Genomic DNA, 111,950 nt, shown 5'->3' on the forward strand with positions numbered 1-111,950 from the left:
GCGTTCCGCTCCCCTGAATTATTTCAAGCTTCAAATAATTACGGGCAACTTGTCAATCGCTCCACAAAGCTGGTGAAAACCGCCCCAATTTCGCGGCTTTTGACAGGAACGAAGCCGATTGCTGTGCGTATGTACGGCCGATGCCGTCGTGTTCCGGCGGCAGGCATGGCAAATGGCGAACTCGTGCGCGATAGCGCGTCGATTCGCCGCGACGCGCCGAAGCCCGTTGGGGTTCGGCGTGACGTCAATTTAAACAGAATTGGTCTCAGGAGGTTTTCATGACCAAGAACGAACTGATCGCCGCGATCGCTGACGAGACGGGCAAGACCAAGGCCGATGTCTCGGCCATTCTCGGCTCGCTCGCCGGCGTGGTTGCCAAGACGCTGAAGTCGGGCGGCGACGTGACGCTCGGCGGCATCGGCAAGCTCGCCGCTGCCAAGCGCGAAGCCCGCGAGGCTCGCAACCCGTCGACCGGCGCGACGATCAAGGTTCCGGCCAAGACGGTCGTGAAGTTCAAGGTCACCAAGGATCTGGCCGACGCCGTCGCCTGAGCCTTGTCGGACCGCGGCGGCCCAGAGCCGGATCCGACCAGCCTGCCTCGCAGCTTGATCGGGACCGGCCCTAGGCCGCCGCAGCTTGACCTTAAGACGCTGCTGGCCACAGTAGCGCGATGTTCCTCCGCCTCTTCACCGATCTGCGCGCCGCCAAGGTCCCGGTGACCCTGCGCGAATATCTCGCGCTGCTGGAAGGCGTCGAGGCCGACCTCGCCGAATACCGCGTCGACGAGTTCTACTATCTCGCCCGCACCTGCCTGGTGAAGGACGAGCGCCATCTCGACCGCTTTGACCGCGTCTTCGCCGAAGTCTTCAAGGGCGTCGAGACCCTGGGCGAGGCCTTCGAGCAGGCCGGCATTCCCGAGGAATGGCTGCGCAAGCTCGCCGAGAAATTCCTCACCGACGAGGAGAAGGCTCAACTCGAAGCCCTCGGCTGGGAGAAGCTGCTCGAGACGCTGAAGCAGCGCCTCGCCGAGCAGAAGGGCCGCCATCAAGGTGGCTCGAAATGGATCGGCACCGCCGGTACCTCGCCCTATGGCGCCTATGGCTACAATCCCGAAGGCGTGCGCATCGGCCAGGACAAGAACCGCAATTTCCGGGCGGTGAAGGTCTGGGACAAGCGCGAGTTCAAGGATTTCGACGACACGCGCGAGCTCGGCGTGCGGAACTTGCGGATCGCGCTGCGCCGCCTGCGCAAATTCGCCCGCACCGGCGCGGCCGAAGAGCTCGACCTCGACCAGACCATCACCGAGACGGCCAAGCACGGCTATCTCGACGTCAAGCTCCGGCCCGAGCGGCACAATGCGGTCAAGGTGCTGCTCTTCCTCGATGTCGGCGGCTCGATGGACTGGCATATCGAGCTGGCCGAGGAGCTGTTCTCGGCGGCGCGGGCCGAGTTCAAGCATTTCGAGCACTTCTACTTCCACAACTGCCCCTATGAGCGGGTCTGGAAGGAGAATCGGCGCCGCCACGACGAGATCATCCCGACCTTCGACGTGCTGCGCACCTATCCGGCCGATTATCGCCTCGTCTTCGTCGGGGACGCCTCGATGAGCCCCTATGAGGTCGCCATGCCCGGCGGCTCGGTCGAGCACTGGAACGAGGAGACCGGTGAGGTCTGGATGCGGCGACTGACCGAGCGTTTCCCGAAATCGGTGTGGCTCAACCCGGTGCAGCAGCATCTGTGGGGCTATACCCAGTCGATCCGCCAGATCGGCGGGCTGATGGGCGGGCGGATGTTCCCGCTGACGCTCGACGGCCTGGATGGAGCGATGAAGGCGCTGACGCGGTAGCGCTAGTCAGCGCTTGGCCGCCCGGGCGCGCTCTTCGATGGCCGCGACGAGGGTCTGGCTGCCCTCGACCAGATGCTGACGCAGGACGTGAACCGCCCTGCCCGCATCGCGCTGCCGGCAAGCCGCGAGCAGATCCCTGTGCTCGGCCTGGGAACGGCTGCGATAGTCGAAGTTCGACAGCAGGATGCGGACATAGCGATCGGCGGCATTGTGGTGTGCGTCGATCATGGTCAGCAGCCGGCCATTGCCGCAGGCGCTGTACAGGGCAAGGTGGTAGGCCCTGTTCAAGGCGCCCCACCTGCCCACATCCGGCTCGGCATCGATGCGCCGCAGCACATCGTCCGCCTCGTCGAGTTTCGCCGCTGCGATGGCAGGGACCGAAAGGCGCAGCGCTTCGCATTCGAGTAGCTCGCGCAGCGCATAGATTTCGGCGATCTCGACCCCGTCCATCGCGGCGACGTGCGCGCCCTTGGTCGGATGGATCGAGACGAGGCCTTCCGCCTCAAGCTGACGCAGCGCGTCACGGACCGGCATCCGGCTGAAGCCGAACTGCTCGGCCAGATCGTCCTGACGGAGCGTGGTTCCCGCCGCCAGGCTTCCATCCGCGATGGCTTCGCGCAGAACGCCGGCAACCTGCTCCGCCACGGTCTGCGGCTTCTGCTTCAGCGCTTCGGCCAGTCCGAGCAAGCGACGTCCTCCCGTTCACCCGGCAGGTCTAGCAGAGGCGCACCGTTCCGGATATAAGTATACTCGTATACGAGAATACCAGTGTACGGACCTTTGGAGGAGATTGCCATGTCAGACCAGCGCAGCGCGACCAAACCCATCGACGCCGTGGTCATCGGCGGCGGTATCGCCGGATGCACGCTCGCCTACGAGCTCGCGACCAGAGGCGTGAAAACGGTCGTGATCGAGCAGAGCATGATCGCCGCAGAGTCCTCAGGCCGAAACACGGGAACCCTGCTGAGCGGCCCGGAGAGGCCAGTGGTCGAGCTGCTCGACACCTGTGCCGGGATCTACGCCGAGCTCGCCGACGGGCCGGTGCCGTTCGAATTCGGCCGCATCGGCCATCTGCTCATCTCCGAGGACGAGGCCAGCTTCGAGCAGGCCGCGGCCGCCGCGGAGCGCTACCGTGCAGCCGGCGTGGCGATGGAGAAGCTGTCGGGCGCGGAGCTGGCGAGGGACTATCCGCGGATCGGCTTCAGGGTGGCAGGAGCCTATTCCGTCGACCGCGCCTGGACATTGGAGCCGATGGGCGCGACGCACGCCTTCGCGCACGCCGCCCGCGAGGCCGGCGCCACGATCCGGACCGGCCTGCGCGTCGCCCAGATCCATTCGCGTGGTGGGAAGGTCCAGGGCGTCCTTACTGACCAGGGCATCATTCCCGCCGATCTCGTCTTCATCGCCAACGGCTTGTGGATGTCGGACCTGCTGCGGCGGACCGTGGGGGATGGGCCGCTTCCCGGCCTGCCCTTCACTGCCGGGCGCGGCTGGCTGATCCAGCTCGGCAAGCTCGATTTCGAACTGCCCTGGATCGTCGAGGAGTTGACCTGGCCGGGCCAGGAGGAGCTCGGCCGGAGGATGGATCTCGGCGGCCTCGCGGATGTCGCCGACCAGCGCGACGACCGGCCGATGGTCGAAGCGATCTGCCTGAATCCGATGCAGGGTGGAGACGCGCGCCTCGGCGCTTCGCTCCAGCCGGCCTTCCGTGACCTCCTGCGCAATACCGACATGGCGAGCCGGATCGCGCAGCGAACGCTACGCATGTTGCCCGGCCTCGGGACGCCACCGGTCAGGAATGTCTATCCCGGCAACCGGCCGATGCTCCCCGACGGCCTGCCGGTCGCGGGCAAGACCGCGATCGAAGGCCTGTTCATCCATGGCGGGCTGGGGTCGATCGGCATGCACGCGGCGCCGGCGACGGCGCGCTGGCTGGTCGAGGCCGTGCTGTCGGGTGACGGCAATCCCGAGCAGGCGTGGCTGCGGCCCGATCGTTTCGCCGGCTGGGGAGCCTAGCGCGCCGGCCGCGAACCTGGCGCCCGGCGCATCTAGCGGAGGAGATGCCGACCCGCTAAGCGTCGCAGCCATGCAAGCCGACGACGACACCACCCTGCCCTTCTGGCGCCAGCGGCCGCGGCCGATCGGCTTCGAGATCGCCTACCGGCTCAAGGGCGAGGTGCTGGAGATCGATTCGACCCGCAAGGTCGACCAGGTCAGGCTCTCGGCCGTCGAGCAGGTGCGCTTCATCTATGCGCCGAGCAATGTCTCATCGAAGGGCTTCCGCACCCAGCTACGGCTCAGCGACGGCAAGACGATCACTTTCGGCAACCTGTCCTGGCGCTCGCTCACCGACATCGACCGCGACGATGCGCGCTATCACAGCTTCGTCTCGGCACTGTCCGCGGCGATCGCGCGCGCCAATCCGAAAGCGCGCTTCCTCGCCGGCAAGCCCTATCTGCTCTGGCTGGCGCTGGCGCTCGCCGGCGGCGGCGCGATGGTCATGCTGACCTTTTTCAGCCTGCGCGCCTTCCAGCAGGGCGCCACCGCCGCCGCGGGGCTGGGGCTCGTGCTCGCAGCGGCCTCCTTCTGGCAGGTCTGGCCGATGGTCCGGCTCAACCGCCCGCGAGACCTCGCGAGCGGCGAGGTCCCTGACGATCTCGTCCCGGGCCGGCAGGCGGTTTGAGGTCGGCTATCTGACGACCAGCACCGAGCACTTCGCCCGGCGCACGATGGTCGAGGCGTTCGAGCCGATCACATAGGCCAGCATGCCGGGCTCGTGCGAGCCGATGACGATCAGATCGGCGCCGCTGGCGTCGGCCTCGGCCAGCACCTCGCCATGGACCGAGCCGACCAGGACCTTGGCCGAGACGCGCTCGGCCGGCAGGTTCACCTTGGCGGCGATCTCGGCGAGCTTGGCTTCGGATTCAGATTGCTGGCCGGCGTCGAAGTCGGCCGGCACGAATTCCATATAGGTGATCGGCACCAGCGAGCGGACAAAGACCAGCCTGATCGAACCGTCCGACTGGGCAGCGAAGCCTTCGGCTGCGGTGATGGCCGGGCCTGCCAGCTCCGCCTCGGCGAGATCGACCGGTACCAGAATCGATTTGTACATCGCACCCTCCTCCGGCGTGGTCCGCCCGGCCGCATGGTCGAACGATCGGCACCGACGCCTACACAGTATGTCGGAGCATATTCCTCCAAGGGAAGAGCCTCGCGTCGTCGCGAGCTGCTCCGGTGCCGCGATCATCGCCAGCGAAGGCATCGGTGTCCTTGCGGTCGATCAATCAGGCCGGCGCATGCCTGGCAGACGGCGAAGGAATTTGACGGCAGCGGCGCGGAACCCGACAGTCCGCCGCCATGCCTTGCGCCGGGCGCTGTTTTTTCCGGTGGATATGATGAGCGAAGCCGCCTCCCCAGCCCCGCGCCAGGGCCTGCTCGCCTCGCCGGCAGCTTTCTTGATGGTGCTCGCGTTCCTCAACTGGCTCGGGTACGCCAGCTGGAGCGCGCTCCTGAACAACTTCGCCAAGGAAGCGGCCGGCTTCACCGGGCAGGACATCGGCATCCTGCAATCGGTCCGCGAGATCCCCGGCTTCCTGGCCTTCACCGCCATCATCCTGTTCTGGATCATGCGCGAGCAGATGCTGGCTTATCTCAGCCTGCTGACGCTCGGCCTCGGCGTGGCGCTGACCGGGTATTTCCCCAGCCTCGGCGGCCTCCTGCTGACGACGACGATCATGTCGCTCGGCTTCCATTATTACGAGACGGCGCAGCAATCGCTGCAATTGCAGCTGCTGCCCAAGTCGGAGGCGCCGCGGCTGCTCGGCAAGATCGCCGGCGCCTCGGCAGTGGCGCAGCTCATCGCCTTCGGCTCGATCGCGCTGATCTGGCGCCTCTGGCAGCCAAGCTACGTCCACGTCTTTCTCGGCGCCGGCCTTCTCACCATGGCGCTGACGGCCGCCGCTATGCTGCTCTTCCCGCGCTTCGAGGGCGTGGTGCCGCAAAACAAGGGCTTCGTCCTGCGCAAGCGCTACTGGCTCTATTACGCCCTGACCTTCATGTCGGGCGCGCGCCGGCAGATCTTCATGGCCTTCGGCGGCTTCCTCCTGGTCGAGCGCTTCGGCTACGACGTCGCCGCGACCGCGACGCTGCTGCTGGTGACCTATGGCATCAACATGTTCGCCGGCCCGCTGCTCGGCCATCTCGTCGGCAAGGTCGGCGAGCGGGCGACGATCCAGCTCGAGAATATCTCGCTGATCGCCGTCTTCGTCGGCTATGCGCTCGCCAGCCACGGCCAGTTCGGGGCAGCAGGCGCGCTCGTCGCCGGCGCTCTTTTCATCGTCGACGGCGTCTTCTTCACGCTCGTCCTGGCCCAGCGCACCTATTTCCAGAAGATCGCCGATCCCGCCGACATCGCGCCGACCTCCGCGGTCGCCTTCACCATCAACCACATCGCCGCAGTGTTCCTGCCGATCACCTTCGGCCTGATCTGGCTGCGCGACCCGGCGATCGTCTTCTATATCGGGGCTGCGGTGGCGAGCGTCTCGCTCAGCCTGTCGCTGCTGGTGCCGCGCCACCCGGCCCCCGGCCACGAGACGACGCTTGTCGTTCCGGCGCCTGCAGCGGCGGAATAGCGACGTCCAGTCAGCCCTGGCGCGCTGGCGTACGCACGATGAGGCCGTCGAGCTCGTCACGCACCCTGATCTGGCAGGACAGGCGCGAGTTCGGGCGGACGTCGAAGGCAAAGTCGAGCATGTCCTCTTCCATCGGCTCGGCATGTCCCGTCTTTTCGGTCCAGGCCTCGTCGACATAGACATGGCAGGTGGCGCAGGCGCAGGCGCCGCCGCATTCGGCCTCGATGCCCGGCACGCCATTGCGCACCGCGACCTCCATCACGGTCGAGCCCGTCTCGCCCTCGACCGTGCGGCTGGTGCCCTGGGCGTCGATGTAAGTGATCTTCGGCATCGTGAACTCCGGCCGCCTGGCGACGGCTGCGCGGCTGGCGCGATCAGGAGGAACCGGCCGGGCTTCCTGGCGGGCCACGGGCAGGTTCGCGAGGGGAACGATGTCAGCGAGGGGCTCGCGGACACCGCATCTCTAGAAGATTTCGAAAGCGCGCGAAACGGCGATGTCGCCTGCGCCGAATGCAGCGGCGTCAGGCCGCGCAGTCGAGCCGCGAGATCACGGCGCGCGCCTCGGCGGCTGCAAGCGTCAGGGCGTCCAGCGCGTCCTCGCGCGGCGCCTCGCCGGCCTGGCCGAGCTGCTGCTCGATCCGGTCGGCAGCCTCCGCCACCTGCCAGGCGCCGACCGCGCGGGCAGCCCCTTTCAGGGTATGGGCGGCGTCGCGGCGAGCGTTGGCATCACCGGCATGGATGGCGCGCAAGTGGCGGGCGCATTGCTGGGCGAACAGCGTCAGCAGCTCGCGCTCCAGCTCGGCATCGCCACCGGTCTGGCGGGACAGATGCACGAGATCGATGGCAGTCTGGGGCATGGGGAACTCGGTTTTCTCTCAAGCTGCGGAACGCATGCAGCCTTCTGACCCCTGATGAAGCGCCGTTATGGTGAATGAGGCGTTAACGACGTTTGTGAATCAGACGCTCAAACGGGTTTCAATCACTGCTTGCCTCAACTACCCTTCGAGACAGTAAACGATGGGCGTCGTGTCGCTTGAGGGATCCGGCTGGAGGCTGCCGGCTCCCGCTCTGCGGCGGACATCTCCGCCCGTCGCAAGTAGCGTAGCGAGGCGGCATTCATGACCCGGCAAAACAAGCTCCAGGATCCGACCGAAGCAGCGATGTCGGCGATCGAGGAGGCGCTGAGGCTCGATCCGTCGAAGAGCGAGGGCGAGCCCCCCTCCGAGCCGCGGTTGCCGTCGACTGCGGAAAACGAGCTCAAGATCGAGCTTCCGCGCGTCGAAAGCGCACCGGCCAGCGCCGAGACCGCGCCCGAGCCGCTTCCCGCCCCATCCCGTCCCGCGATCGCCCCGGATACCAGCCGCGTCGCCAATGACGACCGCCGGGATTCGTCCTCGCTCGTCCAGGCCTTCGCCGTGCGCCCCTCCGGCAGGCCCTATTGGCTCGCGGCCCTGGCCACCCTCGTCTGGGCAGGCGGGGTCGGCTTCACACTGGTCAGCCGCTACGGCTCGTTCACCGACGGTCTGCCGGCCGGCATGGCTGCCTGGGGCCCGGGACAATGGGCGCTGCTGGCGCTCGGCGCCGGCACGCCGGTGGTATTCTTCTTCGTGCTGGCGGCGCTCTATCGCCGGACCCAGGAGATGCGGCTGGTCTCGCGCGCGATGACCGAGGTCGCGCTGCGCCTGGCCGAGCCGGAGGTGGTGGCGACGGATTCCGTGCTGTCGCTCAGCCAGACCATCCGCCGCGAGGTCGCCGCCATGGGCGACGGCATCGAGCGTGCCGTCGCTCGCGCCGGCGAACTCGAGACCATCGTGCGCGGCGAGATCGCGACGCTCGAACGCGCCTATGCCGACAACGAGATCCGGCTGCGCTCGCTGATCGACGAGCTGGTGACCCAGCGCGAATCCGTCGTCGGCAACGCCGAACGCGTGAAATTCGCGATCAGCGGCGCGCATGAGAGCATCACCAAGGATCTGGAGACCGCCAGCCGCTCGATCTCCGAGGCGGTGGCCGAGGCCGGCGAGCGTGTCACCTCGCGCCTGACCGACAAGGGCGACCAGATCACCCTGGCGCTCGGCCATGCCGGCGAGCGCATGGTCGACGAGATCAGCGGCCGCGGCAACGATCTCGTGGAGCGCCTGCAATCGACCTCGCACGATGTCAGCGAGCGCATGACGAATGCGAGCCAGTCGGTGACGGCCGTGCTCGACAACCGCGCCCAGGAGATCGCGGGCTCGCTGGAGCGCACCGGCGCCGTGCTCACCGAGGGCCTGACCGCCGGCGCCCGCGACGTCACCCGCGCCATCAGCGAGACCGGCGCCCAAGTCGTCGAGTCGCTGGCGAGCCGGGCCGAGACCGTCAATGAGACGCTGCGCAGCACCGGCGACAACCTCGCCCAGGAGATCACGCAGCGCGGCGCCACCGTCGCCGAGCGCTTCGAGCAGAGCGGCCGCACGCTGGTCGACCTCTTCGACACCCAAAGCAACAGCCTGACCCTGCGCCTGACCGAGACCGGCGAGTCGCTGCGCAGTTCGATCAGCAGCGAGGGCGAGAGCGTCACCACCCGCCTCGCCGAGGTCGGCCGCGGCGTGCACATGCTGCTCGGCAAGCAGAACGAACTCGTCGTCAACCGCATCCAGGAGGCCGGCGACACCGTCCACGGCCTGATCGCCAGCCAGGGCGAGACGCTGGTCGAGAAGCTCGAGGGCACCGTCCAGACCGTCGACAACCTGCTGCGCGAGAAGACCGATTCGATCACCCTGCGCTTCGACGAGGCCGGTAAGGGCCTGCACAGCCTGATCGGCGAGCGCGGCGAGGAGCTGACCGCGCGGATCTCCGCCGTCGGCGCGACCGTGCACAGCCTGTTCTCCGAGGAGGCCAGCAGCCTCGTCACCCGCCTCTCCGATCTCGGCCATGAGGTGCGCAGCACGATCGGCGAGCAGGGCGACCATCTGGTCGGCCGTCTCTCCGAGACCGGGCAGCGCCTGCAGGAGGCGATCGGCGAGCGTGGCGACGGACTGGTGCTGCGCATGGCCGAGATCGGCCAGAGCGTCGAGCACGCGATCGGCGAGCGCGCCGATACCATCGTCGCACGCGTGGCCGATGCCGGCCGCAGCGTCGAGACCGTGATCGGCGAGCGCGGCGATAGCCTCGTCGCCAGGCTGTCCGACAGCACCGAAGAGATTCATCGCACGCTCGGCGACCGCGCCGAGGGTATCGTCGCCCGCGTCGCCCATGCCGGTCGCGACGTCGAAGCAGCGATCGGCGAGCGCGGCGACGGGCTCATCGCCCGGCTGTCGGAAGTCGCGCGCGAGGTCCACGCCACCATCGGCGAGCGCGGCGACAACCTGGTCGCGCGCCTGTCGGATGTCGGCACCGAGGTCCACACCGCGATCGGCGACCAGCGCGAGACGCTGGTGACGCAGCTCACCGATGCCGGCGCCAGCGTGCGCAACCTGCTCATCGCCGAGGGCGAGGCGCTCAGCGGCCGCGTGATCGCGACCGGCCAGGACATGCAGGAGCTGCTCTCCGGCCAGAGCCAGGCGCTCGTCACCCGCGTCGCCGATGTCGGCCGCTCGGTCCATGGCCTGCTGGCGGAGCGCGGCAATGCGCTGATCGACCGCCTGGCCGAAGCCAGCGGGACCGCGCATCAGCGGCTCGATGAGACCGGCGAGGCGCTCGCCGCCAAGATCCTGGCCGCCAGCGAGACCGCGAAATCCGTCATCGACGACCAGCACACCGGCTTCATCGCCCGCCTCGGCCAGGCTGGCGACGAGGTCGGCGCCCTGCTCGGCACCCAGCGAGACGCGGTCATCGCCGGTCTCACTGCGACCGGTCGCGAGGTCCACGGTCTTATCGGCGAGCAGAGCCAGGCTTTGGCCACGCGCCTCGACGATGCGACCAAGGCCCTCTCTGACGCCATCAATGTCGACGGCCGCGAGATCGCCGACCGCGTCTCCGAAGCTGCGAACGCATTGCGCGGCACCTTCACCACCGAGGCCGAGCGCGCCAGCAGCCTGCTCGCCGCGACCGGCAAGGACGTGGTGGTCGCGCTCACCCAGCAGGGTGGCCGCGTCAACCAGGCCCTCGCCGCCAATGCCGAGTCGCTGCTGCGCTCGGTCGATGCCCGCTCGCAGGCGCTCAACGAGTCGCTCGCCAGCAAGCACGACGCGCTGAACCGCCTGTTTGACGTCCAGGGCCGCGATATCGAAACCTCGATCGGCGCCCGCCTCGGTGCCTTCGAGGAGATCATCGTCACCCGTGGTGGCACGCTGGCCGCCAAGCTCGGCAACGACGCCCGCTCCTTCACCGATTCGGTGACGCTGCGCCTCGGCCAGGTCGAGAAGCTGCTCGGCGAGGAAGGCCAGGCGCTGGCCGAGCGGATCGGCGAGCGCTCGCAGCACGCCGCCGAGACCATGATGGCCCGCACACAGGAAGCGGCCGCCGCCATGGAGACTCAGATCAAGATTTTCGAGGAGCGTTCCAGCGCCAAGAGCGCCGAGATCGCGACCTCGCTCGACGGGCTCATCGACCGTATCGACGGCAATCTCGGTTCGCGCGCTACGGCGCTCAACGAGGCGCTGGTCGAACGCACGGTCGACATCGCCCGCGTCATGGCCGAGGGCGGGCGCGAGGTCACCCGTGCGCTCACCGCCAAGGCCGACGAGATCGGCGAGATCGTCACCAGCAAGAGCGAGGCGCTCACGCAGACGCTCGCCGAGAAGGCCGACAGCATCAATGCGACGCTGGGCGGGCGCGCCTTGCAGATCGCCGACACGCTCGACCAGAGCGTGGCGCGGTTCGAAGAGCGCGTCGTCAACCGGCTCGACACCGTCTCCGGCACGCTCGACGCGCGCGGCAGCCAGATCGCCCAAACCCTGCAGGGCACGGCCGATTCGATCGCCGGCTCGCTCGGCGACCGTACCGAGGAGCTGCGCGCCCTGTTCGAGGGCAAGGGCGCCGGCCTGATCACCCTGCTCGACGAGCGCGGCAACCAGATCGTCGAGACGCTGCAAGGCACTGCGGATTCGGTCGCCGGCTCGCTCAGCGCCCGCACCGACGAGCTGCGCGCCCTGTTCGAGGACAAGGGCTCCGGCCTGGTCGGCCTGCTCGATCAGCAGGGCAACCAGATCGCCCGGACGCTGCAGGAGAAGTCGGACGGAATCGCGGCCGCGTTGTCGGAGCGCTCCGAGGAATTGCGCGCCGTGTTCGACGAGCGCGGCGGCGGCATCCTCAATGCGCTCGGCCATCGCGGCAGCCAGATCGCCCAGATCCTGCAGGAGCGGTCGGACGGCATCGCCACCGCCCTCTCCGGCCGCACGGAGGAGCTGCGCGCCCTGTTCGACGAGCGCGGCGGCGATATGCTGAACACGCTCGACCAGCATAGCCGCCATCTGGCGCGTACGCTGGCGGAGCAATCCGAAGGGATGAACTCCACGCTGACCGCGCGCACCGAGGAAATCCGCGCGCTGTTCGACGAGCGCGGCAATGGCGTGATCGATGCGCTCGGCCAGAAGGGCGCCACCCTCGCCAGCCAGTTCGCCAGCATCGGCGACGCCCTGGTCAAGAACATCGAAAGCCGCGGCGGTTCCGTGGTCGCCGGCCTGCGCGAGCGCGGCACCGAGATCAGCCAGGCGCTCGACCTCGCCTCGGGCGCGCTGCGCGAGACGATCGAGAGCGGCACCAACCAGTCGGTCGAAGCGCTGCTCAAGACCAATGAGCAGCTGCGCAGCGAACTCGGCAGCATGCTGGGCCGCCTCGGCGAGGCCAACAAGCTGATGCAGCAGATCGTCACCGGCGCGAACAAGAACCTCGCAGCGGTCGAAGGCAGCCTGTCGGGCCGTGTCGAGGAGTTGCAGAACGTGCTCTCGACGGTGGTGCAGGAGACCAACCGCACCTCGGACCAAGTCGCGAGCCAGATCACCGCGCTGAAGGGTTACTCGGAAGGCACGCTGCGCGACACCGTGGCGCTGATCTCCCGCATCGACGAGCAGGGCTCGGCGATGACCGAGACCTCGCAGGCCAATGCAGCGGCGCTCAACGCCGTCGCCCAGCGGCTGGAGCAGGTCGAGGCGCGCGTCGGCAATGTCCTCGCCGACCGCAAGGAGTCGCTGGAGCACCTGCACGGGCTGATCGCCACGCGCACCGACGACATCGAGCAGATCACCCGCTCCTTCTCGTCGCTCCTCGATGAATCGCTCAGCAATGCCGAGACGCGTACCCGCCAGCTCAGCACCGTGCTCAGCGACGCCGCGGAATCGACCAGCAGCGCCATCGCCCAGCAGTTCGACTCGATCCGCGCCGCCAGCGGCCGCGAGCGCGAGGCAACCGCACAGGCGCTGCGGGCTGCCTATGAGGAGGTGGTGAACGAGGTCTCCGGCGAGCTCGGCAAGGTCACGGAGCGCTTCCAGAGCGCCGCCGAGGACATGCGCTCGATGTCGGCGGAAATCCATCGCGAGCTCGAGACGACCCGCACCGAACTCAAGAAGGGCGTGCTCGAGCTCCCGCGCGAGACACAGGAGTCGACCGCCGCCATGCGCCGCGTCGTCGCCGACCAGATCAAGGCGCTCAACGAGCTGACCGAGATCGTCTCGCGCTCGGGCCGCAGCAGCGACGTCGCACGCCCGCAGGGCGAGCGGCGGGCGGTTGCCTACCAGCAGCCCACGCCGGCCGTCACCACCTCGTCCGTCGCGGTGCAAAGTGCACCGGTGCTGACCGAGCCGCTGCGCGCCTCGATCGACCCGACGCCGGAGCCGGCGCGCCCCGAGCCGAAGACCCAGGCGCGCTCTGCCCCGGCTCCCGAGCCGGTGCGGCCCGAGGTCCAGCGCGCCGAGCCCGCTCCGGCCAAATCGGGCTGGCTCTCGGACCTGCTCAGCCGTGCCTCGCGCGACGATCGGGCGCCGGAAGCCGCCAAGCCGACGGCGCACAGCATCGAGAAACTCGATTCGCTGTCGGTCGATATCGCCCGGATGATCGACCATGACGCGGCGGTCGAGCTCTGGGAGCGCTACAAGCGCGGCGAGCGAAACGTCTTCACCCGCCGGCTCTACACGCTGCAGGGCCAGCAGACCTTCGACGAGATCCGGCGCAAATACCGTCGCGACATCGAGTTCAAGCAGACGGTCGACCGCTATATCGAGGAGTTCGAGCGCCTGCTCGGCGAAGCTGCCAAGGACGACCGCGACTCGATGGTGGCGAAGACCTACCTGACCTCGGAAACCGGCAAGGTCTATACCATGCTGGCCCATGCCAGCGGCCGGTTCGAGTAAGAGCCAGCACTCCCGCTCATATCAAAAGAGGCCGCTCGAAAGAGTGGCCTCTTTTTTGTTTTCGTCTGCTCAAGCTCGAGACGCTAGCCATCTCTCCGCTTGCCCGAGCATGCTCCGAAGCTCGTCTTCGGCTTCGGAGCGTTGCGGTGTTTTGTCGATACCTCGCAGAACGAAGAGGGCTTCTTGCAGCGCCATCACATCCTCTTCGGCAGGTCCGATGTAGCCGAATGGCAGCTCGTGTTGAGCGTAGCTGACCCAATTTGACACGAGGTCCACGAAGGCGGTGCGTGCGCCTTGATGCTTCGGATCGAGCGCAATTGCCTTCCGGAAGCACTCCATCGGCGTCTCTCCGACAGCGGCCGTGGCGATCCCGAAACTGTATGTTCCAAGCAAAAAATGAGCGGTCGCCGAAACCGGATCAGCCTGAAGCCACTCCTTGAGCGTTGGCAGAATCAGCCGCATCACGAGCGGCTCCGGACAGCATAGGTGTGGGTCCGAGAATGCCTTGCGATGCTCCGTCAATGCCAGAACGAAAGCTCGCCGGTCGATGGATGCCAGCTCAGTCGCTCCGTCGAGGAAATCTGCAAGCGCGCGCATCGCCTCTTTCCGGAGGCCCTTCGCTCGGAGGTGGCAATATCGCGACAAACACGCGACATCTGCCGCATTGGCCATTTCCGCAAGCGCATCCAGATCGTGATTGCTGGGCATTTCCTTCGCCCGATCGTAGATGCCACCGTCTGCTAGAGGCCAATCTTGCCTTATCAGCGCGCCCAGCGGGCGATCTGGATCAGCACCTGCGACAGGGCCTGGTCGAGGGCCTGCGCCGCCGCTGCCCCTTCGGCGCCCGCCGGCACGCGTGCCGAGAACAGCTTGGCACGCTGGACCTTGCCGGTGCGATCGCCGATCAGCTTGGCGGTGATCTCGACCACGGCCTGGCCGCTGGCGGCGTCGATATTGAAGGCGCGGATGTCGGTGTTGAGCTGGAAATCGGGCACGATGCGTTCGCCCGGCCGGCCGACGGCGGCGATGCGGCTGCCGTTCTCGAAGGTCTGGATCAGGCGGGTCTGGACCAGATTGGGCACCCGGTCGGCCCATTGCGCCCCGCCGAGGAAGGAGAGCGCGCCGCTCGAATCCTTGACGATCAGCCGATCGGAATCGAGTGCCTGCACTGTCGTCGGCTGCGCGACGATCAGCACGCCGCCGCCCCCGCCGATGCGGCCGAAATCGCGCGGTGCGGAGAGATCATAGGTGGTCGGCGCCGCCCCGCCGCCGCAGCCCGCCAGCAGCAACGAGCCTGCCAACGCCACGGACAGGGCGCGCAGACGACCACGAAACAGCGGGGGCAGAATCGGCATGGTCATATCGAGCTAGCGCGATCCGCTGTATTGGGGAAGCGGCGCGCGGCCGCCGAAGATGAACTGCTGGGGATTGCGCTCGACATTGCGCAGCACGCGGTTGAGATCCCCGAGCGTACGCTTGCCATCGGAGGCGAGTGTCTCGAGGTCGCGCAGGCCCGGGCCGGTGAAGCGGTTGATGCCGGTGGTGATCTCGGCGGTGCGCTTGTCGAGATTGTCGGCCAGCGCCCGAATCGACTTCGCGGCACTGGCGACCTCGGCGAAAGCGCCCTGCCCGTCCTGCGTGTTCAGGAAGGATTGCGCCGCCTTGAGCACGCCCTCGACCTGATCGGCGGCACGGTTGAGCTTGTCGGTGATCGAGGCGACGTCCTTCACCGCCTTGGAAACCTCGCTGCTGGACCCACCCAGCGCCGCGGTGAACTTGTCGACATTCTCGATGATGCCGGTGATCTTGGCGCGATCGACCGAACGCACGACCCCGGTCAGCTCCTCGCTCAGCGTGCCGAGCTTCTGCGAGAGCGGCGCGATCGTATCGGCGATCTGGCCGAAGCTCGACATCAGCTTGTCGATGTTGCCGGAGTTGTCGCCGAGCGCCTGCGAGAACTTCTCGACATTGCGGACGGTGTTGGTGATCGAGCCGGAGTTGGTCTTGATCAGCCCATCGAGGTTGCCGAGCACCTCGTCGGCCTTCTTGGCGACGTTGCGGACCGATTCGATGATGTCCTGAAATTCGGAACGCTCGGCGACGATGGTCGGCAGTGGTTCGCCTGGCTTGGCCTGCAGCACGGCGGCGTCGGGTTCGCCGCCGATCAGCTGCAATGCAACGACGCCGGCGAGCCCCTGCGCCTCGATGCGAGCGCGGGTATCGATCCGCAGCGGCGTCGTATTGTCGACCTCGATCACACCGAAGATGCGGCGCGGGTCATCCGGCTGCAAACCGATCTGCTTGACCTCGCCGACGCGCAGGCCGTTGAAGAGCACGCTGGAGCCGCGCCCCAGGCCGGTCACGGTGCCGGTGAAGATCACCCGGACATCCTGCTTGCGGCCGCCGCCGCCACTGCCGAACCAGTAAACGAAGCCGAACATCGCCGCGATCACGGCGAGGGTGAATAGGCCTACCAGGGCGTAGTTCGCACGTGATTCCATCGCGAGCGTCCGTCACGTCCTCGTTTGATCGGCCGGCAGCCGGGCACGCGCGCGCTCGCCGCCGAAATACGCCTTGAGCCAGGGATGATCGGAAGCCAGCATGGTGGCGAGCGGACCGACCGCGATGACACGCTTGTCCGCCAAGGCGGCAATCCTGTCGCAAGCTACATAGAGACTGTCGAGGTCATGGGTTACCATGAACACCGTCAGGCCCAAAGTCTGCTTCAGCGTCATGATCAGTTCGTCGAACTCGGCGGCGCCGATCGGGTCGAGGCCCGAGGTCGGCTCATCGAGGAAGACGATCTCGGGATCGAGCGCCAAGGCCCGGGCGAGCGCCGCGCGCTTGATCATGCCGCCGGAGAGCTCCGAGGGCACCTTGTCGGCTGCATCGGGCTTCAGGCCCACCATCTCGACCTTGAGCATGGCGAGTTCTTCGAGCAGGCGCGGCGAAAGCTTGAGATATTCCCGCATCGGCACCTGGATGTTCTGCTTGACGGTCAGCGCCGAGAACAGCGCGCCCTGCTGGAACATCACCCCGAAACGGCGTTCGAGCCGGCGCCGCCCGCCCGGATCGAGCTTGTCGACATTCTCGCCGAAGACCTCGATCGTGCCGCGCTGCTTGCGCACGAGGCCGAGGATGGTGCGCGTCAGCACCGACTTGCCCTGGCCGGAGCCGCCGACGAAGCCGAGGATCTCGCCGCGCATCACGTCGAGATCCAGCCCGTCCATGATCACCTTGTCGCCGAAGGCGACCTTGAGATCACGGACGCGAATCACCGCCTCGGGCTCAGGCCCGGCCGCACCCTGGGGGCCGCGCGGACCAGTCTGAGAGGGCCTGTCGAGCATCACTCCGCCCCTCACATCCGGATCGAGGCGAAGAACATCGCAAACAGCCCGTCGACCACGATGACCATGAAGATCGCCTTCACCACCGACGCCGTCACCTGATGCCCGAGCGATTCGGCCGAACCCTTGACCGCCAGACCCTCGATCGAGGCGATCAGGCCGATCACGAACGCCATGAACGGGGCTTTGATGAGGCCGACGGCGAAATGCTGCCAGGTGATCACGGATTTCAGGCGCTCGAGATAGGTGTCGAGGCCGATGCCGCCATAGAGCCAGCTCACCAGACCGGCACCGACGAGACCGGACATGGCCGAGATGAAAGTCAGGATCGGCAGCGCGATGATCAGCGCCAGGATGCGCGGCACCACCAGCACCTCGATCGGGTCGAGCCCCATCACCCGCAGCGCATCGATCTCCTCGCGCATCTTCATCGAGCCGATCTCGGCCGTGAAGGCGGAACCCGAGCGGCCGGCGACCATGATCGAGGTCAGGAGCACCGAGAGCTCGCGAAGGACGAGGATACCGGTCAGGTTGACGACGAAGGCGGTGGCCCCAAAGCGCTGGAGCTGGAAGATGCCCTGCTGCGCCACGATACAGCCGACCAGGAACGAGATCAGGACGATGATCGGCGCGCCGTTGAAGGCGATCAGCTCGACCTGATTGACCAGAGACGGCCCACGGAACCGCCGCGGGCCGAACAGGGCGCCGACGCAACCTGCCATCACCTCGCCGAGGAAGACGGCGCCGCCGGCAAGGTCGCGGCCGAAGCGGGTGACGCCCTGGCCGATATCGACGAGGACGGTGACCAGCCCGATCGGGTGCACCGGCGGATGATAATCGGTGACGTCGCGCTCGACCTCGGCGAGAAGCACCTCGTGCTCGGGGCGGCGGCTGGTCAGCTCGACCGAAGCCCCCTTCGCCTCGCCTTCCTGCTTGACCTGCCCGAGCAGATAGGCGCCGAGCGTATCGAGGCGCTCGATCGCCGACAGATCGAGTCGGGCCTGGCGCACGCTGCCGATGCGCTCGACCAGCTCGCTGGTCAGGGCCTCGAGACGCGGCGCTCGTCCCACGCTCCAGCGCCCGGCCAGCGCCACGACGAGAACGCCGCCATCATCGCGATAGACCGCCTGCGGCTCAGCGTCGTCGACGACAGCCATGACGGATTGCCCGCTCCCACACTCAGATTCGGCCCCCACGGCCTGTATCGCCGCGCGCCCGAAGGATGGCAAGCGCCGCCAGAGCCAGGCCCAACAGCGCGACCGGCACCATGGCGAGAAACACGCCCGGCCCGAACAGACGATAGAGATAGCCGGAGGAAATTGTGGTGAGCCCCATCGCCAGTGCGCCGGCAGCAACGAGGCGGCCCTGCGCTGCCGCACGCCGGGCCTCCGGAGCGAGCGCCGACAGCGCCGCCAGCGAGCCGAGGTGGGCACAGCCGAAAGTGGCGCCGTGCAGGAGCTGCAGCAGGAAGGTAAAGGCGAGATCGGGATCAGCACTCATCATCCCGAAGCGCAGCGCCGCCGCCACCGCCGCGAGCGCGATCCAGCGCAGTCCGGCGAGGCCTCGTGCCGCGATGCTGCCGGCGACGAGGAAGACTACGATCTCGGCAAGGACCGCGACCGCCCAGAGCCAGCCGATCGCCTGGTCGCTGAAGCCGAGGCTGCGCCAATGCAGCGAACCGAAGGCATAGAGGGCCGCATGGGTGGCGTTGACACAGGCCGCCGCGCCGACCGCGAGCCAGAAAGGCAGTTTGAAACCGGCAGGAGATGTGCCCTGCCGGATCGTCGGCGAGCCTCCGCCCGGCGGCGAGGGCGCCTGCAGGGCGGCGAGCGCCGCGAGCGAGCTGCTGCCGGCGAGGACGAACGGGATCAGCCAGGCACCGTACCGCGCGATCAGGTACCCGCCGGCAAGGTTCGAGAGCACGAAGGTCACCGATCCCCAGAGCCTGACGCGGCCATAATCCTTCAGCGCCCCGGCTTTGACCTGCTCGGTGGTCAGGACATCGGCGAGCGGCACCACGCCCGACAACGCGATCGCGCTCAGCGCGGTCAGCACCGCGATCGGGATGAGCTGCGCCTGCTGCGCCAGAGCGAAATAGATGATTGCCGCCAGCGCGTTGAGCAGCGCCAGCAGGATGTTCGGGCGCAACCGGTCACCGAGGCCGGTCACGGATGAAGCGACGAAGACGCGGACCAGGATCGGGATCGCCAGGACGTAGCCGATGTCGACATCGCTGAGCCCCTTGGAGCCGAGCCAGACCGGGAAGAACGGCAGATAGAAGCCGACACCGAGGAAATTCAGCGCGTGCATGAGCGACAGGCGCACAGCCAGCAGGCGCGATAATCCGGACCGGAGAGGCGGTGACATGCCCGTGGCAGCGATTTCTTAAAGAATCATCAGCAAGTTCGCAGGGGGCATCTTCGGCCGGCGAAACGCGATTCGGCCAGCCCATGGAGAGCAGCCTGGCCATGAGCGACGCGCGTTCGCTATCACCGCTGAGCGCGGCCGACTATGACGCGATTGCCGCCGCCGTGATGGAAACGGGGCGCGGTCGCTGGTTCCTGGCCGAGTATGCGAGGCGCAACCGGCAGGCCGACACCGAGATGGTGCTGTCGGCCATCGCCCGTCTCGAGCGCCTTTGCACCGTTCCCATGGCGGCGACGGAGCTTGCCCCGGACCTCTCGGAAACGGCGCGGGCAATCGCCGAACTGCGCGACGACCTCGACCGCGCTGGAGTCAGCGGCAGTTCCTCGCGCCTGTCGGCCCGCATTCAGGAGACTGCATCCGGCATCCTGGAGTCGGCGGAAGCGATCCAGGAAATCGCCTGGACGCTGCGCGAGTCGGGATCTGAGCCGGACCTTTGCGACCGGCTCGACCGACGCGCGACCGAGATCTACGGCGCGACCACGGTGATCGAGGCGGGCGCCAATCAGATCGAAAAGGTCGCCGACACCATCGCCATGCTCGATGCGAGCCTGCGGGCAGCCGTAGACGATACCGGCTTCGCCCTGGTCGACGCGCCGCCGCAAGTCCCCGCCGCACCGACGGAGGCCCGCAACCCGCTCGCCCCGAGAGCAGCGACCGATCCCGGCGACATCGATGTGGTCGAGGCAGGCACGCAGCAGCGCGCGCCCCTGAACGAGGCCGGCCTGCGGCTGCCAGCGCAGCCCTATCGCCGACGCAGCAGCATCCAGGCCGCCGAGGACGATATCGCGTTCACCGATGTCGGGGCAGCGGCCGAGACGATCTCCATCCCGGCGCCAGCCAGCTCGGCCCGTATCGAATTCAGCTATTCGGAAGCTGATCTGCGGGCGATCGGCTCGCTGCCGGTCGAAGACCGGCTGCGCTTCTTCGGCTAGGTCCTCTCCGCGCTCAGTTCTCGCGCTTCAGCGCACTCTCGTGCCAGCGCCGCAGCAGCAGATGCGAGATCAGGCTGGTCGCCAGGAAGATGGCGATGCCCGAGAGCGAGATCATCAGCAGCGCGGCGAAGACGCGCGGGATCTTGAGCTGATAGCCGGCCTCGAGGATGCGGTAGGCTAATCCCGATTCCGAACCACCCGTCCCTGCCACGAACTCGGCGACGACGGCGCCGATCAGCGCGAGCCCGCCCGAGATCTTCAGCCCCGCCAGGAAATAGGGCAGCGCCGCCGGCAGCTTGAGATAGCGCAGCATCTGCCAGCGCGTCGCGCCATGCAGCTGGAAGAAGTTGATCAGGTTGTGGTCGGCCGAATTCAGCCCGAGGATGGTGTTCGACAGGATCGGGAAGAAGGCGACGATCCAGGCGCAGATCAGCAGTGACAGGTTGATGTCACCGGCCCAGATGATGATCAGCGGCGCGATCGCGACGATCGGTGTCACCTGCAGGATCACCGCATAGGGCAAGAGCGCCATCTCCAGCCATTTCGACTGGGTGAACAGCACGGCGAGCGCGACGCCGACGATCACGGCTGCCGCCAGCGCCATGAAGGTGATGCGCAGGGTGATCCAGAGCGACGCCGAGAGCGTGCCCCAGTCGGCGATCAGGGTCTGGCCGACCAGAAGCGGCCCGGGCAGCACATAGGACGGCACCTCGTTCCAGCGCACGGCGAACTCCCAGAGCCCGAGCACCAGGATGCCGACCGCGATCGGCGCGAGGATGCGTGGCCAGAAGCTGACCGGCAGGCCGAGGATGGTCGGCTCGGCAACGGTGAGCGGGCGGGCTTCTGCATCGGTGCCGTCATGCGGCACCGCAGTTGCAGGGGACGAGGAGTTCATGCGCCGATCGCCTCCTTGAGCTTGCCGGAGGCGAGCCGGCAGAGATGGGCGTATTCGGGCGAGGTTCGGAACAGTTCGTCGCGCGGATAGGGCGCGGAGACGTCGAGATCGGCCATGACGCGGCCGGGCCGTGCCGCCATCACCACGATGCGCTGCGAGAGATAAACGGATTCGAAGACCGAATGGGTGACGAAGACGGCGGTGAAGCGCTCGCGCCACCAGAGATTCAGCAGGTCGTCGTTGAGGCGGTGGCGGGTGATCTCGTCGAGCGCGGCGAAGGGTTCGTCCATCAACAGAATCTTCGGCCGCATCACCAGAGCGCGCGCGATCGAGACCCGCATCTTCATGCCGCCCGAAAGCTCGCGCGGATAGGACTTCTCGAAACCCTTGAGCCCGACCAGCGCCAGCATCTCGGCGGCGCGCTCCTGCGCCTCCCGCTTCGGCACGTGCTTCAGCACCAGCGGCAGCATGACGTTGGAGAGGGCATTGGCCCAGGGCATCAACGTCGGATCCTGGAAGACGAAGCCAAGATCGCGTTCCGTCTTGTCCCCGCCTGCGCCCGGCCAGTCGATCGTGCCGGAAGACGGGCTACCCAGCCCGGCGACCATGCGCAGCAGGGTCGACTTGCCGCAGCCGGAGGGGCCGAGCAGGCTGACGAATTCGCCGGTGCCGAGGTCGAGATCGACGTCGCGCACGGCGATCGTGCCGTTGGCGAACTGCTTGGAGACCCGCCGGATCGAGACCAGCGGCTCGGCGCCAGTCTGACGTACGGCATGGGGTGTGCTCAGATAGGCTGTGTCCAAAGGCCTGATGATCCAGTTTGCCGTCTATAAGTGGGTGTCATCCCGGGCGACCGAAGGGAGACCCGGGATCCATGCCTGAACCGTTCCGGCATGGATCCAGGATCAGCGCCGCTGACGCGGCTTGTCCGGGATGACCCGCTACCTTCTCAGGGCTTGCCGACGCCCTTGTTGATGAACTCGAGGCTGTAAGCCTTCTTCACGTCGACCCCGGCAGGGATGACGCCGGCCTCGGTCATGGTCTTGGCGAAGCTCGCCCAGCGCGCATCCGTCATGGCGCCGATACCGAGCGTCTTCGCATCGCCCGAGGCGACGATGCCGTTCTCGTTCATCACCTTGAGGGCGTAGTCGATCTTCTCCTGATCCATGTCGGGATTGTCCTTCAGGATCCGGGCATTGGCGGCGGCGATGTTGGCGCCGCCCTTCATGTACTCGGCCCAGCCCTCGGCCGTCGCGTCGACGAAGCGCTGCACGACCTCCTTCTTCTCCTGCGCCATCTTGCGGGAGATGGTGATCGTCGTGTTGTAGTTCTCGAAGCCGGCATCGGCGAGGAGATGCACGACCGGCTCGACGCCGGCCTTGCGGATGACGAAGGGCTCGGAGGACAAAAAGCCCTGCTGCGTTAGCTTCTTGTCGGCCAGGAACGGCGCCATGTTGAAGGTGTAGGGCCGGATCTGCTCGTCGCGATAGCCAAATTTCAGCTTCAGGAACGGCCAGAAGCCGACGCGGGCCTGCGCCGCGATCAGGATCGGCTTGTCCTTGAGGGCGGCGAGCGAGTCGTTGCCCTGGCCGGGATGCGAGATCAGGACCTGCGGGTCCTTCTGGAAGATCGAGGCGATGCAGAGGAAGGGCAGGTTCTCCTGCGCGAAGCTCAGCGCCTCCAGCGAATTACCCATGATCATGTCGACCCGGCCGCCGAGCAGGAGCTGGGTCGGATTCTGCTGCGGGCCGCCGGGGCGGATGTCGACGTCGAGGCCGTACTTCTTGTAGATGCCGTTCGCGGCGGCGAGATAAAAGCCGCCATGCTCGGTCTGGGCGCGCCAGTTGGTCTGGTAGCTGACCTTGTCGAGGGTCTGCGCGTTGACGCGCGCGCCGGGCACCGGGATCAGCACCGAGGCGGCCGAGCCGCCGAGCAGGCCGAGCGCCGCGCGCCGGTCGAGGCGATATTTCATCGTCATGGCAGAACCCCCTCCATCATGTCGCAAACCTGTCGCCAGGCTGCGCGATATCGCGCCCGGCAAGCAGCTTGTATGCCACGGCCCATGGGCCGCTGGAAATGGGTCGCCGCCGGCTTTCGCACAGACAGGCTTTGCCGACGAGGCTCCAGCCCGCATGGCAAGCGCGTGCCATCCGCCCTTCCCTCGTCATCTCCGGCCACTATGCTGCGTGATCCTGCCGCCTTGAGGCAGCAGGCGCGAATCGCGGGCCCGGCCCGCAGCCTGACCGACGAGATCTCAAGACGATGACCGCACGCTTCTGGGGCGACCTGAAGACCACCGACTTCGCCGGGCTTTCGCCCGAAGCGACCATCGCCGTGCTGCCACTGGCCGCGATCGAGCAGCACGGACCGCACCTGCCGGTCTCGGTCGACACCACCGTGATGAACGCGATGCTGGCGCTGGCGATGCCGCAGGTGCCGGCCGGGCTCGACGTGCTGGTGCTGCCGACGCAGGCGGTCTGCAAGTCGAACGAGCACCTGCATTCGCCGGGCACGCTGACGATCTCCTGGGAAAGCGCGATCCGCAGCTGGATCGAGATCGGCGAGAGCGTGAAGCGCGCCGGCCTGCGCAAGCTCGTGCTCGTCACCTCCCATGGCGGCAATGTCGACCCGATGAAGGTTGTGGCGCGCGAACTGCGCGTCAGCCACGGTATGTTCGCGGTCTCGACCTCCTGGAGCAATTTCGGCCTGCCGCTGGAGCTCTATGGCGAGATGGACGCCAGACATGGCATCCATGCCGGCGACATCGAGACCTCGCTGATGCTGCATTTCCGGCCCGATCTGGTCGACATGAGCCAGGCCGGCCGCTTCGTGCCGCGCACGGTCGAGATGGCCGACGAGAGCTATAAATGGCTGCGGCCGACCGGCGCGCATCCCTTCGCCTGGATGGCGCAGGACGTGCACCCGTCCGGCGCGGCCGGCGATGCCAGCCTCGCCACCGCCGAAAAGGGCAAGGCGACGGCCGAGTTCCAGGCTAGTGGCTTCGTCGAATTGCTGGCGGATGTGGCGCGGTTTCCGCTGGCGAAGCTGCACAAGGCGAGCTGACTCGCGTCAATCCGGATCGAGCAATCTCGGCCCGGCGCCCTGCTTGCCTAGCTCGTCCCAGGGATTGTGCAGCGGGCAGCTCCTCACCGAAAGGCAGCCGCAGCCGATGCAGTCGGTGAGATGATCGCGCAGGCGCGTCAGCCGGTCGATGCGGTGCTCCAGCTCTTCCTTCCAGGCGGCCGAGAGTCGGCTCCAGTCCTCCGCCGTCGGCGTGCGCTCCTGCGGCAGCGCCTTGAAAGCCTCGCGGATGGTCTTCAGGGGAATGCCGGTGCGCTGCGCGACCTTGATGATCGCGACGCGGCGCAGCACCTCGCGCGGATAACGGCGCTGGTTGCCCGCGTTGCGGCGGCTGCGGATCAGCCCTTCGGCCTCGTAGAAGTGCAGCGCTGAGACCGCGATGCCGCTGCGGCTTGCCACTTGGCCGACACTGAGATCGTCGGCGAAGGGATTGCGGGCGGGGTGCTTCATGGCGCTTGACCTTAACCTTACTTGAGGTCTTATAGAGATCGCTCCGCTGCACCGCCAGCCCTCCGGAGCCTTCCCATGCATCGCCCGCTCATCCCCCAGATCAAGGTCGCCGTGATCTATGGCAGCACCCGCCAGGGCCGCCTCTGCACCAAGGTCGCTGGCTGGACGATCGCGCAGATCGAGGGCGATGGCCCGTTCTCGGTCGAAAGCGTCGACCCCGGCGCGCATGACCTCGCCGAGCAGACCGAACGGCTCGGCCGGGCCGATGCCTTCATCGTGGTCACGCCCGAATACAATCGCAGCTTCCCCGCTCCGCTGAAGGCGCTGATCGACGGAACCGGCGCACAATGGCGCGGCAAGCCGGTCGCCTTCGTCTCCTATGGCGGCATCTCGGGCGGCTTGCGCGCCGTCGAGCAACTGCGCCTCGTCTTCGCCGAATTGCACGCGGCGACGATCCGCGACGGGGTCTGCTTCGCCAATGCCTGGGACCAGTTCGACGAGACGGGCCGGCTACGGGACGCCGACCGGGCCGAACGGGCGATGGCGACCATGCTCGGACAGCTCCACTGGTGGGCGAGCGCGCTCAGGACGGCGCGAAACACCGTGCCTTACGGCCAGTTTGCGGCTTGAGTGGCACCCGGCTCGACACGAGATCGGCAACTCGTCGGCAGAGATGTTCTCGTGTCAGGAGCCTGTCGGAGGCAAACTCAATAGCTGATCGACGATAGAGGGAAAAATTCCCCGAAAACGCAAGCACCTAACGCCGCGATGCAGTTTGCTTCACAAATTCGAACTGGTCGCGGCGACGGCATCCAGGGAAGGATCGGGCGAACCGATCCCTCTATTTGCGGAGCCGCCATGCAGCTCAAACTCCTGCGCAATGCCCTGCTCAAGCTGAGCTATGCCGGCAAGACCCTGCTGATCGATCCCGATTTCGGCGAGAAGCTGAGCCGCCGCTCGATCGCCGGTAAGTCGCAGAACCCGATGGTCGACCTGCCCGAGCCGATCGAGGAGATCCTCGCCGGGGTCGACCATGTTATCGTCTCGCATCTCCATGCCGACCATTTCGACGAGGTCGCCAAGGCGCGAATCCCGAAGGACATCCCGCTGATCTGCCAGCCCGGCAACGAGGAGGCGATCCGGGCGGCCGGCTTCACCAATGTCGAGCCGCTCGACCATTTCGTCCGCATCGGTACGATCGTGGTGAAGCCGCAGCCGGCGCAGCACGGCACCGGGCCGGTCGTCGAGGTGATGGGCAAGGTGATGGGCTTCACCCTGGAAGCGCCGGGCGAACCTTCAGTCTACTGGTGCGGCGACAGCGTGCTCTACCCGCCGCTGCAGGAAGCCGTCGCCAAGGCCGAACCCGATGTGATCGTCACCCATTCCTGCGGCGCGCTCTGGGACGGCACGCTGATCGTCATGGATGCGCAGCAGACGCTCGACCTTGCCGAGCAGGCGCCGCAGGCGACGATCGTCGCCGTCCATATGGAAGCACTCGACCATGCCAGCGTCAGCCGGCAGGCACTGCGCGAAGCGGCCGAGGCCCGCGGCATCGGCCGCGACCGGCTGCTGATCCCGGCCGACGGCGAGACGATCGACTTGAAGGCGTCCGTGCACGCCTGAGGCCTGAATAAACCCCTGTCATCCCGGACAAGCCACGTCAGCGGCGCCGATCCGGGATCCATTCCGGAGCCTTTCCGAACAAGGTTCAGGAATGGGTCCCGGGTCTCCCTCCGGTCGCCCGGGACGACCGGAGGGGAAAACGGGGGCCCTACTCCCCAGCCTTCAGCTGCTTGGCGTAGATGTCCTTGTACTGCTCGCGCAGCAGGTTCTTCTGGACCTTGCCCATGGTGTTGCGCGGCAGGTCAGCGACGACGAAGACCTGCTTGGGCTGCTTGAACTTGGCGAGGCGCTGCTCCAGCGCCTTGGCGATACCGGCGGCGGAGATGTCCGCACCAGCCTTCGCCACGACCACGGCGGTGACGCCCTCGCCGAAATCCGGATGCGGGCAGCCGATCACGGCGCTCTCGATCACGCCCGGCATCTCGTCGATCTCGGCCTCGACTTCCTTGGGATAGACGTTGTAGCCGCCGGTGATGATCAGGTCCTTGCCGCGCCCGACGATGTGAACGTAGCCGGCCGGGTCGATCTTGCCGAGATCGCCAGTGATGAAGAAGCCGTCGGCCCTGAACTCAGCCTTGGTCTTCTCGGGATTGCGCCAATAGCCCTTGAAGACGTTCGGGCCCTTGACCTCGATCATGCCGATCTCGTCGCGGGCGAGTTCCTTGCCGCTCTCGGGATCAGTGACGCGGGCCGACACCCCCGGCAGCGGGAAGCCGACCGTGCCCGCCACCCGCTCCCCGTCATAGGGGTTCGAGGTGTTCATATTGGTCTCGGTCATGCCGTAGCGCTCGAGGATGGCGTGGCCGGTGCGCTCACGCCATTCGCGATGCGTCTCGGCCAACAGCGGCGCCGAGCCGGAGACGAAGAGGCGCATATGCTTCACCGCCTCCTTCGAGAGCCGCTGGTCCTGGAGCAGGCGGACATAGAAGGTCGGCACGCCCATCATGCTGGTCGCCTTGGGCAGGTATTTGAAGACCTGCTCGGGATCGAACTTCGGCAGCAGGATCATCGCCGCACCGGCGAACAGGATCACATTGGTCGCGACGAAGAGGCCGTGGGTGTGGAAGATCGGCAGCGCGTGCAGCAGCACGTCGCCCTTGCTGAAGCGCCAGTAATCGACCAGGGCCAGCGCATTCGAGGCAAGGTTGTCATGGCTGAGCATGGCGCCCTTGGAGCGCCCGGTCGTGCCGGAGGTGTAGAGGATGGCGGCGAGATCATCGGCACCCCGAGCGACATCGATGAACTCGCCCGAGGCGGCATTGGCCTTGTCGAGCAGGCTGCCGGCGCCGACGCCGAGGGTCTCAAGCTTTGCGTCGGCCTTCTCCGCGAAGGGCTTCAGCGCCTCCGCCTTGGCGGGATCGCAGACGAAGACGGCCGGCTCGGCATCGCCGAGGAAGTACTCGATCTCGGCCGGGGTATAGGCGGTGTTGAGCGGCAGGAAGATCGCACCGGCCCGGACCGTGCCGAGATAGAGCATCAGCGCCTCGATGCTCTTCTCGACCTGGACGGCGACGCGATCGCCCGGCTTGACGCCGAGCGCCACCAGCGCAGTGGCGAAGCGGGCGGAGACCGCGACCATGTCGGCGTAGGTATAGGTCCGGCCGTCATCCAGGAACGCGAAGGGCGCGGTCGGCGCCGGCATGCGGGCCTTGATCAGGTCGAACAGATAATTGCCCATGATTTCGGGTCCTTTCAGGCGTTTCCATTGTCTTTGGTCACTTGGTCGCCGGCCGCAACTGCTTCTTCACCGAGGAGGAGGCGACCACAGTGTTGCGGGTGGCGAAGGCCTCGTGATTGGTCTCGATGTCGTCGAGCTCATAGCGGTAATTGACCATGACGCCATGCGACTCGCGCAGGCCGCGGTCCGAGAGGTTGCCGCCAACATTGATGCGCTCCAGCCGCGCGCCATTGCCGAGATGGAAGCGGGCGACAGGGTCGATCACCCGTCCTGACGAAGTCCGGGCCCGCAGCATGTACTGCGCCATCATCTGGCCCAGCAGCTTGTCGCGGCGGGCGTAGGTGACCTCGTCCTGCACCGCGGCCTCGGCCGGAGCCTGCATCAGCAGTGCCGCTTCCTCGTTGGTCAGGCCGAGCTCGGCCGGCTCCGCCAGCGCCGGCCCGAGCCAGCGCGCGAAGCCGGGTACCGGCGAGAGCGTGACGAAGACGTCGAGCCCAGGCAGTTCCCGCTTCAGATCCTCCGCGACCTGCTTGATCAGGAAGTTGCCGAAGGAGATGCCGCGCAGGCCCTCCTGGCAATTCGAGATCGAATAGAACACCGCCGTCGTGGCAGAGGAGGCCGGCAGCACCTCGCGCGCTTCGCTCAACACGTCGACGATCCGGCTCGGACTCTCGCGGGTCAGCGCGACCTCGACGAAGATCAGCGGCTCGTCGATCAGCTGCGGATGGAAGAAAGCGAAGCAGCGCCTGTCGGCCGGCTCGAGCCGGCGGCGCAGATCGTCCCAGTCCTTGATGGCGTGGACCGCCTCGTAGCGGATGATCTTCTCCAGCACGTTGGCCGGCGTGGTCCAGTCGATGCGGCGCAGCACCAGGAAGCCGCGATTGAACCAGGAGCCGAACAGATGCCGGAAATCGGCATCGACCGCCTTGAGCTCCGGTTCCTCCTTCATCGCCTCGAACAGGCTCTCGCGCATGCGCACCAGCACATGCGTGCCGCCGGGCGCAAGGTTGAGCCGGCGGAACAGTTCCTGCCGGCGCGGCTCGGAAGCGAGATGGAGCTGGCCGATCGCCTCGGCGTCGGGATTGTTGCGATAGCTCTCCAGAGCGGCGTCGAGCCGCTCGCGATCAGGGCCGAAGCGCTCCTGCAATAGTCGGAAGAAGGCAAGCCGGCCAGCCTCGTCGAGCCGCTCCCAATCCTCCAAAACGGCCTGCGCCAGCGCCATGCCGGAGGCCTCGCCGCGTCCCGAGAGCAGATCCTCGCAGAGCTTGTCGAGCGGCCGCCGGCGGTTCGAGGCGAAACGCTCGAAATTGATCAACGCCCGGCCGCGATCGGCGACGCTGGTCAGGAGATCGCCAAGAAACGCCATCTGCACCCCCAAAGCCTCGCTTGCACCGCCCATCCTATACGAGTTTGCCGCAGTGCAAACGCGGGCCGCCGCGACACGATCGCGCTACTTCAACAGCCCCCAGGCCTTGAGGAAGAAATCAGGCGCGCCGAAGTTCCCCGACTTCAGCGCCACCACCATCTCCGGCCCGTCGACGACGCGGGTCCAGGGCACGCCGGGATCGATCTCCGGGCCGATCTCCAGGGTGCGGATGGCAAGACCCTGCACGACCGCGCCGGAGGTCTCACCGCCGGCAACCAGCAGACGGGTGACGCCGCCGGCGTTGAGAAGCCGTGCGACCTCGGCAAAGGCATGCTCGACGATCTCGCCGGCCTTGTCGCGGCCGAGCTTGTCCTGCACCGATGCGACCTCGGCCGGATCATCGCTGGAATAGACGAGGAAGGGCTTGTCGACCGGCTGAACCAGGGCCCAGTCCGCCAGTTCCTTCGCCGTCTGCCTGCCGTCGGACAGCGCCAGCGGGTCGACCTTGAGCGCGGGAATGCCGGCCGCGAGCGCAGCCTTGATCTGGCCGCGCGTCGCGGTCGAGCAGCTGCCGGAGATGATGCCGGCGCGGCCCGTCGGTGCCGAGAGATGCGTCGCGGTCTCGCGCCAGGGCAGCAGCCCCGCCTTGCGGAAGTTCTCGGGCAGGCCCATCGCGATGCCGGAGCCGCCGGTCAGCAGGACATGGTCGGAAATGGCTTCGCCGAGCACCATCAGATGGCCGTTGTCGAGCGCGTCGGTGACGACGTAGCGCACGCCGTCCGCCGCCAGCTCGGCCAGGCGCTTGCGCACGGCGGCAGCGCCCTGGTTGACGGTCGCGTAGGAGGCGAGCCCGACCTTGTGGTCGGTCTGCGCAGCCATCAGCCGCATCAGGTTGGAATCCCGCATCGGCGTCAGCGGGTGGTCCTTCATCGAGCTCTCATGCAGCGGCATCTCGCCGACGAAGAGGTAGCCGTTGAAGATCGAGCGGCCATTGGCCGGGAAGGCCGGGCAGACGATCGCCTGATGAGCATTGAGGCGCTGCATCAGCGCATCTGCGACCGGGCCGATATTGCCCTGCGCCGTCGAGTCGAAGGTCGAGCAGTATTTGAACAGGATCTGCCGTGCGCCAGCCGCCAGCAGCGCCTCGCAGGCGGCGAGCGAATCCGCCACTGCCTCGGCCACGGGATTGGTGCGCGACTTCAGCGCGACGACGACGGCATCAGCCTCGGGCAGCTTTGCGCCGGCAGCGGGCGCACCGATGACCTGGGCCGTCCGCATCCCGGCGCGGTTCAGCATCAGGGCGACATCGGTCGCGCCCGTCATGTCGTCGGCAATCACACCCAGCAGCATCGTTCGACCTTTCCTTGCGTCCCCGCGAACATGTGAGCGATCCGCGGCGAAAATCTTGCATACCAGAACCAGACTGTGCGGCGACAGACCCGAGTCGCGTCACAGCCATGCAAGAGCGCCGCCTGCCGTCACATTGTATCCATTGCGCCAGTCGCAGCGGCGTGGAATGTTCCAGGCCAAGTTCGGCAGGGCAAGGAAAGCCCTATCGACGATCACCGCAAAATGCGCCAGCTTGGTACCGAATGGGACCAAGTGAGAATGACCCGCGGAGCTCCCGGATCGCCGCAAGAGCGTTGGAGCCTCGAGCAACGGGCCCAGGTCAAAGCCAAACAACGATGAGGGGAACAGCGATGAAACGTATCGTCCTGCTGGCGTCGGCGGCCTTGCTCGGCCTCGCCGCACTTCCGGCCCAGGCTCAATCACCGTCGACCTTGCGCATCGGCCTGCAGGAGGACCCCGATGTGCTCGATCCGCACAAGGCCCGCACCTTCGTCGGCCGCATCGTCTTCATGGGGCTGTGCGACCGGCTCGTCGACATCGATCCGGAGCTGAAGATCATCCCGCGGCTCGCGACCGAGTGGTCATTCTCGGAGGACGGGCTGACGCTGACGATGAAGCTGCGCAGCGACGCCAAGTTCCATGACGGCGAGACCTTCAACGCCGAGGCAGCCAAGGCCAATCTCGAACGGGCGATGACGCTGCCGGATTCGCTGCGGAAATCGGAGCTCGCCTCAGTGGACAGCGTCAGCGCGCCCGATCCGGCGACACTCGTCTTCAAGCTGAAGCGACCCGATGCGACGCTGCTCGCGCAGTTCACCGACCGCGCCGGCATGATGCTCTCGCCGAAGAGCCTCGGCCCCGACATCACCGCCAAGCCGGTCTGCTCCGGCCCCTACCAATTCGTCGAGCGCGTCCAGAACGACCGGATCGTGCTGGAGAAGTTCAAGGGGCACTGGGAAGCGGACAAATACCAGTTCGACCGGATCGTCTACCGCGCCATTCCCGATACCACGGTCCGCCTCGCCAACTTACGTGCCGGCGAGCTCGACATGCTGGAACGGCTGGCGCCGACCGACGTGAAATCGGCGCAGGGCGACAAGAGCCTCAAGGTCCAGAGCACGGCCAATCTCGGCTACCAGGGCATCACCATCAACACCAACCATACCGACGCCGCCAATCAGCCGATGGGCAAGGACAAGCGGGTCCGGCAGGCGCTGTCGCTCTCGATCGATCGGAAGGTGCTGAGCCAGGTGGTGTTCGAGGGGCTCTATGCGCCGATGAACCAGCCCTTCAACCCGGGCAACCAGTATCTCTCCGCCGCTCTGCCCGTGCCGGAGCGCGACGTCGCCAAGGCCAAGGCGCTGCTCAAGGAAGCAGGGCAGAGCAAGGTCAGCGTCGAGCTCTTCGTCACCAACAACCCGGTCGACGCCCAGCTCGGCCAGGTGATCCAGGCGATGGCGCAGGAGGCCGGGATCGACATCCAGATCCGCTCCAGCGAATTCGCCAGCCAATTGCGCGACCAGCAGCAGGGCAAGTTCCAGATGAGCCGGATCGGCTGGTCCGGCCGCATCGATCCGGACGGCAACATCCATCCGTTCGTGACGACCAAGGGCAACCAGAACGACGGCAAGTACTCCAATGCCGAGGTCGACAAGCTGCTCGACGAAGCCCGCACGATCTACGACGTCGCCGAGCGCAAGAAGCGCTATGACGCGGCGCAGAAGATTCTGCAAGACGAGCTGCCGATCGTTTATCTCTACAACCAGACCGTCTTCTTCGCGCTGCGCTCCAACATCCAGGGCTTCGTGATCAATCCCGACGGGATGATCAGGCTCTCGGGGCTGAAGCGGTCGTGAGGATACCACTCGACAGGAGAGAGCGCGGCAATTCCGCTCTCTCCGTGCCTCGTCAAGGTGGCCGGCAGCCATGCTCGCCCTGATCGGCCGACGCCTCGCGATCGCGATCCCGACGCTGTTCCTGGTGTCGTTGTTCGTCTTCGCCCTGCAGCGTGCGCTGCCGGGTGATCCGTTCCTGGTCATCGCCGGCGAAGAGCGCGACCCCGAGGTGATCGCGCGCCTGCGCCAGATCTACCGGCTGGACGACCCGATCGTGGTGCAGTTCTTCGCCTGGCTCGGCCAGGTGATCCAGGGCGATTTCGGCCGCTCGCTGCGTACCGGCGAGCCGGTGCTCGGGCTGATCATCCAGAAGCTGGGCGTCACCTTCCAGCTCGCCGTCGCCTCCATGCTCGTCGCGGTCGGCATCGGCATCCCCGCCGGCATCATCGCGGCGCGGCGCAAGGATACCATCGCCGACTATTCCGCCAGCGCCGTCGCGCTGTTCGGCCTCTCGGTCCCGCATTTCTGGCTCGGGATCATGCTGATCCTGCTGGTTTCGGTCGAATTGCGCTGGCTGCCGGCCTCGGGCTTCGAATCGATCTTCAGCGATCCGCGCGGCGCGATCGAGCGGCTGATCATGCCGGCCTTCGTGCTCGGCGGCGGGCTCGCAGCCTCATTGATGCGCCATACCCGCTCGGCCATGCTCGAAGTGCTGCAGTCCGATTATGTCCGGACCGCGCGCGCCAAGGGGCTGGCCGAGGATGCGGTGATCAACCGGCACGCGCTGCGCAACGCGCTGGTGCCGATCATCACCTTGTCAACGATCCTGTTCGGCGAATTGCTCGCCGGCGCGGTGCTGACCGAGCAGGTCTTCACCATCCCCGGCTTCGGCAAGCTGATCGTCGATGCCGTCTTCAACCGCGACTATGGCGTCGTCCAGGGCGTCGTTCTCTGCACCGCGATCGGCTTCATCGTCATGAACCTCCTCGCGGATGTCCTCTATATCCTCGTCAATCCGCGCCTGAGGGACAGCTGATGGGCGCCTTGACCGTCCGCGCCACCGGGGCGAACCTCCAGGGCCGCGGTTCCCTGCGCAAGCTCCTGCGCAGCCGCTCGGCCCGGATCGGCGGCCTGATCGTGCTCGTCTTCGTCGCGATGGCACTGCTGGCGCCGCTGCTGCCGCTCGCCGACCCCTTGAAGTCGAACTTCCTCGCCATCCGCAAGCCGCCCTCCGAGCTCTACTGGTTCGGCACCGACGAGCTCGGCCGTGATCAGGTCTCGCGGCTGATCTTCGGCGCTCAGGCCTCGCTGCTCGCGGGCATCATCTCGGTCGCGATCGCGCTGGCGGTCGGCGTGCCGATCGGCCTCGTCGCCGGCTGGTATGGCGGCTGGATCGACGCGGTGATCTCGCGCATCACCGAAGCGCTGCTGGCCTGCCCCTTCCTGATCCTGGCGATCGCGCTCGCCGCCGTGCTCGGCCCATCACTGACCAATGCGATGATCGCGATCGGCCTCTCCTTCGCGCCGATCCTGATCCGCCTCGTCCGGGGCCAGGTGCTGGCGATCAAGAACGAGGAGTTCGTCGACGGCGCCCGCGCCATCGGCGGCGGCAAGCTCTACATCCTGTTCCGTCATGTCGCGCCGAACACGCTCTCGCCGATCATCGTTCAGTCGACGCTGTTCATGGCGCAGGCGATCGTGCTCGAGGCCGCCCTCTCCTTCCTTGGCCTCGGTCAGCAGCCGCCCTCGCCGTCCTGGGGCCAGATGCTCAACGTCGCCAAGAATTTCATGGAGCAGGCGCCATGGATGTCGGTGGCGCCCGGCGTCGCCATCTTCCTGGCGGTCCTCGGCTTCAACCTGCTCGGCGACGGCCTGCGCGACGCGCTCGATCCCAAAGAATCCTGACCTTACTGCCTAAGGAACCGACCATGTTCACCACCCGCCCCGAGATCCTCGGCACTTTCGGCGTCGTCACCTCGACGCATTGGCTCGCGACCGCCTCAGGCATGGCGATGCTGGAAAAGGGCGGCAACGCCTTCGACGCCTGCGCCGCCGCCGCCTTCGTGTTGCAGGTGGTCGAGCCGCACCTCGTCGGCCCAGCCGGCGACATGCCGGCGGTGTTCTATTCGGCCGAGACAAAGAAGGTCGAAGTGCTCTGCGCCCAGGGACCGGCACCGGCGGCCGCGACGATCAAGGCCTATAAGGACCTCGGCATCGACATCATCCCCGGCGATGGCCTGCTCTCGACCGTGATCCCCGGCGCCTTCGGCGGCTGGATGACGATGCTGCGCGACCATGGCCGCCTGCCCCTGCGCGAGGTGCTGGAGCCGGCGATCGGCTATTTCGAGAACGGCCACCCGATGCTGCCGCGCGTGTCCGACACGATCGCGGGGCTGAGCGACCTTTTCACCGGGGAATGGCCGACCTCGGGCGCCGTTTATCTTCCGGGCGGCAATGTTCCAAAGGGCCGCGAACTCTTCCGCAATCCGGCAGCGGCCGCGACCTACAAGCGCATTCTCGCCGAGGCGGAAGCTGCCGGCGGCGATCGGCAGAAGCAGATCCAGGCCGCCTACGATGCCTGGTACAAGGGCTTCGTCGCCGAGGCGATGGACGCCTTCTGCCGCACGCAAGCGCCGATGGACTCGACCGGCAGTAGGCACAAGGGCCTGCTCACCGCGCAGGACATGGCCGGCTGGACACCGCACTACGAAGCGCCGGCGAGCGTGACCTATCATGACTGGGAGGTGTTCAAGATCGGCCCCTGGGGCCAGGGCCCGGTCTTCCTGCAGACGCTGAAGATCCTCGAAGGCTTCGACCTCTCGGCGATGGGCCCGGACAGCCCGGACTTCATCCATCATGTCGCGGAAGCGATGAAGCTCGCCTTCGCCGATCGCGAGGCCTATTACGGCGACCCGGATTTCGTGAAGGTGCCGCTCGCGACGCTGTTGTCGGAGGACTATGCCCGCGGCCGGCGCGCGCTGATCGGCAACGAGGCCTCGCTCGAAATCCGGCCGGGCGTGGTCGCCGGCTTCGAAGCCCAGGTCGCGCAGGCGCTCGCCAATATCAGGATCGCCGGCCAGCACGGCACCAAGGGCGGCGCGACCGTCGGCGAGCCGACTTTGGCCTCGATGGTCTCCTCGTCGCGGCGCGGCGACACCGTGCATATCGACGTGATCGACCGCTGGGGCAACATGGTCGCGGCGACGCCCTCGGGCGGCTGGCTGCAATCCTCACCGGTGATCCCCGAGCTCGGCTTCCCGCTGAACTCGCGCGCCCAGGCCTTCTTCCTCGAAGAGGGGCTGCCTTCCTCGCTCGCGCCCGGCAAGCGCCCGCGCACGACGCTGACCCCGACCATCGCCTTCGAGAACGGGCAGCCGCGCCTCGCCTTCGGCACGCCGGGCGGCGACCAGCAGGAGCAATGGCAGCTCGGCATGTTCCTGCGCCGGGTGCATCACGGCCTCAACCTGCAGGAGGCGATCGACCTGCCGCTGTTCCATACCCAGCATTTCCCTTCGACCTTCTATCCGCGCGAGGCGCGCCCCGGTCATCTCACGGTCGAGGAGAGCGTCGGCGAGACGGTCCTGGCCGAGCTCACCCGGCGCGGCCACAAGCTCGAGAAGGCACCGGCCTGGACGGTGGGGCGTCTGACCGCTGCCGAGAAGAGCGCCGACGGCCTCTTGCGCGCCGCCGCGACGCCACGTCTGATGCAGGCCTACGCCGCCGGCCGCTGAGGATTAGCCTATGACATGGTCCATCGTCGCGCGCGATGCCGCGACCGGCGCCTATGGCGTCGCCGTTTCGACCTGCGCCTTCGCCGTCGGCTCGCGCGTGCCCTATGGCAGCGGCCGGGTTGGGGCGATCGCGACGCAGGCCTTCGTCAACCCGCTCTATGGCGTCGACGGCCTGAAGCTGCTGCAGGAAGGGCGCTCCTCGGTCGAGATCATCGCGAGCCTGACCGCGGCCGATGAAGGCCGGGCGCATCGGCAACTGCATCTGATCGATCGCGACGGCCGCACCGCGTCCTTTACCGGCAATGCCTGCATCGACTGGTGCGGGGCGGTGAACGGGCCGCAGGTCTCGGTCGCCGGCAACATGCTGGCCGGGCCGGAGGTCGTCCAGGAGACGCTGAAGGCCTATGTCGAGAACTCAGGGCTCGACTTCGACGAGCGCCTGCTGGTCGCGCTCGAAGCCGGCGAGAAGGCCGGCGGCGACAAGCGCGGCCGGCAATCCTGCGCGATCCGGATCTGGGCCGGAGATCCAGTGCCGAGCTTCGACATCAGGGTCGACGACCACCCCGACCCGCTCACCGAGCTGCGCCGGATCTGGCGGGTGGCACATCAGCGCTATGTGCCGTTCCAGCAGGCCTCGCCCTCGCGGGCGCGGCCGGCCGGCGTCACCGACCGGGCCGAGCTCGACAGGCTGTGCAGCGAGTATGCCGCGGCGTGGAATGCGCGGCATCCGGAGTGAGCAGCCTCACGCCGCCTTGGTAGCGCGGCCCTCGGCCGCCCACTTGGCGTACCAGCTCTTGAAGCGGCGCCACTCGGTCTCGACATAGTTGCGCTGGGCGTCTGAGAGCCTGTCGGCGTCGTTGAAGTGACGCCCATAGGCCTTGTGCCCCTCCAGCACCATCAGGTGCTTGTAGTAGAGCACGAGGTCGACGCCTTCGTCGAAGGACGAGAGCACATAGAGGGCCCGCTCCAGCTCGAGCGCGTCGCGCTCGGCCTGCGGGTCGCCAGCGGCGGCCTTCTGCGAGAGCGCGACTAGGTGCAGCACCTCCTTGGGCAGGGCGTTGCCGATGCCGGTGATCGCGCCCTTCGCACCGCAGCGGATGAAGCCGTGCGTGACCTGCGTATCGACGCCGACCATCAGGGTCAGCTTGGGATCGCGGTTGGTGATGTGCTCGGCCGCATAGGTCAGCGCCGCGCCGCCGCCGAACTCCTTGAAGCCAACGAGATGCGGGAAGCGCGCATTCAGCGCGAAGAACAGGTCGGCCTTGGTCTCGTAGCCGTAATAGGGGCTGTTGTAGATCACCGACGGCAGGTCGACCGCCGCTTCCAGGATGCCTTCGAAATGGGCGCGCTGCGCCTGTAACGAGGAGCCGCGCGAGAGTACGCGCGGGATGACCATCAGGCCTTGCGCGCCGGCCTTCTTGGCATGGGCGGCGAGCGCGGCGGCGCGCTTCGGGTTCTGCGCGCCGGTGCCGACGATCAGCGGGATGCCGCCCTTCACCAGGGCCTCGACGCCCTCCATGCGCTGCTCGTCGGTGAGCAGCGGCCAATCACCCATCGAGCCGCAATAGACGACCGCCGACATGCCGGCGTCGATCAGATGGCGGCCGGTGCGCACCAGCTCGGCGTAATCGACGTCGCCCGCGGCGGTGCAGGGGCTCATCAGGGCGGGAATCGTACCGCTGAAGATGTTCTTGGTCATGGCAGAGGTCCGCTCGCAGGAGGAATGCGGCTGCGGGCCTTATCGCCCGCAGCGGTGATGATAGCCTGAAAATCAGGCCGTGATCGACTGGCCGGCCTTGCGCAACCCGGCGAGCACCGGCGCCTTGGGCAGCCAGATCTTGTCGAACTCGGCGATGACGGCCTCGGCGTCCTTGGGGTTGGCGACCTTGAAGTTGGCGCCAGCCGCCTTGAACTGCTCGACCAGCTTGGGCTCGTTGCCGGCAAGCGCGTCGATCTGCTCGTCGAGTGCGGCGCGAACCGTCTTCTGGATCAGCTCGCGATCAGCGGCGGGCATGCCCTGCCAGACGCGGCCCGAGGCGAGCGCGATCACCGGCATGAAGATCGCGTTCATCTGCAGGATGGTCTTCGAGACCTTGTCGAAGCGCTGGTTCCAGGAGAACTCCAGATCAGCCTCGAGCCCGTCGACCTGGCCGTTGGTCATGGCGTCGAAGACCTGCGGCGTCGGGATCGGGGTCGGGGCGGCGCCGAGCAGCTGGTAGAAGTCGCGATAGACCGGCGTCGGGTTGATGCGCAGCTTCATGCCCTTGATGTCGCCGATCGAGTTCAGCTCCTTCGCGGCAAAAACAGCGCGCATGCCGGTGATGCCCCAGGCCAGGCCGACGCAGCCGGTCTCGCGCGGCAGCACGTCGAACAGGCCCATCGCCACCGGGTGGCGCACCAGCTTGGCGATCTTGGCAGTGGAGTCGACGATATAGGGCGCGGTGATCGCGCCGATTGCCGGCACGCGCGAACCGAGCTCGGCGGCCATGATCCAGCCCATGTCGAGCGCGCCGGACTGCATCTGCTGCAGCATCGCCGCCTCATTGCCGAGCTGACCGGAGTGGAAGACCGTCAGGTTCAGCCGGCCATTGGTCTCGGCCTTCAGGCGCTCGCCGACCTTCACAGCTGCAACGTTCCAGGGGTGGCCGTTCGGGGTCAGGATGCCGAGGCGCAGCTCCTTGCTCTGGGCGAGCAGCAGCGCGGGCTTGGCGATCGGCAGGGTCGCCGCGGCGGCGATCAGATGGCGGCGCGAGATGGTCATGACGGAACTCCCCTTATTGATTGACGAACGAACTCACTTCACCAGGACCAGCGACAGCCATGGGTAGATCGAGAGCAGGACCAGGAGGACGCAGGAGATGATGAAGAAGGGCAGCGTCACCAGGAACATCTTGCCCGGCTTGGCCCCCGTCACCGCGGCGGCGACGAAGAAGCACAGGCCGACCGGTGGCGAGAGCAGGCCGAGCACGAGGTTGACCACCACGACGACGCCGAAATGGCGCGGGTCGATATTGTAGACCTCGGTCGCGATCGGCAGCAGGATCGGCACCGTCATGATCAGGCCGGGAATGCCGTCGATCACCGTGCCGATGATCAGCAGGATGACGTTGACCAGCAGCATGAAGGTCACCGGATCCTTGGCGATCGCCTGGATCGAGGCGGCGACGGCCTGCGGGACCTTGCCGTAGACCAGCACCCAGGAAAACACTGCGGCTGCAGCGACGAGGAAGAGCACGATCGCCGAATAGACACCGGCGCGCAGCATCATCTGCGGCAGCTGCTCGAACTTGAATTCCTTGGTCCAGTAACGGCCGATCAAGGCCGCCGCCACCGAGCCGACAGCTGCCGCTTCCGTCGCATTGGCAAGGCCGCCGAGGATCGAGCCGACGATGACGATCGGGATCAGCAGGGTCGGCGCGGCGCCGAGCACGATCATGGCGCGCTCGCGCAGGGTCTTTTTCTCGCCGGCCGGGTAATTGTAGACGAAGCCCATCGCCGCGATGACGAGAAAGAACATCAGCGTCAGCAGGATTCCCGGCACGATGCCGGTGATCAGCATGTCGCTGACCGAGACCTGGGCGAGCACCGCATAGACGACGAACATCACCGAGGGCGGGATGATCGGGCCAAGCATGCCGCCATAGGCGGTCAGACCCGCGGCGAAGTCCTTGTCATAGCCCTTGCGCTCCATCTCCGGGACCATGACCTGCGCCATGATCGCGACCTGGGCTGTGGCCGAGCCGAGGATCGACGAGACGAACATGTTGGCGAGGATGTTGACATAGGCCAGCCCGCCGCGAAGCGAACCGACGAAGGCCATCGCCAGATCGACGATGCGGCGCGTGATGCCGCCGCCGTTCATGATCTCGCCGATCAGGACGAAGAGCGGGATGGCGATCAGGCCATAGCTGTCGACACCGCCGAACATCTGCAGCGGATAGTTCGGCAAAAGCTGCATATTGCTGGTCGCCGCCATGTAGACGAGCGCGCCGAGGCAGAGGCACAGCGCGATCGGCACGCCGGCCAGCATGATGCCGAAGAAGGCTCCAATCGTGATGGCCATCAGTTCACTACCCCGTCGGCATTGGCGGCGGCGAAGCCGGGCAGGTCCTGCTTCGCGACGAGGCCGAGATCCTCGAACAGATTGGCCAGCGCATGCAGCGTCATCGACACCGCGAAGAGCGGCATGATCATGTAGATCACCCAGGTCGGCCAGTTCAGGGTCTGGGTGCGCTCGGTGTAGATGAAGTTGAAGGACTGGCCGGCATATTCCCTGGCGTCGAAGCCTGCCTGGGCGATGCCGACCGGATCGAGCCAGAGCCAGCACATCACGCCGAGCGCGATGCCGAACAGGATGACGCCGAGGGTCGCGATCGCCTTGAAGATCGCGGCGCCGCGCTCCGAGAAGCGATCGGTCAGCATGGTCACCGCGAAGTCGAGGCGCATGCGCGTCATGGCGGAAGCGCCGATGAAGGTGAGCCAGACGACGCTGTAAACCGCGGATTCGTCGATCCAGTAGATCGGATGGCCAGTATAACGCGTGACGACGTTGAGCAGGATCAGCGCCGACAGCAGGAACATCAGCGCCTGGATGGCGCGATGCTCGACCCGGAGCAGGCCTCCGGACACAGCGACGATCGCCTCCGGCACGGCCATGGAGCGGCTTCTCGCCGCGACAGCTTGGTTGTTCATGCTTGCCTTCCCCTAGCCGCGTTGTAGATTGTATAAAATCTACGTGTCAATGGTTTTTGGCGCAGCGATCCACTACGGTGCAACCGATGTCCCCGCCCCTGAAGCACCGCACCCTCGCCTCCGCGATCGTCGACCGCCTCCGCCAGGAGATCCTCGACGGCAGCTATCCAGCCGGCTCGCAGTTGCGGCAGGACGCGCTGGCGCAGGCCTATGAGGTCAGCCGCATCCCGGTGCGCGAGGCGCTGTTCCAGCTCGAGGCGGAGGGTTTCGTCCGGATCGTGCCGCACAAGGGCGCGATCGTCTCGGGCCTGTCGCTGGACGAGATCAACGACGTCTTCGAGCTGCGCAAGCTCCTGGAGCCGCGCTTGCTGGCGAGTTCAGTACCGACACTGACGGAGCAGGATTTCGCGGCTGTCGCCGGGATGGAAGCTGCGTTCGAGGAGGCGATGACGGCGCGCGACATCAGCCGCTGGGGACTGCTCAACGCCGATTTTCATATGGCACTCTACGCTCGGGCGACGCAGCCGCGCACGCTCGCTATCGTGGCTGGGCTATTGCAGACGAGCGACCGCTATACGCGGCTGCAATTGCAGCGCAGTTCCTCGATCGAGCGGGCGCGGACCGAGCACAACGAGTTGATCCGGCTCTGCCGGACGGGAGCGATGAAGGAGGCCGGGCGACTGCTCGTCGACCATATCGAGCTGGTCCGGCGCGATCTGATCGCGTTTCTCAAGGAGCGCGGGAAGGGGTAAGGGTCTGCGCGCCAGACGGAACAGACGCGGGACCCCCTCTCCTGGAAGGAGAGGGGTAGGGGTGAGGTGTTCGGACTGAAAATGCTGGCTTGAACCTGACCGCGCGGTGAGCGCTCGCGGAGCTGGTCCAGGGGCCTACACCTCACCCTGCCCTCTCCTTACAGGAGAGGGTTCCCCGCGCATCACTCGTCAGGTCAGCTTGCCGCGCGCCGCCACCGGCAGCTCGCCGATGAGCTTGTCGCCGCGCACGGTCACCAGCCGGTCGACCATGTTGACGACGACGCAGACATGGTTCGGCACCACGCGCACGACCTCGCCGACATTGGGCCGCTCATTGCTGCCGGACAGGTCGAGGAAGCCGTGCTCCTCGGCGAACTGCGCGATCTTGGCCAAGGGGTATTCGAGGATATAGCCATGGCCCTCGAGATTGCCCTTGTCGCTGGTCAGCGTCTTCGAGCCGGAATCGAGGATGCCGCGCTCCGGCCCGGCCCGGCTGACCACCGTCGCGTAGACCGTCAGCGCGCAGTCCTCCAGCTCCGCCACCCCGGCTGCAATCTGCATACGGTCGTTGAAGATCGAGGTGCCCGAACGATGCTCGGTCGAGCCCTTGAGCTTGCCGATGTTGGGGATATTGGGCGAGCCGCCGGTCGAGATGATGCCGGCTTCGAGACCGGCCTCGCGCAGGCCGGCATTGGCGCTGTCGAGGAAATTCTGCGTCGCCGGCCAGCCGGTCTCGGGTGGGTACATCAGGAAACCGGCGAAGGTCAGGCCCTTGGAGGCGGCGATCTGCCTGGCGAGCTCGACCGCCTCGCCCGGGGTCTCGACGCCGGCGCGCTTGCGGCCGGTGTCGCACTCGACCACGACCTCGAGATTGCGCCCGGCGATCTCGGCCGCTTTGGGCAGGCCGGCGATCGTCACCGGATTGTCGGCGGCGACGATCACGCGGACGCGGCGCTGCAAGGCGCCAAGGCGTCCCAGCTTCTCCTCGCCCAGAATGTTGTAGCTGATCAGGATGTCGTCGATGCCGCCATCGGCCATGACCTCGGCCTCGCCGAGCTTCTGGCAGGTGATGCCACGTGCGCCGGCAGCGACCTGGAGCCGCGCCAGCTCGGGCGATTTATGCGTCTTGATGTGCGGGCGGTTGGCGACGCCGGCGGCGTCGCAGGCGGCCTGGAGCCTGGCTATGTTCGCCTCGACCTTATCGAGGTCGATGACGACGGCCGGCGTGCCGTAGACGCGGGCGATCTCTTCAGCGAGGGCGGTGGTCACGGCAGCACCCGCACGATGACTTCGATCTCGACCGTCATGTTATTGGGCAGCGAGCCCATGCCGACGGCGGAGCGGGCATGGCGGCCATTCTCGCCGAGCACGGCGACGAACAGGTCCGAGCAGCCATTGATGACCTTGGGGTGCTGGGCGAAGTCGGGCGCGGCATTGACCATGCCGAGCAGCTTCACGACCTCGATCTTGTCGAGCGAGCCGGCGGCCTTCTTCATCGCCGCGAGCAGGCCGAGCCCGGTCTGCTTGGCGTGCTCATAGGCCTCCTCGATCGAGACGCCAGCGCCGACCTTGCCGGTCGGATAGGTGCCGTCGGCGCGCTTCGGGCCCTGACCGGAGAGGTAGATGAAATCGCCGACGCGCTTGAAGCTGACATAGGTCGCGACCGGGGTCGGGACATCGGGCAGGGTCAGGCCCAATTCCCTAAGCTTGTCATCGGCGCTCATTGCGTTCTCCCATCGTCTTTCAAATCGCGGATCATGTAGCGGGCCGCATCGTCATAGCTCGCAAGCTTGCGGGCAAGGGCTTCGTCATGCGCCTCGCGAAAACCCTGGCGACGCCAGAAGCCGGCCGAGCTGCCGACGGCAACGAGCGCCATGCGGGCAAAGCCAGAGGCACGGGCATGCGCCGCCAGCAGATCGACGCACGCCGAAGCGGCGCCACCGCCGCGCGCGGTCGGCAGCAAAGCGAGGTCATGGATGTAGTAGGCGTCGGCATCATCAGGCAGCGCGCCGAGCAGGCTGTCGAGCGCCGGAACCTGGCCGAGCCGCCAGGGATGACTCAGCACATAGCCGCCGAGCCCCTCCCCGCCCGCCAGCGCGAGGCAGCCGGCCGGATGCAGCGCGAGCCGCTCAGTGAAGACCGCCTCGCTCTCCGGGTAGTCCGGATGGACCTGCGCCGCCGCAGCCATCACGGCCGGCAGGTCAATGGCAGCCATGGGGCGCCAGGAGGGGGGAATCGTTTCAGGCATGAAGTCAGCGGCTTCTCTAGACGTGTCGTCCCGGGCGACCGCAGGGAGACCCGGGACCCATGCCTGAACCTTAATCGGAAAGGCTCCGGAATGGGTCCCGGATCGGCGCCGCTGCGCGGCTTGTCCGGGACGACTCGCGTTTGGATAAGCGGTTTACAAAACCGCTATGCCTCGACCTTCCTGAACTTGTTGCTGCGCTTGGGGTGCCACCAGGCGCCCTTCAGCACGACGCCCTCGGAGACGATCTTGCGATCGCCGACCAGGTGCTCGCCGACGACGTCGACATAATCGAACTTGCCTTCCTTGACGGTGAGCACGGTCGCGTCGCCGAGCGAGCCGACCTTGAGCGAGCCGTATTCCGTCCGCTTCAGCGCCATCGCCGCATTCACGGTCGAGGCGGCGATGACGTTGTTCAGGCTCATGCCCATGCAGAGGAACTTCGACATGGTGGTGACCTGGTCATAGGCCGGGCCGTCGATGCAGAGCTTGTGCACGTCGGAAGAGATCACGTCCGGTTCGAAGCCGTTGGCGAGCATGGCGCGCGTCGTCTTGAACGAGAACGAGCCCTTGCCGTGGCCGATGTCGAAGATGACGCCGCGCTTGCGGGCGGCGAGCACCTCGGGCTTCACCGTGCCCTGCGCGGTCGACGGCGCATTCGGGAACGGGCGGAAGGCGTGGGTCAGCACGTCGCCCGGCCGCAGCATGGCGATGACTTCCTCATAGGACGGCGGCGGATGGTCGATATGGCACATCAGCGGCATGCCGACCTCGTTGGCGACCTGCAGCGCAATGTTGAGCGGCACGGTGCCGGAGGTGCCCGAAGCATGCAGGCCGACGCGGACCTTGATGCCGACGATCAGGTCGCGGTTCTTGTCGGCGACCTCGACGCAGTCGATCGGGTTCATCAGGCGCAGATCGCCGCTCTCGCCGACCATGACGCGGTGGTCGAAACCGTAGATGCCGGCATGCGAGACGTGGAGATAGGCGAGGATGCGCGCCTGGCTCTTCTCGATCACATGCTTGCGGAAGCCCGGCCAATTGCCGGGCCCGGCCGAGCCGGTGTCGACCGAGGTGGTGACGCCCGAGGCGCGGCAGAACTCGTCGGCGTCGATGCCGAGCGAGGTGCCGCCCCAGTAGACATGGGTGTGCAGGTCGATCAGGCCGGGCGTTACGATATAGCCGGAGACGTCGCGGATCTCCTTGGCCCCCTTCAGATCCTTGCCAAAGCCCGAGACCTTGCCATCCGTGAAGGCGACATCGAGGACGCCGTCATGCTTCTGCGACGGGTCGATCACCCGCCCGCCCTTGAGGATGAGATCGTGGGTCATGACTGCTCCTTGGGAAACCGGGCGGGCGGCAGCGTCGCGTTCAGGCGAAGCTGGCCGTCGCGCCCTTCTGGATAATAGAGAAGGCTTTGGCGAAGTGGTTATGCAGCTCAGGAATATAGAGCTGCGAGATGGACGGGTCCTGCATGGGAATATATTTCGCGCCGCCATCGCGCGCGTCTGCGCCACTCAGGTAAGCGGGCAGGCCGCGCCCCTTGAAGGCGTCGAGGCGGTCGTCGAGACGGGCGATCACCAGCGAACCGCAATCGCCCCATTCATAGGGAATCGCGAAGTAGAGCTTGGCGGCATAGGCGAGCCGCGACGAGCCGACCATGTTGGAATAGCGCTGGATCGTCCCCTGCCGCCGTGCTGCCTGCTTCACCTTGAGGAAGACTTCATATTCGGCCCACCAGCCTCCCGCTGCAGCGCGCATCGGGTCCGATGCGAAGCGGGAGGAGTCGCAGAAGCGAAAATAGTACTGTCCGACGCTGAGATGGATGCGCTGGACATGCGACATGCCGCCGTTCTGCGGGCCGCCCGAGAGCCCTCGCGCAGCCGCGTCGTGCTGGGCCAGTTTGGGTGGAAAGAAGCAGTCCTTGTTCAGGGGATCGGGGGACACAGCATCACTCCTGTCGAGGCGCCGCGTCTGTCGGCTCGACGAGCGCACGCGGCATCGACGAGCCCTTGGCCAGATCAGAGTCGGTTCTCGCCCGCGCCATGGGAATGTGGCGCATGCGCCGACTGCGTTCACGCGATCACCGCGCCCTTGCGCTCGACGATCATGCCGTAGGCTTGAGGTTCGCGATGCCTCGCGAAGTTGAAGGTCGAGTTCCTGTAGCTGTTGCCGAGGTCGAGATCGCAGCGCGCGACGACGAGTTCGTCGTCTTCGGTCACCGCCTGCGCCACCACCTCACCGGTCGGGGCGATGATGCAGGAGCCGCCGATCTGGTCGACGCCGGCTTCCAGCCCGGCCTTGGCGACGCCGACGACCCAGGTCGCGTTCTGATAGGCGCCGGCCTGCATGACGAGCTGGTTGTGGAAATTGCCGAGCCGGTCATGGTCCGGCGCCGGCGGGTTATGCTTGGGCGTGTTGTAGCCGAGCACGATCATCTCGACGCCCTGCAAGCCCATGACCCGATAGCTCTCGGGCCAGCGCCGGTCGTTGCAGATCATCATGCCGAGCCGGCCGCCCATGGTTTCCCAGACCGGCCAGCCGAGATTGCCGGTCTCGAAATAGCGCTTCTCGAGATTCTGGAAGACGGCGTCCGGCCGATGCTCGGGATGCCCCGGCAGATGGATCTTGCGGTATTTGCCGACGATCTTGCCGGCCTTGTCGACCAATATCGCGGTGTTGAAGCGGCGCTTGCGGCCGTCCTCGAAGGCAAGCTCGGGATAGCCGAGATGGAAACCGATGCCGAGCCGCTCGGCTTCGGCGAAGAGCGGCGCCGTCTCGTTCGAGGGCATGGCGCTTTCGAAATAGCCGTCGATCTCGGCGTCATCGTCCATCCACCAATGCGGAAAGAAGGCGGTGAGAGCCGCCTCGGGATAGACGACGAGATCGCAGCCATTCGATTTCGCCTGCCGCATCAACTCGATCATGCGCGCGACCGCCGAAGCACGGCTCTCCTCACGCTGGATCGGCCCGAGCTGGGCTGCGCCGACGGTCAGAATGCGAGGCATGGCAAGGCTCCTGCTGTGCTTGGTCATTTTACCGAGGGCTGCCGCCGGAGACGCACGGCGGTATCCTTGTGCGCCATTGCGCGGTTACGGCTGCGACAATACCGTCGAGCGTTTCCTCTGGGCTCGGTCCGGACCCGCCGGCCGCGGCTGCCGAGGCAGCATCGAGCTGCGGATCTAAGCCATGGCCACGTTCAATGTCGTCCGCTTCCGCATCAAGCCGGGACGCGAGCACGAATTTCTCAATGCCCATCGCGAGGGCAAGGCCAACTGGCCGGGCCTCGCGCGGGGGCACATCATCAAGACCGGCGACCAGACCTATTGCCTGATCGGCGAATGGGCCGACCTCGCCGCACTGAAAGGCGCGCGCGACCAGATGATCGCGACGCTCAACAGCTTCCGCGATACGCTCGAGGACCTCGGCGGCAATCTCGGCGTCACCGATGCGGTGTCCGGAGATGTGGTCGTGGACCTGCGCGCTTAAGCCCCCGCAGCCGGCCTCATCACGGAAAGCGACGGCATCGCCGCGCGAACGAACTCGCCCGGATGCGGGCGAGTTCGATGTTCGGATCGGGCTTTCACGAGGCCCGACGACAACGCATGACATGACGCCAAGCCGCTTTCAGATGCCCTTGGCCAGCCGCGGATCGAGCGAGTCGCGCAGACCGTCGCCAAGCAGGTTCACGGCAAGCACCGTGATCGACAGGAACACGGCCGGGAAGAAGACGATGTGCGGCCTGACCTGCCAGAGCGCCCTGCCCTCGGCCATGATGTTGCCCCAGGACGGCGTCGCCGGCGGCACGCCCGCGCCGATGAAGGACAGGATCGCCTCGATGATCATGGCGCTGGCGCAGATATAGGTCGCCTGCACCGTCATCGGCGCGATCGTGTTGGGCAGGATGTGCTTCCAGATGATGCGCGGCACGCTGGCGCCGTTCGAGATCGCCGCCTCGACATAGGGCTGCTCGCGCAGGGAGAGCACGACTGATCGCACCAGGCGGGCGACGCGCGGGATCTCGGCGATGGTGATGGCGACGATGACGTTGCCCACCGAGCCGCGCGTCAGGGCCATCAGAGCGATGGCGAGCAGGATCGGCGGGATCGACATCATGCCGTCGATGACGCGCATGACGATGCCGTCGGCCCAGCGGATGAAGCCGGAGAACAGCCCGACCGCAAGGCCGGCGACGGAGGCCAGGATCGCGACCGAGAAGCCGACGATCAGCGAGACGCGCGCGCCATAGACGACACGCGAATAGATGTCGCGGCCGAGCATGTCGGTGCCGAACCAATACAGTTCGGACGGCACGCGGGTGCGCCGCGCCGTCGAAATCGCCGTCGGATCGACCGTAAAGAGCAATGGCGCGAAGACGGCGATGAAGACCATCAGCAACAGGAGGAAACCGCCGATCGCGACCGAAGGGTGCTTGCGCAGATAGGAGCGCCTGGGCGGCTTGAACTCCGCGCCGATTTCATCCGCCAGGGGCAGTGGAGCAGCTGGAGCGGTCAATAGCGTATCCTCGGGTCGACGAGGGTGTAGATCAGGTCGACGGCCAGGTTCACCAGCACGTAGACGAAGGAGAAGATCAGCACGACGCCCTGGATCACGGGATAGTCGCGCCGCAGGATCGCATCGAGCGTCAGGCGGCCGAGCCCCGGAATGGCGAAAACGCTCTCGGTGACGACGGCGCCGCCGATCAGCAGCGCCACGCCGATGCCGATGATGGTGATGACTGGAACCGCGGCATTCTTGAGCGCGTGCAGGAAGAGGACGTTGTTCTGCGCGAGCCCCTTGGAACGAGCCGTGCGGATATAGTCCTGCTGCAGGACCTCGAGCATGGTGGCGCGGGTGATGCGCGCGATCAGCGCGATATAGACCGTGCCGAGCGTGATCGAGGGCAGGATCAGGTTCTTGAACCAGGGCCAGACACCCTGCGCGATCGGCGTGTAGCCCTGCACCGGCACCCAGTCGAGCTTGAGCGCGAAGACATAGGCGAGCAGGTAGCCGATCACGAAGACCGGCACCGAGAAGCCGAACACCGCGAAGCCGACGACGGCGCGATCGACCCAGGTGCCGGCCTTCCAGGCCGCGACGACGCCGAGCGGCACGGCGATCACCACCGCGAAGATCAGCGTCAGCACCATCAGCGACAGCGTCGGCTCGATGCGCTGGGCGATCAATTGGGTCACCGGCAGCGAGGTGAAGATCGAAGTGCCGAGATCGCCCTGCAGCACCCGGAAGAACCATTCGCCGAAGCGGATCAGATAGGGCCGGTCAAGGCCCAGGCTCTGGCGGATGCGCTCGACGTCGGCGGGCGAGGCCTGGTCGCCGGCGATCACGGCCGCCGGATCGCCCGGCGCGATATAGAGAAGCGAGAAGACGAACAGCGCCACGAAAGCCATGACGGGGATCGTCGTGATGATACGTCTGATGATGAATGCGAGCATCGAAACCCTGAGTTGCCGCTGCTGGCGCCGGACCGATCAGGACCTTAAGTCCCGGCAGGCCCGGCGGGCTTGATCTGGGCCCGGCCCCGACAAAAAGCCGGGACACGGGCCTGCTCGGTCTCAGGCCTTGGCCACGCCCCAGAAGAAGGGCAGCGGACCGCTGGTCACGCCGGTGACGTTCTTCCGCCAGGCCTGGTAGCCGAGATAGAAGCCGGTTGGCGCATAGACGACGTTCTCGACGGCGGCCTTGTTGAGGCGGTCCATCGCCGCCTTCTCCTCGGCCTGATCCTTGGCGTTGAACCAGTTGGTGACCTCGGCCTCGACCGCCGGCACGTCCGGCCAGCCGAACCAGGCCTTGTCGGCATTGGCGCGGATCGCGGTGTAGGAGGACGGGTTGATGCAGTCCGCGCCCGCATGCCAGGTGTGGAACATGCTCCAGCCACCCTGGCTCGGCGGGGTCTTCTGGGCGCGCCTTGCGCCGACCGTACCCCAGTCGGTGGCGACGAAATCGACCTTCAGGCCGATGCTCTTCAGCAATTCAGCCGTGACGTCGCCCATCGCCTTGGTCGCCGACATGTCCTGCGCCACGACGCAGATCACCGGCTCGCCATTGTAGCCGGACTCGGCGATGAGCTTCTTGGCGGCCGCGACGTTCTTCATCTTCAGCATGTCGCCGCCGGCTTCGGTGTAGAGCGGCGTGCCGGGGGTGAAGAAGCCGGGCAGCGGCCTCCAGAGCTTGTCGTCGTCACCGACGATCGCTCGCATGAAGTCTTCCTGGTTCATCGCCGTCAGCACCGCCTGGCGCACCTTCAGATTGTTGAAGGGCGGGTGCAGGTGGTTCATGCGGAAGGCGCCGATATTGCCGAGTGGGTCGCCGATATCGACATTGATGTTGGCATTGCCTTTGAGGACCGGCACGAGGTCGGAGAGCGGGGTCTCCCACCAGTCGACCTCGCCGCTCTGCAGCGCCGCGGCGGCGGTCGCGGCGTCGGGGATGATCACCCACTCGATCCGGTCGACCAGCATGTTCTTGCCGCCGGCCAGCCAGTCGGCCTTCTCGGAGCGCGGCACGTAGTCGGTAAACTTCTCGAAGACGGCCTTGGCGCCCGGCACCCATTCATTGCGGGCGAACTTCATCGGTCCGGAACCGACATATTCGGTGATCTGCGTGAACGGATCGGTCTTGGCGATGCGCTCGGGCATGATGAAGGAGCACGGCGCATTGTTCTTGGCGAGCGCCAGCAGCATCTTCGGGAAGGGCTGCTTCAGCTTCCATGTCCAGGTGCGATCGTCGACCGCGGCGAGCTCGTTCTCGATCGCCTTGATCATCAGGCCCATCGGGTCGCGGGCCTGCCAGCGCTTCAGGCTCTGCACCACGTCCTTGGCGAGGACCGGCGTGCCGTCATGGAATTTGAGGCCGGAGCGCAGCTTGAAGGTCCAGGTCAGGCCATCGGAGGAAACCTCCTCGCCCTCGACCATCTGGCGCTGCGGCTGGAACTTCGAATCGATGCCGTAGAGCGTGTCCCAGACCAGTGCGGCGGCGTTGCGGACGACGTATTGCGTCCCCCAGATCGGGTCGAAATTGGCGAGGTTCGCCTGCGGCACGAAGCGCAGCGTCTTGGCGGCGGCGCCCTGCGAGAGCGCCGGCATGGCGAGGCCGCCGGTCGCAGCCAGGACACCGGTCCCGGCGGCGGTCTTCAGAAAATTCCTGCGGTCCATCGCAATGCTCTCCCCTGGAACGGCGACCTCTGATCGGGCGACCTTGCCTAGAGTGTGGGCAGAAAAATCCGCCGCTGACAACACGCTTGAAGGGCCGCTGACGACAGAAAGCGCCGTGCAGGGTTCGTGCCAGACGGAACCGGTTTGCGCCTCACGACATCGTTTGCAAACAAACGACGCATGAAGCGACCCCGCCACCGCAGAAAATTGCGCTCAGAAAACTAAATCGATTTGATCGGAGCGTCGACGCGCGCGAAGGGATGTACCGCCTCAAAGGCCGCGGCCGCTTGCATCACCAGCGCATCATTGCCGAAGGCGCCGATGATCTGCAGGCTTGCCGGCAATCCGGCAGAGGTCAGCCCGCAGGGCACGGCGGCGGCTGGCTGCTGCGTGATGTTGAACGGGTAGGTCAGCGGCGTCCAACGCGTCCAATCCTCGCCATAGCGGCCATGCTCGGGCGTGTTGCGGCCCACAGAGAAGGCAGGCAGCGGCAGTGTCGGCGACAGCAGGAGATCGAAGCGCTCGTGGAACTGCGCCATCTGATAGGCGAGCGCATTGCGCTGATACAAAAGGGCATCGACATAGGTCGCGCTCTCGATCCGCTCTCCCATCTCGGCGACAGCGACGAGCCCGGGATCCATCTGCGCGCGCCCCGCCGCATCGGTGCTGCGCAGTGCCAGCGCCGCGCCGGCTGACCACAGTGTCATCAGCGTCGCAATCGGGTCGTCGAAGCCAGGATCGACCTCCTCGACCGTGGCGCCGAGCTCGCGGAAGGTGAGCGCCGCCGCATGCGTCAGCGCCGCGATCTCCGGATCGACCAGGGCATCCCCGCCGAGACGGGGCGACCAGGCGATGCGCAGGCCGCGCACGCCGCGATCGAGCCCGGCCGTGAAATCGGGCGGCATGTCCGTGAAGGCGGTCATGTCGCGCGCATCGGGCCGGCCGATCGCGTTCATGGCGAGGGCGGAATCGCGCACGGTGCGGGTCAGCGGGCCGAGATGGGCGAGGAAGCCCATCACCGAGGCCGGCCAGGCCGGCACGCGGCCATAGGTCGGCTTCAGGCCGAAGACGCCGCAGAAGGCGGCGGGGATGCGCACCGAACCGGCGCCGTCGGTGCCGAGATGGATGCAGCCGAGATTGAGTGCGGCGGCGACGGCCGCGCCCGAGGAGGAGCCGCCCGGGCCGGTCGAGACATCCCAGGGATTGCGGGTGATGCCGGAGAAAGGCGAATCGCCGACGCCCTTCCAGCCATATTCCGGCATGGTCGTCTTGCCGAGGAAGACGCAGCCGGCCTCGCGCAGCCGCGCCGTCGCCGGAGCGTCCTGCTGGAACGGTGCGTCGGAGGCGAGCGCCGAGCCACGCCGCATCGGCCAGCCGGCGACGCCGAGATTGTCCTTAATCGTCACCGGCACGCCGTCGAGCGGGCCGAGCGCCTCGCCTTTCAGCCAGCGCGCCTCGGCAGCCTGCGCCATGGCGAGCGTCACGGGCTCGTCACGCACGACGAAGGCGTTCACCTCAGGCTCGAAGCGCTCGATGCGGGCGAGCGCGTCCCGGGCGACCTCGACCGGCGACAGCTCCCGCGCAGCATAGAGGCCGCCGAGCTCGGCGGCGGACAGCGAAGCGATGGTGGTCATTGATTGAATCCCCGTCAGGCGTTGGCGGCGCGCCAGGCGGCGCTGAGCAGGACATTGGCGCCGGCGACCATGTCGTCGTCGCTGCTGAGTTCGGCCGGGTTATGCGAGAGGCCGCCGATCGAGGGGATGAAGACCATCGCCGTCGGGCAGAGCCGCGACATCATCTGCGCATCGTGGCCGGCGCCGGAGATCATCCGGCGGATCGGCAGGCCGAACTCGGCGGCGCTCGCCTCGACGCTGGCGATCAGCTCCTCTGCGAAGGGCGTCGCCGGGAAGCGGGCGAGATCGCGGAAGCTGATGGCGATGTCGTCGCGCGCCGAGAGTTCGGCGCAGAACTTGCGGACCGCTGCCTCCGCCTCGGCCAAAGGTGCGTCCTGCGGATTGCGCAGGTCGAGCGTCATCACCACGGTCTCGGGCACGACGTTGACGTTGCCGGGTTTGACGCGGATCACGCCCGAATTGGCGAGCTGGCCGGGGATCGTCTTGGTCAGCTCGTTGGCAAAGATGTTGATCCGCGCGGCGGCGAGGCCGGGGTCCTTGCGATAGCGCATCGGCGTGGTGCCGGCATGGCTCGGCCTACCCGTCAGGGTCAGCTCGAGCCAGCAGATCGCCTGGATGCCGGTGACGGCGCCGAGACCGCCGCCTTCACTCTCCAGCACCGGCCCCTGCTCGATATGCAGTTCGAGATAGGCATGCGCCGGCAGGAAGCCGGGCTGCTCCGGGCCGTGATAGCCGATGCGGTTCAGTTCGCTGCCGAGCACGGCGCCATCGGCGTCGAGCTCGGCATGGGCGGCCGCAACGCTCATCCCGCCGGCCCAGACATAGGAGCCGAGCATGTCGGGATGGAAGCGCGCGCCCTCCTCATTGGTGAAGGCGATCACCGCCATGTCGCGTTTCGGGGTCACTCCGGCATCACGCAAAGCCGCCAGCACCTCGACGCCGCCGATCACGCCGAGCGCGCCGTCGAAGCGGCCGCCGGTGCCGACCGTGTCGATATGCGAGCCCATGATCACCGCCGGCCCGTCCTCCTGGCCCTTGAGGATGCCGACGATGTTGCCGATCGCATCGACGCGGACATCGAGGCCGAGCGCCTTCAACTCGCCGACCAGCCAGTCGCGCCCCTCTCTGTCCTCATCGGTCAGCGCGAGCCGCCTGCAGCCACCTTCCGGCGTCGCCCCGATCCGCGACAGGGCCGCCAGCCGCGAGAGCAGGCGCTCCCCGTCGATCCGCAGATTGGTGCTCATCGCGTCGGCTCTCCATAGGCAGGCATGAGATCGGTTCTGCTGCCCAGCAGGCCGGAACCGGCGCCAGCGCGCAAGAGGCAGAGTGGGCGACGCGACGCGGGCCGGCAGCGCGCCACGCGCAGAACGCGGCCCGGACCGGCGCCTCCTGGGCTGTGAAGGAGCAATCTGCCCAGATAAAAGGCACTCATGTCGCAGATCGCTCTTCCCTACCGGTCGGCGAGCCCCTGGCTCACTGAGGTCAAAGCCATGCTGGCGCTGAGCTGGCCGATGGTCCTGACCAATGTCGCGCAAACGGCGATGACGGCGACCGATGTGGTGATGATGGGCCATCTCGGCCCGGACTCGCTCGCCGCCGGCGCGCTCGCCTCCAATCTCTACATGGCCTTCCTGATCTTCGGCATCGGCGTGATGGCCGCCGTCGCGCCGATGGTCGCGATCGAGCTCGGACGGAACCGGCATTCGGTCCGGGATGTGCGCCGCACGGTGCGCCAGGGATTCTGGGTGGCAGCGACCATGGCGGGGCCGATGTGGCTCCTCCTCTGGCAGGCCGAGACGATCCTCACGGCGATGGGCCAGAGTCCGGCGCTGGCGCAAGCCGCCGCCTCCTATCTGCACACCCTGCAATGGGGTCTGCTGCCGTTCTATTGCTATCTCGTCCTGCGCGGTTTTCTCGCGGCGCTGCAGCGGCCGTTCTGGGTCTTCGTGACCGTGCTCTTCGCGGTCGTCTTCAACGCCTTCGCCAACTGGGTGCTGATGTTCGGGCGGCTCGGCTTCCCGGCACTCGGCCTTCCCGGCTCGGGGCTGGCGACGGCGCTGGCCTCGACCCTGATGTTCGCAGGCTTGGCAATCGTGGTCTCGCTCGACCGGCGCTTCCGGCGCTACCACCTGTTCGGCCGCTTCTGGCGGCCGGACTGGAGCCGCTACCGCGCCTTCTGGCGGATGGGCCTACCGATCGGCACGACGGTCGGCTTCGAGGTCTGGATCTTCAACGGCGCCGCCTTCCTGATGGGATTGCTCGGTCCGACCTCACTGGCCGCCCATGCGATCGCGATCCAGATCGCCTCGCTCTGCTTCATGGTGCCGATGGGCATCGGCCAGGCCGGAACCGTCAGGGTCGGGCGCGCCTTCGGGGCCGGTGACAGCGAGGGCATCGCCCGGGCCGGCGCGACGGCGCTCGCGCTCGCCACGGCCTTCATGTGCTTCACCGCCCTGCTGATGCTGCTGATCCCGCACTGGCTGGTCGTGCCATTCCTCGACGCCAGCAAGCCGCGCGCCGCCGAGGTGGCACAGCTCGCCGTGCTGTTCCTGTTCTATGCGGCGATCTTTCAGGTCGTCGATGGCGTGCAAGTGGTCGGCGTCTCGATCCTGCGCGGCCTGCGCGACACGCGCGTGCCGATGCTCTTCGCCGGCCTCGGCTACTGGGGAATCGGCCTGCCGCTCTCGGCCGCGCTCGGCTTCTGGACATCGCTCGCCGGCGTCGGCATCTGGATCGGTCTCGCAACCGGCCTGGCGATCGTCGCCGCGCTGATGCTTGCACGCTGGTTCGCGCGCGAGCGGCTCGGCCTGACCAAAGCGGCCGGCGAGCAAGCCTCCTAGATTCAACGGCTTCTTATTTGCAAGAATCCGGTAACTCTGGGTTGCGCTTCCACGTGAATTGGCAGAGGATTTCCGAAACGATCCCTCATGCTGCAATGCTGAAGGGAGAAGGTCGTGACGCCGCAGGATATCGCGCTGGTCCGGTCAAGCTTTGCGCAGCTGCATCGGCGCAAGATCGAGACGGCGTGCCTGTTCTACGAGCGGCTGTTCACCACGACGCCCAGCGCGCGGGCCCTCTTCAAGACTGATATCGAGACCCAGGCGGCCAAGCTGATGGAAACGCTGATGGTCGCGCTCGCCATGCTGAATGATCCGGCCGGCCTCGATGCCCTGCTCAAGCGCCTGGGCGAGCGTCATCACGGTTACGGTGTACAGCCCGAGCATTACGAGGCCGTCGGCAAGGCCCTGCTCTGGACTCTGGAGACCTCGCTGGGCCCCGCCTTCACGGCCCAGACCCGGGCGGCCTGGACCGAGCTCTACGGCCAGATAGCTGAAACCATGCTTTCCGCCACCGCGCCGAGCCGGCGCTCGGCTTAAGCCCGCTCAGAACTCTTCCCAGCCATCGTCGCTGTCGCGGCCGTTTGCGGCCTTGCGGGCCGGCGCTTTCGGCTCCCGGCGTGGCGCGGCCTTGCTCTGGGCGAAGGCGGCCTCGGCGAGCTGGCGCAGGCGCTCGGGCTCGGGTGCCTGGCCGCTGGCGCGATCGGTCGGGCCAGCCGGGTGCGGCGCCGCGCTGATGGGGCGTGCAGGAGCCCGCAGGGCGGTCCTGGCGGCAGAGCGCGTGCCGGGGCTGCCAGAGGCCGCTCCGGTCGCCAGGACGCCGCTGCTGCCATTCCCGGTGCGGAAGCTGGCGACCAGCGTGTTGAGTTCGCCGATGCGGCCGGAGAGCGCCCCGGCCGATGCGGCGCTCTGTTCGGCCAGCGCCGCATTGGCCTGCGTCATCTCGTCGAGATGGGCGACCGCCTGGCTCATCTCGTCGATGCCATGCGCCTGCTCGGCCGAGGCCGCCGAGATCTCCTGGATCGTGCCGGTGACCTTCTGCGAGGCGGCGAGGATCTTCTCGAGCGAGTCCCCGGCCCGGCGCACCAGCCGCACGCCCTGTTCGACCTCGGCATTGGACGAGGAGATCAGCCCGGAAATGTCCTTGGCCGCCTCGCCCGAGCGCTGGGCGAGGGTGCGCACTTCGCTCGCGACCACGGCAAAGCCCTTGCCGGCATCGCCGGCCCTTGCCGCTTCCACCGCCGCATTGAGCGCCAGCAGGTTGGTCTGGAAGGCGATGTCGTCGATCACCCGGATGATGTCGGAGATCTTGCGCGAGGCCTCCTCGATGCGGGCCATGGCGCTGACCGCCTCGCCGGCGATGGCGCCGCCATCCTGGGCCGCCTTCATCGCCTCCTCGGCGACCGCAGCCGCCTGGCGCGCGCCTTGCGCCGAAGCCTTCACCGAGGCGGCGAGCTCCTCGGTCGTCGCCGCCGTCTCCTCCAGCGAGGAGGCCTGCTCCTCGGTCCGCTTCGACAGGTCGTCGGCGCCCATATTGATCTCGCGCGCCGCGATGCCGACATCCGACGCCGTCGCCTGGATCGTCGACACCGTCGATGACAGCCGCGCGATCGTCTCGTTGACCGCCTCCTTGAGCTCGGCGAAGCGCCCACTATAGGCCGTCGGCACTTGCCGGGTCAGGTCCCCTGCCGCCAGCGCGTTCAGCACCTCGACGAACTCGGTCGTCGCCGAATCGACGACGGCATTGATCTCATTGATCCCGGCGACGAGCTTCTGCATCTGCTCGTCGGCATCCTCGACCTGCAGCCGCGCCGAGAAGTCACCCGCAGCCGCAGCCGCGACCACCTCGCCGACATCGGAGACGATAACGGCCATCGCATCGGCCGAGCGGATTCGATCTGCCGCGGTGGCGCGCTCCTGCTCCTGCAGCAGCGCGACCTGTTCGGTACTCTGACGGAGGACCGCCACTGACCGGGCCATGTCGCCGATCTCGTCCTGCCGCTTCGTATGCGGGACCGCGATATCGGTCTCTCCCGCCGTCAGGCGGCTCATGCTGCCGCTCAGGTCGAGCAGCGGCCGGGTGATCGAGCGCTGCGCGAACAGAATGGCAGCGGCGATCGAAGCCAGCAGCGCCGCGAGCAACACGACAGGAAGAATCCACTGGATCTGGCGCGTGAAGTCGGCAGCTTCGGCCGCGAGCCGGTTCCCGACCTCCTCATTGCGCTTGCCGAACGCGACGAGCTGGTCGTTCAGAGCCTTGCGGTTGACGCGGTTCTCGTCGTTGTTGCCCTGCTGGTTGGCGGCCGCGGTCGAAACCTCGCGACCGAGGCGAATCAACTCGCCACGGAAGGTGATGAACTCCTCAACCGATTTCTGCAGCTTGAGCGCGGTCTCACGCTCCTGTACCGGCACCAGCGCGACCAGATCGGCGGCGAGCTTGCGCATCACCGGGAAGCGCGCCTCCTTCGGCTTGGCGAAGGCCTCCGCCTCCTTGGCGTCCTTCGACATGTAGATGCCGCGGGAATCCATCACCACAGCGAAGACCTGCGTGTTGAGCCGCTCGGTGAGCAATGCGATCTCGCCCTGAACGTCGGAACGCGCGTTGAGGTCTCCGGAACGCGACAGAGCGTAGAGGCTCAGGACCGCGGACAGGATCGCGCCGGCGGCGACGATTCCCAGCATCGCCAGCACTTTGAAGCGGATCGATTTCATATTCTTGCTCGTGCTCTTGCACGGTCGAAAGGCTGACCGGCACTTAAACGTTCGGCATGACCAGGCACCGAAGCCGACAAGGCTTAAAAAGCTTTGCCAGCAGTGGTTAAGAGCCGTTTAAGACAGGGCCCTTCCCTTGGGAAACCGATGCAAAATGCAGCAACTCTTCTCTTTTTCGCTGTATATCTGAGCAGCCACCTACACAGGGTAGCACCTCGCCCGGCATGCAAAGACAGCATGTCGCACTGTGGCATTCGAGCCACGCTGTGCGTCGGCCACAATTTCGCCGCATACTTTTCACCCCGACGCCACGCAGGGCCGTGAAGTGGAAGGGGTCAGCCGGCGAGAATTCATTGGAACTTGTCGGCATTTCGCCTGTTGTCGCTGCCAGCCGCCGCCCAATTCAAGAGTTCTAGAGATGCCCTCCCTGCCCGATGCTTCCGCCACCTGCTCCCGCCGCCGTTTCCTGACGATGGCCTCGGCGTTCGTCCCCGTCGGCCTGGCCGGATGCATCACCGGTCCGCAGCAGCCCTACGAGGCGCGCACGCCGGTCCATCAGAACGCCGCCTTCCTGTCGATGTATGATGAGCGTCCCGACGAGCGCCATCCGCTGCCGGCGACCGACATCGACGAAGTCGACACGCGCTTCCTGCGTCAGGAGGTCAACTACCGGACCCCCGAAGTGCCGGGCACGATCGTGGTCGACACCTCGGCGCGCTATCTCTACCTGGTCCGCGAGAATGGCCGCGCCATTCGCTACGGCATCGGCGTCGGCAAGCAGGGCATGTCCTGGCGCGGCCGCGCCAACGTCGCCCGCAAGGCGGAATGGCCGCGCTGGACGCCGACCGCGGCGATGATCGCCCGCGAGCCGGAGCGCAACGCGCGCTGGGCGGGCGGCATGGCCGGCGGGATCGAGAACCCGCTCGGCGCGCGCGCCCTCTATCTCTACCAGGGCAATCGCGACACCCTCTACCGCATCCACGGCACGAGCGAGCCCTGGTCGATCGGCAAGGCCGTGTCCTCCGGCTGCATCCGCCTGTTCAACCAGGACATCATCGACCTTCACAGCCGCGTCCCGACCGGAACGCCGGTGGTCGTGCTGAACCGCAATCCGATCGGGGAACCCGAGCTCGACGAGACCGACGCTCCCCTGCCGCCGGACGACATCTGAGGGTTCGCAGCCGGCCCGCCCGGCCTGCTTCATCAGAAGGGCGGCCGGCTCATCCGACCCCGGATGGCCACTGACGACGAATGAAGCGCCTGCATGTCCGCAGGCGCTTCATCGTGCGAGATCGAGGACGCCTCGCGGCCGCCAGATTCGCCAGGTGCGCCACATGGTTCAGAAGTCGATAGCGGTGAAGATCAGGTTGGCGGCGGAAATCTCCGCGAGGGAAACACCCACGATCAGGACGGCCGCATCCTCGAAGCCATCGAGCGTGACCAGGACGCCCGCCTCCGTGTCGCGCGAGGCGGCCAGGAAATCATCATAGTCGCGGATCGAGGCGATATCGCCGTTGGCGTCGATGAGGAAACTCAGGACGTCCCCTTCCGCAGCGTCGAAATCGACGACGCGATCGACGCTGCTGGGAGTGTCGTAGCTGACGCTCCAATGGAACACGTCGGCGCCATCGCCGCCGATCAGCTCGTCGGTTCCCGGCTGACCGACCAGCCGGTCATCGCCCGCGCCGCCGCTCAGCCGATCGTCGCCAAAGCCGCCGATCAGCTCGTCGTTGCCGCCCCGTCCTTCCAGAAGGTCGTTGCCGCCGTTCGCGGAAAAACGGTCACTGCCATCGGAGCCGCGCAAAGTGTCGTCATAAGCCCCGCTTTCGAGCTCGAAATTCTCGATGCTGGCATAGGTCGGCCCACCAGGAATCCAGCCCTGCGTCGCGTCGAAGTCGAGCGGGCCGGGCAGATCGCCCAGGCCGAACAGGAGCAGGTCATTGCCTGCCCCGCCATTGACGGTGTCGTTGGCATCCGCGCGGATCCAGTCGTCTCCGGCGCCGCCATTGATCGTCGCGGCCTCGTCGGTGCCGCGCTGCGAGAAATGCGTGATCCTGTCATTGCCGTCGCCGCCGTCGATGACGTCGCTGCCTTCCCAGCTTCCGATGGTGTCGTCGCCGGCCCCGCCCTTGAGGATGTCGTCGCCGGCACCGCCGTCCATCGTGTCGTTATCGGCGCCGCCATTCAGATAGTCGTTGCCGGAACCTCCCTGGAGGGAATCGAGGCCGTCGCCGCCGAACAGCACATCGTCGCCGTCATCGCCCGACAAATTGTCATAGCTGGCTCCGCCAGTGATCCAGTCATTGCCGGCTCCGCCTGTCAGGGTGTCCACGCCCTCCCCGCCATGCAGCTCGTCATCGCCTGAGCCGCCGGAGAGCTCGTCGGCACCGTCTCCACCCTCGATGCGATCGTCACCTGCTCCGGTACTGGCGATGAGACGATCGAGATCGCCGGCACTCACTCTGTCGTTGCCGGCGCCGGTGGTGACGACCGCCCACTCCATATCCTGGAAGACGATGTGCTGGGCAGTCGCGGGCTCGCTGCCGATCGTGCCATGGCCGCTCGCGCCATCGAAGATCACGTCGTCCGTGGCCGAGGAGGCATCAAGGAAGAATGCATCGTAACCGGCGCCGCCATCGATCGCGCCGCCCGTTCCGACCAGGATCAGCCGGTCGAAACCATCGCCGCCATAGAGGTGGTCATAGCCGCTGGCGCTCCTGACGACATCATTGCCCGCTCCGGCATCGACGATATCGTCTCCAACGCCGCCATCGATGTCGTCATCGCCGGCAAGGCCCCAGATGCGGTCCGCATCGCTTGTCCCACGGAGCGTGTCGCGTCCAACCGTTCCCACGATTTCGGCCATGAGCTCACTCCCTCTCATTCAGCTTCCGAAAATCCAAAGTAAATAAACAAACACCTTTTATCAACATGATGACAAGCGCCATTGCTTGTAAATATTATTGTAATTCTTCTATTTATTTGAAGGCTGATTTGCACAAGAAATAGATCGATAGTCAAAATAACCTTTAAACTTAGGCAAGTGCGGCAGCCGAGCCGATTTCGACAGCCGTTTCGCATGACGTCGCCCGAGTTTTGCCCGGCATCGAGTGACCGGTGGTCACGCTGCGCGCAAAGGAGGTGCACCGTCTTTCCCGGCTCGCCACGGCCATCCGCCAACCGTCGGTTCGAGACTTCCCGACAGACAGAGGAAAACCGCAGCCAATGCCGTCCCTGCCTTCGACACAAGCTAAGGCAAACTTAGAATATCTCATTGTTATGATTGGTGATTTTTTCCTATCTTTACGAACTTGAAACTCGCGGGGCGCAAGTCCTGACAGCCGCCCTTTTTCGGTATCGTCACAGCAGCGTAACCCGCCATCGTCATAGCGCGCTGAGAACCGGGGCGCGCGGCAGCGATTTGCCTCGGCACAGTTTTGCGGTACGCCCTGCCGGTCGGCAGCCCGCCGGCCGGATGATGAGAACGCCAGATGCGCGTGACGATGATCGGTTCAGGCTATGTCGGCCTGGTCTCGGGAGCCTGCTTCGCCGATTTCGGCCATGAGGTGACCTGCGTCGACACCGACGCCGGCAAGATCGCGGCGTTGAAGCGCGGCGAGATCCCGATCTACGAGCCCGGCCTCGACGACCTCGTCGCCAATAATGTCCGTGCCGGGCGGCTTTCCTTCACCACCGAGCTCGCCGGACCAGTCGCCGCGGCCGATGCCGTCTTCATCGCGGTCGGCACGCCCTCGCGGCGCGGCGACGGCCATGCCGATCTCTCCTATGTCCACCAGGCGGCGCGCGACGTCGTCGCCGCGATCGACGGCTTCACCGTCGTCGTCACCAAGTCGACCGTGCCGGTCGGGACCGGCGACGAGGTCGAGCGGATCATGCGCGAGACCCGGCCGGACGCCGATTTCGCCGTGGTCTCCAATCCCGAGTTCCTGCGCGAAGGCGCGGCGATCGCCGACTTCAAGCGCCCGGACCGGATCGTGATCGGCACCGAGGACGACCGCGCCCGCAAGGTGATGGAAGACCTCTACCGGCCGCTCTATCTCAATGCCGCCCCGCTCCTGTTCACCGCACGGCGGACCTCGGAGCTGATCAAATACGCCGGCAATGCCTTCCTTGCGACCAAGATCACCTTCATCAACGAGATGGCGGATCTGTGCGAGCGGGTCGGCGCCAATGTCCAGGAGGTGGCGCGCGGCATCGGCCTCGACAACCGCATCGGCGGCAAGTTCCTGCATGCCGGCCCCGGCTATGGCGGCTCCTGCTTCCCGAAGGATACGCTCGCCCTGATCAAGACGGCGCAGGACATGGAAAGCCCCTTGCGCCTCGTCGAGACGGTGGTGGCGGTCAACGACCAGCGCAAGCGCGCGATGGCGCGCAAGGTGATCGCCGCCTGCGGCGGCTCGGTCAGGGCCAAGCGTATCGCCGTGCTCGGCCTCGCCTTCAAACCCAACACCGACGACATGCGCGAGGCTCCCTCGCTGGCGATCGTCACGGCCCTGCTCGATGCCGGCGCCGATATCACCGCTTACGACCCCGAAGCGATGGCCAGCGCCAAGGCGCTGATGCCCGAAATCACCTACGCGCCCGATGCGTATTCCTGCATCGAGGGAGCAGACGCCTTGGTCATCGTGACCGAATGGGATGCCTTCCGGGCGCTCGACCTCGGACGCGTCAAGGCAGCGCTGCGCCATCCCGTCGTCGTCGACCTGCGTAACGTCTACCGCTCCAGCGAGATGCGCGAGCGCGGCTTCACCTATGTCAATGTCGGCAACGCCTGAAGCTTCGCTCCGTTTCGGCGCGACAGAAAGGCGCCGGACAGTCGCCTTGATAGCGTCATAAGCCGTCACCACCTTTCGGGGCGACAGGGCGACCGCCTTGTCCAACACGAGAGGAGATGACGATGACGCCGCAAGAACGCGACGTGATCGCCGGGATTTTCGACCGCCTGCGTCAGGCGGCCAACCAGCCCCGCGACCCCGAGGCTGAACGTTTCATCGCGGACCGCCTTCGCGAGCAGCCCTACGCCGTCTATGCGATGGCGCAGTCGGTCTATGTGCAGGAGCAGGCGCTCACCAGCATGCAGGGCCAGATCGAGCAGTTGCAGGCCGAGGTCGAGCAATTGCGCAATCAGCCGCCCGCACCGGCTCCGGCCCAGCAATCCGGTGGCTTCCTGTCGGGCATCTTCGGCGGTGGCGCGAGCCAGCCGGCCCGCAGCGGCTCGGTGCCGTCCTTCCCGCAGCGCGCCGCGCCGCAACCGGCTTCGCCGCCCTGGGGCAGCCCCGCCGCGGCACCGCAGCAGGGCATGGCCCCGCAGCAAGGCATGGGCGCGGCCCCTGCCCCCGGCTCCTGGCAGAACCAGGCTGCCCAGCCGCAGGCTCCGGCCCGCGGTGGCGGCTTCATGGCAAGCGCGCTGACGACAGCGGCTGGCGTGGCCGGCGGCATGGTCGCCGGCAACATGCTGATGAACGCGCTGGGCGGCAACAAGAGCGCGGCGGGCGAAGCCAAACCGGCCGAGGCCAGCACTGCGCAGAACAAGGACGCATCGCAGAGCAACGAGGCGGCCAAGGATACCCAGACGGCCGCCGACCAGCAGCCCGCTGCAGAGCCGCAGCAAGCCCAGCCGGAGCCGACCTATCAGGACGCCAGCTACGACGACGCCAGCTATGACGACGGTTCGGGCGGCGGAGACGACGACTGGGCCTGAGGCTTACATGGTCCGCTGAAACGACGAGGCCCGCCTGGCGACAGGCGGGCCTTTTCCTTTGGGCAGCGTGCCGCTTGCCTCAGATCACGAGAACCTTGGCGCCGACGCGCACCCGCTCATAGAGGTCGACCACATCCTCGTTGTTCATGCGGATGCAGCCGGAGGAGACCGCCTGGCCGATCGTGTTCGGCTCGTTGGTGCCGTGGATGCGATAAAGCGAGGAGCCGAGATAGAGCGCGCGTGCGCCCATCGGGTTCTCGGGACCGCCAGCCATGAAGCGCGGCAGGTCGGGCCGGCGCTTCAGCATCTCGGCCGGCGGCGTCCAGCTCGGCCATTCCGCCTTGCGGGTGACCGCCTTCATGCCGGCCCATTCGAAGCCGGGACGGCCGACACCGATGCCGTAGCGCAAGGCACGGCCGCCCGGCTGCACCAGGAAGAGGAAGCGCTGCGGCGTGTCGATGATGATGGTGCCGGGCTTGTGCGGGCCGGCATAGGCGACTTCCTGCTTCTGGAAGCGCGGATCGAGGGTGCGCGCGATCGGCCGTTCGGCCGGCATCGGCGCGCCGAGCGCAGCAGAACGGCGCTCGCGGCGCGGCTCCATCGGATCGCCCTGGATCGGAACCGGCGCCTCGTAGTCGGAGAGGCGGCGCATCGCCGGCTGCTGGCCATAGGCAGCGCGCGGCGGCCGGTTGTAGACTGCGCCGCCGCGGCCATAGTCGGTCGGATCCTGGCCGGTCATCATCATCTCGATGAAGCCGCCGCCATATTGGCCGCGCGCGGTCGAGCTCGTGACCATCGGATCGGCAGGACGCCAATAGGTCTGGGCATTGGCCTGGCCCGATAGCTGGAGAGCACCGCCAAGCACGATGACGGGAACGAAATAGAGCGGACGCATGACGCAACTCTCTGGACGCAACGTGCCGGAAGCGTGAGGCGATGCGTTGAAATGAATGGTGAATCGTTGACTTTGCTCAGACTGAAACCGCCATAATCGCTCGAATTCCCGGGATTAACCTTAGCGATCCCCGAGCAAACGCAGTAAACGCCTGGTTCACGCTGCCCGCTTGCGCAGAGCGAGCCATAGCCTCAGCAATGTCCGGCAGCGGGCTACGTCGAAGACCAGCATCAGCCCACCATAGACGGCGATGCCGAGCGCGCCCTGCAGGAGCAATTCCGGCAAGGGCGGCAGGCGCCCCGAGAGCGGCCAGACCACCGCCGTCATGACTGTGACCGCCGCGATGACGACGCCGACATCCCGCGGCTTCGGCAGGACCGGCAGGGTCCGCAGCGCAAGCCAGCCGGTGATGACGAGAACGGTGAGGAAGCTGACGGTCTGGCCGAGCGCGAAGCGCTCCGGCCCGGCCACGACGCCGCCGAAGACGAGCGCGAGATTGGCGGCCAGCCCCGCGCAGGCAGCGAAGGTCACCATGCCCGTGCGCTTGCCGAGCAGGAAGACCGGATAGAGTCCGGCCACGAAGACCGTGAGGGCGACGAAGCCCGGCAGCAAAAGGAGCATATAGGCTGCGAAGTGGCCGTGGAACGCCGCCGGCACCAGCAGCTTCTCGAACGCCGGCAGCACCAGGAAGAGGCCGGCCGCGACAGGCAGCGCCACCATCAGCACGATCACGAGATTGTCGGCGATGCGCTTTTGCGCCGCGCGGCGGCCCTTCGTTTCGTCGAGCCGAAGCACCTCGCGCAGCATGACGATCTCCAGCGTCGCGGCGAGCGTGCCGAACAGGCGCAGGCCCATATCGGCCGCGAGCGAGAAGTAACCGGCCTCGGCGAAGCCGTAGGCGTCGGCGAGCAGCGAGCGGTTGAGCAGCGGGATCAGCGAATAGATCGCATTGGCGCCGACGAGCGGCAGCGCGTAGCGGGCGAAGTCGAGCGCGAGATCGCGCCGCGCCGCCGACCAGGAGAGCGGGGCGTCGGCGAGCGCCCTGCGCACCGCGAGCAGCGCCGCCATCACGCTGACGACGCCGCCGAACATCACGATCGTCGCGTCGCGCATCCACCAGGCGCCGCCGACCATCAGCAACAGCGCCAGCACGTTCTTGACGATGACCAGGCGGGCATAGGCCGCATCGAGGAAACGCGCCCTGGCGATCGCGCCATGATAGTCGAACATGCCGGCGCAGATGCCGCCCAGCACCGAGGCCGCGACCAGCATGACCGGCAGGCCGAAATCGACGCCGGCGACGACGGCTGCGACGAGCAGGCCGGTGAGCGCGATGGTCATGCCTGCGCTCAGCACATCGAGGGTCGCCCGGATCTGCGGCTGTTCCTCCCGGCTCTTCTGCGAGTAGAAACGGACGGCGGAGAGCCTGATCCAGTCGAGCAGCGCGGTGTTGAGCACGACGATGATCGCCGCGCCGATGGCGTAGCGGCCGAATTCGGCGGGGCCGAGGAAATAGGCGATGAGCAGCCCGAGGGCGAAGTTCAGCCCGGCATTGATCACGAAGGGCAGGAGAACGGTCATGACGCCATCGCGAAGGGGCAGGCCAGCTCGACACCAGCCGCGCATGACTGCGCTGATTCCGCCTAATCGCCAAACGATGCATGCCCAGGCGGAGACCTGCATCGGATCACTGTCCACCAAGACGGTCGGCTGAACCGATGCCGGGCGATCCGCTGTTCTATCTCGTCGGCTGGGGCACGACCCTGCTCATGGGCATCGGCAAGGGCGCCTTCGGCGGTGGGCTCGCCATCCTCGGCGTGCCGCTGCTGGCGCTGGTGGTCGATCCCTTGCAGGCCGCGATCATGGTGGCGGTGTTGATCGCGGCGATGGACCTCGTCGCCATCGGCAGCTTCGGCGCCTCGACCTGGTCGAAGCCGGATCTCGTCTGGCTGATCCCCGGCCTGATCGTCGGCATCGCGATCGGCTACGCGGTCTTCCTCATCGTCGACGCGCGCATCGTCACGCTGATCATCGGGCTCATCACTCTCGCCTTCACGGCGCACTGGTTCCTGCGCGGCCGGGTCGCGCCCGCTGGCAGATTGCCGGTCTCGTCGCCGCTGGCGCTGCTGGCGGGGACAGCCTCGGGCTTCACCACCTTCGTCGCCCATGCCGGCGGGCCGCCGGTGGCGATGTATCTGCTGGCGCGCGGCCTCTCCAAGACCGCCTTCGTCGGCACGACCATCGCCTTCTTCATGCTCGGCAACCTCCTGAAGCTGCCGCCCTACATCGCCCTTGGGCTGAAGCAGCCGCAGGCCTTCTGGGCCGCGCTGGCGCTGCTGCCGGCAGCGCCGATCGGCGTCTGGATCGGGCGCTGGCTGCATGAGCGGCTCGACCAGAAGCGGCTGTTCTTCGCCTGCTATCTGCTGCTCGCCGTGGCCGCGCTGAAACTGACGACCGACGCCGCGCTGGCATTGCTGCGATAACGGCATGGCAGGCGCGCGAGCGGCCCATCTTTGCAGCGGGCCGCTTTGGCCCTAAGCGATCGATCATGATCGCCCTGCCCGCCCTTCGCGATGCCACCGACGCCGATTCGGAACCGCTCGCCACCCTGATCGCCGCGACCTTCGCCGAGTATCCGAACTGCTTCTTCGACTGGTCGGAATTCCCGGAGCTGCGTCGCCCTGCCAGCCACTATGCTGAAAAGGGCGGCAGGCTCTGGGTCGCAGATGGGCCGGATGGGCGCATCGCCGGCTCGATCGCCGTCGTGCCGGTGCCCGACCAGAACGCGGTCGAGCTGTTCAAGGTCTATGCCGACCCGAGCCAGCGCGGCAGCGGGCTGGCGCAGGCGCTGTTCGCCCGCACCCTCGCCTTCGCCGAAGCCGGCGGCTATGGCGAGATGATGCTGTGGTCGGACAGCAAGTTCGCCCGCGGGCACCGCTTCTACGAGAAGCTCGGCTTCGTGCGCTGGCCGGGCGAGCGCTATCTCGCCGACATCTCCTCCTCCTGGGAGTATCATTTCCGCAAGCCGCTCGCCCCGGCACGGTCATGACCGCCAACACGGCGCTGCGGGCGATTCTCGGCATCGCGCTGCTCACCGCGATGGACGCGGTGATCAAGGCGCAGATGCAGCAGCATCCGTTCCTGCTGGCGCTGTTCATGCGCTTCGCCATGGGCGGCCTGTGCGCGTTCGTGGTGCTGGCCTTCCTGCGCCCGGCCTTTCCGACGCGCGCCAGCCTGATCGGCAATTCGGTACGCGTGCCGGTGGTGATCCTGACCGCCGGCAGCTTCTTCTATTCAGTCTCCGTTCTGCCGCTGGCCGAGGCGCTGACGCTGTCCTTCCTCGCCCCGGTCTTCGTCGCCCTGCTCGGGGCGCTGATCCTGAAGGAACGGCTCGACGGGCGCATCCTGCAGGCGCTCGGCTTCGGCCTTGCCGGCATGCTGGTGATGGTCTGGCCGCGTTTGCAAGGGGGCGTCACCGGCGCGGAGCTCGGTGTCGCCGCCGCGCTGTTCTCGGCGATCTCCTATGCCTTCAACCTGATCCTGCTGCGCCGGATCGCAGTGAAGGAGCATCCGGCGATCATCGTACTGTTCCAGAATGCCGGACCAGCATTGTGCCTGGCCTGGCCGGCCTACTACGTCTTCATGCCGATGAGCGGCGGCGATCTCCTCGCCTATTTCTTTGCCGGCGCACTCGGCGTCGCCGGGCACCTGTCGCTGACCTCGGCCTTCGCCCGCGCGCCCGCCTCGCGGCTGGCGCCGATCGAGTACACGGCGCTGATCTGGGCGAGCCTGCTCGGCTGGTTCGTCTTCAGCGAGGCCCCGCTCTGGACGACCTATGCCGGCGCGCTCCTGATCGTCGCCGGCGCCTTCGCCGTCAGCCGGCGCTGATCCCTGCCGCAAAATCGCCTGTTTGGTCGGACTTCTGCACAACAAGACCAAAGGGAAGCGACCGACTGCGCATGCCCAGCTTCCGCTCCAACGGCGATTGATCCGGCGATGCAGCGCTCCGGCACCGCTGTTCGCGTCCTTCGCGAACCTGGCCTTCCTGCCGCGCTCTGCTTCCATATCCTGCTTGGCGTCCTGCTCGCCATCCGGACAGTCAGCAGCTTCGCGCCGGCGAACGAGACGAGCGTCGAAGTCGAACTGGTTGGCCCGGAAGCGCTGACGCCACCTGCGCCGCCACCCGTCCCAGCTCGGGCGCCCACCCTTCCGCCAGCAGCCGAGATCGCAGCGCCTCCACAATCAGCCCAGGCTCCCCCGCTTCCGGACAAGCCGCCCGCCCTGCCCGTTCCAACGCCCGCCGAACCGCCGGCGATGATCACGGCCCGGACACTGCATTCCGAGAGCGTGCTGGCCAATCCGCGCAGCCGCGGGACGCGCGAGGCGCTGAAGACCCTCGAGACGGGCGAACGCATCGAGCAGCTCTGCAATCTCGAGGCGATGAGCCAGATCCATGCCTGGAAAGCAGAGTTCGAGCCGGACCGCGTCGTCGCCTTCGCCATGGCCGGCACGAAGCTGACGAAGACGGCCCTGGAAGCGGAGGGCGCCGCCTTTCGCAGCCGCAAGCAATGGTACGGCCTGCGCTTCCGTTGCGAGATGGCGGCGAACGGCAAGGTCGCCGGCTTCCAGTTCCGTGTCGGCGAGGCGATCCCGCGCAGCGAATGGGCGGCGCATGACCTGCCGCCCGAGCATTAGCCAACCGCAGTTGCCTCAGGCCGATTTGCTGCAATAGGCCTCCAGCCGATAGCCATCGGGATCGACGACGAAGGCTGCGTAATAGTCGGGGCCATAGGATTCGCGCAGGCCGGGCTTGCCGTTGTCAGCACCACCGGCGGCCAGCGCAGCTGCATGGAAAGCATCCACGCTGTCGCGTGTCGGCGCGACGAAGCAGAAATGCAGGTTGGAGTCGCGGTCGGGCGGCACCGGCGCTGAGACCGCGCCGATCCAGAGGCCGACGCCGCCCTTGCCATAGCCGAGCGAGCCTTCGTCGGCGCTCAGACAGTCATAGCCGAGTGCACCGAGCGCAGCGTCATAGAAGCGCTTGCTGCGGGCGATCTCGCGAACGCCGATGGAAACGTGATCGAACATGATGCTCCTCCTGATCGTCAGGTTTTGATGCGCCTGGCGCGGAAATTGGCCTGGACCTGCCAGCTCACGCCGCCATCACGCGAGCGGTCGCCGATCCAGTGGAACGAGTCCGGGGTGATCTCGGTGAAGCGCCAGCGGATCGCGGTGCCGTCATCGAGCCTGCCGTGCTGGACGATGTCCCTGCCCTCGGCGCGGCCGATCTGGTGCGTGTAGTACTGCTTGAGCGGATCGTTCCAGAGGATGTGCCAGGCATCCTGGCCGGGGTCGTAGATGCGCAGCGTCGTGCCGTGGAAGAAGGCTGGCAGCGCCCAGACATCCTGGACGGCGCGCCCGCCGAGCACCCAGCCGAAATGGATATCGCCCCTGGCCTCATGGCGCTGGCCGTCATCGGTGTACACGATCGCGTCCATGGTCCATGCGCCGACGAACTGGCCGTAGAGGGCGAGCTTGTCCGCGGCTTCAGGCGCCGGCCCGGTGGCGATGAGGACATCGGCCAGCGTCGATGGCGCTGCTGTCATGATCGGGCTCCGTTCTTGATCAGAGTGGCGCCCAGCTTGGCCCGAAGCGCCGGGCAGCACTTGGGAAAAACTGCTAAACTCGCAGGCATGACCGCGACCGCTCATCTCCTGGCCTCGGGCCCCGGCTGGCGGGTCAGCGACATCGTCTGCACGGCCGGCCCGGACGACCGCGCCTTCGAGGAAGAGCATCCGCAGCATTGCATCGCCGTCGTCCGCAGCGGCTCGTTCCGCTACCGCTCGACACAAGGCAGCGCGGTGCTGGCGCCGGGATCGCTGCTGCTCGGCAATGGCGGTGCCTGCTTCGAATGCGGCCATGAGCATGCGGCCGGCGACCGCTGCCTCGCCTTTCAGTTCGAGCCGGCCTGGCTCGAACGCATCGTCGCGGCGGTGCCGGGCGCCCGGCAGATGAGCTTCGCGCAGGCACATCTGCCGCCCCTTCCCGCGCTCGCCAACCTCGTCGCTGAAGCAGAGATCGCTGCTGATGACCCCGAGAAGCTCGAAGAGATCGCGCTGCGTCTCGCCGGAGCGGTGGCGAGTGTCCTGTCGGGCACAAGGCCCGGAGTCGAGACATCAGGCGCCCGCGACCAGCGCAGGATCACGCGGGCGCTGCGCCATATCGAGGCACATTGCGAGGAGCCTCTGTCGCTCGACGCGCTGGCGCGGCAGGCGGCGATGAGTCCCTACCATTTCCTGCGCATCTTTCGCGCACTGGTCGGGATGACGCCGCACCAATATGTGCTGCGAACCCGCCTGCACCGGGCGGCATTGCTGCTGCGCCGGACCGCGCTGCCGGTCGCGGGGATCGCCTTCGATTGCGGCTTCGGCGACCTCTCGACCTTCAACCGGCGCTTCAAGCGGGTGATGGGCGCAAGCCCTGGCGATTATCGCAGCGCCTGAGCGGGCGTCAGTGCTTTGCCCAGCGGTGATAGGTCAGGGCGAGCGCGATGCAATGCGCCAATGGCTCGGCCGGCGGCTCGCTCCCGACGGCGAAGATCAGTCCCCGGTTGCCGTCATAGTCGAACTGCTCGGGATAGTGACGCCGATACGTCTCGATCAGGCTGGTCTGACAATGGACGTAGAGCGCGTAACGCGTCGCCGAACCTTTCAGCGCGTTAGCCCGTATGGTCGTCCCTATCCTCGGCCACTCGGGCAGCCAGGCCGGTTCGCCCCACTTCAACGTCTCGGTCAGCGGTCCGATCTCGGAGGTCGCGGCAGCGACGTCGAGGATCATCTGGCGCAAGCGCAGCATCGGTGGCCTAAGCGGCTCCGGCAGCGACCGGAATTTCGCCTCGACGGCCGCGTCGGTGAATGGCGCAAAGGTCACGAGCCGCTCCTGCCTACAAGCAGATGCGGCCGCTTCGATCAGCGCCCCGCTCCCGCCTTCGCACCGAAGATCATGCAGGTCTCCGTGCCGTGCGCCAGCAGCTTGCCCTGCGCATCGACCAGCTTGCCCTCGCTGGTGGCGATCGAGCCGCCGCGATGGATCAGCGTGCCCTCACAGCGCACCGGGCCGTTGCCGGGCATGACCGGGCGGACATAGTTCAGCTTCATCTCCAGCGTGGTGTAGCCCTCACCGATCCGCAGCGTCGAATGCACGGCGCAGGCCATGGCGGAATCGAGGATCGTCGCCGTCCAGCCGCCATGGATCGTGCCGAGCGGGTTGAAGAAGCGCGGCGAGGGCTTGCCGACGAAGACCACCCGGCCCTCCTCGACCTCGGCGATGTCGAAATCCATCGCATCGGCGAAAGGCGGGCCGGGATGGCGCCCCTCGATCATCCCGCGCAGGAAGGACGCGCCATCCTCCGCGAGCAGGACATCACGGCTGACGACACCGACCTCACGGGGCATGCGGGGACTCCATCTCTATCGTGTAGATGCACGATAGAGATGGAGCGCGGCCCAGGTCAAGTTTGCTGGCGCCGCTCAGCCGGCCTGCCGAGCGGCGCGCCGGATCGCCTTGAGATTGTCGCGCGTCTCGCTCCAGCGCTCCTGGCCGAGCCCGCCCTCGATCCTGTCCTGCGCCGCGCGCCAATAGGGGATCGCCGCCTCGATCGCGGCGCGGCCCTTGTCGGTCACGGCATAGGTCAGCGCCCTGCCCTTGCAGTCGACCGGCTCGATCAGCTTCTCCGCCGCGAGCAATTGCAGATTGCGGGTCAGCGAGGTCCGCTCCAGCGCGAAACGGTCGGCGAGCTCGGTGACCGAGCGCCAGGCGCCGGTCGAGAGCGCCGAGAGCAGCACGAACTGGGTGATCTTCAGGCCGCTCGGCCGCATCGCCTCGTCATAGGCGCGGGTCACGGCTCGTGCAGTCATGCGCACGTGCAACACTACGCAGGAGCGGGCGATGTCGTCGAGCTTGAGGTCGGATACCGGCGTCGTCATCTTGCCACGATAGCCGGTTTAACGTTCGGCCGCAGCAGCGCAGATCGGCGGCCGGTCGCCGCATTCACCTTTTGCGCAGCGGATTCCTTGACTCCCGCAGACCCCGGGCCTATCTCCGCGACGTCCGTTAGCACTCACTCGGTGAGACTGCTAACAGACCCCTTTCACGGGCCAGTCACGAGCCCGTCCAGAATATGACCGAGAGGAAGACAGAACCATGAAGTTCCGTCCGCTGCATGACCGCGTTGTGGTCCGTCGCCTTGATGGCGAAGAGAAGACCAAGGGTGGCATCATCATCCCCGACACCGCCAAGGAAAAGCCCCAAGAGGGTGAAGTCGTCGCCGTCGGCGCCGGCGCCCGCGACGACGCTGGCAAGCTGGTTGCGCTCGATGTCAAGAAGGGCGATCGCGTCCTCTTCGGCAAGTGGAGCGGCACCGAAGTCAAGATCGACGGCCAGGATCTCCTGATCATGAAGGAATCCGACATCATGGGCATCGTCGGCTGAGCAGCCTGACGACCACCCTTCCGTAGAGTCCAATCAGGAGTAGTCTCATGGCTGCCAAAGAAGTTCGCTTTTCCACCGACGCCCGCGACAAGATGCTGCGCGGCGTGGACATCCTCGCCAATGCCGTGAAGGTCACGCTCGGTCCGAAGGGCCGCAACGTCGTGATCGAGAAGTCGTTCGGCGCCCCGCGCATCACCAAGGACGGCGTCACCGTCGCCAAGGAGATCGAGCTCGCCGACAAGTTCGAGAACATGGGCGCTCAGATGGTCCGCGAAGTCGCTTCGCGCCAGAACGACCATGCCGGCGACGGCACCACCACCGCCACCGTGCTCGCCCAGGCGATCGTCCGTGAAGGCGCCAAGTCGGTCGCGGCCGGCATGAACCCGATGGACCTGAAGCGCGGCATCGACCTGGCCGTCGAGGCCATCGTCGCCGACCTCAAGAAGAACTCGAAGAAGGTCACCTCGAACGCGGAAGTCGCGCAGGTCGGCACCATCTCGGCGAACGGCGACGAGTCGGTCGGCAAGATGATCTCGACCGCGATGCAGAAGGTCGGCAACGAGGGTGTCATCACCGTCGAGGAAGCCAAGACCGCCGACACCGAGCTCGACGTCGTCGAGGGCATGCAGTTCGACCGTGGCTATCTCTCGCCGTACTTCATCACGAACGCCGAGAAGATGGTCGCCGAGCTCGAGGACCCCTACATCCTCATCTTCGAGAAGAAGCTGTCGTCGCTGCAGGCGATGCTGCCGATCCTCGAGGCCGTCGTGCAGACCGGCAAGCCGCTACTGATCATCGCCGAGGACGTCGAGGGCGAGGCTCTGGCCACGCTCGTCGTCAACAAGCTCCGTGGCGGCCTGAAGGTCGCGGCCGTCAAGGCTCCGGGCTTCGGTGACCGCCGCAAGGCCATGCTCGAGGACATCTCGATCCTGACCGCCGGCCAGATGATCTCGGAAGACCTCGGCATCAAGCTCGAGACCGTGACGCTCAACATGCTCGGCCGCGCCAAGAAGGTGCGCATCGAGAAGGAGAACACCACGATCATCGACGGCGCCGGCAAGAAGAAGGACATCGAGGGCCGCGTTGCGCAGATCAAGGCGCAGATCGAGGAGACCACCTCGGACTACGACCGTGAGAAGCTGCAGGAGCGTCTGGCCAAGCTCGCCGGCGGCGTCGCGGTCATCCGCGTCGGCGGCGCGACCGAGGTCGAGGTCAAGGAGAAGAAGGATCGCGTTGACGATGCCCTGAACGCCACCCGCGCTGCGGTGGAAGAAGGCATCCTGCCGGGCGGCGGCGTCGCCCTGCTGCGCGCCCTGAACTCGGTCAAGTCGATCAAGACCCAGAACGACGACCAGAAGACCGGCGTCGAGATCGTCCGCAAGGCGATCGCTGCCCCGGCCCGCCAGATCGTCGACAACGCCGGCGATGACGGCGCGGTCGTGATCGGCAAGCTGCTCGAGTCGAAGGACTACGCCTGGGGCTACAACGCCCAGACCGGCGAGTACGGCGACCTGGTCAAGGCCGGCATCATCGACCCGACCAAGGTCGTGCGCACGGCGATCCAGGACGCGGCTTCGATCGCCGGCCTGCTGATCACCACCGAGGCGATGATCGCCGAGACGCCGAAGAAGGACGCCCCGATGCCCCCGATGGGCGGCGGCGGCATGGGCGGCATGGACTTCTGAGGAAGTCCAGCCCTCGCCTTTTGCGAGAACCACGGAGGCCCGGCGCAAGCCGGGCCTTTTTCGTTTGCCGGCGCGTCGCGCAACCGACATCGCATCGTAACGGCTCCGACGCCGTCAGCTGATCAGGTCAGGCACCTTAGGAGTTCCGATCATGATCACCCGCCGCCTGCTGCTCGCCGGCTCAGCTTCGAGCCTCGTCTTGCCCGCCCTCGCCCAGCAGGATTGGCGGCAGGCGATCAAGGAGGTGCGCTTCGGCGTCTCCTCGGCGGAGAACGAGGCGGCCGCGGTTGCGCGAAACCAGCCGGTGGTCGATTACCTCACACAGAAGCTCGGCGTGCCGGTGAAGCTCTACCGGGTCAGCGACTATGCCGGATTGGTCGAAGCGATGCGCGCCGACCAGCTCGAATTCGCTCGCTTCGGGCCGGCGGTCTATTCGCTCGGCCGGCGCGTGCTCGGCGACAAGCTGCAGCCGCTGTTCCGGGATGTCGATAACAACGGCCAGGAGGGCTATTATTCGGTCGTGGTCGTGCGTGCCGACAGCCCCTATCGGACGATCGCCGACCTCAAGGGCAAGAGCTTCGCCTTCGCCGATCCGAACTCGACCTCCGGCTTCGCCTTCCCCGCCTATTTCCTGCGCAAGCAGGGCTTCGACCCGCAGGCCCATTTCAGCGGCACCGTCTTCTCCGGCGGCCACGACAATTCGGTGCTGGCGCTGGTCCGGGGCCAGTTCGATGGCGCCGCGACCTATCAGGTCAACGAGAATTCCGGCGTCGTGCAGCGGCTGGCGCTGCGCGGCATGATCCCAGCCGGCGCGACGCGCGTGATCTGGACCTCACCGCTCATCCCGGCGAGCCCGTTTTCGACTCGCGCGAATCTGCCCCCTGCCCTCAAGGACGCTTTCGTCGCGGCGATGGTGACAATGAAGGACGAGGCCCCCGAGGTGTTCAAGACCTTCACCGACGGGCAAGTGTCGCGCTACGCGCCGGCCAGGCACGAGGATTATCTCGACGTCATCGCCGTCACTGAGGAGCTGGAAGCGCGGCGCAAGCAGAAGCCGGGCGGCTGAGCCGGGCCTGGCAATCGCGCTTTGCACAAGGAAGAGGCCCCGCAGGCTTGCATCGACTTTGGTTGTAGGCCCTAGATCGCGATAGGTGCGGCATCCTGCCGCGTCCTGCTTTCGGGGGTCTTTTTCATGAACAACCCTGCCCTGGGCGATGCCGCCAAGCTGGTCGGCCGCATCCTGCTCGCCCTGATGTTCGTGCTCGGCGGCTGGTCCAAGATCAACGGCTATGCCGGGACGCAAGCCTATATGGGCTCGGCCGGCGTTCCGGCGATCCTGTTGCCGCTCGTCATCATCGTCGAGCTGATCGGCGGGCTGATGATCGTCGTCGGCTACAAGACCCGCCTCGCGGCGCTCGCTTTGTTCGCCTTCACCATCGCCGCCTCGGTGCTGTTCCACATGAACTGGGCCCAGCCGATGCAGCAATTGCTGTTCATGAAGAACCTCGCGGTCGCCGGTGGCTTCCTCGTGCTGTTCGCGGCCGGCGCCGGCGCCTATTCGGTCGACAAGGACTGAAGGCCCATCACAAAACGCTGAAAAAGCGTGGCCTGGCCTTGAGCCGGGCCTTTTTTGTGCGCAGGGCTGATCTACAAAGCTCTTTCCTACACAGCGCGGCTCCTGCGCTGATTCCCCGACAAGGACGACGCCATGCGCCTGTTGAGTTTCGCCATCGCCGCGCTCGCCGTGATCGCGCTCGTGGTCGGCCAGCAAAGCGGGAGTACGGGCATCCTCGGCCTCGGCGTGATCGGCGTCCTGCTCGCCCTCGCGACATTCCGGGCGACTACGATCCCGTTCTTCCTGAAGATCTTCTCCGGCATCTTCGGTACGGAATACGTGATCTTCGGGGCCGGCGCGCTGCTCGCTCAGCTCGGCCTCTGGCCCACCGCCTGGCAGGCGGCCGCGCCGCCGGCGAGCCTCGCCACGACAGTCGCCGTCTTCGGCATCCTGATCTACCTGGTTTCGTTCGTCCCGGTGGTGCAGCGCATCGCCCGCATCGCCTCGCCCTACTTCGAATCCTCCGAGCCGCAGATCGCCAATCTCGGGCCATTCGGCCGCTACCGGATGCGGCTCGGCACGTTCGCGGTCGCGCTCGTCGTCTTCCTGATCGTGCTCAACCAGGCGCAGGTCGGCATCTCCTTGCGCATCAACTTCTTCTACCGGGATTTCTACAACGCCCTCCAGGAGAAGAACGCGCCGGCCTTCTGGGAGCAACTCCTTAACGTGTTCTGCGTCTGGGCGGCCGTCTCGGTCATCAGCGTGCTGATCGAGACCGTCGCCAACTCGGTGCTGTTGATCCGCTGGCGCGAGTGGATGGCGGGCGAGTACAACAAGCGCTGGCTCGGCAACGGCAACCACTACCGCATCTCGCTCGCCGGCACGGCCGACAACCCCGACCAGCGCATCTCGGAAGACACCCGTGCCTTCCTGAATCAGACCTACAGCTTCTCGCTGACGCTGATCACCCAGGTCTCGACGCTGGTCTCGTTCTCGATCATCCTCTGGTCGATCCCGGTCGCCATCACCGTGCCCGGCACCGATATCGTCATCCCCGGCTTCATCTTCTGGGCGACGCTGATCTATGCCGCGATCGCGACCTGGATCACTCACCTGATCGGCAAGCCGCTGATCGGGCTCGAATTCGAGCAGGAGCGGCGCGAAGCGAACTTCCGCTTCGCTTTGGCGCGCCTGCGCGAATACTCCGAGCAGATCGCGCTGATGCGCGGCGAAGGCGCCGAGCGGCGCCATCTCGGCGAGACCTTCGGCGGCATCGTCGACAACTTCTACAACCTGCTCTGGCGCAGGCTGAAACTGACGACCTTCACGCTGTCCTACAATCAGGCCAACGTCGTCATCCCCTTCGTGCTGCTGGCGCCCTATTACTTCGCCGGCGCGATCGCCTTCGGCGTGCTGACGCAGGTGTCCTCGGCCTTCGGCCGGGTCGAGACGGCGATGTCTTTCTTCATCAACAGCTACCAGTCGATCGCCTCCTATCTGGCCTCGATCAACCGCCTGACCACCTTCGAGGCAGCGATCGCCAAGGCGGAAGCGCAAGGAGCCGACGGCGAAGGCGCAGCGATCGACATCATCGAGAAGCCGGTCAAGGACGCGACGATCGAGACGCTCGCGCTCAACCTGCCGAACGGGCAGCCGATCGTGCAGGCTTCGAACCTCACACTGCCTGCCGGGCACTCGACTCTCGTGATCGGCCCTTCCGGGTCCGGCAAGTCGACCCTGTTCCGCGCGCTCGCCGGCATCTGGCCGTTCGGCGAGGGCAAGGTCGTGACGCCGGAAGGGCAGCGCATGCTGGTGCTGCCGCAGCGGCCTTATCTGCCGCAGGGCTCGCTGCGCGCCGCACTCGCCTACCCGTCAGAGCCGGACGCCTTCAGCGACGCCGACATCCATGCGGCGATGGAGAAGGTGAAGCTCGGCCATCTCACCGACCGGCTCGACGAGGTCGACCTCTGGGGCCAGCGCCTCTCGGGTGGCGAGCAGCAGCGGCTCGCGGTCGCGCGCGCCCTGCTGGCCAAGCCCGACTGGCTCTTCCTCGACGAGGCCACCGCCTCGCTCGACGAGAAGCTGGAAGGCGAGATCTACGAGGTGATCCGGCGCGAACTGCCGCAGACCAGCATCGTCTCGATCGGCCACCGCTCGACGCTGCGCGCCATGCACGACGAATTGATCGCAATGGAGAAGAACGCCGACGGCACCTTCAGCCCGAAGGCGAAGGCCATGGCGGAGGCTGGATGATCAGCGCGAACTGTCCCCTCTCCCCTTGCGGGAGAGGGCTAGGGTGAGGGGCGCGCGCAACGCCATTTGCTAGCGTTGCGCAGCCGAGCACCGAAACCTTGCAAGACCTGCGTGACCCCTCATCCGGCCCTTCGGGCCACCTTCTCCCGCAAGGGGAGAAAGGAGCGTGTCAGCTCAGATCCCGCGGTCGAAGCGAATCTCGCCGCTCGCCGTCTTGATGACGAGGCGCCCCTCGACGATATCCCATTGCCGGGCGCTGCGCAGCGCCATCAGATAGCCGCGCTCGAAATCAGAGGCGCCCTTGTCGCAGGCCATCTTGGTGACTGCGAGCGGACCGACGGCGAAGCCCTGCTGGCGCAGCGGATAGGCCGAGGCCGAGAAGGTGTTGCAGCCGGCAAAGCCGGTGCCACGCAGATTGGAATCGACCTTCAGCGTGGCGCGATAGCCGGTGACCGGCTTGCCGTTCATCTGCAGGATGGTCCAGGAGGCGTCGAACGGAAAGTTCTTCTCCTGCTGCCGCGGCGGCGGAGCCTCCCCTCCCGGCTGCTCGCCACGAGGTGGCATCTGCTGACGACGCTGGGCAAGCGCATCGGTCACCAGCATCGGCGACAGGGAGAGAGCGAGGGCGGCCAGGAGGCCAAGGCGCGACTGCGTATTCAACTGGTCCAGACCCCGATTGGAAAGAGCGCGACGGAGAACCGACACTTTCCACTGCACCGATCGCGGTGGCGAGCGCAAGTCTCGATCGCACCGCTTTTGGTACGACTTGCACCGAAATCGCTTCGCCTTGGCTGGTTACCCCGACATTGCGTCGGGAATCCGGCGGGTCAGATGCGTGCCAGCAACCGCTCGAGCAACGGATTGGAGCGGCGGAAGACATAGTCGAGCGTGCGCACGGTGATGTCGTCGGCGCCCGCCTTGCCCAGCTCCTCGACCAACGGAAACACCGCCTTGCGCGGGCAGTGCAGGGTGACGACACCGTCGCTGCCGGCCGCACCGAAAGGTAAACGCGCGCCGAGGCGATGGGCGATCTCTCCGAGCCGCTGCGGCGAAGTGGCGTTGAGCACGGCCCGGACCTCGCGCAGCGAGCGCGCCTCCTCCTCGGCCGCGATGCGCGAGAGGATGGCGGCGACAGCCTCGCGGGCCTGCTCGCTCCAGGGCGCGCGCACCGAGGCGACGAGATTGGCTTCGGACGCCAGGATGACGCCGTCGTCGAGCACCTTCAGCGCATTCGCCGCCAGCGTCGCGCCGGTGGTGGTGATGTCGACGACGATTTCGGCCGTGCCGGCGGCGGGGGCCCCCTCGGTCGCGCCCAGGCTCTCGACGATGCGGTAATCGGCGAGGCCGTGGCTGGCGAAGAAGCGCCGGGTCAGGTTCACGTATTTGGTGGCGACGCGCAGCTTGCGGCCGTGACGCGCGCGCATGGTCGCGGCGACGTCGTCGAGATCGGCCATGGTGCGGACGTCGATCCAGGCCTGCGGCACGGCGACGACGACATTGGCCTGGCCGAAGCCGAGCGGCGCCAGCAGCACCATGCTGGCATCGGCATCGGCGACCTGCTCGCGCACCAGGTCCTCGCCGGTGATGCCGAGATGGGCGGCACCGGAGGAAAGCTGGGCGACGATCTCGGAGGCCGAGAGATAGGCGACCTCCGCACCGGCGAGCCCGGCGATCTGGCCGCGGTACTCGCGCTGGCCGCGCGCCTGTACGAAGCTGAGGCCAGCGCGGCCGAAGAAGGCGGTGGCATTCTCCTGCAGCCGGCCCTTGGAGGGCACGGCGAGGACCAGCGGCGCGTCAGTGGTCGAATTCTGCATCATCGTCCCGCTCATGCCTTGCCTCCCGCGAGACGATCGAGCCAAAGCGAGGCGCCGACGGCCGGTACCGGCGCCGGGGCGCCGAGGCGCTGCAGCACGCCGTCATAGCGGCCGCCGCCGGCGATCGGCTTCAGGTCAGGCCGGGCCGGATCGTGCAATTCGAAGATGAAGCCGGTGTAGTAGTCGAGATTGCGGGCGAAGCCGGCCGAGAAGGAGATATTGGCGACATCGACGCCGCGCGCGGCGAGGAAGCCGGTGCGCTCGTCGAAGGCGTCGAGCGCGGCAGCAAGATCGAGCCCAGCCTCGCCGGCGAGCTTGCGCCAGGCCGCGGAGGCGCCGTCGGGATCGCCGCCGATCGCCAGCGCATGCGCGATCACGCCGCTCGCCTCGGCATTGACGGGGTTGTCGCGCTCGGCGGCCCGCGCCAGGAAGCGCTCGGCGATGTCGCCGGCCGAGCGGCCGCCGACCGTCGAGATGCCGGCGATCGAGAGCACATCCTCGACGAAGGCGCGCGCTGCCTTGGGGTCCTGGCCTTCCAGCGCCTTCAGCAGGCCGGCATGAGCATGCTCGACCTCGTTGACCGGCGGCTCGAGCACGGCGACGGCATCGGCGCCCTTGCCTTGCGAAACAGCACGCATCAGGCGACGACGAGCGGCCTGCGGCACGCCGAGCCGGTCGAGCAACGCGGTGAGCAGCGCAACATCGCCCATCAGCAGGCGCGGCCGGGTCAGCCCGAGTGCGGCGGCGGATTCGACGGTCAGCGCCATGATCTCGGCATCGGCAGCGGCGAAATCGGTCCGGCCGAAGGATTCCAGGCCGGCCTGGGCGAATTCGCTCGGCTCGTTCGCGCCGCGCATGCGGAAGACCGGACCGGCATAGGCATAAGAGGCCGGCTCGCTGGCATGGGCGGCGATGTGCGCCAGCGCGACGGGGATGGTGTATTCGGGCCGCAGGCACCATTCGCGCCCGTCATCGTCCTGCGTCAGGAAGATACGGCGGCGGATATCCTCGCCGGAGAGATCGAGGAAGGGCTCGACCGGCTGCAGGATCGCCGGCTCGGCGCGCCGATAGCCCTCGCGCTCGAACGGCGCGATCACGGTCTCGAGCTTTGAGCGCATGGCCGGCACTTTACAAACACCCTGTTGCGGCGCCGTCCTAGCAGGGACGCCCGCGATTTTCGACGGTTTTTAGGGAATTGGGTGAACGGGAATCAGGCGTAGCGCTCAAGGACCCGCTTCACCCCCGCGACCAGCTCGCTCACCGGCGCGGAAAACTGGGCCTGCGCCTGCCGCTCCTTGTGCTCGGCGGAATCCTTCACGTCGCGGCCCGCAGCGGCGAGTTCGGCGCCGAGGATGAGGTCCTTGATCACCACCGTGCCGGCTTCGCGCTCGGAGGAGCCCTGGATCACCGCGCAGACGGCGCCGCGCCGGTCAGCATACTTCATCTGGGCGTTGAAGCCGGAGGAACCGAGATAGAGATCGGCGCGGCAGAGCGCCCTGCCGTCGCCATCCTTCGCCTGGCGCAGTTGAGCGACGAAGGCCTGATAGGCCGGCATGAACTCCGGTGACTTGTTGTCCATCGCCGTGACGACGACGAGCGGCAATTCGTTCTTCGCGTCGACGATCGGCGACTTCACCGCCTTCAATGCCGAATAGAGCCGGGAGACGCCGATCGAGAAGCCGGTCGCCGGCACCGGCTCGGGCCGGAAGCGGCCGACGAGGCCATCATAGCGCCCGCCGCCGGCGACCGAGCCGAAGCGGACGACCTGACCGTCCTCATTGGTGACCGGGAAGGTCAGCTCCACCTCGTAGACCGGACCGGTGTAGTATTCGAGGCCACGGACGATCGAGGGGTCGATGATGACGCGGCCGAGATAACCCGCCGCGGTGACCAGTTCCCTGATCTGTTCGAGTTCCTCGATCCCGGCCACGCCGTTCTCGGCGCCCTCGACCAGCTTGCGCAGTTCCGCAACGGCCTCGGCGGACAGCTCGGCAGACTTGGCGCTGTCGGAGGCAGTCGACTTGCCGAGATCGGCCAGCCGCTGGCCAACGGCGAGATAGCGCAGAATCGTCTCGGCCTGCGCCTCGGACAGGCCCGCACCCTTGGTGAAGTCACCGCTCTCGTCCTTGCGGCCGTCACGGAGCAGCTTGCGGATCTCGTCGAGCGGGAACTTGTCGGCCTTGTCGATCGCGCGCAGGACCGTCAGGCGCGTGGCCTGCTCGATGCCGGCTGCATCCATCACGCCGTCGAGCACCTTGCGGTTGTTGACCTTGACGACGTAGGCCCCGCGCTCGATGCCGAGCTTCTCCATCGTGTCGGCGGCGAGCATGCAGATCTCGGCATCGCCGGCGACCGTGGCACTCCCGACAATATCGGCGTCGAACTGCATGAACTGGCGGAAGCGGCCCGGGCCCGGCTTCTCGTTGCGGAAGACATAGCCGGCGCGGTAGCTGCGATAGGGTTTTGGCAGCGCGTCGAAATTCTCGGCGACATAGCGGGCGAGCGGCGCGGTCAGGTCATAGCGCAGCGACAGCCACTGCTCGTCATCGTCCTGGAAGGAGAAGACGCCCTCGTTCGGCCGGTCCTGGTCCGGCAGGAATTTTCCGAGCGCGTCGGTGTATTCGACGAAGGGCGTCTCGACCGGATCGAAGCCGTAGAGCGAGAAGCTCTCGCGGATCACGGCGAGCATGCGCTCGGTGGCGGCGACGTCGGCCGGGCCGCGATCGACGAAACCGCGCGGCTGGCGGGCCTTCAGCTTGGCAGGGGCGGACTTGTCGGCGGACATGGCGGGGGCTCGGTAAGTAAACGCTTATTGATGTTCGAGCGGGTTAGACCGGACGGCCGCCAGGGGCAAGCGCAGCGGCCGCAATCCGGCTAGCCGCGGCCATAATCGCGCTCTACAGACCGCTTGCCGATCGCCTTGCCCCGGAACCCGACCGGCAAGCGGTCTCTGATACTAAAGTCAGAGACGGTTTCAGCGATCGGATTGATGCAATTTTATCGGATCCGGCTCTAGTCTCCGGCCGCGGCGCGAGGAATGGATGGATGCGGGTCGGATTGCGCAGCCTGCTGGCATGCCTGTTCGCGGCACTGCTGCTCGCCGCCTGCGGGCCGAGCGAGCCCGACCAGCGCAAGGCGTTCATCGGCTTCCTGCAGGCCGAGATCCTGGCGCGCCCGGGCGTGCGCCTGCCGCGCCCAGATGCCGAGAAGCAGAAAACCTTCGGCGACTATGCCAGCCACTATGCGGTGATCCAGCGCTTCCATGAGCGGATGAACGCGACGGTCGGCAAGCCGATGCAGGAAGCGACCGCCAAGGCCGCACCACGCTCGATCGAGGACGTGGTCGCCCGCAAGAGCGAGATCGCGGCGGTGCGCGCCGGCTTCGCCCAGATTCGCCAGGCGCTCGACGCCGCACTCGCCGCCGCCGAGAGCGAGCGCGCGGCACTCAAGCAGCCGGAGGACCTCGCCAAGGTCTATGCCGGCGCCTACCAGAAACTGGTGACCGAGCCGGCCGCGACCGTCCGCGAGGTCTTCCCGGTGACCGACGAGACCTTCGCGGCGATCCTGGCGCTCGCCGACTTGATCGAGGCGAACAAGGCGGCGATCCGGGTGAGCGGCTCGCAGGTCGACGTGCGCAACCCTGCGCTGCGAAACCGGGTGCAGGCGGCAATCACCGCGATGAACACCAAGCAATCGGCGATGACGGCGGCACAGCAGAAGCTCCGGCAGATGGTCTACGGGAACTGAACGGGCCTATTCCGCTGCGACGACGCCAGCTGGAACCTCTTCCCCGATCCCGGCCTTCGCCAGCCTTGCAGGCAACGGGCCGCCAGTCGCCCAGTCGAGCAGTTCGGCGGTGTGCAGGATCGGCGTCGTCGCGCCGCGATCGGCGAAGCCCTTCGCGATCTGGGTGATGCAGCCGATATTGCCGGTGGCGACGAGATCCGGCTTGGTGCGCTGGATGTTGCCGACCTTGCGCTCGCGCAATTGTCCGGCGATCTCCGGCTGGAGGATGTTGTAGACGCCAGCCGAGCCGCAGCAGATATGGCCCTCCGGCACCTCCTTCACCCGGAAGCCGGCGCGCGCCAACAGGCGCTTCGGCCCATCCTTGAGCTGCTGCCCGTGCTGCATCGAGCATGCGGAGTGATAGGCGACGGTGAGATCGAAGCTGCGGGCCGGCGCGATCTCCAGGGTCTCGACGAACTCGGTCACGTCCTTGGCGAGGCCGGCAACCGTCGCTGCCTTCTGCGCATAGGCCGCGTCGTCGCGGAACATGAAGCCGTAATCCTTGATCGTCGTGCCGCAGCCTGACGCCGTGATCAGGATGGCATCGAGCCCCTCGCCCTCGATCTCCGCCATCCAGGCATCGATATTGGCGCGGGCGAAGGCGAGCGCATCATGCTCGCGGCCCATATGGTGGACGAGCGCGCCACAGCAGCCCTCGCCCTGCGGCAGCACCACCTCGACGCCGTGGCGGGTGAGCAGGCGGATCGTCGCCTCGTTGATGCCGGGATCGAGCACCGGTTGGGCGCAGCCTGAGAGGATGGCGACGCGCCTGCGCCGCTCTCCTTCAGCCGGGAAGGAGGCCGGCCCTTCCATCGCCGAACGGTCGGGCAGGCTCCAGGGCGCCAGCGCCAGCATCGCCTTCAGCCGCGCGCCGATGATGGGCAGCGCCCCGAGCGCCCCGGCCAGCGGCTTGCCGAGCCGCGCCGCCAGCATGGCGAGGCGGAAGCGACCGGGATAGGGCAGGATCGCCGAGAGGATACGGCGCAGCGTCCGGTCGGCGACAGGCCGCTCATAGGTCTCCTCGATATGGGCGCGGGCATGATCGACCAGGTGCATGTAGTGCACGCCCGAGGGGCAGGTCGTCATGCAGGACAGGCAGGACAGGCAGCGATCGACATGCTTGACCACGTCCGGCGTCGCCGGCTTGCCGCTCTCCAGCATGTCCTTGATCTGGTAGATGCGCCCGCGCGGCGAATCGAGCTCGTCGCCGAGCAGGAGATAGGTCGGGCAGGTCGCGGTGCAGAAGCCGCAATGCACGCAGGTGCGCAGGATCTTCTCGGAGGCCGGAAGCCGCGGGTCGGAGGCGAGGAGCTCGGGCGTGAAGTTGGTCTGCATGGTCGCTTCTCAAATGCCCGCATACATCCGGCCGGGCTCGAACACCCCCTCCGGATCGAAGCTCTTCTTGATGCCCGCCGTCACCCGCATCAGCGGCTCGGAGAGCGGCTCGAAGACGGGGACCGCCGCCCGCACCGCATCGGGCGCCCGCACCAGCGTCGCATGGCCGCCGAGCGGCTTCAGCGCCGCCCGGATCGCGGTGGCGCCGGCATCCCCGTCCGCAGGCACGGCGAGCCAGACCAGGCCGCCGCCCCAGTCATAGAACCAGCGCGCGCCCGGCACGGTTCGCGCGATCGCGGCCGTCGCCTTCGGTCCATTCGTCGGGGCAAGCGAGAGCCGCCAGACGGCCTCTTGCGTGCCGGCGAAGAAGGCGGCGTCGCGCACCTCGCGCCAGAGGCTGTCCGAGGCGCGGCCCTCGATCAGCTCGGGCCGGCCGTAGCCCTTCAGCAGCCGGGCGAGTTCGGCGGCGCGATAGCTGATCGAAGCGGAGAAGTTCTCCAGCCTGAGCAGCGTACGAGCCTGCTCCGCGCCGATCCCGGCTGGCAGATGCGCCGCCGCCATCGGCTCGAAGGGCGAGCCGAGCGCGCCCGAAAGCAGCGCCACCGCCGTCTCGTCGGCGAGGTCTTCCCAGATCAGCGTCACCACGCGCTCCGGACGCGGCAGGACACGGAAGGTGACCTCGGTCAGGAAGCCGAGCGTGCCGAAGCTACCGGCGACGAGCTTGACCAGGTCGAGGCCGGTGACGTTCTTCATCACCCGCCCGCCCGACTTCACCAGCTCGCTGCGCCCATTGATCAGCTTGATGCCGATCAGGGAATCACGGGCAGCACCGGCATTGATCCGACGCGGGCCGGAGATGTTGCCGGCCGCGATGGCGCCGATCGTCGGCTCACCCTCGCTGCCGAACAAAGCGCGATGGTCCATCGGCTCGAAGGGCAGCATCTGGCCTCGGTTCGCCAGCGTCTCCTCGATCAGCTTCAGCGGCGTGCCGGCCCTGGCGCCGATCACCATCTCCGCCGGCTCGTAGAGGGTGATGCCAGAGAGCCCGGCGCTGGAGATGGTACTGACGGCGTTGTCGGGCCGGCCGAGGCCGGTGCGGGTGCCACCGCCGCGAATGGCGAGCGGAACACGCGCCTCGACGATCGAGGAAACAACAGCGCAGGCCTGCGCCTCTGTGGTGGGAGCGTGGAGCATCAGGCTGCGATCCGCCCTTCGAGGGGGAACACTTTCGCCGGATTCATCAGCCAGCGCGGATCGAACACCGCCCTCACCCGCTGCTGCTGGTGCAGGTCGGCCTCGTTGAACTGGAAGGTCATCAGGTCGCGCTTCTCGATGCCGACGCCGTGCTCGCCGGTCAGGCAGCCGCCGACTTCGACGCAGAGCTTGAGGATATCGTTGCCGGCGTCCTCGGCCTTCTGTGCCTCGACCGGATCGTTGCAGTTGTAGAGGATCAGCGGGTGGAGGTTGCCGTCGCCGGCATGGAAGACGTTGGCGACACGCAGGCCATAGCCCTTGATGATCTCGTCCATGCGCTCGAGCACGAAGGGCAATTGCCCGGTCGGGATGGTGCCGTCCATGCAGATATAGTCGGCGATGCGGCCGGTGGCGCCGAAGGCGGATTTACGGCCCTTCCAGATCGCCGCGGTCTCCATCGCCGACTTGCTCTCCTTGACCGTGCCGACGCCATGCTCCCTGGCGATCGCGACGATGCGGGCGAGCTGGGCATCCATCTCGGCGTCTGAGCCCTCGACCTCGATGATCAGCAGCGCACCGCAATCCATCGGATAGCCGGCATGGGCAAAGGCTTCGCAGATCTCGATCGCCGGCTTGTCCATGAACTCCATCGCCACCGGGATGATGCCGGCGCCGATGATCGCGGCGACCGCAGCGCCGGCCTCGACGCTGGTCGGGAAGCCGAACAGCACAGGGCGCGCGCCCTCGGCCTGGCGCAGGATACGCACCGTCGCCTCGGTAACGATGCCGAGCTGCCCTTCCGAGCCGACGATCAGGCCGAGCAGGTCGTAGCCGGGCGCATCGAGATGGCCGCCGCCGATCTCGACAATGCTGCCGTCGAGCATCACCAGGGTGACGCCGAGGACGTTGTTGGTGGTGACGCCGTATTTCAGGCAATGCGCGCCGCCGGAGTTCATGCCGATATTGCCGCCGATCGAGCAGGCGAGCTGCGAGGACGGGTCGGGCGCATAGAAGAAGCCGTCGGCCGAGACCTCAGCCGTGACCGCGAGGTTGGTGACGCCGGCCTGCACCTTCGCCACCCGGTTGGCGTAGTCGATCTCGAGGATGCGGTTCATCTTGGAGACGCCGATCACCACGGCATCCTCCTGCGGGATCGCGCCGCCGGCGAGCGAGGTGCCGGCGCCGCGCGGCACCACCGGCACGCCCTGTTCGGAGCAGTAGCGCAGCACCGCCGCGACTTCCTGCGTGGTCGAGGGCAGCACGACGGCGAGCGGCATGCGGCGATAGGCGGTCAGCGCATCGGTCTCATAGGGGCGCCGCTCGTCCTCCGAGGTGATCAGCGCATCGGGCGCGACCAATTCGGCAAGGCCGGCGACGATGGCGTCACGGCGGGCAAGGATGCCGGCATCGGGCGCCGGAAAAGCGATCGCACTCATGGCCAATCCTCCACTCACCTTGTCCCACGCGCGCCCCGCCGGACGGTCCGCGCCGCATGCACACCTACCCCGAGTCCCATGCGACTCTAGAATACTTCCACATGCGACGCAGCGCGAGTAACGTGCATGATTATTTCCAAAACGGAAAAGATGGTGGGCGCATGGACCGGTTCGGCGACCTCGACGTCTTCGCCCATGTTGTCACGGCCAGGAGCATGTCCGCCGCCGCCCGCGAGCTCAGCCTCTCGCCGGCCGTCATCTCCAAGCGTATCCGCCGCCTCGAGGACCGGCTCGGCGTCCGCCTGCTCCAGCGTACCACGCGCCAGCTCTCGCTGACTGAGGCCGGCCAGGGCTTCTATGAGCGGGTCGTCTCGATACTCGGCTCGATCGAGGAAGCGGAGGCCTGGGTCGCCAGCGGCGCCGGCCAGGCGCGCGGAACCTTGCGCGTCTCGGCGCCGACCTCGTTCGGGCGCATGCATGTCGCGCCGCACCTCAAGCCTTTCCTCGACGCCAATCCGGCAGTGAATGTCGAACTGATCCTGAGCGACGCCTTCGTCGACATCATCGCGGAAGGGTTCGACCTGGCGGTGCGGATCGCCGACCTGCGCGATTCCAGCCTGGTGGCGAAGCGGCTGGCGCCGAACCATCGCGTGCTCTGCGCAACGCCCGGCTATCTTTCCGCCAACGGCATCCCCGAGGCCATCGACGAGCTGCCGCGCCACACCCTCGTCGCCCACAATGCCGACCAATGGCGCCTCGACGGGCCGGAGGGTCAGGTCTCCGTCCGGATCAACGGGCCGCTGCGGACGAATTCGAGCGAGGTGGTACGCGAGGCGCTGCTCGCTGGCGTCGGCATCGCGTTGCGCTCGACCTGGGATGTCGGGCCTGAGCTGAAGTCGGGCGCGCTGGTCCGGGTGCTGCCGGACTATTCGGTCGGCAAGCGCGTCGCGGTCTATGCGGTCTATCCGAGCCGCCGGCACATGGAGCAGAAGGTGCGTGCCTTCGTCGACTACCTGGCGGAGCTCTACGGGGCGACACCGTATTGGGACGAAGGATTGGCCCTCTAGACCGCCCCGCATTCAAGGTATGAGCCCTCCACGGCGCGACGATTGCGCCGATCGCCGTGATCGTCGATCCTCCCGCGCCACCAGGGAGGACAGGCATGACATTCGGCTTCATCGAGGGTTTTCGGGTCGAGGTGCTCGACCCGCGCTTCCATCGGATCGTGCCCGGCTCGGCCCGGATGGAGCGCCTGTGGACCGGGGCGCGCTGGTCGGAAGGGCCGGCCTGGTTCCCGGCGCACCAGACGCTGATCTGGTCTGACATCCCGAACGACCGGATGCTGCGCTATGACGCGCTCACCGGCCAGGTCGGCACCTTCCGCCAGCCGGCGCGCAATTCGAACGGCAACACCGTCGACCGGCAGGGCCGGCTGGTCACCTGCGAGCATGGTGGACGGCAGGTGACGCGGACCGAGCATGACGGCTCGGTCACCGTGCTGGCGAGCCACTATCAGGGCAAGCGCCTCAACTCACCCAATGACGTGGTGGTGAAGGCGGACGGCTCGATCTGGTTCACCGACCCCGATTACGGCATCCTCACCGATTATGAGGGCGACAAGGCCGAGAGCGAGATCGGTCGCTGCAATGTCTACCGCATCGATCCGCAAAGCGGCGACGTCACCATCGTCGCCGACGACTTCGTCAAGCCGAACGGCCTCGCCTTCTCGCCTGACGAAAGCGCGCTCTACATCGCCGACACCGGCGCGAGCCATGACCCGCAGAACGGGCCGCGCCATATCCGCAAGCTCGCGGTGACCGGCGACGGCAGGACGCTCGGCGCCTCCTCGGTCTTCGCCACCTGCACGGCCGGGCTGTTCGACGGCTTCCGCTTCGATGTTTCCGGGCGGCTCTGGAGCAGCGCCGCCGACGGCATCCATGTCTACGATCCTGACGGGACGCTGATCGGCAAGGTGCTGGTACCGGAGGTGGTCGCCAATCTCTGCTTCGGCGGCCCCAAGCGCAATCGCCTGTTCATCTGCGGCACGACCTCGCTCTATTCGCTGATGACACACACCAACGGCGTGGGATGATCTTCAGCCAGGGAGCAAAGACGTAGACAGTGACGTAGTGCCCCGAAGGTATTGCACCCTTATCGTGCAATCCTGAATCGACTCCAACCAGAAGCCGTGATCTGATGTCGATCAGGGTCAAGTGGGGTTGGGGGCCTGACATGTCGTTGCATCCTGCCGCAGTCTCTGCGGCAGCTCTTCTTGTGGCTGCCTGCTCGACACACCCGCTGCCACAAGACTTTGCTGGTTACTCGACCTATGAAATCGTCCGACGCATCCGCTGCGAGGCGCGCGAAGCCCTGAAAGACAAGCTGCGGGTAACACTGGCAGATGCGACCCAAGACCCCGTCGCCCAGGACGTCGCCAGGCGCATGGTTCTGAAAACGATCAATCTGAACGCTGTATCGAAGCAGAAATACAGCAAGCAGACCTCTTTCTTTATCGATTATTTTCGAAACGCCGCAATTGCCTACAGTTTCACCTTCGACATGACCGAAGTGAACGATTTCGGTGGCTCAACAAGCTTTCTCAAGCCGATCTTCCGCGGAACGGAAAGCATCGGGCTATCGGCCGGCTTGAACCGATCCCGGAACAATACCCGGACGTTCACGATCGCCGACAAGTTCGGCGAGCTGATCGACACCGTCAAAGACGACTATTGTGAAGGCAAATTCGCGCCCGAAAAGATCAGCAGCAGCCTTACCTATCCGATCACGGGCCGGATCGGGCTGGCGGAGATGATCGACAACTTCGTCGACATGAGCTTGTTCGGCAGTCTCAGCGACGCCAAGGGCGACGCACCGACCATCGCAGATTCGCTGGAATTCGTGACCCGCGTCTATGGCAGCGCGACACCGCGCATCGAGCTGGCGGCGCTGAGAAACGACGCCGCCCTCGTTGGTGCAAACGCCGGTATCGAAGTCAGTCGAACCGACAAGCATCGCGTCATCATCGGCATGTCGCTGCCGGTGAAGGCGAAGGACACGGTCAATCTCGACAAGAACGAATTTCCGAGCCTGCTCGTGACCGAATCTGGCGACGCAACACAGAGGCAGGCGATCCGCGCAGTCGACCAGGTCCTGCAGCGGGACCGCCTCATCATCACCCGTTGACCAGGGAGGCACAATCATGGCGGCAAGTCGTGGCCGGATCGATCCGAAGGGCGAGCGACTCAAGGTCGAGTCGATCATCGACTTCGTCCGCAAGCTCGAAGCGAGCGGCCGAACCGACGAGTTCGTCACGTTCTGGCGGGAGCGCCGGTTGACGCTGAGGGCGAACGCCAAAACCTTGCGGAGCCTGTCCATGTTTCTGGAAACGCTCGCTGAGCCGCAGATGCAGAGCATGGCGACGCGAACACTCGAGTCAAACCGGGCACAGTGCGTCGATTACCAGTGCCCGCATGTCGAGCGCTGATGCCGCTTCGGCATCAACCCCATACCTATTGTGACGGGGGAGATGGCGCGGACGGCTTCACCCAGCCGACGAGGAAGGGCATCAGCAGCCCGAGCAGCATGAAGCGCACCAGATGATGCGCGCCGACATAGAGCGGATCGAGCCCCATGGCGAAGGCGAGCATCGCCATGGCCTCGAGCCCGCCCGGTGCGAAGGCGGCCATAGCGCTGGCATAGGGCACGCCAGCGAGCCAGGCCGCCGGCCAGGCGAAGGCGAAAGCGACCGCCATCGAGACGACGAAGCCGCCGATCGCGAGCGGAAACAGCGCCGCGATCTCGTTGCGCTTGAGATTGGAGACGCGCCCACCCATGGCGGCGCCGAGCATCACCATCACCGCGATCGCGATCTCCGGCGGCATGGTGCCGTGAACGAGGCCGGTGCCATGCAGCACGGCACTCGCCAATGTGGCGCCGAGGATGAAAGGCGCGGTGACGCCGACGCGCTCGAAGATCAGCCCCGTCACCAGCCCGCTGCCCAGCAGCAGCGCCATGTCACCGACACTCGCAACCGCGACCGGAGGCGGCAAGGCAAGCGGACCGCCGCTGCTGAGCTTCATGATGCTGGGCAGGACCGCAACCAGGACAAGGATGCGGAAGAGCTGGATCGCGGCGATACGGCCGATATTGGCGCCCTTGTCCTGCGCCACCGAGATCACCGCCGAGAGCGCGCCGGGCGCGGCTGCCAGCAGCGAGTCGATCCAGCTCCAGCGTGCGACGAAGCGTAGATAGGCGCCGGTCGCCAGCATGATCGCGAGGAGGCCGACCACGAGGACCAGGAGCGAGCCGGGATAGCGCGCCGTCGCGGCGAGCGCCTCGGGCGTCGCGGCCGAGCCGATCAGCGCGCCGGACATCACCATGGTCGAATCGAACCAGGGGCGGCGCAGATCAGGCAATGGCCGGGTGATGCCGAGAACGGACACCACCAGCATCGAGCCCGAGAGCCAGGCCGCCGGGACGCCGAGCAGCGTGAAAAGCGTGCCGCCGACCGCCGCGCAGGCGATCACCGCCGCTTCGCGCGACAGGGTTCGCAGATGATAGGGGACATAGCTCGGAACAGGCATGAGGCTCGCGATGCGCCATGACTGCGCACCGCGGCATCAATGACGACCGCCAGCCCTCAGGTCAAACGCCCGGAGCGCAAGCAGGGCATGACACTGGCGGTCAGCTCGCCAGCGCCTTCTGCAGGCGCGCTACCGCCTCGACGAGGTCCGAGGCCTTGCGGGCGAAGCAGAAGCGCAGGCCGGTCTCGCCGCCGGGGCCGAAGGCAGTGCCCGGCGCCAGGCCGACATTGGCCGTGTCGACCAGTTCGAGCGCGAGCTTGCGGGAATCGGTCCAGCCGTCGACGCTGAAGAACTGGTAGAAGGCGCCGTCCGGCGCCTGCAGGTTGACGCGGTTGGTCGCCTTCAAGCCCTCGGCGACGATGCGGCGGCCTTCGGTGGCGCGGGCGATCTGCTCGGCAACGAAGGGCTCGCCCTCTTCCAGCGCCGCGATGGCGGCGCGCTGGACGAAGACCGGCGAACCGGAGGTCGAATACTGGATCAGGTTCTCGACGATCTGGCCAAAGGCCGGCGGCACCTCGATCCAGCCGACGCGCCAGCCGGTCATCGCCCAGTTCTTCGAGAAGGTCTGGACGAAGAGGACCCGGTCCTCCTGCTCCATCACATCGTGGAACGAGGCGGCACGCGGCGAACCATCATAGACGAAGCGGGCATAGATCTCGTCGGCGATGATCCAGATGCCGTATTTGCGGGCGATGGCGAGGATCGCGGCGAGCTCGTCACGCGTCGCGGTCCAGCCGGTCGGGTTGGCGGGGGAGTTGATGACGAAGGCGCGGGTGCGCGGCGAGATTGCCGCTTCCAGCTTTTCGAGGTCGAGCGTAAAGCGCCCATCCTTGAACTCCATGGGAACGCAGACCGGGTTGGCGCCGGCGACGCCCATGGCGGCGGCGAAGTTCGGCCAGGCCGGGGTCGGGATGATCAATTCATCGCCGACGCCCGCGATCAGCCGGACCGCGATCTGGACCGACTGCATGCCGGAGCCGGTGACGTAGAAGCGGTCCATGGCGAACGGGCGGCCATAGAGCGCGGTGTGATAGCGCGCTAGCGCCTCGCGCAGCTCCGGAATGCCGCGCTGCCAAGTGTAGAAGGTCTCGCCCTCGGCCAGCGACTTGTTGGCGGCGCGGACGATGAACTCGGGCGTCGGCAAGTCGCCCTCGCCGACCCAGAGCGGGATCAGCCCGGGTTTGAGCCGGCCGTGGTTGACGACCTCGACGATACCGCTCTCGGGTGCGTTGCGCGCCTCGGGGCGCAGGTCGGCGATCAGGCTGGTGCCGGCCGGTGCGTGCATGTTCATGGGCGATCCTTCGGGCGATCCGTCGCGAGAAACATGCACGCCAATCTAACGCATTACGCGCTGCCGCGGCATGAAATGACGAGATCGACCCGATCGGTCGCGGTGATGGATCGCGGGGCGGCTCGAAGGCTCGGTACGCCCCGCGAAGAGCGTCAGGCCTTCTGCTTCAGCAGGTCGCGGATCTCGCCGAGCAGGACGACATCCTGCGCAGGGGGCGGCGGCTCAGCCGGAGCAGCAGCGGCTTCCTTGCGCTTGAGCCGGTTGATGCCCTTGACGACCATGAACAGCACGAAGGCGATGATCATGAAGTTGACGGCGATGGTGATGAAGCTGCCATAGGCGAGCACGGCGCCCTGCTTCTTCGCATCGGCGAGGACAGGTGAGGTGACGGCGCTGTTGAGGCCGATGAAGTAATTGGAGAAGTCGACGCTACCGATCGCACCGATCAGCGGCATGATGATGTCGCCGACCAGCGATTCGACGATCTTGCCGAAAGCCGCGCCGATGATCACGCCGATGGCGAGATCGACGACATTGCCCTTGAGGGCAAACTCCTTGAATTCCTTGATCATGGTGCGCCTTTCCGAATGCCTGGCCAGTCTTCGGCACCACGCTGCGCAATGCCGCCCCCGTCCGCAGGCTAGAACATCGAAGCTGGCAGAGGAAACCGCTGCCGGGCCGTTTTCCTCGATCTTTCTCTAGGAAAATGCGGATTCCAGACTTCGAATGCCGATAATGCGAAGTCGAGACGACAGCGAACGCTGCGGCAGAGAGCCGGCTCCGCCGCAGCATCCGTCCGGTTTCAGTGGCCGATCCTGCCGGGCGCCAGCGGCTTGAAGCGGAAGATGTAGTACGGCGCCTTGTTCAGGGCCTTGCCATCGTTGAAAAGGGCGGCCTGCGGCAGCTGCGCAGCCGAAACATACATGAAGCCATCAGGCGAATAGCTGACGCCGTCGGGCCAGCTCAGCCCATCATGCGTCGCAAAGCGCCGGTACTGGCGACCATCGGCGGGGATGACGCCGACCGCCTTCGCCTCGACCTCGGTGAGGTAGAGATTGCCCCTGGCATCGAGCGAAAAGCCGCCATTGTTCGGCTTGGCCGCGTAGCGCTCGACCTTGCTGCCGAGCCCGGCCTCGCTGAGGCGCTCATCGTTCAGGTCGGCGATGCGCAGGCGATAGACGCTCGTGCCGCTCAGCGGCGCGTAATAGAGCCAGGTAAAATCCTTGTCAGCCGCGATGCCGTCGGCACCGACCTTGATCACGGCAGGCTTGCCGTCCTTGCCGGGCACGGTCAGGTCCTTGCCCTCGACCGTGATCGGCCTGTCTTCCGGCAAGGTACTGGCATGGCCTTGCAGGACCCGCCGCGCCGCGCCGGTGTCCATGTCGACGACGACCAGCGCTGCCTTGCTGCCGTCGCCGCCCGGCCCGATGCCCTCGTCGGCGATGTAGAATTTGCGATTCTTCAGGTCGACGACGAAGTCGTTGTGCTGCGATTCCGGCAGCGAGGCCGGGGCCGGGATATAGTAGATCCGGTGCAGCCGGTTGCGCTTGCTGTCCCAGCCGACGAGCTTCGGCGTCAGCGGCGTGCGCTGCCCCATATCCATCAGCCAGATGATGCCGTTCTCGTCGCCGCGCAGGCCGAGCACGCTGTCGAGATAGCGGTCGGTGCCCGGCCGCGGCGTGTTCCAGCTCGCATCCGGGAATGGCTTGAACGATTTGCGGTCCGGATTGAGCTCAGCGACGCGGATATCCGGCGCGAAGAACGGGTGGTGGCTGAAGATCACCCGCTTGTCCGGCGTGAAGGTGATGTTGCCGACCGCCTGGGGCAGTTCGGCGAAGATCTCGGCCTTCACCGTTTCAGCAGCCTTCTGAGCTTGCGCGCCGTGAGGATTCGCTAGGAATCCGGCCGCTATTGCGGCCGTGATGACGATACGCATGGTTCACCCTCCCAGTTTTGTTTTCAGAAGCCTTCGAGAACGATCTTGCCCTTGGCTTTGCCGCTTTCGAGCAGAGCGTGGGCGCGCCTGAGATTGGCCGCATCGATCCTGCCGAAATGCTCGCCCAGCGTGGTCCTGAGCCTGCCGGCGTCCACCATGGCGCCGACCTCGTTGAGCAGGACGTGCTGGGCCTCCATGTCGGCGGTGCCGAAGAGCGAGCGCGTGAACATCAGCTCCCAGTGCAGCGAGACGCTCTTGCGCTTCAGCTTCATCACGTCGATCGGCTCGGGATCGTCAATCAGGCCGAGGCGGCCCTGCGGCGCGATCAATTCGACGATCTCGTCGAAATGCCGGTCGGTCTGGGTGGTCGAGAAGACGAAGGCCGGTGCGCCGATGTTGAGTGCGGCGATCTGGGCGGCAAGCGGCCTGGTGTGGTCGACGACATGATGGGCGCCGAGCTCCCTGACCCAGGCCTGCGTTTCCGGCCGCGAGGCGGTCGCGATCACCGTGACGTCGCTGAGCTGCCTGGCGAGCTGGATCGCGATCGAGCCGACGCCGCCGGCGCCGCCGATGATCAGCAGCGCGTTCGCGGCACCCGGCACCGGCCGGCGGATGTCGAGCCGGTCGAACAGCATCTCCCAGGCGGTGATCGCGGTCAGCGGCAGCGCCGCCGCCTCCGCGACCGAAAGCGAATTCGGCCGGCGCCCGACGATACGCTCGTCGACCAGATGATATTCGGCATTGGTACCCGAGCGGCCGATCGCGCCGGCGTAGAAGACCTTGTCGCCCGGCTTGAACAGTCTCGCATCAGGGCCGACCGCGTCGACGATGCCGGCAGCGTCCCAGCCGAGGACCTTCACGCCGCCCGGCTCGGGCTGCGAGCGCAGGCGCATCTTGGTGTCGACCGGATTGACCGAGACCGCCTCGATCCGAACCAATAGGTCGCGGCCGGCCGCCGCCGGCTTGTCGAGCGTCAGGTCAAGCAATGACTCAGGGTGCTCGATCGGATGGGATGCGCGGTAGCCAACGGCTTTCATCGGAATATCTCCTGTTGAAGGCCGAGAAATACTGATAGGCTCCTGAGCTGCAATACGCACAAATTGGACCAGTAGTATCACAATGGATACTGTCGGATGCTGAAGACAAAGAAGCGCTACGACTGCGCCGCCGGTTGCCCGGTCGAGGTGACGCTCGACCTGATCGACGGCAAGTGGAAGGGCGTGATCGTCTACCACCTGCTCTCGGGCACGCTGCGCTTCAACGAGATCCGCCGGAAACTGCCGAGCGCGACGCAGCGCATGCTCACCCGGCAATTGCGCGAGCTCGAGGAGTGCGGGCTGGTCACTCGCACGGTCTATGCGCAGGTTCCGCCCCGAGTGGACTATGCCCTGACCGAGGAAGGCCGCTCGCTCGAAGAGATTGTCCGCGCCATGCATGCCTGGGGCGAGCGGCGGCTGGAACGGCTGGCGCAGGTCCAGACAGCAGCCTGAGGACAGGCCGAAAGGCCGATGGCGGCGGCGACGCAGCGGCGATAGATTTGCCGGCGATCGCCGTTGCAAGGAGGTGGGATGCTACCGGCCTGGTCCGTCGTCCTGAGCGCGCTCGGCTATCTCTGCGTGCTGTTCGCGATCGCCCATCTCGCGGACACCACCGGACGTCGCCTGATGACCGGGCGGGCGCGCACCACGATCTATGCGCTGGCGCTCGGCGTCTACTGCACTTCCTGGACCTTCTACGGTTCGGTCGGCTTCGCCAACCGGGCGGGCTTCGACTTCCTCGGCATCTATGTCGGCCCGGCCCTGGTGATCGGGCTGGGACATCGCTTCGTCGCGCGTATCGTCAGCATCGCCAAGTCACAGAACATCACCTCGATCGCCGACTTCGTCGGCGCGCGCTACGGCAAGAGCGAGCGCGTCGCGGCGCTGGTCTGCATCGTCGCGGTGGTCGGCGCCCTGCCCTATATCGCCCTGCAGTTGAAGGCGGTGGCGAACTCGCTCTCGGTGTTCTTCGCCGCCGCCGGCGGCCCCCCGCCGATGACCGATCTACCGGTGCTGAGCGACCTCGCCTTCCTCGTCGCACTGGTGCTCGCCGGCTTCGCCTGCGCCTTCGGCACCCGTCATATCGACGCGACCGAGCACCAGGACGGGCTGGTGCTGGCGATCGCGGCCGAGTCGCTGGTCAAGCTCGTCGCCTTCCTCGCGCTCGGCGTCTTCGTCGTCTACGGCCTGTTCGACGGTGCCGGCGACCTCTTCGCCCAGGCAGCGCGAGCCGCCGGTGATCGGCCGCCGATCTGGGAGCGGACGTCGAGCTGGCCGATGTTCCTGACGCTGACGGCGCTGTCCTCCTGCGCCGCGCTGCTGCTGGCGCGGCAATTCCACATGGCGATCGTCGAGAACCGCGACGTCCGCGACGTGCGCCGCGCCGCCTGGATGTTTCCGCTCTATCTCGTGCTGATCAACCTGTTCGTGCTGCCGCTGGCCGCGGCGGGCGAAGTCCTGCTGCCGGGCACGGCGATCGACCGCGACATGACCGTGCTGCTGCTGCCGCTGGAGAAGCAGGCCGGTCTCATCGCCCTCTTCGTCTTCATCGGCGGGCTCTCGGCCGGAACCGCGATGGTCATCGTCGCCTCCGTCGCGCTGGCGATCATGATCTCGAACCATCTCGTCACGCCGCTGCTGCTGCGCGGGCGCGGCGTCAGCGTCGATCCAGAGCGGGCGGCCGCGCTGCTCGAAGGCGGCGGCCGGCGCCGCAACAGCTCGACCGGCGGCGACCTCGGCTCGCAGGTAGTGCATATCCGGCGGGGCGCCATCGTCGCGGTGATCCTGCTCGGCTACGCCTATTACCGTGCCGCGGGCGAAGCCGCGCTGGTCTCGATCGGCCTGCTCTCCTTCGCGGCCACCGCGCAGATCGCGCCGGCCTTCTTCGGCGGGCTGATCTGGCGGCGCGGTACCGCGCTTGGCGCCGCCGCCGGCCTGTCGGCCGGCCTGCTGACCTGGCTCTACACCTTGTTGATACCGAGCCTCGCCAATCCCGGCGGCTATTGGGCGGAGATCGTCGAGCACGGGCCGCTCGGCATCGCCGCGCTGCGGCCTGAAGCGCTGCTCGGGCTGTCGCTGCCGGCCCTGCCGCATGGCGTGCTCTGGAGCCTTGGCATCAACCTCGTCTGCTATGTCGGCTTCTCGCTGGTTCGCCCGGCAAGCGCGATGGAGCGGCTGCAGGCCAACGCCTTCGTCGAATCGGACCGGGCGACCATGGCCCAGTCCTTCTCGCTGTGGCGCTCCAGCGTCACCGAAGCCGAGCTGCAATCGACGATCGGCCGCTATCTCGGCCAAGAGCGGACGCAGCGCGCCTTCGAGGGCTTCGCCCATTCACGCGGCGAGGTCCTGAACGGGACGCGCGAGGCCGACATCCACATGTTGCGCTTCGGCGAGCACCTGCTCTCCTCGGCGATCGGCGCCGCGTCGTCACGCCTCGTGCTGTCGCTGTTGCTGAAGCGGCGCAACCTCTCGACCGAAGCCGCCTTCAAGCTGCTCGACGACGCTTCGGCGGCGCTGCAATACAATCGCGACATCCTCCAGAACGGTCTCGACCATGCCGGCCAGGGCATCACCGTGCTCGACCGGGATCTTCGCCTGCTCGCCTGGAACAAGGCCTTCATCCAGCTCTACGACCTGCCGCCCTCGCTGGTGCGTTTTGGTACCGGGCTCGACGAGATCGTGCGCTACAACGCCCAGCGCGGTGCCTATGGCGCCGGCCCGCAGGACGAGCTGATGGCGGCGCGGCTGGAGAGCTTCATCAATGATCGCGAGCCCGTCCGGCTCAGGCTCTACCCGTCCAAGAACGTGATCGAGATCCGCTCGAACCCGCTGCCCGACGGCGGCATCGTCACCACCTATACCGACATCACCGACTCGGTCGCCGCCGAGGAGGAACTGGAACGGACCAACGAGACGCTGGAAAAGCGCGTCGCCGAGCGCACCGAGGAAATTCGGCACGTCAACACCGAATTGCAGCGCGCCAAGGCCGAGGCCGACGACGCCAATGCCTCGAAGACGCGTTTCCTCGCCGCCGCCAGCCACGATATTCTGCAGCCTTTGAATGCCGCCCGGCTTTACGCTTCCGCCCTGGTCGAGCGCGACCGCAGCAGCGCCCAGCCCGACCTCGCCGAGAACATCGACGCCTCGCTCGACGCGGTCGAGGAGATCCTGACCGCCTTGCTCGAGATCTCCAGGCTCGACGGCGGCGCGCTCAAGCCCGAGATCAGCGCCTTCCGCCTCGACGAGTTGATGCGCCAGCTGCAGCGCGAATTCGAGCCGAGCGCCCAGGAGAAGGGCCTCAGCCTCATCTTTGCCGCGACCTCGACGACCGTCCGTTCCGACCGGCGCCTGCTGCGCCGGCTGCTGCAGAACCTGGTCTCGAACGCGATCAAGTATACGCCAAGCGGCAAGGTGCTGGTCGGCTGCCGCAGACGCAGCGGGCAGATCGCGATCGAGGTGCTCGATACCGGGCTCGGCATCCCCGCGAGTAAGCAGAAGACCGTGTTCCGCGAGTTCCAACGCCTCGACCAGGGTGCCAAGGTGGCGCGCGGCCTCGGCCTCGGCCTGTCCATCGTCGAACGCATCGCGCGTACCCTCGACCATAAGCTCGTGCTCGCCTCGACACCGGGGCGCGGCACACGCTTCTCGATCCTGGTGCCGCGGGCCGCGCCGCTGCCGGCCATGGCGACGACGACGGCCGCGCGCGGGGCCCCATCCAGCAGCCAGCTCGCAGGCCTCAAGCTGCTCGCCATCGACAATGAGCCGGCCATCCTCGACGGCATGCGGCTTCTGCTCGGCGGCTGGGGCTGCAAGGTCGAGACCGCGCGCGATCTCGACGAAGCCTCCGCCGTCATCGCCGCCAGCGGCACGCCGGATGTGCTGATCGCCGACTACCATCTCGATCATGGCGAGAACGGCATTGCGCTGATCTCGGCGCTGCGGCAGAGCGTTGGCGGCCTGCCGGCCATCCTGCTGACCGCCGACCGCTCACCCGAAGTGCGGGAAGAAGCCGGGGCGCTCGACATCCATGTGCTGAACAAGCCGCTGAAGCCGGGTGCGCTGCGGGCGCTGCTCGCGCAATGGCGCGCGACGAGACTGGCAGCGGAGTAGCCCAGCCCGCGGATTATTCGGGTACCGGCTCTGCGGTGCCCTGTCCTGCCGTCCCAGCCTGCCGCAACGCGTCCTCGGCCGCCAGGAAGGCTGCGACCTCGGTGCTCGGCTCCGGGCTTTCCACCGCGACGCCCATCTCGGCGAACAGGCGGGCTGCCGGCACATAGGCCCGGCCCTTGCGATCGTAGAGCGCGGCGCGGACGAGCGCGACCGCGGCGACGATCTCGCTGCCGTCGCGCCCTTCAGTCAGGATGCGGTGTTGGATCACGACCCAGCCCTCGCTCCAGCAGAGCAGCCGCGTCTCCAGCCTGAGCGCCCGGAACAGGCGGACCTCGCGGCGGAAGCGGATCGTGCCGCAATTGACCACCGGCACCCAGCCATGACGCAGGATCGCGCGCCACAGGCCGCTGCGCAGCATCAGATCGGCGCGGCCGAGATCCATCAGCCCCCAATAGCGGGCATTGTTCATGTGCAGGCTGGTGTCGAGATCGTGGAACCAGACCCGGAAGGGCAGGATCGAGGCCTCGAAGGGCGGTTTCAGCTTCGGCTGGAAGGGCCGCGTCAGCAGCAGCCAGATCAGGCGGAACCAGAGATTCATGGCGGCTTTCCAAGGGAGAATGGTTTAGTTGTAAACGTTTTTGCGCACGCGGCCAGACCCGGATTTGGTCGCGTCGCGGCGGCATGTTGCGCTGCACGATCCTGCGACATAGGGCGCCGCCACAGCGCTGGCATGCGGACAATGCGGGCACCTGCGCAAGATCATGCTTGCCAAGCGCGCTTTTTCCGCAGAAGCATCTGCGCTTTCCGGCGACTGCACCAGATGCCGCCGGCCCACGGGACGATGCTCCAGCGATGCAGATCGAACTCGATTCCCGCGACAGGACGATCCTGCGCATCCTCCAGAAGGATGGCCGGATCACCAATTCGGATCTGGCCGAGAAGGTCCATCTCTCGCCCTCGGCCTGCCTGCGCCGCGTGCGCCAGCTCGAGGAGAGCGGACTGATCCGCGGCTATGTGATGATGCTCGACGAGCGCATCGCCGGCTTCCCCGGCACCGCCTTCGTCTTCGTCACGCTCGACCAGCAGGGCCGCGCCTCGCTGGAGAGTTTCGAGAAGGCGGTGCAGGACCTGCCCGAGATCCTGGAATGCCACCTGCTCGCCGGCGCGCACGATTACCTGATGCGGGTGATCTACCGCGACAGCGCCGATTTCGAGCGCATCCACACCGACATCATCACGCAATTGCCGGGCGTCACCCGGGTGCAGTCGACGCTGACGCTGCGCACGATCAAGAAGACTTCGTCGCTACCGATGTGACCATCGGGGTTGCGGCGAACGGGGCCAGCGTCGATAACGAGCCCCCAACAGGAATCGCGCCCGTGACCGACGCCAAGACCAATGCCGATGTCGCCGGACTGCCCTTCGAGGCGGCCCTGAAGGAGCTGGAGGCGATCGTCGCCCGGCTCGAGCGCGGCGACGTCGCGCTTGAGGAATCGATCGACATCTACACCCGCGGCGAGGCGCTGAAGGCACGGTGTGACGCGCTGCTGAAGCAGGCCGAGGCGCGCATCGAGAAGATCACGCTCGGAGCCGACGGCAAGCCGACCGGCACCCAGCCGCTCGACGTCGGGAACTAGCAGGCGGCCAAGCCACGATCAGGCCGGCGGACTGACCATGACCGCTTCGCCGAGGACAGCTTCGATCAGGCGCGCGACATGGCGGACCGCCGGGTCGCTCTCGCTGCGCCGATGCCAGGCGAGATGTAAGGGGAACCCCTCGACTGCCACCGGCGGCTCGAAGGTAACGAAGCGCTCGGCCTCCTCCGGCGGCAAGGTCCGGCTCGGCAGGAGCGCGATCAGCTCCGAAGCCATCAACAGCGACGGCACGCTGAGGAAGCTCGGCACGACCAGGCCGATATGGCGCTTGCGCCCGAGCCGGACCAGCGCCTCGTCGAGCGGGCCATGCGTCTCGCCTCGGCCGGAAACCAGCACATGCGGAAAGGCGAGCCAGCGGTCGAGATCGAAGCTGGCTCGCGCCGGGTGATCCCGGCGCATCGCCACGACATAGCGCTCGCGCAGCAATTCCCGGCGGGTGAAGTCGGCATCGATCGTCGGGAAAACAGAGATGGCGAGATCGGCGCGCCCCTGCGCCAGCGCCTCCAGCGTCGCCTGCGCGCCCTGCCAGGGCAAGATGGCGAGAGTCAGGCCCGGCGCCGTCTGCATCAGCTGCGCATAGATCCGGCCGGTCAGCAGCGCGGGCGGCAGTTCGGCCGTCATCACCCTGACGGTCTGCACCAAGCTCTTCAGATCGGGCTCCGGCGCATCGAGCAGCCCGGTGATCTGGGCAAGGATGTCGCGCAGCGGCTGCCGCAGTGTCTGCGCCTTCGCGGTGAGGCGCATCCGCCCTCTGCCCCGCAACAGAAGCGGATCGCCGAAGAGATGGCGGCAGCGTTCGAGTGCGCTCGATGCCGCTGGCTGCGACAGGCCGACCCGCTCGGCCGCGCGCGAGACATGCGCCTCGTCGAGCAGGGCGTCGAGCACGACAAGCAGGTTGAGGTCGATCGCCCTTAAATTCATGAAACCAATGATACGGTATATCTATCATCCATTGGAGTAATTTCTTGAGCCGCCGCATCCTCCTCTCGAACCGAAGGAGGTCGCCATGACGCAGACATTGATCCTGCTCTTCCACCCCGATTATCAGAGCTCGCGCGCCAACCGAGCGTTGGCGCAGGCCGCCGGCAGCCGGCCCGGCACCAATGTCGTCGACATGCAGGCGCTCTATCCGGACGGGCGTATCGACGGTGATGTGGAGGCCGCGCGGCTGCTTTCCGCCGAGCGGATCGTTCTGCAGTTCCCGGTGCAGTGGTATTCGACGCCGCCGCTGCTCAAGGCCTGGCAGGACGCGGTGCTGACCCGGATGTTCTACATCCACTACGAGGCGGAAGGCGCAAAGCTCGCCGGCCGGCCACTCCTGATCGCGGCGACCGCCGGCAACATCCCCGAGGCCTATGCGCCGAGCGGCGCCAACCTGTTCTCGCTGCGCGACCTGCTGAAGCCACTGCAGGCGACGGCGCATCGCTGCGCCCTCGCCTGGCAGGAGCCGTTCCTGATCTACAATGCGCGCCGGGCCGATGCCGAGGCGCTGGAGGCCGCCGCCGACCACTATGTCGCGCGGCTCGCCCGGCTCGAAACCCGGCAGGCCGCCTGACCTGCCGGGCGAGCGTCAGCTCACGCCTGTTCGGCGCTGCTCGCGCGGCGCACCAGCACCATCAGGATCGCGGCGCCGAGACCCGACTTGACCAGCGAGCCGAGCAGGAAGGGCACGACGCCGGCAAGCATCGCCTTCTCGGCCCCGATCAGCGTCGCCAGCCAAAGGCCGCCGAGAGCCAAGCAGAGCGCGTGGCCGAGCAGCATCGCGGCGAAGGCGAATGCCGGGCGGCTGCCGTTCCAGCCGCGCTCGGCGAGCCAACCCACCAGCGCCGCAACGAACGGGAAGGAAGCCAGGTAGCCGGCGGTCGGGCCCATGAGAGGCGCCGGCCCGCCGGCTCCGTTGGCAAGAACGGGCAGGCCGAGCGCCGCCTCGCCGAGCCAGGCGAGGATAGTGAGCGCGCCGAGCCGCCAGCCATAGAGCGCGCCGATCAGGATCACCGCCAGCGTCTGCATGGTCATCGGCACCGGGACCATCGGCACGCTGATCTGCGAGGCGATCGCCAGGACGAGCGTGCCGAGCAGGACGGCGGCTGCGCGAACGAGGAGCGGGCGCGCCTGCAGATCAAGCGGGCTGAAGCGGGTCGGGGCGGTGTAGCTGAGGTCGCTCATGGGTCTCTCCGTCGATTCCAGAATTATAGATAATTTACTGACTTGATCTATCTTAGAGTCCACAGCTGCGTTCAGATTGCAAGCGACAGCGCGACCACCCGTGAGCACATCCACGCACAGCTGCGTCGCAGCCATGCTTGTCGATTGATCCGTCGCGGCTTCAGCCCTGGATGGTAAAGACGTCCCGTGTCCCTCCGGCGGCGGTTCGCACCGGCTTGGAGCCGATCCATTGGACATGACGGGCGAGGATCGCCGCGGCTTCGTCGACCTGGCCGGCGCGGAGGGCGGCGAGGATGGCGCGGTGATCGTGGTCGGTGCGCGCCTCCCAGTCCGAACGCCAGGCCGAGAACAGGAAGCGGGCGCTCGCGCCATGGAGATCGTCGATCGCCGCCAGCAGGCGCGGCATGGCGCACGGCGTCACGATCAGGCGATGGAAACGCCGGTTCGCTTCCTCCCAGGCGCGGACATCCGGCGAATTGTCGCCGGCGCGGGTCGCCTCCTCGGCCTCGTCGAGGATGGCGCGCGTCAGATGCGGGCCCGCATGGCGCAAAGCGAGCACCTCAAGCGCCGCACGCATCTCGGCGACTTCGCGGACCTCGCGCAGATCGAAGGTGGCGACGCGCACGCCGCGGCGCGGCTCGCTGACGGCAAGCCCCTGCGCTTCCAGCCGCTGGAAGGCCTCGCGCACCGGCACATGGCTGGCGCCGAACTCGACGGCAACATGATCCTGCCGCAGCCTTGCGCCCGGCTCGAGCTGCCCGGAGATGATCCGCTCGGCGAGGATGCGGCTGATGCGGACCGGCAGGGTTTCTGATTTCTCGCTGACCATGAATTATCGATAATTTTTTCCGGCGCCCACGTCGAGCCCGCTGCGGCCGGTTGTACCCTTGTCGCGCGCGGCGTCCGGGGCCAGTCTTCGGCGCTCACAGGAGGACATCGCCATGTCACAGCTGCCCGATCATGACCCGGTCGCGGGCGATACCCGCTCCTGCGAGGCGCTCGAACAGGTGATCGTGCCGCGCGCACATGATCTCGGCGGCTTCTCGGTCCGCCGTGCTTTGCCATCGATCGGGCGCAAGATGGTCGGTCCCTTCATCTTCTTCGACCAGATGGGCCCGGCCGAATTCCTGCTCGGCGAGGGCATCGACGTGCGCCCGCATCCGCATATCGGGCTATCCACCGTCACCTACCTGTTCGACGGCGAGATCATGCACCGCGATTCGCTGGGCACGGCGCTGCCGATTCGCCCAGGCGCGGTCAATCTGATGACGGCCGGGCGCGGCATCGTCCATTCCGAGCGCACCGCGCCGGAAGAGCGGCTGAAGGCGCCCAAGCTCTACGGCATCCAGACCTGGCTCGCCCTGCCGAAGACGCATGAGGAGGTCGCGCCGGAATTCATCCACCACGCCGCGCCCGAGCTGCCGCGCATCGTCGGCGAGGGCAAGCGCGTCAGCCTGATCATGGGCTCGGCCTTCGGCGAGACCTCTCCGGTGAAGTTTCCCTGGGACACGCTCTATGCCGAGGCCGTGCTGGCGCCGGGTGCGATCCTGCCGCTCGATCCCGATTATCACGAGCGCGCGGTCTACATCGTCACCGGCAAGATCGACATCGCCGGCGACGAGTTCGGCGCCGGACAGCTGCTGATCTTCAAGCCGGGCGACCGGATCTCGATCCTCGGCGTCGACCAGAGCCGACTGATGCTGATCGGCGGCGAGCCGATGGACGGCCCGCGTCATATCTGGTGGAATTTCGTGTCGTCCTCGAAGGAGCGGATCGACCAGGCCAAGCAGGAATGGAAGACCGGCCGCTTCGACACCGTCCCCGGCGACGAGGAAGAGTTCATCCCGCTGCCGGAGCGCTGAGCGCGCCGACATGCCTGCCGAAGGCCTGCCTCCTGAGCGCGCTTTGGTGCCGGAAGACGCTCGCCCGTCACCCAAGCGGCTGCGCGGTTTCCTTTGGGCGACGCTGACGGTCTCGATCTTCGCCGGCTGGTTCGTAGTTACGCGTTTCAGCGTCACCCGCATCCTCAATGTCTGGGACCTGACCGCGCTGCGCTACGGCATCGGCGCGATCCTGCTGGCGCCGGTCCTGCTGCGCGATCTGCCGCCGCGCGCCTGGCGCAACGGCTTCATCTTCGCCGCGCTCTGGGGCGCACCCTTCGCAGCCCTGGTCGCGCTCGGCGTGCAGATGACTTCGGCCGGCCGCGCCGCTTCGGTGACGCCGACCCTGATGCCGGTCTTCGCCGGATTGCTCGGCTGGCTGCTGCTGCGCCAGCCACCCGGCGGGATCAGGCTCGTCGGATACGCCGCGATCGCTGCCGGCCTCTGCGGCCTCGTCTTCACGGCCTCCAGCGGCGGGGCAACGCCGAGCCTGCTGGGGCTCGGCTTCCTGGCGTTGGCGGCGGCGATGTGGGCCGGCTACACGCTGCTCCTGCGCGGCAGCGGCCTCAACCCGCTGCAGTCGGCAGCGCTGATCTGCTTCTGGTCGGGTGTGATCTTCGTGCCGGCCTATCTCATCCTCGGCATCGGCCATCTCGGACAGGCGCCGACAGTCGAGATCGCCGTGCAGGGCTTCTATCAGGGCGTGCTGATGAGCATCGTTGCGCTGATCAGCTTCAACCGCGCCGTGACATTGCTGGGCGCCTCGGCCGCCGCGGCAATGATCGCGCTGGTGCCGGTCATCGCCTCGCTGCTCGCCATCGTCTTCCTCGGCGAGATACCAACGGTGGCTGAGGGGATCTCGATCGCGTTCATTGTCACTGGCGTGCTGCTGGCGACGCGGCCGACGTCAGCGCCGGCCGCCTAGCCCGACTTCTCAGGCGAGCTCGGAGAGGTCACGCAGGCGTGGCACCCGCGAGAAGCCGATCACGAGCAACTGGATCAGGAAGCCTGCCGTCGCGAGCTGCAGGCAGGCGGCGATGCCGAGATGCGTCGCCACGGAAGCGCCGATCGCGGCGCCGACCGGGCGGGCGCCGAAGGTCGCCGTCATGATCAGGGCGGAGACGCGGCCGAGCATCGCATTGGGCGTGACCGCCTGGCGCAATGTCATCGTCGAGATCGTCCAGATGATCGGCCCGACGCCAAACAGGAAGAAGCTCGCCCCGACCAGATAGACCGTGGGAAACCAAAGGGTCGCGAGCATCACGCCAGCCGCGCAGAGGCCCGCGAACGGCCCGAGCAGAACCAAAGTCCCGAAGGAGACCCGCCTGGAGATATGGGGTGCGAGAGCGGCGCCGACGATCATCCCGGCACCGTAGATGCCCAGGGTGATGCCGACTTGTGTCGCGCTGAGGCCAAGATTCTGGACGGCGTAAGCGACATAGACCGCCTGGAAGATGAACCAGGAGACGTTGAAGAAGACCGCCGTCATCAGAATCGGCCTGAGCAGGTCGTGGCTGGCGACGAAACGGGCGCCCTCCTTGAGATCATGCAGCAGATCGCGTCGCGGGCCGGACGGCGCCTCATCCTTCGGCAGGCCGGCCAGCAGGAGCGCGGCAAAAATGGAGAGCCCGGCAGCCAGACCGTAGGCCGTCGATATGCCGATCCAGCCAACGAGCGCACCGCCGAGCGCCGGCCCGCCGGCATAGGCGGCGCTACGCGCCAGCTCCAGCCAGCGATTGGCGTCCGCGAGCCGTGCGCGCGGCACCACTGACGGGACGAAGGCCGGAGCGGCGACGCTGTAGCAGACCGTGCCGACAGCGCCGAGCGCGCCCAGCATGCCCAGCCAGGTCAGGTTGAGGCTGCCCAGAGCGAGCAGTAGCGGGATCGCCAGCAGCGACACCGCGCGCAGGACTTCGGTGCCGACCATGAGCCGGCGCCGCGAGGCGCGATCGACCATCAGGCCCGCAGGGATCGAGAGCAGGAGAAAAGGCAAGGTCTGCGCCGTCTGCAGCCAGCCGGTCTCGGCCGGTCCCGCCGCCAGCAGGAGCACCGCGGCCAGAGGGGCCGCGGCCAATGCGATCTGTTCCGAGAACTGGGCAAAGAGATTGGACCAGCCGATGCGGCGAAATGCCGTCGGCAATGGCGCGATGTCGGCCGGTTGCATGATCTGGTGTCCTCGGAAGCAGTTGTGAGGACACCAAAAAGCCTTGCCCGCATGAGAGCCACCCGTTTCGTGGGAAGGCAAGGCGTTCGCGGCAATCACGGGCGGGTTTCCCAACTCTGGTTTGCCAGCGCGCCACACAGGCTCTATTTCCAGATCATCCCAGCGAAGGATCCGACAGCCTCGTGCCTCGCCCCAACACTCCCCTTCTCGACCAGGTGCCCGATCCGGCGGCTTTGCGCCGACTCGACGATGCGCAGTTGCGCCAGCTCGCCGACGAGCTCAGGGCCGAGACGATCGATGCCGTTTCGGTGACCGGCGGCCATCTCGGCGCCGGCCTCGGCGTGGTCGAACTCACCGTCGCTCTGCACCATGTCTTCGACACGCCGCGCGACCGGGTGATCTGGGATGTCGGCCACCAGGCCTATCCGCACAAGATCCTGACCGGCCGCCGCGCCGAGATTCGCACATTGCGCCAGCCGGGCGGGCTCTCGGGCTTCACCAGGCGCGCAGAGAGTGAATACGATCCGTTTGGCGCCGCCCATTCCTCGACCTCGATCTCGGCCGGGCTCGGCATGGCAGTCGGGCGCGACCTTGCAGGCGGAAAGAACAACGTCATCGCCGTGATCGGCGACGGCGCCATGTCGGCCGGCATGGCCTATGAGGCGATGAACAATGCCGGCGCCACGGGCTCGCGGCTGATCGTCATCCTCAACGACAACGACATGTCGATCGCCCCGCCGGTCGGAGCGATGTCGGCCTATCTCGCCCGTCTCGTCTCCGGCCGGACCTATCGCTCGCTGCGCGAGATCGCGAAATATCTCGCCGAGAGGCTGCCGCGCTTCTTCCACGAGAAGGCGAAGCGGACCGAGGAATATGCCCGCGGCTTCTGGACTGGCGGCACCCTGTTCGAGGAGCTCGGCTTCTACTATGTCGGCCCGATCGACGGGCACAATCTCGACCATCTGCTGCCGGTGCTGCGCAATGTCCGCGACGCCGAGACGGGGCCGATCCTGGTCCATGTCGTGACGCAGAAGGGCAAGGGCTATGCCCCGGCCGAGGCCAGCGCCGACAAATATCACGGCGTCGTCAAGTTCGACCCCGTCACCGGCCAGCAGGCCAAGGCCCCGGCGAATGCGCCGAGCTACACCAACGTCTTCGCCAATGCCCTGATCAAGGCGGCACGCGAGGACGAGAAGATCGTCGCCGTGACCGCCGCCATGCCGTCCGGCACCGGGCTCGATGCCTTCGGCAAGGAGTTTCCCGGCCGTACCTTCGATGTCGGCATCGCCGAGCAGCATGCGGTGACCTTTGCGGCCGGCCTCGCCACCGAGGGCTTCAAGCCGTTCTGCGCGATCTATTCGACCTTCCTGCAGCGCGCCTACGACCAGGTCGTGCACGACGTCGCCATCCAGAAGCTGCCCGTGCGCTTCGCCCTCGACCGGGCCGGCCTCGTCGGCGCCGATGGCGCGACTCATGCCGGCGCCTTCGACGTCGCCTATCTCGCCTGCCTGCCCGACATGGTGGTGATGGCGGCGGCCGACGAGGCCGAGCTCACCCATATGGTCGCGACCGCGGCCGCCTATGACGCAGGGCCGATCGCCTTCCGCTATCCGCGTGGCGAAGGCGTCGGGGTCGAGATGCCCCAGCACGGTGTTCCGCTCGAGATCGGCAAGGGCCGCATCGTCAGGCAGGGCACGCAGGTCGCACTGCTCTCGCTCGGCACGCGCCTCGCCGAATGCCGAGCGGCGGCCGAGCAGCTTGGCCAGCGCGGACTTTCGACCACCGTCGCCGATGCCCGCTTCGCCAAGCCACTCGACGAGGACATGATTCTACGCCTTGCCCGCGAGCATGAGGTGCTGATCACCGTCGAGGAAGGCTCGGTCGGCGGCTTCGGCAGCCATGTCCTGCAATTGCTGGCGCGCGAGGGCGCGCTCGACCGTGGCCTGAAGATCCGCAGCCTGGTGCTGCCCGACATCTTCCAGGACCACAACAAGCCCGAGGCGATGTACGCCGAGGCCGGGCTCGACGCCGCCGGGATCGTGCGCACCGTCGAAAAAGCGCTCGGCCCCGCCAGCGCCGTCCGCCGCGCCTAACGCATGGCCGGCCTGCCGCGCCGGGCATGATATTATCGCACCCGGCGGTTCCGCCGGGTGCGATAATATCAATTCCAAACGTTTAGAGCGGGGCTGATGCGAAAAACCGGTTCCCACTTTTCCGCACCCCGCTCTAGGGCCGACCTGCTGCTGGTCGAGCGCGGCCTGTTCGAGAGCCGGGCACGGGCACAGGCCGCCATCGCCGCCGGCCTCGTCCGCGCCGACGGCGTCGTGCTGCGCAAGGCCTCGGAAACGGTTCCCGACACGGCGTCTATCGAGGCGGAGGCGGCGCATCCTTACGTCTCGCGCGGTGGGGTGAAGCTCGCCGCAGCGCTCGACGCCTTCGGCTTCGATCCAGCCGGGCTG

General features: G+C 66.9%; 104 protein-coding genes (1 of these 104 only partly in view). 46 read left to right on the top strand and 58 right to left on the bottom strand.

The genetic code is table 11. The features are described from left to right. Positions 1–278 precede the first annotated feature (278 nt). Together ACWIGM_RS11245 and ACWIGM_RS11250 are read left to right on the top strand one after the other, a co-directional pair. Positions 279–551 carry an HU family DNA-binding protein gene (locus ACWIGM_RS11245; protein WP_066468590.1) on the top strand — a complete coding sequence of 91 codons (273 nt, stop codon included), beginning with the start codon at positions 279–281 and terminating at the stop codon, positions 549–551. Positions 552–670: 119 nt separating this feature from the next. Further along, complete coding sequence (locus tag ACWIGM_RS11250) at positions 671–1,846, top strand: vWA domain-containing protein (RefSeq protein ID WP_454026022.1); 1,176 nt, start codon at positions 671–673, stop codon at positions 1,844–1,846. Between the two features lie 6 nt (positions 1,847–1,852). On the opposite strand, the gene ACWIGM_RS11255 is transcribed toward ACWIGM_RS11250, so the two are convergent. Continuing rightward, positions 1,853–2,533, bottom strand: coding sequence for a GntR family transcriptional regulator (locus ACWIGM_RS11255; protein ID WP_454026023.1), 681 nt, complete (start codon positions 2,531–2,533; stop codon positions 1,853–1,855). Positions 2,534–2,641: 108 nt separating this feature from the next. On the opposite strand from ACWIGM_RS11255, the gene ACWIGM_RS11260 reads away from it, so the two are divergent. Both ACWIGM_RS11260 and ACWIGM_RS11265 read left to right on the top strand, forming a co-directional pair. Then, a complete protein-coding gene (locus tag ACWIGM_RS11260) occupies positions 2,642–3,862 on the top strand; it encodes an NAD(P)/FAD-dependent oxidoreductase (protein ID WP_454026024.1) in 1,221 nt (406 codons plus the stop codon). 70 nt (positions 3,863–3,932) lie between these two features. Continuing rightward, on the top strand, positions 3,933–4,529 hold the full coding sequence (locus ACWIGM_RS11265; RefSeq protein WP_454026025.1) for a hypothetical protein: 597 nt from the start codon (positions 3,933–3,935) through the stop codon (positions 4,527–4,529). A gap of 6 nt (positions 4,530–4,535) precedes the next feature. Here ACWIGM_RS11265 and ACWIGM_RS11270 read toward each other — a convergent pair whose 3' ends face one another. Beyond that, positions 4,536–4,958 (bottom strand): universal stress protein, encoded by a 423-nt coding sequence (locus ACWIGM_RS11270; RefSeq protein ID WP_454026026.1) that lies wholly within the window; start codon positions 4,956–4,958, stop codon positions 4,536–4,538. 283 nt (positions 4,959–5,241) lie between these two features. On the opposite strand from ACWIGM_RS11270, the gene ACWIGM_RS11275 reads away from it, so the two are divergent. Beyond that, positions 5,242–6,477: an MFS transporter gene (locus ACWIGM_RS11275; protein ID WP_454026027.1), complete on the top strand. Its 1,236-nt coding sequence runs from the start codon at positions 5,242–5,244 to the stop codon at positions 6,475–6,477. A 10-nt stretch (positions 6,478–6,487) separates the two neighbouring features. Here the strand turns inward: ACWIGM_RS11275 and ACWIGM_RS11280 are convergent, their stop codons facing one another. Continuing rightward, on the bottom strand, positions 6,488–6,808 hold the full coding sequence (locus ACWIGM_RS11280) for a 2Fe-2S iron-sulfur cluster-binding protein (protein WP_454026028.1): 321 nt from the start codon (positions 6,806–6,808) through the stop codon (positions 6,488–6,490). Between the two features lie 190 nt (positions 6,809–6,998). Then, complete coding sequence (locus tag ACWIGM_RS11285) at positions 6,999–7,334, bottom strand: Hpt domain-containing protein (protein ID WP_454026029.1); 336 nt, start codon at positions 7,332–7,334, stop codon at positions 6,999–7,001. Positions 7,335–7,595: 261 nt separating this feature from the next. Between ACWIGM_RS11285 and ACWIGM_RS11290 the strand changes: the two genes are divergently transcribed. Further along, positions 7,596–13,745: an apolipoprotein A-IV repeat region-like domain-containing protein gene (locus ACWIGM_RS11290; protein ID WP_454026030.1), complete on the top strand. Its 6,150-nt coding sequence runs from the start codon at positions 7,596–7,598 to the stop codon at positions 13,743–13,745. A gap of 69 nt (positions 13,746–13,814) precedes the next feature. On the opposite strand, the gene ACWIGM_RS11295 is transcribed toward ACWIGM_RS11290, so the two are convergent. The 6 genes from ACWIGM_RS11295 to ACWIGM_RS11320 all read right to left on the bottom strand — a co-directional run bounded on the left by ACWIGM_RS11295 (position 13,815) and on the right by ACWIGM_RS11320 (position 19,459). After that, positions 13,815–14,453, bottom strand: a complete 639-nt coding sequence (locus tag ACWIGM_RS11295; protein WP_454026031.1) for a hypothetical protein — start codon at positions 14,451–14,453, stop codon at positions 13,815–13,817. Between the two features lie 53 nt (positions 14,454–14,506). Continuing rightward, positions 14,507–15,100, bottom strand: a complete 594-nt coding sequence (locus tag ACWIGM_RS11300) for an ABC-type transport auxiliary lipoprotein family protein (RefSeq protein ID WP_454026032.1) — start codon at positions 15,098–15,100, stop codon at positions 14,507–14,509. A 12-nt stretch (positions 15,101–15,112) separates the two neighbouring features. Further along, on the bottom strand, positions 15,113–16,246 hold the full coding sequence (locus tag ACWIGM_RS11305) for an MlaD family protein (protein WP_454026033.1): 1,134 nt from the start codon (positions 16,244–16,246) through the stop codon (positions 15,113–15,115). 12 nt (positions 16,247–16,258) lie between these two features. Next, positions 16,259–16,975: an ABC transporter ATP-binding protein gene (locus tag ACWIGM_RS11310; protein ID WP_454026979.1), complete on the bottom strand. Its 717-nt coding sequence runs from the start codon at positions 16,973–16,975 to the stop codon at positions 16,259–16,261. A 128-nt stretch (positions 16,976–17,103) separates the two neighbouring features. Continuing rightward, the gene (locus tag ACWIGM_RS11315; RefSeq protein WP_454026034.1) at positions 17,104–18,249 is read right to left on the bottom strand and encodes an MlaE family lipid ABC transporter permease subunit; all 1,146 of its coding nucleotides are present in this window, start codon (positions 18,247–18,249) and stop codon (positions 17,104–17,106) included. A 22-nt stretch (positions 18,250–18,271) separates the two neighbouring features. Further along, entirely contained in the window at positions 18,272–19,459 is a 1,188-nt protein-coding gene (locus tag ACWIGM_RS11320) for an MFS transporter (protein ID WP_454026035.1), read from the bottom strand. Positions 19,460–19,560: 101 nt separating this feature from the next. Here ACWIGM_RS11320 and ACWIGM_RS11325 point away from each other — a divergent pair, with 101 nt between their 5' ends. Further along, positions 19,561–20,451: a hypothetical protein gene (locus ACWIGM_RS11325; protein ID WP_454026036.1), complete on the top strand. Its 891-nt coding sequence runs from the start codon at positions 19,561–19,563 to the stop codon at positions 20,449–20,451. Positions 20,452–20,464: 13 nt separating this feature from the next. Here ACWIGM_RS11325 and ACWIGM_RS11330 read toward each other — a convergent pair whose 3' ends face one another. From ACWIGM_RS11330 to ACWIGM_RS11340, 3 genes are all read right to left on the bottom strand, one after another. After that, positions 20,465–21,346 (bottom strand): ABC transporter permease, encoded by an 882-nt coding sequence (locus ACWIGM_RS11330; protein ID WP_454026037.1) that lies wholly within the window; start codon positions 21,344–21,346, stop codon positions 20,465–20,467. Next, positions 21,343–22,149: an ABC transporter ATP-binding protein gene (locus ACWIGM_RS11335; protein WP_454026038.1), complete on the bottom strand. Its 807-nt coding sequence runs from the start codon at positions 22,147–22,149 to the stop codon at positions 21,343–21,345. The genes ACWIGM_RS11330 and ACWIGM_RS11335 overlap by 4 nt, the downstream gene beginning before the upstream one ends. A 146-nt stretch (positions 22,150–22,295) precedes the next feature. Then, complete coding sequence (locus ACWIGM_RS11340) at positions 22,296–23,324, bottom strand: ABC transporter substrate-binding protein (protein WP_454026039.1); 1,029 nt, start codon at positions 23,322–23,324, stop codon at positions 22,296–22,298. A 284-nt stretch (positions 23,325–23,608) separates the two neighbouring features. Between ACWIGM_RS11340 and ACWIGM_RS11345 the strand changes: the two genes are divergently transcribed. Then, on the top strand, positions 23,609–24,409 hold the full coding sequence (locus ACWIGM_RS11345; RefSeq protein WP_454026040.1) for a creatininase family protein: 801 nt from the start codon (positions 23,609–23,611) through the stop codon (positions 24,407–24,409). Positions 24,410–24,415: 6 nt separating this feature from the next. Here the strand turns inward: ACWIGM_RS11345 and soxR are convergent, their stop codons facing one another. Then, positions 24,416–24,877: a redox-sensitive transcriptional activator SoxR gene (soxR, locus tag ACWIGM_RS11350; protein ID WP_427364382.1), complete on the bottom strand. Its 462-nt coding sequence runs from the start codon at positions 24,875–24,877 to the stop codon at positions 24,416–24,418. Between the two features lie 75 nt (positions 24,878–24,952). On the opposite strand from soxR, the gene ACWIGM_RS11355 reads away from it, so the two are divergent. Both ACWIGM_RS11355 and ACWIGM_RS11360 read left to right on the top strand, forming a co-directional pair. Then, positions 24,953–25,507: an NADPH-dependent FMN reductase gene (locus tag ACWIGM_RS11355; RefSeq protein WP_454026041.1), complete on the top strand. Its 555-nt coding sequence runs from the start codon at positions 24,953–24,955 to the stop codon at positions 25,505–25,507. Positions 25,508–25,735: 228 nt separating this feature from the next. Then, positions 25,736–26,500, top strand: a complete 765-nt coding sequence (locus tag ACWIGM_RS11360; protein ID WP_454026042.1) for an MBL fold metallo-hydrolase — start codon at positions 25,736–25,738, stop codon at positions 26,498–26,500. Between the two features lie 148 nt (positions 26,501–26,648). Here the strand turns inward: ACWIGM_RS11360 and ACWIGM_RS11365 are convergent, their stop codons facing one another. The 3 genes from ACWIGM_RS11365 to otnK all read right to left on the bottom strand — a co-directional run bounded on the left by ACWIGM_RS11365 (position 26,649) and on the right by otnK (position 30,894). After that, complete coding sequence (locus ACWIGM_RS11365) at positions 26,649–28,178, bottom strand: malonate--CoA ligase (protein ID WP_454026043.1); 1,530 nt, start codon at positions 28,176–28,178, stop codon at positions 26,649–26,651. 37 nt (positions 28,179–28,215) lie between these two features. Beyond that, complete coding sequence (locus ACWIGM_RS11370; RefSeq protein ID WP_454026044.1) at positions 28,216–29,544, bottom strand: malonyl-CoA decarboxylase; 1,329 nt, start codon at positions 29,542–29,544, stop codon at positions 28,216–28,218. 84 nt (positions 29,545–29,628) lie between these two features. Continuing rightward, positions 29,629–30,894, bottom strand: a complete 1,266-nt coding sequence (gene otnK, locus ACWIGM_RS11375) for a 3-oxo-tetronate kinase (protein ID WP_454026045.1) — start codon at positions 30,892–30,894, stop codon at positions 29,629–29,631. A 350-nt stretch (positions 30,895–31,244) separates the two neighbouring features. Between otnK and ACWIGM_RS11380 the strand changes: the two genes are divergently transcribed. From ACWIGM_RS11380 to ACWIGM_RS11400, 5 genes are all read left to right on the top strand, one after another. Beyond that, the gene (locus ACWIGM_RS11380; RefSeq protein ID WP_454026046.1) at positions 31,245–32,750 is read left to right on the top strand and encodes an ABC transporter substrate-binding protein; all 1,506 of its coding nucleotides are present in this window, start codon (positions 31,245–31,247) and stop codon (positions 32,748–32,750) included. 70 nt (positions 32,751–32,820) lie between these two features. After that, positions 32,821–33,765: an ABC transporter permease gene (locus ACWIGM_RS11385; protein WP_454026047.1), complete on the top strand. Its 945-nt coding sequence runs from the start codon at positions 32,821–32,823 to the stop codon at positions 33,763–33,765. Beyond that, positions 33,765–34,634: an ABC transporter permease gene (locus ACWIGM_RS11390; protein WP_454026048.1), complete on the top strand. Its 870-nt coding sequence runs from the start codon at positions 33,765–33,767 to the stop codon at positions 34,632–34,634. The genes ACWIGM_RS11385 and ACWIGM_RS11390 overlap by 1 nt, the downstream gene beginning before the upstream one ends. A 23-nt stretch (positions 34,635–34,657) precedes the next feature. Continuing rightward, positions 34,658–36,460 (top strand): gamma-glutamyltransferase family protein, encoded by a 1,803-nt coding sequence (locus ACWIGM_RS11395; RefSeq protein ID WP_454026049.1) that lies wholly within the window; start codon positions 34,658–34,660, stop codon positions 36,458–36,460. A gap of 10 nt (positions 36,461–36,470) precedes the next feature. Then, entirely contained in the window at positions 36,471–37,196 is a 726-nt protein-coding gene (locus tag ACWIGM_RS11400) for a DUF1028 domain-containing protein (protein ID WP_454026050.1), read from the top strand. A gap of 6 nt (positions 37,197–37,202) precedes the next feature. Here ACWIGM_RS11400 and ACWIGM_RS11405 read toward each other — a convergent pair whose 3' ends face one another. The 4 genes from ACWIGM_RS11405 to ACWIGM_RS11420 form a co-directional block, all read right to left on the bottom strand. Beyond that, positions 37,203–38,159, bottom strand: a complete 957-nt coding sequence (locus ACWIGM_RS11405; protein ID WP_454026051.1) for a dihydrodipicolinate synthase family protein — start codon at positions 38,157–38,159, stop codon at positions 37,203–37,205. A 72-nt stretch (positions 38,160–38,231) separates the two neighbouring features. After that, a complete protein-coding gene (locus ACWIGM_RS11410) occupies positions 38,232–39,221 on the bottom strand; it encodes a TRAP transporter substrate-binding protein (RefSeq protein ID WP_454026052.1) in 990 nt (329 codons plus the stop codon). Positions 39,222–39,254: 33 nt separating this feature from the next. After that, positions 39,255–40,523, bottom strand: a complete 1,269-nt coding sequence (locus ACWIGM_RS11415; RefSeq protein ID WP_454026053.1) for a TRAP transporter large permease — start codon at positions 40,521–40,523, stop codon at positions 39,255–39,257. Further along, positions 40,523–41,152 carry a TRAP transporter small permease gene (locus ACWIGM_RS11420; RefSeq protein WP_454026054.1) on the bottom strand — a complete coding sequence of 210 codons (630 nt, stop codon included), beginning with the start codon at positions 41,150–41,152 and terminating at the stop codon, positions 40,523–40,525. The genes ACWIGM_RS11415 and ACWIGM_RS11420 overlap by 1 nt, the downstream gene beginning before the upstream one ends. Positions 41,153–41,238: 86 nt before the next feature. Here ACWIGM_RS11420 and ACWIGM_RS11425 point away from each other — a divergent pair, with 86 nt between their 5' ends. Beyond that, positions 41,239–41,904 (top strand): GntR family transcriptional regulator, encoded by a 666-nt coding sequence (locus tag ACWIGM_RS11425; RefSeq protein ID WP_454026055.1) that lies wholly within the window; start codon positions 41,239–41,241, stop codon positions 41,902–41,904. Between the two features lie 189 nt (positions 41,905–42,093). On the opposite strand, the gene ACWIGM_RS11430 is transcribed toward ACWIGM_RS11425, so the two are convergent. The 6 genes from ACWIGM_RS11430 to ACWIGM_RS11455 all read right to left on the bottom strand — a co-directional run bounded on the left by ACWIGM_RS11430 (position 42,094) and on the right by ACWIGM_RS11455 (position 47,157). After that, positions 42,094–43,173, bottom strand: coding sequence for an alanine racemase (locus ACWIGM_RS11430; protein WP_454026056.1), 1,080 nt, complete (start codon positions 43,171–43,173; stop codon positions 42,094–42,096). Then, entirely contained in the window at positions 43,170–43,628 is a 459-nt protein-coding gene (locus ACWIGM_RS11435; RefSeq protein WP_454026057.1) for a RidA family protein, read from the bottom strand. The genes ACWIGM_RS11430 and ACWIGM_RS11435 overlap by 4 nt, the downstream gene beginning before the upstream one ends. Further along, a complete protein-coding gene (locus ACWIGM_RS11440) occupies positions 43,625–44,119 on the bottom strand; it encodes a GNAT family N-acetyltransferase (protein ID WP_454026058.1) in 495 nt (164 codons plus the stop codon). Before ACWIGM_RS11440 ends, ACWIGM_RS11435 begins: the two co-directional genes overlap by 4 nt. Before the next feature lie 197 nt (positions 44,120–44,316). Continuing rightward, positions 44,317–45,480 carry an amidohydrolase/deacetylase family metallohydrolase gene (locus ACWIGM_RS11445; protein ID WP_454026059.1) on the bottom strand — a complete coding sequence of 388 codons (1,164 nt, stop codon included), beginning with the start codon at positions 45,478–45,480 and terminating at the stop codon, positions 44,317–44,319. A gap of 40 nt (positions 45,481–45,520) precedes the next feature. Further along, positions 45,521–46,096, bottom strand: coding sequence for a hypothetical protein (locus tag ACWIGM_RS11450; protein ID WP_454026060.1), 576 nt, complete (start codon positions 46,094–46,096; stop codon positions 45,521–45,523). Between the two features lie 128 nt (positions 46,097–46,224). Continuing rightward, positions 46,225–47,157 (bottom strand): N-carbamoyl-D-amino-acid hydrolase, encoded by a 933-nt coding sequence (locus ACWIGM_RS11455; protein ID WP_454026061.1) that lies wholly within the window; start codon positions 47,155–47,157, stop codon positions 46,225–46,227. A gap of 181 nt (positions 47,158–47,338) precedes the next feature. Here ACWIGM_RS11455 and ACWIGM_RS11460 point away from each other — a divergent pair, with 181 nt between their 5' ends. Beyond that, a complete protein-coding gene (locus ACWIGM_RS11460) occupies positions 47,339–47,638 on the top strand; it encodes an antibiotic biosynthesis monooxygenase (RefSeq protein ID WP_454026062.1) in 300 nt (99 codons plus the stop codon). Positions 47,639–47,776: 138 nt separating this feature from the next. Here the strand turns inward: ACWIGM_RS11460 and ACWIGM_RS11465 are convergent, their stop codons facing one another. The 5 genes from ACWIGM_RS11465 to ACWIGM_RS11485 all read right to left on the bottom strand — a co-directional run bounded on the left by ACWIGM_RS11465 (position 47,777) and on the right by ACWIGM_RS11485 (position 54,199). Next, positions 47,777–48,643: an ABC transporter permease gene (locus ACWIGM_RS11465; RefSeq protein WP_454026980.1), complete on the bottom strand. Its 867-nt coding sequence runs from the start codon at positions 48,641–48,643 to the stop codon at positions 47,777–47,779. 17 nt (positions 48,644–48,660) lie between these two features. Further along, positions 48,661–49,602 (bottom strand): ABC transporter permease, encoded by a 942-nt coding sequence (locus ACWIGM_RS11470; RefSeq protein ID WP_454026063.1) that lies wholly within the window; start codon positions 49,600–49,602, stop codon positions 48,661–48,663. Positions 49,603–49,722: 120 nt separating this feature from the next. Then, the gene (locus tag ACWIGM_RS11475; RefSeq protein WP_454026064.1) at positions 49,723–51,321 is read right to left on the bottom strand and encodes an ABC transporter substrate-binding protein; all 1,599 of its coding nucleotides are present in this window, start codon (positions 51,319–51,321) and stop codon (positions 49,723–49,725) included. Positions 51,322–51,542: 221 nt separating this feature from the next. Further along, complete coding sequence (locus tag ACWIGM_RS11480; RefSeq protein ID WP_454026065.1) at positions 51,543–52,955, bottom strand: amidase; 1,413 nt, start codon at positions 52,953–52,955, stop codon at positions 51,543–51,545. 14 nt (positions 52,956–52,969) lie between these two features. Beyond that, positions 52,970–54,199 carry a M20 family metallo-hydrolase gene (locus ACWIGM_RS11485; protein WP_454026066.1) on the bottom strand — a complete coding sequence of 410 codons (1,230 nt, stop codon included), beginning with the start codon at positions 54,197–54,199 and terminating at the stop codon, positions 52,970–52,972. A gap of 186 nt (positions 54,200–54,385) precedes the next feature. Here ACWIGM_RS11485 and ACWIGM_RS11490 point away from each other — a divergent pair, with 186 nt between their 5' ends. After that, positions 54,386–55,795 carry an MATE family efflux transporter gene (locus ACWIGM_RS11490; RefSeq protein WP_454026067.1) on the top strand — a complete coding sequence of 470 codons (1,410 nt, stop codon included), beginning with the start codon at positions 54,386–54,388 and terminating at the stop codon, positions 55,793–55,795. Positions 55,796–55,909: 114 nt separating this feature from the next. Continuing rightward, positions 55,910–56,332, top strand: a complete 423-nt coding sequence (locus tag ACWIGM_RS11495) for a globin family protein (RefSeq protein WP_454026068.1) — start codon at positions 55,910–55,912, stop codon at positions 56,330–56,332. 6 nt (positions 56,333–56,338) lie between these two features. On the opposite strand, the gene ACWIGM_RS11500 is transcribed toward ACWIGM_RS11495, so the two are convergent. Then, on the bottom strand, positions 56,339–58,504 hold the full coding sequence (locus tag ACWIGM_RS11500; protein ID WP_454026069.1) for a methyl-accepting chemotaxis protein: 2,166 nt from the start codon (positions 58,502–58,504) through the stop codon (positions 56,339–56,341). Between the two features lie 472 nt (positions 58,505–58,976). Here ACWIGM_RS11500 and ACWIGM_RS11505 point away from each other — a divergent pair, with 472 nt between their 5' ends. Next, positions 58,977–59,675 carry a L,D-transpeptidase gene (locus ACWIGM_RS11505; RefSeq protein WP_454026981.1) on the top strand — a complete coding sequence of 233 codons (699 nt, stop codon included), beginning with the start codon at positions 58,977–58,979 and terminating at the stop codon, positions 59,673–59,675. Between the two features lie 168 nt (positions 59,676–59,843). On the opposite strand, the gene ACWIGM_RS11510 is transcribed toward ACWIGM_RS11505, so the two are convergent. Beyond that, entirely contained in the window at positions 59,844–61,370 is a 1,527-nt protein-coding gene (locus tag ACWIGM_RS11510; protein ID WP_454026070.1) for a calcium-binding protein, read from the bottom strand. A 625-nt stretch (positions 61,371–61,995) separates the two neighbouring features. On the opposite strand from ACWIGM_RS11510, the gene ACWIGM_RS11515 reads away from it, so the two are divergent. Next, complete coding sequence (locus ACWIGM_RS11515) at positions 61,996–63,300, top strand: UDP-glucose dehydrogenase family protein (protein WP_454026071.1); 1,305 nt, start codon at positions 61,996–61,998, stop codon at positions 63,298–63,300. Positions 63,301–63,416: 116 nt separating this feature from the next. Further along, the gene (locus ACWIGM_RS11520) at positions 63,417–64,226 is read left to right on the top strand and encodes a DUF2076 domain-containing protein (protein ID WP_454026072.1); all 810 of its coding nucleotides are present in this window, start codon (positions 63,417–63,419) and stop codon (positions 64,224–64,226) included. Between the two features lie 79 nt (positions 64,227–64,305). Here the strand turns inward: ACWIGM_RS11520 and ACWIGM_RS11525 are convergent, their stop codons facing one another. Both ACWIGM_RS11525 and ACWIGM_RS11530 read right to left on the bottom strand, forming a co-directional pair. Continuing rightward, the gene (locus ACWIGM_RS11525) at positions 64,306–65,121 is read right to left on the bottom strand and encodes a L,D-transpeptidase (protein WP_454026073.1); all 816 of its coding nucleotides are present in this window, start codon (positions 65,119–65,121) and stop codon (positions 64,306–64,308) included. A 156-nt stretch (positions 65,122–65,277) separates the two neighbouring features. Further along, positions 65,278–66,702: a lipopolysaccharide biosynthesis protein gene (locus ACWIGM_RS11530; RefSeq protein WP_454026074.1), complete on the bottom strand. Its 1,425-nt coding sequence runs from the start codon at positions 66,700–66,702 to the stop codon at positions 65,278–65,280. Between the two features lie 137 nt (positions 66,703–66,839). Between ACWIGM_RS11530 and ACWIGM_RS11535 the strand changes: the two genes are divergently transcribed. From ACWIGM_RS11535 to ACWIGM_RS11550, 4 genes are all read left to right on the top strand, one after another. Next, the gene (locus ACWIGM_RS11535; protein ID WP_454026075.1) at positions 66,840–67,604 is read left to right on the top strand and encodes a sulfite exporter TauE/SafE family protein; all 765 of its coding nucleotides are present in this window, start codon (positions 66,840–66,842) and stop codon (positions 67,602–67,604) included. Positions 67,605–67,669: 65 nt separating this feature from the next. Next, entirely contained in the window at positions 67,670–68,170 is a 501-nt protein-coding gene (locus ACWIGM_RS11540; protein WP_454026076.1) for a GNAT family N-acetyltransferase, read from the top strand. Further along, a complete protein-coding gene (locus ACWIGM_RS11545; protein WP_454026077.1) occupies positions 68,167–69,009 on the top strand; it encodes a DMT family transporter in 843 nt (280 codons plus the stop codon). The genes ACWIGM_RS11540 and ACWIGM_RS11545 overlap by 4 nt, the downstream gene beginning before the upstream one ends. A 426-nt stretch (positions 69,010–69,435) precedes the next feature. Next, positions 69,436–69,816: a DUF930 domain-containing protein gene (locus ACWIGM_RS11550; RefSeq protein WP_454026078.1), complete on the top strand. Its 381-nt coding sequence runs from the start codon at positions 69,436–69,438 to the stop codon at positions 69,814–69,816. A 15-nt stretch (positions 69,817–69,831) separates the two neighbouring features. On the opposite strand, the gene ACWIGM_RS11555 is transcribed toward ACWIGM_RS11550, so the two are convergent. Together ACWIGM_RS11555 and ACWIGM_RS11560 are read right to left on the bottom strand one after the other, a co-directional pair. After that, positions 69,832–70,209 carry a VOC family protein gene (locus ACWIGM_RS11555; RefSeq protein ID WP_454026079.1) on the bottom strand — a complete coding sequence of 126 codons (378 nt, stop codon included), beginning with the start codon at positions 70,207–70,209 and terminating at the stop codon, positions 69,832–69,834. 17 nt (positions 70,210–70,226) lie between these two features. Further along, positions 70,227–70,727 (bottom strand): hypothetical protein, encoded by a 501-nt coding sequence (locus ACWIGM_RS11560; RefSeq protein ID WP_454026080.1) that lies wholly within the window; start codon positions 70,725–70,727, stop codon positions 70,227–70,229. A gap of 87 nt (positions 70,728–70,814) precedes the next feature. Here ACWIGM_RS11560 and ACWIGM_RS11565 point away from each other — a divergent pair, with 87 nt between their 5' ends. Continuing rightward, complete coding sequence (locus tag ACWIGM_RS11565; RefSeq protein WP_454026081.1) at positions 70,815–71,624, top strand: helix-turn-helix domain-containing protein; 810 nt, start codon at positions 70,815–70,817, stop codon at positions 71,622–71,624. A gap of 7 nt (positions 71,625–71,631) precedes the next feature. Here ACWIGM_RS11565 and ACWIGM_RS11570 read toward each other — a convergent pair whose 3' ends face one another. From ACWIGM_RS11570 to ACWIGM_RS11580, 3 genes are all read right to left on the bottom strand, one after another. Next, positions 71,632–72,051: a DUF1801 domain-containing protein gene (locus tag ACWIGM_RS11570; RefSeq protein ID WP_454026082.1), complete on the bottom strand. Its 420-nt coding sequence runs from the start codon at positions 72,049–72,051 to the stop codon at positions 71,632–71,634. 38 nt (positions 72,052–72,089) lie between these two features. Beyond that, positions 72,090–72,575, bottom strand: coding sequence for a PaaI family thioesterase (locus ACWIGM_RS11575; RefSeq protein WP_454026083.1), 486 nt, complete (start codon positions 72,573–72,575; stop codon positions 72,090–72,092). A gap of 75 nt (positions 72,576–72,650) precedes the next feature. Beyond that, positions 72,651–73,106 (bottom strand): MarR family winged helix-turn-helix transcriptional regulator, encoded by a 456-nt coding sequence (locus ACWIGM_RS11580; protein ID WP_454026084.1) that lies wholly within the window; start codon positions 73,104–73,106, stop codon positions 72,651–72,653. 217 nt (positions 73,107–73,323) lie between these two features. Between ACWIGM_RS11580 and groES the strand changes: the two genes are divergently transcribed. From groES to ACWIGM_RS11605, 5 genes are all read left to right on the top strand, one after another. Further along, a complete protein-coding gene (groES, locus tag ACWIGM_RS11585; RefSeq protein WP_137883337.1) occupies positions 73,324–73,611 on the top strand; it encodes a co-chaperone GroES in 288 nt (95 codons plus the stop codon). A gap of 47 nt (positions 73,612–73,658) precedes the next feature. Beyond that, the gene (gene groL / locus ACWIGM_RS11590; protein WP_092163328.1) at positions 73,659–75,296 is read left to right on the top strand and encodes a chaperonin GroEL; all 1,638 of its coding nucleotides are present in this window, start codon (positions 73,659–73,661) and stop codon (positions 75,294–75,296) included. A gap of 151 nt (positions 75,297–75,447) precedes the next feature. Further along, a complete protein-coding gene (phnD, locus tag ACWIGM_RS11595) occupies positions 75,448–76,362 on the top strand; it encodes a phosphate/phosphite/phosphonate ABC transporter substrate-binding protein (RefSeq protein ID WP_454026085.1) in 915 nt (304 codons plus the stop codon). A 126-nt stretch (positions 76,363–76,488) separates the two neighbouring features. Next, positions 76,489–76,872, top strand: coding sequence for a DoxX family protein (locus ACWIGM_RS11600; RefSeq protein WP_454026086.1), 384 nt, complete (start codon positions 76,489–76,491; stop codon positions 76,870–76,872). Between the two features lie 132 nt (positions 76,873–77,004). Next, positions 77,005–79,104: an ABC transporter ATP-binding protein/permease gene (locus ACWIGM_RS11605; RefSeq protein WP_454026087.1), complete on the top strand. Its 2,100-nt coding sequence runs from the start codon at positions 77,005–77,007 to the stop codon at positions 79,102–79,104. A 174-nt stretch (positions 79,105–79,278) separates the two neighbouring features. Here the strand turns inward: ACWIGM_RS11605 and ACWIGM_RS11610 are convergent, their stop codons facing one another. The 4 genes from ACWIGM_RS11610 to hisS all read right to left on the bottom strand — a co-directional run bounded on the left by ACWIGM_RS11610 (position 79,279) and on the right by hisS (position 83,703). Further along, the gene (locus ACWIGM_RS11610) at positions 79,279–79,764 is read right to left on the bottom strand and encodes an META domain-containing protein (RefSeq protein ID WP_454026088.1); all 486 of its coding nucleotides are present in this window, start codon (positions 79,762–79,764) and stop codon (positions 79,279–79,281) included. Between the two features lie 167 nt (positions 79,765–79,931). Further along, positions 79,932–80,933 (bottom strand): ATP phosphoribosyltransferase, encoded by a 1,002-nt coding sequence (gene hisG, locus ACWIGM_RS11615; protein WP_454026089.1) that lies wholly within the window; start codon positions 80,931–80,933, stop codon positions 79,932–79,934. Next, positions 80,930–82,036 carry an ATP phosphoribosyltransferase regulatory subunit gene (locus ACWIGM_RS11620; RefSeq protein WP_454026090.1) on the bottom strand — a complete coding sequence of 369 codons (1,107 nt, stop codon included), beginning with the start codon at positions 82,034–82,036 and terminating at the stop codon, positions 80,930–80,932. The genes hisG and ACWIGM_RS11620 overlap by 4 nt, the downstream gene beginning before the upstream one ends. A 92-nt stretch (positions 82,037–82,128) precedes the next feature. Then, on the bottom strand, positions 82,129–83,703 hold the full coding sequence (gene hisS / locus ACWIGM_RS11625) for a histidine--tRNA ligase (protein WP_454026091.1): 1,575 nt from the start codon (positions 83,701–83,703) through the stop codon (positions 82,129–82,131). 260 nt (positions 83,704–83,963) lie between these two features. Here hisS and ACWIGM_RS11630 point away from each other — a divergent pair, with 260 nt between their 5' ends. Continuing rightward, positions 83,964–84,665: a DUF3053 family protein gene (locus tag ACWIGM_RS11630; protein WP_454026092.1), complete on the top strand. Its 702-nt coding sequence runs from the start codon at positions 83,964–83,966 to the stop codon at positions 84,663–84,665. Between the two features lie 6 nt (positions 84,666–84,671). Here the strand turns inward: ACWIGM_RS11630 and glcF are convergent, their stop codons facing one another. Genes glcF through ACWIGM_RS11645 form a run of 3 tightly spaced genes read right to left on the bottom strand, consistent with a single transcriptional unit; the run spans position 84,672 to position 88,669 of the window. Next, positions 84,672–86,039, bottom strand: coding sequence for a glycolate oxidase subunit GlcF (gene glcF / locus ACWIGM_RS11635; RefSeq protein ID WP_454026093.1), 1,368 nt, complete (start codon positions 86,037–86,039; stop codon positions 84,672–84,674). A gap of 9 nt (positions 86,040–86,048) precedes the next feature. After that, positions 86,049–87,236: an FAD-binding protein gene (locus ACWIGM_RS11640; protein ID WP_454026982.1), complete on the bottom strand. Its 1,188-nt coding sequence runs from the start codon at positions 87,234–87,236 to the stop codon at positions 86,049–86,051. Beyond that, entirely contained in the window at positions 87,233–88,669 is a 1,437-nt protein-coding gene (locus ACWIGM_RS11645; protein ID WP_454026094.1) for an FAD-binding oxidoreductase, read from the bottom strand. The genes ACWIGM_RS11640 and ACWIGM_RS11645 overlap by 4 nt, the downstream gene beginning before the upstream one ends. Before the next feature lie 161 nt (positions 88,670–88,830). Here ACWIGM_RS11645 and ACWIGM_RS11650 point away from each other — a divergent pair, with 161 nt between their 5' ends. The 4 genes from ACWIGM_RS11650 (at position 88,831) to ACWIGM_RS11665 (ending at position 92,153) form a co-directional block, all read left to right on the top strand. Next, positions 88,831–89,736, top strand: a complete 906-nt coding sequence (locus ACWIGM_RS11650) for a LysR family transcriptional regulator (RefSeq protein WP_454026095.1) — start codon at positions 88,831–88,833, stop codon at positions 89,734–89,736. Positions 89,737–89,831: 95 nt separating this feature from the next. Further along, a complete protein-coding gene (locus ACWIGM_RS11655; protein WP_454026096.1) occupies positions 89,832–90,761 on the top strand; it encodes an SMP-30/gluconolactonase/LRE family protein in 930 nt (309 codons plus the stop codon). A gap of 140 nt (positions 90,762–90,901) precedes the next feature. After that, positions 90,902–91,852, top strand: coding sequence for a hypothetical protein (locus tag ACWIGM_RS11660; RefSeq protein WP_454026097.1), 951 nt, complete (start codon positions 90,902–90,904; stop codon positions 91,850–91,852). A 16-nt stretch (positions 91,853–91,868) separates the two neighbouring features. Continuing rightward, a complete protein-coding gene (locus ACWIGM_RS11665; protein WP_454026098.1) occupies positions 91,869–92,153 on the top strand; it encodes a hypothetical protein in 285 nt (94 codons plus the stop codon). A gap of 25 nt (positions 92,154–92,178) precedes the next feature. Here ACWIGM_RS11665 and ACWIGM_RS11670 read toward each other — a convergent pair whose 3' ends face one another. From ACWIGM_RS11670 to ACWIGM_RS11690, 5 genes are all read right to left on the bottom strand, one after another. Beyond that, positions 92,179–93,252, bottom strand: coding sequence for an AbrB family transcriptional regulator (locus tag ACWIGM_RS11670; protein WP_454026099.1), 1,074 nt, complete (start codon positions 93,250–93,252; stop codon positions 92,179–92,181). A gap of 100 nt (positions 93,253–93,352) precedes the next feature. Continuing rightward, entirely contained in the window at positions 93,353–94,543 is a 1,191-nt protein-coding gene (locus tag ACWIGM_RS11675) for a pyridoxal phosphate-dependent aminotransferase (protein WP_454026100.1), read from the bottom strand. Positions 94,544–94,695: 152 nt separating this feature from the next. Beyond that, positions 94,696–95,115: a large conductance mechanosensitive channel protein MscL gene (gene mscL, locus ACWIGM_RS11680; protein WP_454026101.1), complete on the bottom strand. Its 420-nt coding sequence runs from the start codon at positions 95,113–95,115 to the stop codon at positions 94,696–94,698. Between the two features lie 230 nt (positions 95,116–95,345). Further along, positions 95,346–96,395 carry an L-dopachrome tautomerase-related protein gene (locus tag ACWIGM_RS11685; protein ID WP_454026102.1) on the bottom strand — a complete coding sequence of 350 codons (1,050 nt, stop codon included), beginning with the start codon at positions 96,393–96,395 and terminating at the stop codon, positions 95,346–95,348. A 107-nt stretch (positions 96,396–96,502) separates the two neighbouring features. Continuing rightward, the gene (locus ACWIGM_RS11690) at positions 96,503–97,516 is read right to left on the bottom strand and encodes a zinc-binding alcohol dehydrogenase family protein (protein ID WP_454026103.1); all 1,014 of its coding nucleotides are present in this window, start codon (positions 97,514–97,516) and stop codon (positions 96,503–96,505) included. Between the two features lie 96 nt (positions 97,517–97,612). On the opposite strand from ACWIGM_RS11690, the gene ACWIGM_RS11695 reads away from it, so the two are divergent. Both ACWIGM_RS11695 and ACWIGM_RS11700 read left to right on the top strand, forming a co-directional pair. Then, positions 97,613–97,969 (top strand): winged helix-turn-helix transcriptional regulator, encoded by a 357-nt coding sequence (locus tag ACWIGM_RS11695; RefSeq protein WP_454026104.1) that lies wholly within the window; start codon positions 97,613–97,615, stop codon positions 97,967–97,969. Between the two features lie 78 nt (positions 97,970–98,047). Beyond that, positions 98,048–101,626 (top strand): PAS domain-containing hybrid sensor histidine kinase/response regulator, encoded by a 3,579-nt coding sequence (locus ACWIGM_RS11700; RefSeq protein ID WP_454026105.1) that lies wholly within the window; start codon positions 98,048–98,050, stop codon positions 101,624–101,626. A 13-nt stretch (positions 101,627–101,639) separates the two neighbouring features. On the opposite strand, the gene ACWIGM_RS11705 is transcribed toward ACWIGM_RS11700, so the two are convergent. Further along, on the bottom strand, positions 101,640–102,224 hold the full coding sequence (locus ACWIGM_RS11705; protein ID WP_454026106.1) for a thioesterase family protein: 585 nt from the start codon (positions 102,222–102,224) through the stop codon (positions 101,640–101,642). Between the two features lie 254 nt (positions 102,225–102,478). On the opposite strand from ACWIGM_RS11705, the gene ACWIGM_RS11710 reads away from it, so the two are divergent. Both ACWIGM_RS11710 and ACWIGM_RS11715 read left to right on the top strand, forming a co-directional pair. Beyond that, positions 102,479–102,943 carry an Lrp/AsnC family transcriptional regulator gene (locus tag ACWIGM_RS11710; protein WP_171019692.1) on the top strand — a complete coding sequence of 155 codons (465 nt, stop codon included), beginning with the start codon at positions 102,479–102,481 and terminating at the stop codon, positions 102,941–102,943. Positions 102,944–103,005: 62 nt separating this feature from the next. After that, entirely contained in the window at positions 103,006–103,263 is a 258-nt protein-coding gene (locus ACWIGM_RS11715) for an exodeoxyribonuclease VII small subunit (RefSeq protein ID WP_152017142.1), read from the top strand. Positions 103,264–103,281: 18 nt separating this feature from the next. On the opposite strand, the gene ACWIGM_RS11720 is transcribed toward ACWIGM_RS11715, so the two are convergent. Beyond that, positions 103,282–104,202 carry a LysR family transcriptional regulator gene (locus ACWIGM_RS11720; RefSeq protein WP_454026107.1) on the bottom strand — a complete coding sequence of 307 codons (921 nt, stop codon included), beginning with the start codon at positions 104,200–104,202 and terminating at the stop codon, positions 103,282–103,284. An 85-nt stretch (positions 104,203–104,287) separates the two neighbouring features. Between ACWIGM_RS11720 and ACWIGM_RS11725 the strand changes: the two genes are divergently transcribed. Beyond that, entirely contained in the window at positions 104,288–104,836 is a 549-nt protein-coding gene (locus ACWIGM_RS11725; RefSeq protein WP_454026108.1) for an NAD(P)H-dependent oxidoreductase, read from the top strand. Positions 104,837–104,856: 20 nt separating this feature from the next. On the opposite strand, the gene ACWIGM_RS11730 is transcribed toward ACWIGM_RS11725, so the two are convergent. Next, positions 104,857–105,447 (bottom strand): biotin transporter BioY, encoded by a 591-nt coding sequence (locus tag ACWIGM_RS11730; protein ID WP_454026109.1) that lies wholly within the window; start codon positions 105,445–105,447, stop codon positions 104,857–104,859. Positions 105,448–105,607: 160 nt separating this feature from the next. After that, positions 105,608–106,276: a GntR family transcriptional regulator gene (locus ACWIGM_RS11735; protein WP_454026110.1), complete on the bottom strand. Its 669-nt coding sequence runs from the start codon at positions 106,274–106,276 to the stop codon at positions 105,608–105,610. 112 nt (positions 106,277–106,388) lie between these two features. Here ACWIGM_RS11735 and ACWIGM_RS11740 point away from each other — a divergent pair, with 112 nt between their 5' ends. Together ACWIGM_RS11740 and ACWIGM_RS11745 are read left to right on the top strand one after the other, a co-directional pair. Beyond that, a complete protein-coding gene (locus ACWIGM_RS11740) occupies positions 106,389–107,309 on the top strand; it encodes a pirin family protein (protein ID WP_454026111.1) in 921 nt (306 codons plus the stop codon). Positions 107,310–107,319: 10 nt separating this feature from the next. Next, positions 107,320–108,252, top strand: coding sequence for a DMT family transporter (locus tag ACWIGM_RS11745; protein ID WP_454026112.1), 933 nt, complete (start codon positions 107,320–107,322; stop codon positions 108,250–108,252). A 9-nt stretch (positions 108,253–108,261) separates the two neighbouring features. Here the strand turns inward: ACWIGM_RS11745 and ACWIGM_RS11750 are convergent, their stop codons facing one another. Then, positions 108,262–109,491, bottom strand: coding sequence for an MFS transporter (locus ACWIGM_RS11750; RefSeq protein WP_454026113.1), 1,230 nt, complete (start codon positions 109,489–109,491; stop codon positions 108,262–108,264). Positions 109,492–109,673: 182 nt separating this feature from the next. Here ACWIGM_RS11750 and dxs point away from each other — a divergent pair, with 182 nt between their 5' ends. Both dxs and ACWIGM_RS11760 read left to right on the top strand, forming a co-directional pair. Then, on the top strand, positions 109,674–111,584 hold the full coding sequence (gene dxs, locus ACWIGM_RS11755) for a 1-deoxy-D-xylulose-5-phosphate synthase (RefSeq protein ID WP_454026114.1): 1,911 nt from the start codon (positions 109,674–109,676) through the stop codon (positions 111,582–111,584). A 96-nt stretch (positions 111,585–111,680) separates the two neighbouring features. Continuing rightward, positions 111,681–111,950 carry the 5' end (the start) of a TlyA family RNA methyltransferase gene (locus ACWIGM_RS11760; protein ID WP_454026115.1) on the top strand. 489 nt of this gene lie beyond the right edge of the window, so the window shows 270 of its 759 coding nt (coding positions 1–270); the start codon lies at positions 111,681–111,683; its stop codon lies off the right edge, out of view.

It is taken from the genome of Allobosea sp. NPDC055332, assembly GCF_053645455.1.

Bases quoted from the DNA above. Each gene is read 5' to 3' on its own strand.
- ACWIGM_RS11245 (WP_066468590.1), top strand. From the start codon at position 279: ATGACCAAGAACGAACTGATCGCCGCGATCGCTGACGAGACGGGCAAG.
- ACWIGM_RS11250 (WP_454026022.1), top strand. From the start codon at position 671: ATGTTCCTCCGCCTCTTCACCGATCTGCGCGCCGCCAAGGTCCCGGTG.
- ACWIGM_RS11260 (WP_454026024.1), top strand. From the start codon at position 2,642: ATGTCAGACCAGCGCAGCGCGACCAAACCCATCGACGCCGTGGTCATC.
- ACWIGM_RS11265 (WP_454026025.1), top strand. From the start codon at position 3,933: ATGCAAGCCGACGACGACACCACCCTGCCCTTCTGGCGCCAGCGGCCG.
- ACWIGM_RS11270 (WP_454026026.1), bottom strand. From the start codon at position 4,958: ATGTACAAATCGATTCTGGTACCGGTCGATCTCGCCGAGGCGGAGCTG.
- ACWIGM_RS11275 (WP_454026027.1), top strand. From the start codon at position 5,242: ATGAGCGAAGCCGCCTCCCCAGCCCCGCGCCAGGGCCTGCTCGCCTCG.
- ACWIGM_RS11280 (WP_454026028.1), bottom strand. From the start codon at position 6,808: ATGCCGAAGATCACTTACATCGACGCCCAGGGCACCAGCCGCACGGTC.
- ACWIGM_RS11285 (WP_454026029.1), bottom strand. From the start codon at position 7,334: ATGCCCCAGACTGCCATCGATCTCGTGCATCTGTCCCGCCAGACCGGT.
- ACWIGM_RS11290 (WP_454026030.1), top strand. From the start codon at position 7,596: ATGACCCGGCAAAACAAGCTCCAGGATCCGACCGAAGCAGCGATGTCG.
- ACWIGM_RS11295 (WP_454026031.1), bottom strand. From the start codon at position 14,453: ATGCCCAGCAATCACGATCTGGATGCGCTTGCGGAAATGGCCAATGCG.
- ACWIGM_RS11300 (WP_454026032.1), bottom strand. From the start codon at position 15,100: ATGCCGATTCTGCCCCCGCTGTTTCGTGGTCGTCTGCGCGCCCTGTCC.
- ACWIGM_RS11305 (WP_454026033.1), bottom strand. From the start codon at position 16,246: ATGGAATCACGTGCGAACTACGCCCTGGTAGGCCTATTCACCCTCGCC.
- ACWIGM_RS11310 (WP_454026979.1), bottom strand. From the start codon at position 16,975: ATGGACGGGCTGGATCTCGACGTGATGCGCGGCGAGATCCTCGGCTTC.
- ACWIGM_RS11315 (WP_454026034.1), bottom strand. From the start codon at position 18,249: ATGGCTGTCGTCGACGACGCTGAGCCGCAGGCGGTCTATCGCGATGAT.
- ACWIGM_RS11320 (WP_454026035.1), bottom strand. From the start codon at position 19,459: ATGTCACCGCCTCTCCGGTCCGGATTATCGCGCCTGCTGGCTGTGCGC.
- ACWIGM_RS11325 (WP_454026036.1), top strand. From the start codon at position 19,561: ATGAGCGACGCGCGTTCGCTATCACCGCTGAGCGCGGCCGACTATGAC.
- ACWIGM_RS11330 (WP_454026037.1), bottom strand. From the start codon at position 21,346: ATGAACTCCTCGTCCCCTGCAACTGCGGTGCCGCATGACGGCACCGAT.
- ACWIGM_RS11340 (WP_454026039.1), bottom strand. From the start codon at position 23,324: ATGACGATGAAATATCGCCTCGACCGGCGCGCGGCGCTCGGCCTGCTC.
- ACWIGM_RS11345 (WP_454026040.1), top strand. From the start codon at position 23,609: ATGACCGCACGCTTCTGGGGCGACCTGAAGACCACCGACTTCGCCGGG.
- soxR (WP_427364382.1), bottom strand. From the start codon at position 24,877: ATGAAGCACCCCGCCCGCAATCCCTTCGCCGACGATCTCAGTGTCGGC.
- ACWIGM_RS11355 (WP_454026041.1), top strand. From the start codon at position 24,953: ATGCATCGCCCGCTCATCCCCCAGATCAAGGTCGCCGTGATCTATGGC.
- ACWIGM_RS11360 (WP_454026042.1), top strand. From the start codon at position 25,736: ATGCAGCTCAAACTCCTGCGCAATGCCCTGCTCAAGCTGAGCTATGCC.
- ACWIGM_RS11365 (WP_454026043.1), bottom strand. From the start codon at position 28,178: ATGGGCAATTATCTGTTCGACCTGATCAAGGCCCGCATGCCGGCGCCG.
- ACWIGM_RS11370 (WP_454026044.1), bottom strand. From the start codon at position 29,544: ATGGCGTTTCTTGGCGATCTCCTGACCAGCGTCGCCGATCGCGGCCGG.
- otnK (WP_454026045.1), bottom strand. From the start codon at position 30,894: ATGCTGCTGGGTGTGATTGCCGACGACATGACGGGCGCGACCGATGTC.
- ACWIGM_RS11380 (WP_454026046.1), top strand. From the start codon at position 31,245: ATGAAACGTATCGTCCTGCTGGCGTCGGCGGCCTTGCTCGGCCTCGCC.
- ACWIGM_RS11385 (WP_454026047.1), top strand. From the start codon at position 32,821: ATGCTCGCCCTGATCGGCCGACGCCTCGCGATCGCGATCCCGACGCTG.
- ACWIGM_RS11390 (WP_454026048.1), top strand. From the start codon at position 33,765: ATGGGCGCCTTGACCGTCCGCGCCACCGGGGCGAACCTCCAGGGCCGC.
- ACWIGM_RS11395 (WP_454026049.1), top strand. From the start codon at position 34,658: ATGTTCACCACCCGCCCCGAGATCCTCGGCACTTTCGGCGTCGTCACC.
- ACWIGM_RS11400 (WP_454026050.1), top strand. From the start codon at position 36,471: ATGACATGGTCCATCGTCGCGCGCGATGCCGCGACCGGCGCCTATGGC.
- ACWIGM_RS11405 (WP_454026051.1), bottom strand. From the start codon at position 38,159: ATGACCAAGAACATCTTCAGCGGTACGATTCCCGCCCTGATGAGCCCC.
- ACWIGM_RS11410 (WP_454026052.1), bottom strand. From the start codon at position 39,221: ATGACCATCTCGCGCCGCCATCTGATCGCCGCCGCGGCGACCCTGCCG.
- ACWIGM_RS11415 (WP_454026053.1), bottom strand. From the start codon at position 40,523: ATGGCCATCACGATTGGAGCCTTCTTCGGCATCATGCTGGCCGGCGTG.
- ACWIGM_RS11420 (WP_454026054.1), bottom strand. From the start codon at position 41,152: ATGAACAACCAAGCTGTCGCGGCGAGAAGCCGCTCCATGGCCGTGCCG.
- ACWIGM_RS11425 (WP_454026055.1), top strand. From the start codon at position 41,239: ATGTCCCCGCCCCTGAAGCACCGCACCCTCGCCTCCGCGATCGTCGAC.
- ACWIGM_RS11435 (WP_454026057.1), bottom strand. From the start codon at position 43,628: ATGAGCGCCGATGACAAGCTTAGGGAATTGGGCCTGACCCTGCCCGAT.
- ACWIGM_RS11440 (WP_454026058.1), bottom strand. From the start codon at position 44,119: ATGGCTGCCATTGACCTGCCGGCCGTGATGGCTGCGGCGGCGCAGGTC.
- ACWIGM_RS11445 (WP_454026059.1), bottom strand. From the start codon at position 45,480: ATGACCCACGATCTCATCCTCAAGGGCGGGCGGGTGATCGACCCGTCG.
- ACWIGM_RS11455 (WP_454026061.1), bottom strand. From the start codon at position 47,157: ATGCCTCGCATTCTGACCGTCGGCGCAGCCCAGCTCGGGCCGATCCAG.
- ACWIGM_RS11460 (WP_454026062.1), top strand. From the start codon at position 47,339: ATGGCCACGTTCAATGTCGTCCGCTTCCGCATCAAGCCGGGACGCGAG.
- ACWIGM_RS11470 (WP_454026063.1), bottom strand. From the start codon at position 49,602: ATGCTCGCATTCATCATCAGACGTATCATCACGACGATCCCCGTCATG.
- ACWIGM_RS11475 (WP_454026064.1), bottom strand. From the start codon at position 51,321: ATGGACCGCAGGAATTTTCTGAAGACCGCCGCCGGGACCGGTGTCCTG.
- ACWIGM_RS11480 (WP_454026065.1), bottom strand. From the start codon at position 52,955: ATGACCACCATCGCTTCGCTGTCCGCCGCCGAGCTCGGCGGCCTCTAT.
- ACWIGM_RS11485 (WP_454026066.1), bottom strand. From the start codon at position 54,199: ATGAGCACCAATCTGCGGATCGACGGGGAGCGCCTGCTCTCGCGGCTG.
- ACWIGM_RS11490 (WP_454026067.1), top strand. From the start codon at position 54,386: ATGTCGCAGATCGCTCTTCCCTACCGGTCGGCGAGCCCCTGGCTCACT.
- ACWIGM_RS11500 (WP_454026069.1), bottom strand. From the start codon at position 58,504: ATGAAATCGATCCGCTTCAAAGTGCTGGCGATGCTGGGAATCGTCGCC.
- ACWIGM_RS11505 (WP_454026981.1), top strand. From the start codon at position 58,977: ATGGCCTCGGCGTTCGTCCCCGTCGGCCTGGCCGGATGCATCACCGGT.
- ACWIGM_RS11510 (WP_454026070.1), bottom strand. From the start codon at position 61,370: ATGGCCGAAATCGTGGGAACGGTTGGACGCGACACGCTCCGTGGGACA.
- ACWIGM_RS11515 (WP_454026071.1), top strand. From the start codon at position 61,996: ATGCGCGTGACGATGATCGGTTCAGGCTATGTCGGCCTGGTCTCGGGA.
- ACWIGM_RS11520 (WP_454026072.1), top strand. From the start codon at position 63,417: ATGACGATGACGCCGCAAGAACGCGACGTGATCGCCGGGATTTTCGAC.
- ACWIGM_RS11525 (WP_454026073.1), bottom strand. From the start codon at position 65,121: ATGCGTCCGCTCTATTTCGTTCCCGTCATCGTGCTTGGCGGTGCTCTC.
- ACWIGM_RS11530 (WP_454026074.1), bottom strand. From the start codon at position 66,702: ATGACCGTTCTCCTGCCCTTCGTGATCAATGCCGGGCTGAACTTCGCC.
- ACWIGM_RS11535 (WP_454026075.1), top strand. From the start codon at position 66,840: ATGCCGGGCGATCCGCTGTTCTATCTCGTCGGCTGGGGCACGACCCTG.
- ACWIGM_RS11540 (WP_454026076.1), top strand. From the start codon at position 67,670: ATGATCGCCCTGCCCGCCCTTCGCGATGCCACCGACGCCGATTCGGAA.
- ACWIGM_RS11545 (WP_454026077.1), top strand. From the start codon at position 68,167: ATGACCGCCAACACGGCGCTGCGGGCGATTCTCGGCATCGCGCTGCTC.
- ACWIGM_RS11550 (WP_454026078.1), top strand. From the start codon at position 69,436: ATGATCACGGCCCGGACACTGCATTCCGAGAGCGTGCTGGCCAATCCG.
- ACWIGM_RS11555 (WP_454026079.1), bottom strand. From the start codon at position 70,209: ATGTTCGATCACGTTTCCATCGGCGTTCGCGAGATCGCCCGCAGCAAG.
- ACWIGM_RS11560 (WP_454026080.1), bottom strand. From the start codon at position 70,727: ATGACAGCAGCGCCATCGACGCTGGCCGATGTCCTCATCGCCACCGGG.
- ACWIGM_RS11565 (WP_454026081.1), top strand. From the start codon at position 70,815: ATGACCGCGACCGCTCATCTCCTGGCCTCGGGCCCCGGCTGGCGGGTC.
- ACWIGM_RS11575 (WP_454026083.1), bottom strand. From the start codon at position 72,575: ATGCCCCGTGAGGTCGGTGTCGTCAGCCGTGATGTCCTGCTCGCGGAG.
- ACWIGM_RS11580 (WP_454026084.1), bottom strand. From the start codon at position 73,106: ATGACGACGCCGGTATCCGACCTCAAGCTCGACGACATCGCCCGCTCC.
- groES (WP_137883337.1), top strand. From the start codon at position 73,324: ATGAAGTTCCGTCCGCTGCATGACCGCGTTGTGGTCCGTCGCCTTGAT.
- groL (WP_092163328.1), top strand. From the start codon at position 73,659: ATGGCTGCCAAAGAAGTTCGCTTTTCCACCGACGCCCGCGACAAGATG.
- phnD (WP_454026085.1), top strand. From the start codon at position 75,448: ATGATCACCCGCCGCCTGCTGCTCGCCGGCTCAGCTTCGAGCCTCGTC.
- ACWIGM_RS11600 (WP_454026086.1), top strand. From the start codon at position 76,489: ATGAACAACCCTGCCCTGGGCGATGCCGCCAAGCTGGTCGGCCGCATC.
- ACWIGM_RS11605 (WP_454026087.1), top strand. From the start codon at position 77,005: ATGCGCCTGTTGAGTTTCGCCATCGCCGCGCTCGCCGTGATCGCGCTC.
- hisG (WP_454026089.1), bottom strand. From the start codon at position 80,933: ATGAGCGGGACGATGATGCAGAATTCGACCACTGACGCGCCGCTGGTC.
- ACWIGM_RS11620 (WP_454026090.1), bottom strand. From the start codon at position 82,036: ATGCGCTCAAAGCTCGAGACCGTGATCGCGCCGTTCGAGCGCGAGGGC.
- hisS (WP_454026091.1), bottom strand. From the start codon at position 83,703: ATGTCCGCCGACAAGTCCGCCCCTGCCAAGCTGAAGGCCCGCCAGCCG.
- ACWIGM_RS11630 (WP_454026092.1), top strand. From the start codon at position 83,964: ATGCGGGTCGGATTGCGCAGCCTGCTGGCATGCCTGTTCGCGGCACTG.
- glcF (WP_454026093.1), bottom strand. From the start codon at position 86,039: ATGCAGACCAACTTCACGCCCGAGCTCCTCGCCTCCGACCCGCGGCTT.
- ACWIGM_RS11645 (WP_454026094.1), bottom strand. From the start codon at position 88,669: ATGAGTGCGATCGCTTTTCCGGCGCCCGATGCCGGCATCCTTGCCCGC.
- ACWIGM_RS11650 (WP_454026095.1), top strand. From the start codon at position 88,831: ATGGACCGGTTCGGCGACCTCGACGTCTTCGCCCATGTTGTCACGGCC.
- ACWIGM_RS11655 (WP_454026096.1), top strand. From the start codon at position 89,832: ATGACATTCGGCTTCATCGAGGGTTTTCGGGTCGAGGTGCTCGACCCG.
- ACWIGM_RS11660 (WP_454026097.1), top strand. From the start codon at position 90,902: ATGTCGTTGCATCCTGCCGCAGTCTCTGCGGCAGCTCTTCTTGTGGCT.
- ACWIGM_RS11665 (WP_454026098.1), top strand. From the start codon at position 91,869: ATGGCGGCAAGTCGTGGCCGGATCGATCCGAAGGGCGAGCGACTCAAG.
- ACWIGM_RS11670 (WP_454026099.1), bottom strand. From the start codon at position 93,252: ATGCCTGTTCCGAGCTATGTCCCCTATCATCTGCGAACCCTGTCGCGC.
- ACWIGM_RS11675 (WP_454026100.1), bottom strand. From the start codon at position 94,543: ATGAACATGCACGCACCGGCCGGCACCAGCCTGATCGCCGACCTGCGC.
- mscL (WP_454026101.1), bottom strand. From the start codon at position 95,115: ATGATCAAGGAATTCAAGGAGTTTGCCCTCAAGGGCAATGTCGTCGAT.
- ACWIGM_RS11690 (WP_454026103.1), bottom strand. From the start codon at position 97,516: ATGAAAGCCGTTGGCTACCGCGCATCCCATCCGATCGAGCACCCTGAG.
- ACWIGM_RS11695 (WP_454026104.1), top strand. From the start codon at position 97,613: ATGCTGAAGACAAAGAAGCGCTACGACTGCGCCGCCGGTTGCCCGGTC.
- ACWIGM_RS11700 (WP_454026105.1), top strand. From the start codon at position 98,048: ATGCTACCGGCCTGGTCCGTCGTCCTGAGCGCGCTCGGCTATCTCTGC.
- ACWIGM_RS11705 (WP_454026106.1), bottom strand. From the start codon at position 102,224: ATGAATCTCTGGTTCCGCCTGATCTGGCTGCTGCTGACGCGGCCCTTC.
- ACWIGM_RS11710 (WP_171019692.1), top strand. From the start codon at position 102,479: ATGCAGATCGAACTCGATTCCCGCGACAGGACGATCCTGCGCATCCTC.
- ACWIGM_RS11720 (WP_454026107.1), bottom strand. From the start codon at position 104,202: ATGAATTTAAGGGCGATCGACCTCAACCTGCTTGTCGTGCTCGACGCC.
- ACWIGM_RS11725 (WP_454026108.1), top strand. From the start codon at position 104,288: ATGACGCAGACATTGATCCTGCTCTTCCACCCCGATTATCAGAGCTCG.
- ACWIGM_RS11730 (WP_454026109.1), bottom strand. From the start codon at position 105,447: ATGAGCGACCTCAGCTACACCGCCCCGACCCGCTTCAGCCCGCTTGAT.
- ACWIGM_RS11735 (WP_454026110.1), bottom strand. From the start codon at position 106,276: ATGGTCAGCGAGAAATCAGAAACCCTGCCGGTCCGCATCAGCCGCATC.
- ACWIGM_RS11740 (WP_454026111.1), top strand. From the start codon at position 106,389: ATGTCACAGCTGCCCGATCATGACCCGGTCGCGGGCGATACCCGCTCC.
- ACWIGM_RS11745 (WP_454026112.1), top strand. From the start codon at position 107,320: ATGCCTGCCGAAGGCCTGCCTCCTGAGCGCGCTTTGGTGCCGGAAGAC.
- ACWIGM_RS11750 (WP_454026113.1), bottom strand. From the start codon at position 109,491: ATGCAACCGGCCGACATCGCGCCATTGCCGACGGCATTTCGCCGCATC.